Genomic DNA, 112,961 nt, shown 5'->3' with positions numbered 1-112,961 from the left:
ATTTCCTGGAGTTTGCCAAAGTAGCCGTCCAGCGCCCCCAGGTTGGAAGAAATGAAACCGATCGGGTTGTTGATTTCGTGCGCCACCCCGGCCGCCAACTGGCCCAGCGAGGCGAGTTTTTCCGATTGCACCAACTGGGTTTCCAGCATCTTGCGTTCGTCGATCTCCATTTGCAGCAGCTCGCTGGCCTGTCTGAACGCTTGGGTGCGTTGCTCCACCAGGTCTTCGAGCTTGTTCATCTTCAATTGCGCCCGAGAGGTCATTTCCCATTTGGTGGTCAGGGTGTTGGCCATCTGCTGGACTTCGATGTTGTCGAAGGGTTTTTTCAGGATCAGCAAGCGGTCGTGGCCGTTCAGGCGGTCCAGCAGTTCATCCCAGGAGTAATCCGAATAGGCGGTGCAAACCACCACTTGCAACTGCGGGTCGCGCTTCCAGAGCTCTTCGATGGTCTTGGCGCCATCCCAGCCTTCGGGCATGCGCATGTCGACAAAGGCCAGGGCATAGGGACGCTCCTTGGCCGTTGCCTCCAGCAGTTTGTTCAGGCCTTCCTGCCCGCCGTAGGCCGAGTCGAGTTCGAACACGGTGGCGGCAGGTTTCGGCGCTTCGCCGAACAGCGCGCTTTCCATGTCCTGCAAGTCGCTGTTGCTCTCATCCTCAGGGGTGAGGATCTTGCGGAAATCTTCATGAATGGCGGGTGTATCGTCGATCAACAGGATGCGGCGGTTACTCAGGCTGTTCATGGTTCACCTTCTGCAAGTTTCAGGGGCACCTGCAATTGGAATGTCGCCCCTTTACCAGGCCCCTCACTGTGGGCGGTGAGGTGGCCGTTCATTTCGATGGCCGCCAATGCGCAGCTGTGCAGGCCAAAGCCGTGGCCTTCCTTACGCGTGGTAAACCCGTGGGCGAAGATGCGCGTCATGTTTTCCTCCGGGATGCCTTCGCCTTCGTCCTTGACGCTGATTTGCAGGGTCTGGCCATCGACGACGGCAGCCTTGAGGGTCATGTTCCGCGCATGGTTGGACACCCCGGCCATGGCGTATTTGGCATTGCTGATCAGGTTGATCAGGATCAACAGCAAGCGGTGTTTGTCGCCCATGATCCGCGGCACGTCGCCGTATTCCTTGATCACCGTAACATGATGGCGGGTCAGGGCGCCGGAGTTCATGCGCAGGGCGTCTTCGAGCAGTTCGCTGACCACCAGAGGTTCCAGCAGGCTGCTGGCCCCGGCATAGGATTGCTGGGTGGAGACGATGTCCTTGATGTGGTCCACGCTTTTGCTCAACTGGGCCAGTTCATCGGTCAGGCCCTGCTGCTCCGACGCGATGGCCTCCACCAGTTGGTTGAGGTAGCCGGGCAGCAGCTTGCCTTTGGCGTCCTCGGTGAGGAAATGCCCGAGGTCATCGGCGTGTTCGTTGATCAATTGCATCGCCTTGCCCAACCCCTGGGCCTTGCTGCTGCGCAGTTTGCGGCTGACCAGGTCGGCAGAGATGTTCACGCTGTTGAGGACGTTGCCGACGTTGTGCAGCACGTTGGTGGCGATTTCCGCCATGCCGGCCTGGCGGGCGGTGTCCATCAACTCGCTCTGGGTGTCCTTGAGCTGGCGGGTACGCTCTTCGACCCGTTGTTCCAGCTCGTCGTTGGCGGTTTGCAGGGCGTTGTTGACATGCTTGATCTCGGCGAAGCTGCGTATCAGGCGGATCGCCAGCCAGATCAGGATCATTACCAGGAGCGTGGCGAACACCAGCAGGTAAATGTGGTTGCGCTCGTACTGGGCGGCGGCTTTTTCCTGGTCTTTCTCAAGCAGTTGGGTGATGGTGTCCAGGCGATCGGCCACGGGGATCGCTTCGATTCCCAGTAATAATTCATTGACCTTTGGCTGTTCGCGCAGGATCACCCCGATGTGCCTGCGCAGGATCTCGACGGAGTTGAGCAGCCCCTCAGGCAGGCGCTCCTTGTTGACCTCCAACTGGTTCAGCCCCAACAGGACCTCGGCTGCCCGCTCAGGGGAGCTGAGCTGGGCGAACTCCATGCTGCTGAGCAACAGGTCGTAGGTGTCGATGGCAACGTTTTGCAGCTCCAGCTTGTAGGTGTCGGGCAGCCGGGCGAACTGGGCCTGGATGTCGTCCTCGCCAGTCGGCAGGAAGGCCAGGGAGTTGCGCAACACCGCGTTATGGGATTTGAACTGTTCCACCAGACGGGTCTTCTCCTTGACCGCCTTGAGGTATTCGTTGCGCTGTGCCTCCCACAGTGACGGCCCATGGCGCCCCGGTTCCGACTCGATGGCATCCAGGCGCTGCCACAGGCCTGCCATCTCCTGCAATGGCGAGACCAGGGGGTCGTAATTGTTGCTCAGGGCAATCCGCGCCTTGAGCACCTCGTTGTCCCAGATGGCGTCCTGCTGCTTGAGCAGGCGGATCAGGTCGCGGGATTCGATGTACGAGGCGGCCTGCTGGGCGCCCGAATTGACGTACATGAACAACAGGATGCCAGCCAGCAAGACGCCGATCAGGGCCAGGCCGAGGCGACGGAGGACTGTCATAGGGGTTTGCCCTCCCACTCACCGGTCAGCGTCTTGAGGAATTCGACGATCAACTCGGTATCGTTCTTCAGGGGCTCGCGGCCCAACTGGTACTTGAACATCACCTCCACCGCGCGTTCCAGGGTCGGCGCCGAGCCATCATGGAAATACGGGGCGGTCACGGCCACGTTGCGCAGGCTCGGTACCTTGAAGACCTGGCGGTCTGCTTCATCGCCGGTGATGTTGAAGCGTCCTTCGTCGGCCCGGGTGGGGTTGCCTCGGTCGCCGATGTAGTCACCCATGACGCCGAATTTCTGGAACATGTTGCCGCCCATGTTCACGCCCTGATGGCAAGCGATGCAGCCGTACTCCTTGAAGCGCTGGTAACCGAACTTCTCCCGAGGCGTGAGGATGTCGGTATTGCCCAGCAGGTATTGGTCGAAACGCGAGTTGGGCGTCTGCAGAGTGCGCTCGTAGTTGGCCAGTGCGCTCTGGATAGTGGACTGGGTCACGCCATCGGGGTAGGCGTCCTTGAAGTCTTTGGCATAGCCAGGATCGTCGGCGATGCGCTTGACCACCGCCTCCCAGGTACTGCCCATTTCCGCCGGGCTGGTCACGACCGCATGCACCTGCTCTTCCAGCGTATCGACGCGTCCATCCCAGAACTGATGGAAGTTCAGGCTGGCGTTCAATACGGTGGGCGTATTGAACTCTACCGGCTTGCCATCGAAGCCCAGGGAAAACGGCTTGTCGTCGGCGCCGCCCTTGTCCAGGCGATGGCAACTGGCACAGGACAGGGTGTTGTTGACCGACAGCCGCGGGTCATTGAACAGACGCAGTCCCAACTGAACGCGCTTGGGGTCCAGGGTCGGAACCGGTGGCAGGGGCTTGAGGGGTTCGTCCAGGGGGGCGGCGTGAACGGTCACGCTCGCTCCCACGAGCAGGCCGAGAGCCAGAGTCAGTCCATGTAACGCCATGGGATGTTTTCCTTGAAACTTTGGTTGAGGACACTCAGGTGTTCACGAAAACGGGTTCTGGCGTTTTTCCCACTCGGTCATCCAATCGGCAAAGGCCTGCGGTTCGACGGCCTTGCTGAAGTAGTAACCCTGGACTTCCTCGCATTGGTGCTTCTTGAGAAACTCAAGCTGTTCAAGGGTTTCCACGCCTTCGGCAATGATGTGCAGGTTCAGGCTCTTGCCCAGGCTGATGATGGTGCTCACCAGCTTGGCGTCGTTGCTGTCGATGCTCAGGTCACCGACGAACGACTGGTCGATCTTCAGCACATCCACCGGAAATTTCTGCAAGTAGCTCAGGCTCGAATAGCCGGTGCCAAAGTCGTCGATGGCCAGGCGTATCCCCTGTTGCTTGATGGCCTTGAGGATGGCGACCGTGGTATCGATGTTCTGCATCAGTACGCTTTCGGTGATCTCCAGTTCTAACTGTGTCGGGTCCAGGCCGGTTTCCTTGAGGGTGCGGGCGATGCCTTCGACGAAGCCGCGCTGGCGAAAATCAATGGCCGAGACGTTCACCGACAGGTACAGCGGCCGCATGCCCTGGGCTTGCCAGCGGCAGGCCTGCTGGCAAGCTTCCTGGAGCACCCATTGGCTCAGCGGAACGATCAGGCCGCTGTCCTCGGCCACCGGAATGAAATCCGATGGGTAGACCAGGCCATGCCCCGGCCTGTCCCAGCGTACCAGTGCCTCGACCCCGACCACCTTGCCGCTCTTGAGGTCGAGCTTGGGTTGGTAATGCAGCACGAACTCCTTGCGCTGCAGGGCCAGGCGCAGGCCCGATTCGATGGTCTGCTGCTGCCGGGCCCGGCGGTTCATGTCTTCGGTGAAGAAACGGTAGTCGTTGGGGCCGGTCTCCTTGACGTTGCGCATCGCCGTCTCGGCTTTTTTGATCAGCGCCACGGCGTCGAAACCGTCGGTCGGGTACACGCTGATGCCCAGGCTCGCGGTCACGCTCAGGTCATGGCCGTCGATGGGGTGCGGGGAACTGATGGCCGCCAGCAGTTTGTCGGCCACGCCTTTGGTCTGCTGCGGGTCTACAACGTCCCCCAGCACCACCACGAATTCATCGGAACCGTAGCGGAACACCGAATCGGACTCACGGACCACGGTCGTCAGCGTCCGGGCCACGCGCTTGAGCATCTCGTCGCCCACCGGATGGCCCAGTGCGTTATTGATGCGCTTGAAACGGTCCAGGCCAATGAACATCACTGCCAGTTGCCGGTCGTGCCGACGGCACTGGGCCATGGCCTGGGTCAGGCGATCGCCTAGCAACATGCTGTTGGGCAGCTCCGTGAGCACGTCGTATTGCAACAGGTGGGACACCTTGAGCAATTCCTGGACGCGCTCTTCGATCGTGCGCTCCAGGCTGCGCATTTTCCTCGCCGCATCCTGGGCCAGTTGCCACTTCCAGGTCATGGCGCTGGCCATCTGGCGGATTTCCAGGGTGTCGAAGGGTTTCTTGAGGATCAGCAACTGATCGTCGAACTCGATCCGTTCGGACATGGTTTCCCAGGAGTAGTCCGAGAATGCCGTGCACAGGGCGATTTGCAACCGCGGGTCGGCCTCCCACAGCCGCTCGATGGTTTGCAGGCCATCCCAGCCCGGTGGCATGCGCATGTCGGCGAACACCAGCGCATAGGGCTGGCCTTCGGCCTGGGCGCGCTTGACCAGTTCCAGCGCCTCCTCGCCCTGGTAGGCCGAGTCGATCTGGAATTGCAGCCGGTTGACCTGCGGGGTGCCGAACAGCAGGCTTTCGGTGTCATTCAGCGAGTCATCGTTGCCGGCGCTGGGGCTGAGAATCTTGCGAAAGTCCTGGTGGATCGCCGGTGTATCGTCCACCACCAGGATTCGCCGGTTGGCAGGTACCGACATGGGGTTCATGGATTGCTCTCCGAGAGCTGGCTCGCTGGTCGGGTCCAATGGTCCGTCGCCGGAATGATAGTGCCGGCCTTGAGCAGTTCAGCGGCCTGGCCGCTGTCGACCACGGTGCTGAAGTAATGCCCCTGGGCCTGCATCGCGCCGCCGCTGGACATCAGCGTGGTGCGTTGCTCCTGGGTCTCGACGCCCTCGGCAATGATCCCGATGCCCACGTCCCGGGCAAAGTTGATGATCGCCCGCAACGTCGTAGCGTTCTCCGGGTCGGCGTTGGCGCTGTCGAGAAAGCGCTGGGCAAGCTTGAGGTGATTGACCCGGTAGGTCTTGAGGTAATCGAACGAGGAATATTCGGTGCCGAAGTCATCGATGGCGATCTGCACGCCCAATTCGCATAGGCGCGGCAGCACGTCGTTGTGGGTCCACTTGGTCTGGGCGAGGGTGGCTTCGGTGACGTCGAAACGCAGGTCCCAGGGCGCCAGTTCCCAGCGCGCGGTGGTGCGCAGCACGTCGTAGATCAGTTCCGGGCCGGTCTTGAGCTGGGTCAGGGACAGGTCGATGGCGATCACCGGCGGCGCCATGCCCTGGTCGCGCCACTGGCGCATCTGCTGGCAGGCCTGGTCCAGCACCCAATGCCCCAGGCCAATGATGATCCCGGTCTTCTCGGCAGCCGGCATGAAGGCCGACGGTTCCAGCCAGCCCCGTTGCGGGTGGTTCCAGCGCACTTGCACGCCCATGCCGAGGATCTTGCCGGTGCCGAGATCGACTTCCGGCAGGTAGTGCAGGTGCAGCTCTTGATTTTCGATGGCTTGGCGCAGGTCGTTGGCGAGGGCGACCCGGTCGGTGACTTCCTGGTTAATTTCCTCGTTGTGGAAGTGAAACTGGTTGCGACCCTTTTCCTTGGAGCGGTACAGGGCCATGTCGGATTGCGCCATCAGGCTGTCGGCACTCAGGCTCTGCGGGGTGTACAGGGCGATGCCGATGCTCACCGAGATCCGCACATCGTTGCCGTCCAGGGTATACGGCGCCACGAGGGCATCGCGGATCTTGCCCGCCAGCGCGGCGCAGTGGGTCGCTTCATGGACGTCCAGTTGCAGCAGGGCGAATTCGTCGCCGCCCAGGCGCGCCACCACGTCGTTTTCCCGGGTACAAGACTTGATGCGGGCGGCGACTTCCTGCAACAGCAGGTCGCCAATGGGGTGGCCCAAGGTGTCGTTGATGCGTTTGAAGTGGTCCAGGTCCAGGTAGAACATGGCAAACGGCGCCGCCCCCCGACGTGCGGCGGCGAAGGCCTGGTGCAGGCGCTCGATCATGGTGGCGCGGTTGGCCAGCCCGGTCAGGCCGTCGGTGCGGGCGAGCAGGGCGATCTTCTCTTCGGCCAGCTTGCGCTCGGTGATGTCGAGGATGATGCCTTCCACTTCCAGCAACAGGCCCTGGTCGTTGCGCACCGGGATGTAGCGGTTCTCTACCCAGCGGTACGTGTCGTCGCCGGTGCGCATGCGGAACTCGATGGAAGCCCCCGCGCTGTCGCGGTCCAGGACGCGGACCATGGCCTCGTGGACCTTGTCCTGGTCGTCGGGGTGGATCAGGGTTTGCGCCCAGTCCGGCGCGTCGATCAGTTGCGCCGCGACATGGCCGAACTTGGTGATGTTGTGGGAGATGTACATCAGTGGGAACGGCGGCTCGCCCCGCAGGCGGTAGAGGATGGTCGGGCTGTTCTGCACGATGATGTTGGCGTCGGCCAACTCGCGGGTGCGTTCTTCGACCGCCCGTTCGAGCATGTCCATCTTCAGCGCCGCGTCCTCGGTCATTTGCCATTTGACGGTCAGTGCACTGGCCATCTGGCGGATCTCGATGGCGTCGAAGGGCTTTTTCAGGATGAGCAGGCGGTCGCCCAGTTCGAGGCGTTCGGAAATGTCTTCCCAGGAATAATCCGAGTAAGCGGTGCACAGGGCCACTTGCAGCTTGGGGTCGGCGCGCCACAGCCGTTCGATGGTTTCCAGGCCGTCCCAGCCCGGCGGCATGCGCATGTCGATGAACGCCATGGCGAACGGCTGCCCTTGGGCCAGCGCCGTCTCGACCTTGTTCAAGGCTTCCATGCCCTGGAACGCCGAATCGAGCACGAAACTCATGCTCGACACCGCCACCGGCGCGCCGAACAGGGCCTCTTCGGCGCTGCTCAGGTTGTCTTCGGCGTTCATCTGGGGGCTGAGGATCTTGCGAAAGTCCTCATGGATGGTCGGTGTGTCGTCGACGATCAGGATCCGCCGATTGGTTTTATCCAAGGGCAGGCTCATGGCCGTGCACCGTATTGATGCTGACTATAGAACCCCGGAAACATCTGATATCCCTTTCGCTGGCATGAGTATTCGGCCTGTACATGGCCCTTCATGGGGTAGAGCATAGTCGTCTCATCGCGATGCGCTCGGCCACTGATGGCAAATGTGTCTAAATTTTCGCAATCTACTAGCCTGTGTTCAGGGGCTGAGGTAGAACGGTTGTCGTGAATCAGGAGGGGGTTTCAAATGGAAGATCAATCGCCGGATGTTCCGGTAAAGAAGCCGGCGGTGCTGCTGGTCGATGATGAAGAGTCGATTCTCAATAGCCTGCGTCGGCTGTTGCGCAGCCAGCCGTACGAGATCCTGCTGGCCGACAGTGGCGCCAAGGCCTTGGAAATCCTCAAGGAACGGCCGGTCGACCTGGTGATGACCGACGCGCGCATGCCGAACATGGATGGCGCCACGCTGTTGGCCGAGATCCGCAAGTTGTACCCGTCGACGTTGCGCATCCTGCTCACCGGGTATGCCGATGTGGACATGATGACCAAGGCCATCAACGAGGGGCAGCTCTATCGCTACCTCAGCAAGCCCTGGAACGATGAGGAACTGGTGCAGGCCTTGCGCCAGGCCCTGGCCCACCAGCATTCCGAAAGCGAGCGCCAGCGCCTCGAAGCGCTGAACCGCGAGCAGAACCAGCAACTCAAGACCCTGAACGCCACCCTGGAAAAGCGCGTGGCGTCACGCACCTCCGAGCTGCAGCAGACCGCCGACATGCTCGACCTGGCCTACGACGAGCTCAAGCGCAGTTATGTGACCAGCACCGAGGTGTTTTCGCTGATCGCCAACCTGCGCCTGCCCAAGGCCAAGCAGACCAACCGGCAGATCATCGAATTGATCAGGGTCTACAGCCGGCTGCATTTCCTCGATGAGTCCACCGATCGCGACCTGACCATGGCCGCGGCGCTGTACAACATCGGCAAGCTGAGCTGGACCGACAACATGATGGTCACGCCGGCCGACCTGCTGCACCACAACGAGCTGGATCTGTACCGTGCCTATCCGAAGCAGAGCGAATCGCTGCTGATGACCCTGGACCCGATGAAGGACGCGGCACGGATCATCCGTCATCACCAGGAGCGCTGGGACGGCAGCGGGTTCCCCGAGCACCTCAAGGGCGAGGCGATTCCGTTCGGTTCGCGGCTGTTGAAACTGGCGGTGGACTTCATCGAGCTGCAGCGTGGGTTGATCCTCGAACGGCAGATGAACAGCGACGAAGCCCTGGTCTACATCCGCAAATACGCCGGCAAGCTGTACGACCCGGACATGATCGAGGACTTCATCAAGGCCTGTAGCGAATACCTGGACGACGTGACCCTGTCTGACCCGACGGTGAAGGTCATGAGCACCCGGGAGCTGGCGGCCGGTATGGTCCTGGCGCGCAACCTCAACGCCGACAACGGCATGCTGCTGCTCAACGCCGGCAAGGTCCTGAGCGGCCCGCTGGTGGAGAAGCTCATCGCCTTCGAGGCGATGGAAGGGGCCCGGTACAGCGTGTTCGTCAAGATTCCCGAAGAGGAGGCCGACCCGTTGGCGCCGAAGCCGATTTTGGGGTGATGCGGTTCTGAAGATGCCTGTGGGAGCGAGCTTGCTCGCGATAGCGGAGTGTCAGTTACTGCAGTGTTGGCTGACCGGACGCTATCGCGAGCAAGCTCGCTCCCACAGGGGGAATATGTTGATTTCCAGTCCAGCGCCAGGCTTTGCTCCCTGCGGCTGTGGTCTGTAATCTCCCTGGCATTTTTCTGCCCAAGGCTTTGACTCATCATGACCACTTCCCTCATCCGCATCGCCGCCGCCCTGTTGCTCGGGCCCGACGGTCGAACCCTTCTGGTGCGCAAGCGTGGCACCCGGGCCTTCATGCAGCCGGGGGGCAAGATCGAGCCCCATGAACAACCGGCCCAGGCCTTGGCCCGGGAGCTGGAAGAAGAGCTTGGGTTGCGGATCGACCCGGCCCAGGCCCGTCACTTGGGTGTGTTCAGCGCGCCGGCGGCCAACGAGCCGGGGTTTACCGTGCAGGCCGAGGTGTTTTTGCTGAACATCGACGTCCCGGTTTCGCCAGCGGCCGAAATAGAAGAGGTGTGCTGGATCGACCCGGCCGGCGACAGTGGTCGGGTGCTGGCACCGTTGACAGGCGAGGTGATCCTGCCGTTTTATCGAGCGACATACCTCGCCACCTGCTGATCCACCTTCAAGGACGGATGCCCATGATTCCATTGCCGGACCTGCTGATTTTCGCCGCCGCCGCGTTGCTGATGGTGCTGACGCCCGGCCCGAACATGATCTACCTGATCTCCCGTTCGATCTGCCAGGGTCGCAAGGCCGGCGTCACGTCGCTGTTGGGGGTGGTGGCGGGGTTCTTCGTGCACATGTTCGCCGCCGCCGCGGGGTTGACGGCGGTGTTCCTGGCGGTGCCCATGGCCTATGAAATGTTGAAATGGGCCGGTGCGCTGTACCTGTTGTGGCTGGCCTGGCAGGCCGTGAAGCCGGGCGCCCGTTCGCCCTTCGAGGCCCAGCAGTTACCGGCGGATTCGACGCGCAAGCTGATCACCATGGGCTTTCTCACCAGTGCGCTGAATCCGAAGATTGCGGTGTTCTACTTGTCGGTGTTCCCACAGTTCATCAGCCCGGAACACGGTTCGCTGTTTACCCAGAGCGTCATCCTCGGACTGACCCAGATCAGCGTCAGTTTCAGCGTCAACCTGTTGATCGCGCTGTTCGCCGCCGGCATTGCCTCATGGTTCGTCCATAACCCGAGCTGGCTGGCGGTGCAGCGCTACTTCATGGGGTTTGTCCTCGGTGCCCTGGCGCTGCGCCTGATGCTTGAGCAACGGCGCGCGGCGTGAACATTCGGCGCCTGCGGGCCGGCGATGCCGAGGTCTATCGCGCGCTGATGCTCCAGGCGTATGCCTTGCACCCGCAGGCGTTCACGTCCAGTGTCAGCGAGCGGGCGAAGCTGCCCATCAATTGGTGGGCGTCGCGCCTGGTCAGCCGCCTCGATGTGTTGCTGGGGGCCTTTGTCGAACAGGAACTGGCCGGCATCGTCGGCCTGGCCCTGGAGCCCCGGGAAAAAGCCCGGCACAAGGCGCTGCTGTTCGGCATGTACGTCGCCGACGAGCATCGCCATCGCGGGCTCGGCTACCAACTGGTACAGACCGCCCTCGACGAAGCCCGGCGCCACACCTTCCTGCGCCTGGTGCAATTGTCCGTCACCGCCGGCAACGACCCGGCGGTCAAGCTCTATCAGCGTTGTGGCTTTGTCCTATATGGCCTTGAGCCGATGGCGATCCGGGTGGGCGACGAATACATCGACAAAATCCACATGTGGCTCGAGCTGTAAACCAACCCGCCATGACTGTTGAGCTTTATTTGTGGCGAGGGGATTTATCCCCGCAGGGCTGCGAAGCAGCCCCCAAACCAGGCAACGCGATGTGTCCGGAAGATGGCGTTCGCTGCTTTAGGGCCGCTTTGCGGCCCAACGGGGATAAATCCCCTCGCCACAAGGAATGTGCTTCACCGAACGGCACTGACCCCATCGAGGGTCGAAAACGACGTGTCCTTGGCCGTCAGCAGGAAGTCGCGCATGTATGGCGCGTCGAGCATGTCGGTGCGCACCGCCGCGTATAGCGTGGCAAACAAGCCTTTCTCCCCCAGGCGCTTGGCCTTCACATAGCCGCGCGAGCTGTATTCATGCAGCGCCCAGTGCGGCATGCCACAGACGCCACGGCCGCTGGCCACCAGTTGCATCATCATTACCGTCAGCTCGGACGTGCGGACCTGGGCCGGTTCGATGTCGGCCGGCTCCAGGAAACGGGTGAAGATGTCCAGCCGGTCCCGCTCCACCGGGTAGGTGATCAGGGTCTCGTTGACCAGGTCTTCCGGCACGATGAACGGCTTGCCCGCCAGTCGATGCTGGTTGGCCACGGCCAGCATCGCTTCGTAGGTGAACAACGGCACATAGGTGATGCCGGCCAGCTCCAGCGGGTCGGACGTCACCACCAGGTCGAGATCGCCCCGGGCCAGGGCCGGCAAGGGGGCGAAGGCGAAGCCCGAGGCCAGGTCCAGCTCGACTTCCGGCCAGGCGTCGCGGAATTGGTCGATGGTCGGCATCAGCCACTGGAAGCAGCTGTGGCACTCGATCGCCATGTGCAGCCGCCCAGCCGTGCCGCCCGCCAATCGGGCGATGTCCCGTTCGGCACTGCGCAGTAGCGGCAGGGTGGCATCGGCCAGTTGCAACAGGCGCAGGCCGGCGCTGGTGAAGCGAATCGGCTTGGTCTTGCGCACGAACAACTGCATGCCCAGGCGCTCTTCCAGTTCCTTGAATTGGTGGGAAAGGGCGGATTGGGTCAGGTGCAGGCGTTCGGCGGCTTCCACCAGGCTGTCGGCTTCGCGCAGGGCGTGCAGGGTCTTGAGGTGACGGAGTTCAAGCACCGGAGTTGCTCCATGAATAAAACTTGTGATCAACACGAAAAGGTTGAGTTTGTCTCATGTGGCCTCGGCTGTCGACAATGGCGCCATCTTTTACAGGAGGACGCACACCATGGCCCTGGCCCACACCCTCGGTTTTCCCCGCATCGGCGCTGATCGCGAACTGAAGAAAGCCCTCGAAGCCTACTGGAAGGGCGATCTGGCCCCGGCGGCGTTGCAGGCGGTGGGTCGCGAACTGCGGGCTCGGCACTGGCAACTGCAGAAAGACGCCGGCATCGACCTGCTGCCGGTCGGCGACTTTGCCTGGTACGACCAGGTGCTCAGCCACACTTTGACCCTGGGTGCCGTCCCGCAACGCTTCCACAGCACCTTGAATGCCCAGGGCCGGTCGACCCTCGACACCCTGTTCGCCATGGCCCGTGGCGCCACGGCCAGTTGCTGCGGTGCCGACCACGGTCAGGCGCAATATGCCCAAGAGCTGACCAAGTGGTTCGACACCAACTACCACTACCTGGTCCCGGAGTTCTCCGCCGACCAGACCTTCGCCCTGAGCTGGGAACAGTTGTTCGACGAAGTGGACGAGGCCCATGCCTTGGGCCACCCGGTCAAACCGGTGATCATCGGCCCGTTGACCTACTTGTGGCTGGGCAAGGCCAAGGGCGAGGCGTTCGACAAGCTCGACCTGCTGGAGCGCCTGCTGCCGGTCTACGGTGAAATCCTCAGTCGTCTCAAGGCCCAAGGCGTGGAGTGGGTGCAGATCGACGAACCGATCCTCACCCTCGACCTGCCCCAAGCCTGGAAAAACGCCTTCGAGCGGGCCTACCACATCCTCCAGTACTCGCCGTTGAAAAAACTCGTGGCCACTTATTTCAGTGGCCTGGAAGACAACCTCGGCCTGGCGGTAAGCCTGCCGGTGGATGGTTTGCACATTGACGCGGTACGCGACCCGGAACAACTGGGCCAGGTGCTGGACCGCCTGCCGACCTACAAGATCCTCTCGGTGGGCCTGGTCAACGGCCGCAATGTCTGGCGCTGCGAGCTGGAACAGGCGCTGGCGCACTTGCAACCGGCCCAGGAGCGCTTTGGCGACAACCTCTGGGTCAGCACCTCTTGCTCGTTGCTGCACAGCCCGGTGGACCTGGAACGTGAAGACCGGCTCGATCCCGAACTCAAGAGCTGGCTCGCCTTCGCCGTACAGAAATGCGGTGAAGTCGCGGTGTTGCGCGATGCTCTGAACGATCCACAAGCCCCCACCGTGCAACAGGCGTTGAGCGACAGCCGCGCGGTGCAGGCCCGTCGCGCCGGTTCGGCGCGCATTCACAAAACCGAGGTCCAGGCGCGCCTGGCGGCGATCGGTCCACAGGACAGCCAGCGGCGTTCTCCGTTTGCCCAGCGCATCGAACGCCAGCGTGCACGCCTGGCGTTGCCGGCCTTTCCTACCACCACCATCGGCTCCTTCCCGCAGACCCCGGCCATTCGCCTGGCACGCCAGGCCTACAAGCAAGGCAAGCTGTCGGCCAACGACTATCAGGACGCCATGCACACCGAGATCCGCCATGCCGTGCAGATCCAGGAGCGCCTGGGCCTGGACGTGTTGGTGCACGGTGAAGCCGAGCGCAACGACATGGTGGAATACTTCGCCGAACAACTGGACGGCTACGCCTTTACCCGTTTTGGCTGGGTGCAGAGCTATGGCTCGCGTTGTGTGAAGCCGGCGATCATCTACGGCGACATCAGCCGCCCGCAGGCCATGACCGTCGACTGGATTCGTTACGCGCAAAGCCTGACCGACAAAGTCATGAAAGGCATGCTCACCGGTCCCGTGACCATGCTGATGTGGTCGTTCCCCCGCGAAGACGTGTCGCGCCAAGTCCAGGCTCGACAACTGGCCCTGGCCCTGCGGGACGAGGTGCTGGACCTGGAGAAGGCCGGGATCAAAATCGTGCAGATCGACGAGGCGGCGTTCCGCGAAGGGTTGCCGTTGCGTCGCGGGCAATGGCAGGCGTACCTGGACTGGGCCGTGGACGCTTTCCGTGTGTGTGCGTCGGGTGTGGCGGATGACACCCAGATCCATACCCACATGTGCTACAGCGAGTTCAACGACGTGATCAAGGCCATCGCTGACATGGACGCCGATGTCATCACCATCGAGACCTCCCGTTCGGACATGGAATTGCTGGACGCGTTCGAGGCGTTCGACTACCCGAACGACATCGGCCCGGGTGTCTACGATATCCATTCGCCACGGGTGCCGGACACGACCGAGATGGTTGCGCTAATGAGCAAGGCGGTGAAACGGATCGCGGCCGAGCGGCTGTGGATCAACCCCGACTGCGGGCTGAAAACCCGGGCCTGGCCAGAGACGGAAGCGGCATTGGTGAACATGGTGGCGGCGGCGCGGCAGTTGCGTAGCCAGTTGGCCTGAGGCCCCACGAGGTTTGCCCCTCCCTGTGACCTTGCACCCTGTGGCGAGGGGATTTATCCCCGCTGGGTTGCGAAGCAGCCCCAGAAAAGGCTGGACGCAATCCACCTGATACAACAAGGCGCCTGGCTTTAGGGCTGCTTCGCAGCCCAACGGGGATAAATCCCCTCGCCACAGGGGATCGTATTCGGTTTTATTGCTCCACTTGACCGGGCAACCATCGCCACTCGGCAATCTTCATCAAACTGTCACGCAACTGTGGCAGCGCGCTTGAACAAACTTCATCAGACTCGCGCTCTACTGGGGTTCTGCGTTTTGGTGTTTCTTCATGCGTGTATTTATTTTCCTGGCCGCGTTGTGTTTCGGCCTGCCGTCGATGGCGGCGTCTCGTTGTGATGTCAACGTTGCGACCCAACGGGTCGATCTGGACCAGGTGAGCCTGGCGTACCAGAGCATTGGTCGTGCCTCGGATCCGGCGTTGTTGCTGGTGATGGGGTTGGGCGGGCAGTTGATCCATTGGCCGGACGAAGTGGTGGTCGCCCTGTGCGAGCAGGGTTTCCGGGTGATTCGCTACGACAACCGCGATGTGGGCCTGAGCACTTGGCGGCAGGCGCCCGGCAGCGCCAACCTGACCTTTGAAGCCCTGCGTTACAAACTCGGGTTGCCCGTGGCCGCGCCTTATACCCTGACGGACATGGCCGACGACGGGTTGGGGCTGATGGATGCCCTGCACGTGCAGCGCTTCCACGTGTTGGGCGCAAGCATGGGCGGGATGATCGCCCAGCACATGGCCGCCATGGCGCCGCAACGGGTCGAAAGCCTGACGTTGATCATGACCAGTTCCAGCGCCGCAGGCTTGCCCGCGCCCAGCGAAAGACTGGTGCAACTGTTGTCCCGGCGCGGTGCGCCGAATCGCGAAATGGCCCTGGAACAGCAGGCCGATCTGCTGGCTGCGTTGGGCAGCCCGGGGGTGGTGGACGATCGCCAGGCCTTGCTGCATCAGGCCGCCGTGGCCTATGACCGGGCCTTTAACCCCGAAGGCGTGAAGCGCCAGATCATGGCGATCATGGCCGAGCCAAGCCGGGTGGCCCTGCTCAATCAATTGCGGGTGCCGACTCTGGTCGTCCACGGCACTGCCGACCCTTTGCTGCCAGTGATGCATGGCGTGCACTTGGCGGCGCACATCCAAGGCAGCCAATTGAAACTGATCCCAGGCCTGGCCCATCGCTTCCAGGACGCGTTCAAGGCGCCGTTGCTGGGGGCGGTCTTGCCGTATCTGCAGCAGCACCGCGAAGACACGTCCCACTGGGCGCAGATCGAGCCGGTGCAGTCGTCTAATCTGCTCTAGCTGACCGCTGGCTTTTTTGTGGCGAGGGGATTTATCCCCGCTGGACTGCGCAGCGGGCCCAAGCGATCGAACATGATCAACCTGACACACCGAAGCACCAGGCTTTGGGGCGCGCTGCGCGACCCAGCGGGGATAAATCCCCTCGCCACAAGGGTTTAGCACATGGCTTCTATCGCGCCTGGGCCTGCTCCACCAACCAGCCCATCAACGCCTGCAACGGCCCCGAGGCCTGGGGCTTGCGCGGGTGCACCAGGTGATAGCCCTGCCCGGTCTTGACCTTCAGCTCGAACGGCATCACCAGCCGACCGGCGCTCAGGTCGTCGCCGATCAACGACCAGTCGCCAATCGCCACGCCGGTGCCCTGGGAGGCCATGGACATGGCCAGGTCCAGGGTTTCGAAATGCTGGCCTTTGCTGGCATGGCTTAAATGCACATCGGCAGCCGCCAACCAGGCGTTCCAGTCGCGCTGGTCAAGGGCCGGGTGCAACAGCAGGTGGTGTTGCAGGTCGGCAGGTTCATACAACGGCACCGGACCTTCCAGGACCGGGCGCGAGCAGACCGGCGTCAGTTGTTCATCGAACAGGTGCAGGCACGCCAGCGAGGCGTCCGGTGGTGGGCCATAGACCACCGCGGCGTCGAAGGCTTCGCGCTGGAAATCCACGCCGTGCCTGACCGTGGTGGTCAGTTCAACCGGCACGTCCGGCCGTTCCTTTTGCCACTGCAACAAGCGCGGCAGCAACCAGCGCATCACGCAGGTCGGGGCCTTGAGTCGCAGGGCCTGGCGCTTCTCGCCGATCTGCTCGACCGCTTCGCCGATCAGGCTGAACACCTGTTGTACCCGTGGCAGCCACGCCTGGCCCTCGGCCGTCAGGCTCAAGCCGCGTGCCTGGCGCTGGAACAGCGCATAACCCAAATGATCTTCCAGCCCGGCGATCTGCCGGCTCACCGCGCCCTGGGTAATGTGCAAGTGTTCGGCGGCCCGGGTGAAGTTGCAGCATTGGGCCGTGATCAGAAACGTGTGCAGTGCGGGCAGCGGGGGGAGTCGCTTCATTTCGATCCAGCCATGACGTGAGGACATGGCGAGTATGACTTTTTATCCATTGTTGCCGCCATGGCCTGGCCGTTCCAATAACGCCATTCCCATCGATAAAAAGGGGCCGCAGCGTATTGCACGGGCCCCATCCCAGACAAGAAAAGGGCAGTGGCAATGGCAACGTGCGGCGAAGTACTGGTCAAGTTACTCGAAGGCTATGGCGTGGAGCAGGTGTTCGGTATTCCCGGCGTGCACACCGTCGAGCTGTACCGCGGGCTGGCCCGTTCAAGCATCCGCCATGTGACGCCGCGCCATGAGCAGGGCGCAGGTTTCATGGCCGACGGTTACGCCCGCGTTAGCGGCAAGCCTGGCGTGTGCTTCATCATCACCGGGCCCGGCATGACCAACATCACCACCGCCATGGGCCAGGCCTACGCCGATTCGATCCCGATGCTGGTGATCTCCAGCGTGCAGTCGCGCAGCCAGTTGGGCGGCGGCCGCGGCAAGTTGCACGAACTGCCGGACCAGTCTGCGTTGGTAGGCGGTGTCGCGGCGTTTTCCCACACACTGATGTCCGCCGCCGAGTTGCCCGGCGTGCTGGCCCGGGCGTTTGCCCTGTTCCAGGCCGGGCGTCCACGGCCGGTTCACATTGAAATCCCGCTGGATGTGTTGGTCGAAGACGCCGACGCCTTGCTCGCCAGCGTGCCGGTGAACATTTGCCGCGCCGGTGCGGCACCGGGTGCGGTGAAACAAATGGCGGGTCTGCTGGCGACGGCGCGCCGGCCGTTGATCCTGGCCGGGGGCGGGGCCATCGACGCAGCGGCGCAATTGACTGAGCTGGCCGAACGTCTCGACGCGCCCGTGGCGTTGACCATCAATGCCAAAGGCCTGTTGCCTGCACGCCATCCGTTGCTGATCGGCTCCACCCAGAGCCTGATCGCCACCCGCGCCTTGGTGAGCGAGGCGGACGTGGTGCTGGCCATCGGCACCGAACTGGCCGAGACCGATTACGATGTGACCTTCGCTGGCGGCTTCGAGATCCCGGGGGCATTGCTGCGTATTGACATCGACCCGGACCAGACCGTGCGCAACTACCCGCCGCACCTGGCCCTGGTGGCCGACGCCGGTGTCGCCGCCCGGGCCTTGCTGGAGGAGTTGGACCAGCAACCCTTGGCAGAACGCCACGCCGATTGGGGCGCTGCGCGTGCCGCCCGATTGTGCGCGCAGCTTCAAGGCGGTTGGGACGCCGCGACCCGGGCCCAGACCGTGTTTCTCGAGACGGTCTTGCAGGCACTGCCGGAGGCGGTGTTCGTCGGTGATTCCACACAACCGGTGTACACCGGCAACCTGACGTTCAACCCGGAGCGTCCGCGCCGCTGGTTCAATTCATCCACCGGCTACGGCACCCTTGGCTACGCGTTGCCAGCGGCCATCGGCGCCTGGCTCGGCGGCAAGGACCTGGGCCACGGCCGCCCGGCGGTGGTGTGCCTGATTGGCGACGGCGGGCTGCAGTTCACCTTGCCGGAACTGGCCAGCGCCGTGGAAGCGCGTACGCCGGTGATCGTGCTGCTGTGGAATAACCAGGGCTACGAAGAGATCAAGAAATACATGCTCAACCGCGCCATCGAACCGGTGGGCGTGGACATCTACACCCCGGATTTCATCGGGGTCGCCAAGGCCTTGGGCTGCTTTGCCCAAACCATCGACGATGTGCCGTCGCTGCGTGCCGCGTTGTTGGCGGCCCGCGAGCGGCAGGGACCGACATTGATTGAGATTGACCAGGGTGTCTGGACATCGAAGTGTTGAGGTGTTTTTACTGGCCTCATCGCGAGCAAGCTCGCTCCCACAGGGATCTTCAGTGAACACAGGTTCTCTGTTCACTACAGACTCAGTGTGGGAGCGAGCTTGCTCGCGATGGGGCCCGCCCAGTCAACGCAAAACCCAGGTCAAACGGTCATCCGCAACCGCGCCAGATCCCGCAACGGCGGCGCGCCAAACAACCGGCTGTACTCGCGGCTGAACTGCGAAGGGCTTTCATACCCCACCCGATACCCCGCCGCCGAGGCTTCCAACCCTTCGGCCAGCATCAACCGGCGGGCTTCCTGCAAGCGCAGTTGCTTCTGGTATTGCAACGGGCTCATGGCGGTCATGGCTTTGAAGCGATGATGCAGGGTCGAGACGCTGAGGTTCACTTCCCGGGCCAGCTCATCGATGCGCAGCGGCTGTTCAAAATGGCCGTTGAGCCATTTGATCGCCTGGCTGATGCGATGGCTCTGACTGTTGGCGATGGCGATTTCATACAGCCGATAGCCCTGCGGACTGCGCAACAGGCGATAGAGGATTTCCCGGCGCACCAGGGGCGCGAGCATGGCGATGTCTTTCGGCGTGTTCAGCAGCCGTGCCAGGCGCAGTACGGCGTCGAGCATCGGTGTGTCCAGGCGTTCGACATACAGCCCGCGACCGGCGGGGCGGGTCGGCACGCCCAAGGGGCCGGCGTCGGCGATCAACGCGGTGATTTCCGCCGGGTCGATGTCCAGGCGCAGGGCCAGGATCGGCTGCTCGGGCGTCGCGTGGGCCATGCAGCCGCTCAACGGCATAGACACCGAGACCACGAGGTAATGCAGCGGATCGTAGTCGAACAATTCGTCGGCCAGGCGCACCTGTTTGCTGCCTTGGGCCATGATGCACAGGGCCGGTTGCGCCAACACCGGGGCGAAACTCTGCGGCTTGCTATGCCGCGACAGGTTCAGCGAGCCGATGGCGGTGGCATAGCTGCCGTCTTCGCTGGTGTTGCGGTCGATGATCGACGCCAGTTCGGCGCGCTGTTGTTCCAGATACGTGTCCAGCGGGACGTGGGCGTGGTCGAGCGGCGACATGCCGGGATCCTCAGGCAATAGGGAGCGATGAACAAAGCTTATGTTTGTGCAAGGCGCAGCGGTAGCAACATCCTGTTGAAAGCTTGCCTGATCCTGCACGGCGCACTGGGCCATGACGGTGCAACGCTACCGAAACTTGCTTGAAACCTTTTGTTTCAACTTCCTGGCTTGCAACCGGATCGTCGTCGGATTTTGGGCGGCCGATGCGCAGGATTGTGCAACGGGTCGGCAGGAATCGACTAACGAAGCTGGCGTCGTGGCGCTTAACCTTTGATCCTGTCGCAGCCTGTCCCCGGCTGCACAACGGATTACCTGGGAGGGTTGAACATGACTACACAGATCCCCGTCAGCCACATGGCTTTTGTCCGGGCCCGCGCCGGTTGCTCCAAGCAACTGGGTGCACGCCTGAGCACGCTTATCGCGCCCTCGCGCCAGGCGCCCGGTTGCCTGCACTTTGCCTTGCAGCAATCGCAATGCGACGCTGATTTGTGGCTGGTGTCCGGGCTCTGGGTCAATCAGCCATCGATGGACGCCTACTTCAATTCATCGTCCATGGCCATTTTCGCCGAGCTGGTGCAGGACCTGGTGGTGAGCAGCCTGGATTTCCATACCTTCAGGGAAGTCTCCGCCGCCCAGGCGACTGAAGGGTGCCGGGCACAGGTACACAAACTGGCCGGTTGAAGGTTTAATGAGCGTCATTTTCCATCGCCAGGATGCACAAGACATGGCACGTAAAGCCTTTGAAACCTTTGAAGCTGTTTCCGCCGTTGTTCCCAAGGAAGGCGGCGGTTACCACGCCGCCATTGCCACCAAGGCCATCGGCGGCTTGGGTGCACCGCGCTTTAATAAGGTGCTTGAAGAACAGAGCTTCAAGACTGCGACCGAAGCCGATGAAGCCGCCGCCATGCAGCTCACCCATCTCCAGGGTGTCGACGACGAGGGCGGGTTGGTCTGGTAAACCCCGCGTCACCTGTTGGGATGACCTACACCTGTGGCGAGGGGATTTATCCCCGCTGGGGCGCGAAGCGGCCCTAAAACCAGTCCAGGCAACTCAGTGTCAGGAAGGTATTGAGGGCTGCTCCGCAGCCCAGCGGGGATAAATCCCCTCGCCACAGAGTGTGCTGGTCAAGCTTCTATTTGGGGCGATGCATCTTGAACAACGCCTCAGGCCCCAGCTGGAAATAATCCGCCGGCCCGCCGCCGCGCAAGATCGGCTCGGCGGCGGCGGTGTCGTACACCCCATCCTTCAACAGCCACTGGGCGATATGCACGGCGACCACTTCGCCGAGGATCAGCCAGCTCGGCACCAGCCCCTTGTCCGCCCGCTGCAATTGAATGATCTGCGTGACCTTGCATTCGAAAGACACCGGGCTCTCGGCGACGCGTGGTACCTGGATCACCCGTGACGGGGCGGCCGTCAAGCCCGCCAGTTCGAACTCATTGACCTCTGGGGCGACCATCGCGCAGCTCTGGTTCATTTGCTCGGCCAGGGGGCGGGTGGCCAGGTTCCAGGCGAATTCGCCGGTCTGTTCGATGTTGTTCAGGCTGTCTTTGCGCCCGACGCTGGAGAACCCGATGATCGGTGGGATGTAGTTGAAGGCGTTGAAAAAACTGTAGGGCGCCAGGTTCAGGCGGCCCTCGCCATCCTGGGACGAAATCCAGCCGATGGGCCGTGGGCCGACGATGGCGTTGAACGGATCGTGGGGCAGGCCGTGGCCGTTGGCGGGTTCGTAGAAGTGGATGTCATCGGGCATCGGGTGCGGATCCTGGGTTGGATTTTAAAAATTTCGACGATAGTGCAGGGGCCCACTGTTTTTGTCAGCACCGTGGAGCCTTGTGGGCTGCTCGCGAAGGCGTCGGAACATTCAATATTGAGGCAAGCTGTGCCACCGCTTTCGCGAGCAAGCCCGCTCCCACACTGCGATAGGGAGGCGACGAAGCCTGCGTCCGCTGTTCTTTTCCGTACCCCAAAAACAACTAAGCCCGGCCGAAGCCGGGCTGTGAGGGTGTGGTCATGGGATTAGCTGATGGCAGCGGTGTTAGTGCGGTCGAAGCCATCTTCAGCGACGGTTGCGCCGTTGGTGCGGTCGAAGCCATCTTCAGCGACGGTTGCGCCGTTGGTGCGGTCGAAGCCATCTTCAGCGACGGTGGCGCCGTTGGTGCGGTCGAAGCCATCGGCAGCGAGGGTGGCGCCGTGGGTGCGGTCGAAGCCGTCGGCAGCGAGGGTGGCGCCGTGGGTGCGGTCGAAGCCGTCGGCAGCGAGGGTGGCGCCGTGGGTGCGGTCGAAGCCATCGGCAGCGAGGGTGGCGGCGCCGGTGCGGTCGTAACCATCAGCGGCGATGGACGAGCCGGTGCGGTCGAAGCCGTCGGCAGCAAAGGTGTTGGCGGCCAGTACGGACAGGGTCAGGGCGATGATCAGTTTGGTTTTCATGGTCGTGCTCCAGAATGTTTGGCGTTAGCGCCTTGGGTGTGGAGTTCATATTACGCTTGTTAATTTGATTAAAAAGCGCAAAAAAATGCTCAAACAAATCGATAAAATCGATGCGTGTGCCGTTGCAGCAGAACGGTCAATGAGGCCATTGCCGGCGTATTCGAGCGGCGTTCTGTTGAGGATGAGGATGAAGGTCAGGCATTAACCAGGGATTAATGTCAGAAAAATCTTTAACCAAGGAACGAAAAAAGGGGCGAACCCTGTCAGGTTCGCCCCTTTTTGTTTGTACGACTTGGAGGTCAGTCGGTCACGATCCGCGAATGCTTGCGGGTGTCTTTCATGGTGATGTACACCAGCAGCGATACGGCGATGCAGGCCGTCACGTACCAGTAGTAGCCGGTTTCCATGCCGATGCTCTTGAACCACAGTGCGATGTATTCAGCGGTGCCACCGAAGATCGACACGGTCAGCGCGTAGGGCAGGCCGACGCCCAGGGCGCGGATTTCGGTGGGGAACAGCTCGGCTTTCACCACCGCGTTGATCGAGGTATAGCCGCTGACGATGATCAGCGCGGCCATGATCAGGAAGAACGCGCCCCACCAGGTCTGGATGGTGTGCAGGGTGGTGAGGATCGGCACGGTGAACAGGGTGCCGAGGATGCCGAAGGCAATCAGGATCGGCCGGCGACCGATCTTGTCCGACAGCCCGCCGATCACCGGTTGCAGGCACATGAACAGGAACAGCGTGGCGGCAGAAATAGTGGTGGAATCGGAAATGCTCATGCCGACGGTGTTCACCAGGTATTTCTGCATGTAGGTGGTGTAGGTGTAGAACGCCAGGGTGCCGCCCATGGTCAAGCCGACCACGGTCAACAGTTCCTTGGGATGGCGCATCAAGGTGCGCATCGCGCTTTCCTTGGCTTTTTCCTTTTTGGTGAACGACTCGGTTTCTTCCATGCCGCGACGCAGGTACAGCGCCACCACCGCACACAGCGCGCCGATGGCGAACGGGATACGCCAGCCCCAGGCATACAGCTGTTCGGTGGTGAGGAATTGTTGCAACACGATTAGCACGCCCAAGGCGATGAGCTGGCCGGAGATCAAGGTCACATACTGGAAGCTGGAGAAGAAGCCGCGACGTTCCTTGGTCGCCATCTCGCTCAGGTAGGTCGCCGAGGTGCCGTACTCGCCACCCACCGACAGGCCTTGGAGCAGACGGGCGAACACCAGCAGGATCGGCGCGCCGACACCGATGGTTTCGTAGCTCGGGCTCAGGGCGATGATCAGCGAGCCGAAGCACATCAAGTACACCGAAGCCATCAACGCCCGTTTGCGACCGGCACGGTCGGCGTACAGGCCCATCAACCACCCGCCGATCGGGCGCATCAGGAAGCCCACGGCGAAGATCGCGGCGGTGTTGAGCAATTGGGCGGTGGTGTCGCCCTTGGGGAAGAAGACTTTGGCGAAGTACAACGAGAACGCGGCGTAGACGTACCAGTCATACCACTCGACCATGTTGCCGACCGAGCCGCTGAAGATCGATTTGATCCGGCTGGCGGTGGTTCTTTCACGGGCGGGCACGGCAGCCGACCCAAGGGGCAGGGCGTTGGAGTTATCCATTGAAGGATCCTTCGTTTAATTGTTTTTGTGGAGCGCGTTGGAACGCAGCCTGACAGGGCTATAGCAGGAGCTGTGCCAGGTCGAAGAGGCCTGTTTTAGAGGGGTTTAAGGCGTTTTGTGAGCGGAAATCCGCTTGTTTTTGTTTGCGGGTGAGCGGGAATCCGCTTATCCGTGGGGGAGATGTGCTGTCTGGGCTGGCCTCATCGCGAGCAAGCTCGCTCCCACTGGGTGATGTGTACACAGGACAAAATGTGGGAGCGAGCTTGCTCGTGATGAGGCCAGTGCAGGTGCCACAGAAACCTACAAAAACATCTCCCGACTCAACCCATGCCGCTGCATCTTTTCGTTGAAGGTACGGCGTGGCAGTTGCAGTGCCTCGAGCACGGCTTTCACATCGCCTTTGTGCCGCGTCAGGGCGGCGCGCAGGCATTGGGCTTCGAAGGCTTCCTGCTGGGCCGCGAGGGACTGGCCCGGCTCTGTCTCCAGGGCGGGCAGTTGATCCAGCCCCAACACCTGGCGTTCGGCGACGTTGGCCAGTTCACGCACGTTGCCCGGCCAATCGTGGCTGAGCAGGTGGCTCAACTGCGGGCCGCTCAGGGGCGCGGCGGGGCGGCCCAGGCGTTCGGCGGCGTTGTGGGTGAAGTGTTCAAACAGCAGGGGAATGTCCTCGCGTCGTTCTCGCAGCGGCGGCAGGCGCAGTTCAGCGATGTTCAGGCGATAGGCCAGGTCTTCGCGAAACCGCCCGGCCCGGGCTTCGTCCAGCAGGTCAGGCTTGGTGGCGGCGATGATGCGCAGGTCCACCCGGATGCTCTGGTTGGAACCCAGGCGCTCAAGCTTCTGTTCCTGCAACACCCGCAGCAATTTGACCTGCTGGGCCAGGGGCATGCTTTCGATTTCGTCGAGAAACAGCGTGCCGCCGTCGGCGTATTCGAGCTTGCCGATGCGCTTGCCCTGGGCGCCGGTGAAGGCGCCGCTTTCATGGCCGAACAGCTCGGCCTCGAACAACGGTTCGGGAATGGCCGCGCAGTTCAACGCGACAAAGGGTTTGCTCGCCCTCGGGCCGAAGTCGTGCAGGCAGCGGGCGACCAGTTCCTTGCCGCTGCCGGTTTCGCCGCGGATCAACACGTTGACCGGCAGTGCCGCCAGGTCCAGCACTTGGCGCCGCAGGTTTTGCAGCGCCCGGGAAACCCCCAGCAGCGTGCCATCAAGGCGGGCGCGGGCGTCGGCCTGTTCATGCAGGCGACGGTTTTCCAGGACCAGGGTGCGCTTGTCCAGGGCACGGTGAAGGCTGCCGAGCAGGGCTTCGGGGCTGAAGGGCTTCTCGAGGAAGTCGTAGGCACCGTCGCGCATGGCCTCCACGGCCATGGGCACGTCACCGTGGCCGGTCAGCAGAATCACCGGCAGGTCCGGGTCGCGGCGGCGTACTTCGGCCAGCAACTCCAGGCCGCTGAGGCCGGGCATGCGCACATCGCTGAGGATCACACCGGGGAAATGCTCCGGCAACCGGGCCAGGCATTCGTCGGCACGGCTGAACAGTTGCACCTGGAACCCCGACAGGGTCAACCATTGCTCGACGGCACTGCGGATGCTGCCTTCGTCATCCACGACCATGACTGAATCAAGCATGCCGTTGAGCCTCCTGATCGATGGGCAAGGTCACGCAGAATACCGCGCCATGCTCATGGTTGTCCGCCGTCAGCCGCCCACCGGATTCATGGATGATTGCGAACGAAACCGCCAACCCGAGGCCCAGGCCATCGCCCACGGCCTTGGTGGTGAAGAACGGGTCGAACACCTGGGCCAGGTGTTCTTCGGCGATCCCGTTGCCGCTGTCGCTGACAGTCAGGCGCCACAACTGGTCATCGGCCTCCAGGCGCACTTCCAGGCGCTTGAGAGGTTGGCCGGCCATGGCGTCGAGGGCGTTGCGCAGCAGGTTGATCAACACCTGTTCGAGGCGGATCGCATCGCCGCGCACCCACGCCGGGCGGGTCAGCTGCAACACGGTACTGACCTGCTCGTCCCGCAGGCGCGTCTCCAGCAGTTGCAGGGCCTGGTCCACCACCGCCGCCAGGTCCAGGCGCTCGCGCAGGCCACTGGGGCTTTTGCGGGCAAATGTCTTCAGGTGGCCGGTGAGGGCGGCCATGCGGGTCAGCATGTCATCCACCGGCTTGAGGGCCTTGTAGGCGTCATCGACCCGGCCGTGATCCAGCAGCAGGCGCAGGGTTGCCAATTGCATGCGCTGGGCGGTCAAGGGTTGGTTGATTTCATGGGCCAGGGCCGCCGACATCTGCCCCAACGCCGCCAGCTTGGCCGATTGCACCAGCCCGTCCTGGGCCGTGCGCAGATCCCGGGTACGTTCTTCGACCAACCGTTCAAGCTCTTCGCGGCTGCGCTGGCGCAGTTTTGCCAGGCGCCAGCGCTGGTTGAGAAACAGCAGCAGGAACACCAGCGCCAGCCACGACCCGGCGGCGGCGAGCCCGGCGTTGCGCAAGTCTTCGAAGGCGATCTGTGGGCGACGCAGCAAGTGCAGGGTCCAGCCCTCGGTGGTCAACGGCAAGGATTCCCACAGGTAATCCGCCGAGCCATCAGGGGCCTCGACCCGGGCCAGATAGCTGTTGTCATCGAAACGTCGCAGCGGTTCATGGTTCAGGGGTTGCAACGGTTGCTTGTCGTATTGGCGGGTGGCCTTGAGTTCGGCGCGGTCGCTGTCGGTCAGCGGCTGCAAGTGGCGATAACGCCAGCCCGGGCGATTGGCGATAAAGAGGATGCCACGGGCATCGCTGACCAGCAGGGTGTCGCTGCCCTGGCGCCATTCGCGCTCCAGTTCCGGAAACTCCAGCTTCACCACCATCGCGCCGAGGAACTCGCCGTTGTCGTCGGTCACGGCGCTGGAGAGGAAATACCCCGGGATGCCGCTGGTCACGCCCACCGCATAAAATCGCCCGGTGCCCTGGGTGCGGGTCTGGAGGAAATAGGGACGAAAACCATAGTTGTGCCCGACGTAGCTGCTGGGCAGGCGCCAGTTACTGGCCGCGACGGCCAGGCCGTTGTGGTCGAGCAGTTCCAGCGTGGAGGACTGGGCGGCGCCATTGATCTGTTCGAGCTTGCGATTCAACGCATCCTGCTGGGCCGTACTGACCGGCCCCTTGAGGGCCGAGCGCAATTCCGGGTCCAGCGCCAGCACGGCGGGCAGGGAGCGGTAGCGTTCGATCAAGGTGTGCAACGAATTGGCGTACAGGGCCAATTGCTGGCTGGCACGGCTGGCGTCTTCCTCCAAGGCCTCGCGTTCGGCGTGGCGCACGGCGAGGGTGGCGGCAACGGCTGCGCCGGCGAGGATCAGCAGGGTGTACAGCGACAGGCGCAAGGTGCGGGTGGTCGGCAGCATGCTGGCGTAAACCAGTGGAAAGTCGGGCGGGCACGATAGCATGGCGGTTGCTTCGAGCGAGCATGTACTTGAGCCGGCCCATGACCGGTGTGGGAGCGAGCTTGCTCGCGATGGCGGTGGATCATTCGGCATCGATGTTGACTGACAAGCCGCAATCGCGAGCAAGCTCGCTCCCACAGGGGATAGCGGTGAATTGAGTATTGTGGTCACTTGGCTCCCACAGGGTTCAACATAAAAAAGGCCGGTGGGGTTGTTGCCCACCGGCCTTTTCTATAACGCCACAGTGCGTGTTACTGCACTTCTACCGCCAGGCTGTCGCTGATCTTCTTCTGCCAGATGGCCGGGCCGGTGATGTGCACCGACTCGCCTTGGCTATCGACCGCAACGGTCACCGGCATGTCCTTGACCTCGAACTCGTAGATCGCTTCCATCCCCAGTTCGGCGAACGCCAGGACCTTGGATTTCTTGATCGCCTGGGCCACCAGGTAAGCGGCACCGCCGACGGCCATCAGGTAGACGGCTTTGTTGTCCTTGATCGCTTCGATAGCGGTCGGGCCGCGCTCGGATTTGCCGATCATGCCCAACAGGCCGGTCTGCTCGAGGATCTGGCGGGTGAACTTGTCCATCCGCGTGGCGGTGGTCGGGCCGGCTGGGCCCACCACTTCGTCGCCGACCGGGTCGACCGGGCCGACGTAGTAGATGAAGCGGCCCTTGAGGTCCACCGGCAAGGTTTCACCCTTGTTCAGCATCTCGACCATGCGCTTGTGCGCCGCGTCGCGACCGGTGAGCATCTTGCCGTTGAGCAGCACGGTTTCGCCCGGTTTCCAGCTCTGCACGTCTTCCGGGGTCAGGGTGTCGAGGTTGACGCGACGGGCCGACGGGCCGGCCTCCCAGACGATTTCCGGGTAGGCGTCCAACGGTGGCGCTTCCAGCGACGCCGGGCCAGTGCCGTCCAGCACGAAGTGAGCGTGGCGGGTGGCGGCGCAGTTGGGGATCATGCACACCGGCAGGGAGGCAGCGTGGGTCGGGTAGTCCATGATCTTCACGTCGAGCACGGTGGTCAGGCCACCCAGGCCCTGGGCGCCGATGCCCAGTTGGTTGACCTTCTCGAACAGCTCCAGGCGCATCTCTTCGATACGGTTCTGCGGGCCGCGGGCCTTGAGCTCGTGGATGTCGATGGATTCCATCAAGACTTCCTTGGCCATGACCGCGGCTTTCTCGGCGGTGCCGCCGATGCCGATGCCCAGCATGCCCGGTGGGCACCAGCCGGCGCCCATGGTCGGAACGGTTTTCAGCACCCAGTCGACGATGGAGTCGGACGGGTTGAGCATGGCCATCTTCGACTTGTTCTCGGAGCCGCCGCCCTTGGCCGCCACGTCCACTTCCACGGTGTTGCCCGGGACGATGGAGTAGTGGATCACCGCCGGGGTGTTGTCCTTGGTGTTTTTGCGGGCGCCTGCCGGGTCAGCGAGGATGGAGGCACGCAGGACGTTTTCCGGCAGGTTGTAGGCGCGACGCACGCCCTCGTTGATCATGTCGTCCAGGCTCATGGTCGCGCCATCCCAACGCACGTCCATGCCCACGCGCACGAACACGGTCACGATGCCGGTGTCCTGGCAGATCGGCCGATGGCCGGTGGCGCACATGCGCGAATTGATCAGGATCTGCGCCATGGAGTCACGGGCCGCCGGCGATTCTTCGCGCAGGTAGGCTTCGTGCATCGCCTGGATGAAATCCACGGGGTGGTAGTAGGAAATGAACTGCAGGGCGTCGGCAACGCTCTGTATCAGGTCATCTTGCTTGATCACGGTCATGAGTCGCGCTCCTCTCTAAAGACGGGAACATTCAATAAGGTGCCGGCCGCTTGGGTGCATCGGTCGACGGGCGGCACCTCTACAAGGCACGCCGGGCATGCTGGCGCGACGCTAAAAAGACGCGGCAGTATATCGCAGGCAGGCACCCTGTGTGTGCAAGCTCCACCTGTTATGAGGGGATTATCTGTGGCGAGGGGATTTATCCCCGCTGGGCTGCGAAGCGGCCCCAAAATGACTGAAGGCGAACAACCTGATACACCGAGGTGACTGACTTTCAGGGCTGCTTCGCAGCCCAGCGGGGATAAATCCCCTCGCCACAGGGGGTCAGCCCACCTCGAACAACTGCGTCAATCTAGGCCATTGCTTTGACGCCATTTTTCTGCTCCAGAATTGAATGGTCATTTGTCCTACACGCCACTAAAGTGGCGTCTGGCCTGTAGCGTAGGACGCCTCCTGTCAGTTTCCTTTCCCATGGTGAGTCAACGATTGACCCATAACGCCATTCAACGTCTTTTGCTGAAACGCTTCGCTTTGGCGGCCGCGACGTACGCGCTGGCACTGGTTTTGTTGTGGCTGGCATTTTTCAGTGGGCATTACCTGGACTCGTTGCGCGGTGTCATCATCGGCAGCGTGTTGGTCGTGTTGTGCCAGGCCGGGCTGTTCGCGCTGTTTATCACCGACCGCAACCTGCGCTTCGCCGACCCCAGCCTCACCGAAGTCCAGGTGTTGATCGGCCTGGGCTGGCAGACCTGGATGATGGCGCACCTGGACCAGGCCCGGGGCGTGTTCCTGGTGTTCTATGTGCTGATCCTGCTGTTCGGGCTGTTCCACCTGTCACGCCGGGCCTTTGTGCGCTGCGCGTCGCTGGTGTTCATCAGCTTCACCGCGATTACCCTCTGGGACGGTTATTTCTTCAGGCTTCCCGATCCCACGCTGGCCGGGCTACAGGTGGCGGTGCTGTTTCTGGTGCTGGTGTGGCTGGTGTTTTACGCCCGCTACGTCCAGACCTCTCGTCAGCGCATGCGCCAGCGGCGATTTGCCTTGCAGGCCCACCAGGACACCTTGCGCGGGATGATGCGTCAGCTCGAAGACCTGGTGGCCACCGATGAGCTGACCGGGCTGTTCAATCGCCGGCATTTCCTGCGCCTGGCCTCCCGCGAGCTCAACACCCTCAGGCCCGGCGTCGCCCATGGCCTGGCCCTGATCGACCTCGACCATTTCAAGCGCATCAACGACCTGCACGGCCACGCCGCCGGTGACCAGGTGCTCCAGGCATTTGCCGCGGTCGCCACCGCGTGCCTGCGCGAGGGCGATGTGCTGGCCCGTTATGGCGGCGAGGAATTCGTCATGCTGCTGCCCGCTTGCGACCCCCAGCGCCTGACGGCCTGTTGCGAGCGGCTGCGGCTGGCATTCACCGAAGTCGAGCTGATCGGCTTGCAGGTTGGCGCCCTCAGCCTGTCGGCGGGCATGACGATGCTGGACATGGGCGATGACCTGGACAACGCGTTGCAGCGGGCCGACCAGGCCCTGTACCGTGCCAAGCGAGACGGCCGCAATCGTTGCGCCGCCGCTTGGGAGAACGTCGATGCCTGAACTGACAGTCGCCGGTCGGCAATGGACGGTGGCGGCGGGCAGTAACCTGCTGGACGCCTTGAACGGCGCCGGCGTGCCGGTGCCCTACAGTTGCCGCGCCGGTAGCTGCCACGCCTGCCTGGTGCAGTGTGTGGGCGGTGATGTGCGCGACAGTCGTCCCGACGCCTTGAACCCGGTGCAACGCGACCAGGGTTGGCGGCTGGCCTGCCAATGCCAGGTGGTCGAGGATGTGCGGATCCACACCTTCGACCCGCAACGCGACGGCCAGGGCGCCCAAGTGATGGCGGTGGATTGGCTGGGCGCTGAGGTGCTGCGGTTGCGCATCACCCCCGAGCGACCGTTGCGGTATCGCGCCGGGCAGCACCTGGTGCTCTGGGCCGGTGAGGTGGCCCGGCCGTATTCCCTGGCGAGCCTGCCCGAAGAAGACCGTTTCCTGGAGTTCCACCTCGATTGCCGCGAGCCCGGCCAGTTCGTCGAGGCGGCCCGGCAGATGAAGGCCGGTGACCCGATCCGCTTGGGCGAACTGCGTGGCGGAGCCTTGCACTACGACCCCGACTGGCACGCCAGGCCGCTGTGGCTGCTCGCCGCCGGCACCGGCCTGGCGCCGTTGTTCGGCTTGCTGCGCGAAGCCTTGCGCCAGCATCACCAAGGCGCGATTCGTCTTATTCACGTGGCCCATGACGCGGCCGGGCATTACCTGGCCAAACCCTTGGCAGCGCTGGCGGCCAAGCATCAAAACCTCTCGGTGGAGCTGCTGACCGCGGCCGAGGCGCCGTCCGCCTTGGCGCAACTGCGGCTTGTTTCCCGGCAAACCCAGGCCTTACTCTGCGGCCATCCCGACCGGGTCGAGGCCTTTGCCAAACGTTTGTACCTGGCCGGCTTGCCGCGCAATCAACTGCTGGCCGACGTCTTCCTGCCCCGTGGTTGAGCGCTGAGTTCCAGACGCGAGACCGACCATGACCGAAACCTTGTTGCTCGACCGTGCACACGGCCTGCTGACCGTGCGCTTGAACCGCCCGGACAAGAAAAACGCCCTGACCCGGGCCATGTACAGTCAATTGGCCCAAGCCCTGGCGATGGCCGATACCGACCCGCAGATTCGCGCAGTGCTGCTCACCGGCTCCAGCGACTGCTTCACCGCCGGCAACGACATCATCGACTTCCTCGAACAACCACCGAACGACCTCGATAACCCGGTGTTCCAGTTCATGCTCAGCCTGCTCGATTGCCGCAAACCGGTGATTGCCGCCGTGGCCGGGTCGGCGGTGGGCATCGGCACCACGTTGCTGCTGCATTGCGACCTGGTCTACGTCAGCCGGGACGCGCGGCTGCGCATGCCGTTCGTCAACCTGGGGCTGTGCCCGGAGTTTGGCTCCAGCCTGATCCTGCCGCGACTGCTGGGCCAGGCCAGGGCCGCGCAATTGTTGCTGTTGGGCGAGGGCTTCAGCGGTGAACAAGCGGTCGCCTGGGGCATTGCCACCGAAGCGCTGGACAGTGGCGAGGCGGCATTGGCCAAGGCCCGGGAAGTGGCGTTGCGCTTCGAATCGCTGCCGCCCGACGCGGTGCACATCAGCAAGCAACTGATGAGGGCGCCGGACCGGGAACTGTTGCGCCAAGTGATTGAAGAAGAGGGCAAGTTGTTTACCCAACGCCTGCGCTCGCCCGAGGCGGTAGCGGCGTTGTCGGGGGTTATCAACAGGCATTGAATTCTGTAGCGCCTGGCCTGGCGCCATCGCGAGCAAGCTCGCTCCCACAGTAGCTCTGTGGTGTTCATGAAACCCCTGTGGGAGCGAGCTTGCTCGCGATGGCGCCAGACCAGACCGCACAGGCTTCAAGGCAAAAACCAAAAAGCCCCGCCATTCACAGGGCAGGGCTTTTGTTTTTCAGCGCTCGGTCACTCAGACCATCGGGTCGCCAACGTGCAGGATTTTCATCCCGTTGGTGCCGCCGATGGTGTGGTAGCTGTCGCCCTTGGTCAGGATGACCCAGTCACCGGTCTGCACCACGCCGCGCTTGACCAGTTCATCCACCGCCGCCTGGCTGACTTCGCCCGGTTGCAGGGCGGCCGGGTCGAACGGCACGGTGTAGACGCCACGGAACATGGACGCCCGGGCCTGGGTTTCGCGGTGCGGGGAGAACGCGTAGATCGGCACCGAGGAGCGGATGCGCGACATGATCAGCGGCGTGTAGCCACTTTCGGTCAGGGCGATGATCGCCTTCACGCCCGGGAAGTGGTTGGCGGTGTACATCGTCGCCAGGGCGATGCTCTCGTCGCAGCGCTCGAAGGTCTTGCCGATGCGGTGGCTGGAGGTTTTGCTGGTCGGGTGCTTTTCAGCGCCGATGCAAATACGCGCCATGGCTTGCACCGCTTCGAGCGGGTAGAGGCCCGCGGCGCTTTCGGCCGAGAGCATCACGGCGTCGGTGTAGTCCAGCACGGCGTTGGCTACGTCGGACACTTCGGCGCGGGTCGGCATCGGGTTCTGGATCATCGACTCCATCATCTGGGTCGCGACGATCACCGCTTTGTTGTGGCGGCGTGCGTGCAGAATGATCTTCTTCTGGATGCCCACCAGCTCGGCGTCGCCGATTTCCACGCCCAGGTCGCCGCGGGCCACCATCACGGCGTCGGACGCCTTGATCAGGCCGTCGAGGGTTTCGTCGTCGGCCACGGCTTCGGCGCGTTCGATCTTGGCCACCAGCCAGGCGGTGCCGCCGGCTTCGTCGCGCAGTTGACGGGCGTACTCCATATCAGCCGCGTCACGGGGAAAGGACACGGCCAGGTAGTCGACTTCCATTTCCGCGGCCAGCTTGATGTCGGCCTTGTCTTTCTCGGTCAGGGCCGGGGCGGTCAGGCCACCACCGCGACGGTTGATGCCTTTGTGGTCCGACAGCGGGCCGCCGATGGTCACGATGCAGTTCAGTTCGGTGGCGGTGGCGGTCTCGACGCGCATCACCACGCGACCGTCGTCGAGCAGCAGCTCGTCGCCCACGCCGCAATCCTTGACCAGGTCCGGGTAGTCGATGCCCACCACCTGCTGGTTGCCTTCGGTCAGCGGATGGCTGGTGGAGAAGGTGAAGGTGTCACCGATCTTCAGCTCGATGCGCTTGTTGGCGAATTTGGCGATGCGGATCTTCGGGCCTTGCAGGTCACCCAGCAGGGCCACGAAGCGGCCGTGCTTGGCGGCGAGGTCGCGCACCAGCTTGGCACGAGCCTTGTGCTCGTCGGGGGTGCCGTGGGAAAAGTTCAGGCGGGCGACGTCCAGGCCAGCCAGAATCAGCTGTTCGAGAACTTCCGGCGAGTTACTGGCCGGGCCAAGGGTAGCGACGATTTTGGTGCGACGGACGGACATGCAAGACTCCTCAAGTTCAAGCGCCAGCGAAGGCTACTATGCTCTTTGGGTGTAGTCATTGTTCATGTGCACTACTTTTTCGTTTGTTTTTCGAAATGAACATTCCTGAAAATATTCACGCTTCCCAGAGGTTCACAATTCCCCTGTGGCGAGGGGATTTATCCCCGCTGGGCTGCGAAGCAGCCCAAAAGCTGCCACTGCGGTGTGCCAGGTTAATGGGCTTCAGGCTTTTTGGGGGCCGCTTCGCGCCCCAACGGGGATAAATCCCCTCGCCACATAGCGCGAGCCCGGCTCCATTTTCAGGTTGAAGATTTTCCCTTCCGGGTCGATACAGAGCTCAAGACAGGAGAACCTCCCATGCGATTCGTGCTTTTTGTTGCCCTGGCCCTGAGCGTCACGGGCTGCACCCGTTGGTCGATGAACCACCACATGAACCTGGCCTACAAGGCCTATGACCGTGGCAATTGCGAGCAGGTCATGCTCGAACTGTCCAAGGTCGACCGGGCCAGTCGCGCCCGCCGCTACATGCAGCCGGAAGTCTCGATGTTGCGAGGGCAGTGCCTGGAGCGGCAAAAGCTGTTTATCGATGCAGCGCAGACCTACCAGTTCATCATCACCCAATACCCAAACAGCGAATACGCTTTCCGCGCCCGCGCCCGGCTCGAAACCCTGCAGAGCCTGGGCCATTACCCGACCCGCAGCGCCTCGGCGATCCGCCCGGCTTCTTGAGCGGCTTCCCGTGGCCAGGCGCAGTCCTGGCCACGCTCCTCTGCCCGTCGTGTTTATGAAAGTTAATACATGGGACTGGTTGTCACCCCACCTTGGGCTATATTTGTACAAGTCCGTAGTAAGCGCTAGCGTTCTACTTTATAGAAGCACCTGAGACCGGCAGAAGTAGGTATAAGGCGGTTGATAGCGTCTGGCACCGGGATTGGGGAGAGCGGGCTCGTTTGGGTTCGTTCCGAAGTGATCGGTAGGCCCGGTATGTGGCCGCTAAGAAAGCGATACAAGACATGTACAAGCAACGCCGCATCGAACGGCATCAGTTGCCGTATTTCCTCAAAGTGTTTAACGGTATCAACGACAGGCCTATCGGCTTCTTGGGCAATGTTTCCGAGAATGGCCTGATGTTGATCAGCCATCTGCCCTTGATGGTGGGTGCGGACTTTGAACTGCACCTGAAAATCCCTTCCGATGAGGGACCGCAGCAGAACATCAAGTTGAAAGCCAATTGCCTGTGGTGCCGTGAAGACGTGACGCCGATGCATTTCGACGCCGGTTTCAGCCTGAAATGGGCACCGCCCGAATACGGGCAACTGATCAGTTCGTTGCGGCAATATTTCAGTTTTTATTCGTTGCCGGAATCGGCCTGAGCCCTGGTCACTTTTGTTGGCGCAAGACTTTGTGGGAGCGAGCTTGCTCGCGAAGGCGGCAGCACATTCAGCATTGATGCAAGCTGACCCACCGCTATCGCGAGCAAGCTCGCTTCCACAGGTTTCTCATACGCCTCTTCAGCGCTGAACCTTCGCCTCGTTATCCAGCATCTTCTCCAGCAACAACACCCCCATCTCGCCCATCTGGTGAATCGCCAGGGCCAGGTTGCGCGGGGCGCCTTCCAGGTCTTCCGATAAATCCAAGATCAGTGTGCTCACCGAACAGAAGGTTTCGTAGGTGTGCGCGAGCATGCCTTCGGGGTCGGCGTCGGGGGCGACGATGAAGTAATCCGGTTGTTTGGCAGGCTTCTTGTCAGGTTGACCGTGGTTGGGCTTGAGGTAGTAGTCGAGGGCTCTTTGGGCTGCTTCGTCGAGCTTTTCGGGGTCGAGGGTTTCGTGGGGGGATAGTGGATCGGTGTGTGGGGGGGTGGGTGTAGCCTTGAACATAGTGATTTCCCTTAAGTAATGCCTTGACCGCTCCGCGACTAAACGAAGGGTGGCGGCTGTACGCAGGTTAGTCGACCGGGGAAATGCACCAAAACCGGCGCGCCGAAGCGCCCTGCGCACAGTCACCATCAAGAGCAGGGATAGGGATACCCGACTGATGGAAACGCAATGCATCTTGGTGACATACCCCGGGCGACTAAACCCGATCGCTGGATATCAGCGACGCGGATCAAGTTACGGGGCAAGGCCAAGGCGCACAAGCCGGCGGATTCTGGCGGATCTGTAGGCCGTTGCGCAAGGCGCTGTAGTCAGCCGGAGTTTTGCTGGCCCGCCGTAGGACCTATGCCGTCCCGGCCTTTTTCCAGGCCAGGTATTGGGTCACCAGGTCCGCACCCAATTCACTAGGACGCGAATCCAGGGCCGGGACGCCGTGGGCAGCCAACTGCTTGTGCAGTTCGGCCCGGGCGTTCAAATAGTCCACCGTTGCGCAGTAGGCCAAGGCCTCGGGCAAGGTTTGCACCGGTGCCTGGCGCAACCGGTCGAGGGCCTCTTCCCTCAGGCTGGCCACCAGTACCCGATGCTGCTGGCCCAACCGTTTGACGGCGGCGAGCAGATCCGCGTCGTCTTCATCCCGCAGGTTGGTCACCAGCACCACCAGGGCCCGGCGTTTTTGCCGGGCCAACAACTGGGTGACGGCTGCCTGGTAATCGGCGGGGCGTTGGCTGCTGTCCAGGTCATACACAGTGTTGAGCAGGACGTTGAGCTGGCCGGTGCCTTTGACCGGTGCCAGGTAACGGGTCTGATCACTGGCGAAGGTGTTCAGGCCCACGGCATCGCCCTGGCGCAGCGCGGTGTAGCTGAGCAGCAGGCAGGCGTTGAGGGCGTGGTCGAAGTGCGACAGCTCGCCGCCCTGGCTGCGCATGCGCCGGCCGCAGTCGAGCATGAAGATGATCTGCTGGTCGCGCTCGTCTTCATATTCCCGGGCAATCGGCGTGCGATGGCGGGCGGTGGCTTTCCAGTCGATCTGGCGCAGGCTGTCGCCTTCGCGGAATTCCCGCAGTTGGTGGAATTCCTGCCCCTGGCCGCGACGTTGACGCTGGCGGATGCCGAGTTGGCTGAGCCAGTTGTCCACCGCCAGCAGTTGACCGTCGTAGAGCCGGGCGAAGTCCGGGTAGACGCGGGTGTGGTCGACGGCGTCCAGCAGACGTTTGTCGGTCCACAGGCCCAGCGGGCTCGGCAGGTTGGTTTCACATTGCATGAAGGCGAAGTGACCGCGCTTGAGCGGGCGCACGCGATAGCCAATCTGGCTGTGCTGGCCGGGTTGAAGCGCGACGGACAGGGGCAGGTTTTCGAAGTCCAGGCCCTGGGGGATATGGTCGAACATCTCGATGCCCAAGGGTTGGGCGAAATCATGCTCGATGGTCAGGCGTACTTCGCTCCAGCGCCCGAGCGCCAGGCTTCCCGGCATCTGCCGTTGCACCCGCGGCGAGGGCAGGCGCCGGACGCGCACCGCGTCGAGCAGCGCCAGGGCCAGCAGGGCCAGCAGCAGGCCCCAGTTGATCGACAGCAACGTCGCAGGCACCGCTACGCCGAGTGCCCGCAGTGCACCCAGCACAATGCCAAGGGCCAACAGCGCCGCGAGCCAGATCAAGAGCAGGCGCGAGGGTTTCATGGGTGCATTCCCCTTGAGGACATGCCGAGCGCACTTTTGTGGCGAGGGGATTTATCCCCGCTGGGGCGCGCAGCGGCCCCTTGCAGTGTGTCAGACAAAACCAGGGGGCCGCTGCGCAGCCCAACTGGGATAAATCCCCTCGCCACAATGAGTCTCTTCATCACGAAGTGCGTATTCACAACCGTGGCGCCGGCACTTGATCGAGCAGTTGTCCCAGCACCTGGTCCACCGAGAGCCCTTCGATGTCCAGCTCCGGTGCCAGGCGCACGCGATGGCGCAGCACCGCCAGGGCACAGCCCTTGATGTCGTCCGGCACCACGAACTCGCCGCCGCGTAACAACGCTCGGGCCCGGGCGCACCGCACCAGGGCGATCGAGGCACGCGGCCCGGCGCCGAGGGTCAAGCCCGGCCAACTGCGGGTGGTGCGGGCCAGGCGCACGGCGTAGTCGAGCACCTGGTCGTCCATCGGCAGGTCGCTGGCGATGCGTTGCAACGCTTGCACGTCCTTGGCCTGCAAAACCATGCGCAGTGGCTGCACGTCGAGCATGTCGGCGCGGGTCGAGCGGCTGACCTGGCGCACCATGTCCAGCTCCTGGTCGGCGTCGGGGTAGTCCATGCGTACCTTGAGCATGAACCGGTCGAGCTCGGCTTCCGGCAGCGGGTAGGTGCCTTCCTGTTCGATGGGGTTCTGGGTGGCGAGCACCATGAACGGCTGGCTGATGGGCAGGGCGCGGCCTTCGAGGGTGACCTGGCGTTCCTGCATGGCTTCGAGCAGCGCGGCCTGGGTCTTGGCCGGTGCGCGGTTGATCTCGTCGGCCAGCAACAGGTTGGTGAACACCGGGCCCTTGCGCAGCTTGAACTGCTCGGTCTGCAAGTCATACACCGCGTGCCCGGTGACGTCGCTGGGCATCAGGTCGGGGGTGAACTGGATGCGCGCGAACTCACCGTTGAAGCAGCGGGCCAGGGCTCGCACCAGCAGGGTCTTGCCCAGCCCTGGAACGCCCTCGAGCAGGACGTGGCCGCCGGCGATCAGTGCCGTGAGCACATCGTCGATCACCGCGCCCTGGCCGACCACCGCCTTGTGCAGCTCGGTGCGGATGGCCTGGGCCAACTGACTGGCACGCTGGCGCTGTTGGGTGGCGTGGGCCTGGCCGTCGGTAGGTTCGTTCTGTTCAGTCGTCAATTCTTACGTTCTCCTAACGGTTAAATCCTGTTTCTCGTGATCTAACTCTTCCATCCTTCAGTGCTCGGGTGGTGACAACTGAGTCGCCGGCACACCTTAGCCCATTTGGAAATGCAGGTTTGGAAAGATCAACCCGGCGAAGCGTGCGGGCAAACCCGCTCCCACCGTTCGGGATCTGGGGGTACTGCTGATCACGATCCCCGCTTCGATCAAGCGGCCCAGTTCTTCTGTTGCAAGCCGATCCTTCAAGCCTGTGAACACCTTGAACTCCGCCCGCGGCATCGCCCCTTGGGTGAGAAGCGCCAGCACGGCAGCAGCGCTGGTGGGCCGGATGCCGGCACGGCGAAGGTCAGGATCCGTCGAGAACACATGTACGACCTGCTCGCGCAGCTTGGCCGGGTTCAGCGAGTTCGTCATGTACTCGATCTGGTCGTGGCAAACATCGAGCATGAACTCGATGAAGTTGAAGTAGTGACGCTGTGAAAGTTGGCCGCGCCCGTCATGGTCACCTTCACGAGGACGATCAGCCGAGGCCAGAAAGCGATAGTACTCATCTTGCCTGCGAGCCAGGCCTCGAGACAGTGACCAAAGGAAAGGTCTTAGCCCCAGGTGAACCAGTTGCAGGTGGGTGAGCATCCGAATCACTCGGCCATTGCCGTCAAGGAAGGGGTGAACAAGCGCCACTCGGTGATGGCCTGCCAGGGCCGCGATCAATTGGCGTCGCGGATCCCTGATTCGTCCGTAGTGCAACTGCAGATGCTCAAGCATGGGCAATACAACAGCCGCGGCTGGAGCGACATGCGCGCCAACCTGGACCTGTTCGTTCTCTTCGGCCCGCAGCCTGCCGGGCTCCATCATGCGACCATCACCCAGGGTCAATTCCTGCTTGGAGGCGTCCTTGAACAGTCGACGATGGATGGCCGCGATCAACTTGGGATCGAACACGGCAGAGAAACTGTCCGTTGGCCGCATGCGAAGCAGTCGTTCCATCACCTCCTGCTGCGTCATGTGTTGCACGGCAAGCTCTTTGAGCTCTTTTCTTTCCCGTTTCGGTGTCGTGAGAGCAACCTGGAGGTCGGCGATCTCGGTTCGATGCCCTTCGATCAGGTTCGAGTAATAGGTATTGGTGATACGCAACAGGCCCGCCAGTTGCTTGGATGTCTCATCGGCCAGCCGTCCGGCAAGAAATTCGGCCTTGCGTGGCAATTGATCCGCAGCCTGAATGATCGAGTCGGGCAGACTTTCTGGCAGTACGGGATCAAGGTACGTTTTCGAGGTGATCATCGTTTTGCTTCCAGCGACCATGAACGGTTATTTTTTGGGTAGTTCCTGCGGAAATTTATGCGGAAAATAAAACGACCTATAAAGCCTGTAATTACTGGGTTTGGCGATACTGTAAGGTAGATGATTTTTGTTGTTTTTGCGGATTTTTCTGCGGAAAAATCTATAAGGCATTCCTAAGGGTTTGCAAATGGGCGACCTGGCGGCAGAACTCGGCGCGGGACAGGCGTTGTGTCGGCCGTGGGCTCAAGGCCTGGCTGATGGCGCGTGTGGGTTGCCGGGTCAGGCGGGCGAGGACCTGCCATTGTTCGGCGACGGCCAGTTGTTCGAAGCCAGGGTGAAGATGGCGTGCCCGGCGCAGCACGTCGTGTTGCAAGGCGTGCAACAGGTGTTGCTGGCCATTGTGGCGCAGATGGAAACCGGCGCTGGCCTGCACATGCTCTTCCAACTGACGCCGCGCCTTGGAGGCCGGTTGTTGCAGTGGGCCATGGCGCACCGCGGAACGCCAGAACCACAGGGCAATCAAGGCCAGCAGCGCCACCAGTGCCTGAGGGAAATACCGCAGCAGCAGGGTCAGCAGGTTGTCGTGGTCGCTGTTGAACAGCAGCGTGACGTCCGTGTCGACGCTCAAATACCAGAGCAGCCAGGCGTTGTCGTACTGGGCGATGGCGTCGTTCTTCCACAGCTCTGCGTCGGTGAGCACGGTGATCGAGCCCAGGCCGAGGTTCAACTGCATCATGTGGGTCGACAACGCGCTGTTGGCCCAGGCCTGGGCCAGGTTATGCGGGTCTTCGAGGTGGAAGTCGGTGTCGAAGCCGATATACGCCGGCGCCTCTTCGTCTTCCAGGTAGAGCTTGGTCAGTTCCGGGTAATGGTCCTTGATCAATTCAGGGGCCGGTTCCTTGAGGTCCTTGCTCAAGAGTTGCCGCAGGCGTACGCGGTCGAGCAGCAGGTCGCCGCTGCTGCCGGTGCTGTCGTCCCACAAGGCTTCGGCCACAAAGAGCAGGCGCCCGCCGGCCCGGGTCCAGTTCATCAACTGTTCGACTTCCCTTGGCGTCATGTGGGTTCGCTCGCCCAGCAACAGCAGGCTGTGCTGGCGAGGCTCCAGGGTGGGCAGCACATCCAGGCTGTTGGCGTGCTCGACGTTGATTCCCTGCTGGCGCAGGAACTGTTCGGCGGCCAGGTACGGGTTGGCCTGGGCTTGCGGGGAAGGGCCATGCTCGACAACCTCTTCGTAGGGCACGGCCTTGGTGTAGAGATAGAAACCAAATGCGCACACCACGGCGGCGAGAACGGCGCCGATCAGCCACCCCGCGTGCCGGCTCATCGAGACGTTCCCGGGCCGAACAACCCGCGCCAGCCATCACACAGTTCCTGTTGCAGGTGAGACGGCGGTGGGCGATGGCCATAGGCAATGTTCTGCCAATGCAAGGTCAGGGCTTTGCTGAAACCCAGCAGGTTGTCCTGTTCGAGCTGTTCGACGCGTTGCAGCACCTGGCCCTCGGTGTCGGACGGTTTCAGGGGGATCTTGAAGTCATGATGCAACCGGCTGAGCAGCGCCCGGTACAGCAGGCCCAGGGCTTCGCGGGGGTGTGTGGCCCACAGTTGTTCGACGCTGGCGGCGACGTCGGCCGGCAGGCTTTCTTCACGAATATCCAGGCCGAACATGAGTGTCGGCGCTGCTCGTTCCACGGTCGGGCGTTGTGTCGGTCGGCGATTGACCAGGGCCTTGAGTCGTTCCCGGTAGTGCCAGGCCAGCCAGACGATCGCCCCCACCAGACAGGCCCACAGCGCCACCTGGATCAGCGCGGCGGCGATGTCGAAGCGTTGGCCGGCGAGCCATTTGAACAGGGCCTTGAGCCAGCCCGGTTTTGCCTCGGTCTCCTCGGCGGATTCGGCGGTTTCTTCGCCGAAACGGTAACGGGTGACGGTCTCGGGGTTCTTGAACGGCGGGGCGTCGAGGATCGCCTTGATGCCGTCCCGGGAGGCTTCGCTGGTGAGGGGCTGGTTGAGCAGCCGCGGGCTGTCGGGGCCGCTGTTGTCCTCGGCGGCAAACGCCGGGGGCGCCATTGGCAGCGCTGCCAGGGCCAGCAGCAACAATGCCGGGGCCACGCCGCTCAGGCGCTGGCGCAGGCGCCGGAACACCAGTTCGATGTCCCACGCTTCGAGGATCGTGCGCCGGTTCAGGTAGAGGCTGAAGCCGCAGGCGACATACACCGGCTCCCACAAGATCAGCAGCAGCGGGTAGAGGAAGTTGACCAGGTGTTCGAACCACAACCAGTCGTGCTCGGCCGCTGACACCAGCGTTTCCCAATCCCATTGCAGTTCGACTTGTTGCGGCACGAACAGGTAGAACAGGGCCATCAGGCCGAACCACAAGGCGGTTTCCAGGTGCACGCCGATGATGGTCAACCCTTGCGCCGCGCCGCGGTTGCGTTGCATCAATACCCGCAAGCGCTGCGTCCGCGCTTCACCGCTAAGCCCCTCGAGTTGCACCACCGGCATCAGGAAGCTGCGGCTCAGGCTCAGCCGGCGCCAGGTCAGGCTGGCCAGCAACTGGGGCTTGAGCAGCGCCGGCCATTGGCGCAGGGCCTGCTTCAAGGTGGGGGTTTGGCCAAACAGCGCCTTGGACAAGATGTACAGCGGCAGACGGTCAAAGGCCGGTTTCAACCACCAGAACAGCATCACCACCAGGGATGGTGAGTCCCATAGCAGCAGGGTCAGCAACAGGTACACCGGCAAGGTGATGATCGCCCAACTGGTCATCAGCAGGCGTCGATGCTGCTGGCTCATCAATATGCCAAGGTCCATGGCTTCCCAGGTGGTGCGTGGGCGGATGACGACGGTGACATCACTCAGGCGCATGGCGGGCCCGTCCGGCAAGCGACAGATAGCTGATCACCAACAGCCACAACAGGGCGCCCACGGTGTACTTGGTGGCGGGCGTCACCGCGCTGGAAGACCAGTAGGCCTCGATGAACGCGGCAATGAGCAGGAACAGCATCACGCCGCCGATCATCAGCACGCTTTTGCCCGCGGCAAGTCGCAAGGCCTCGCCCCGGGTCAGGCGTCCCGGGGCGATCAACGCCCAGCCCAGTTGCAGGCCCGCGGCGCCGGCCAGGGCAATGGCGGTGAGTTCGAAGGCACCGTGGCCAATCACGAACGACCAGAAGGTTGCGCCGGAACCGATCTGGGTCAGGTGCCCGGCCACCGCGCCAATGGTCAGGCCATTGAACAGCAGGAAGAACACGCTTCCCAGCCCAAACATCAAGCCACTGGCGAAGGTCTGAAAGGCAATGCCGATGTTGTGCATGATGTAGTAGCCGAACATGACCCAGTCTTCGCTGGCGGCCCGTTCGACCGAGCGCCCCAGATGCCCGGAGGCCGGGTCATACATGCTGCGGATCTGGCTGATTTCGTCGGCGCCCAGCACGCTGTAGACCAGTTCCGGAAACAGGTAGACCAGCAGCCCGATGCCGACCAGGCTGCCCAGGAACATCAGGCTGGCGGCCAGCACGAAACGCCATTGTTCGCGCACCAGACGAGGGAAACCGACCAGGACAAAGGCCGAGAGGCCGGCCGATGGTCGGCTGCGATCCCGGTAGAGTTGCTGGTGACCGCGCAGCGCCAATTGTTGCAGGGTGTCGACCAGCAAGCTGCTGTAGCCCCGGGCCTGGGCCAGTGCCAGGTGATGGCAAAGCCGTCGGTAGGCGGCGGGGAAGTCACCACTCTGGGGCACGACGCGGTTGCGCTCCAATTGATCGAGTTGCCGGGACAGCTGCTCCCATTCTTCTTGGTGGCGACTTTCGAACAGGCTTTGCTTCATGTCGCCCCCAACAGGCCGCGGGCGATGCCATTGAGTTCGGCGGTGGCGTTCGGCACCTGGACGTTCAGCGGCGCGGCCAGGATGGCGGCCAGTTCGTTGACCCGCGCCTGGGACAGTTCTGCCTGGCGTTCGGCGAAGCCCAGCACGGCGCGTTGCTCCTGCAGGCTCAGGGGGAAAGGCGGGCGTATAGGCGGGGCGATTGGCAATGCGGGGCGTTTGACCGGTTGTTCGCGATACACCACCAGCGTGCCGGCCGCGAGGTCGCCCAGGCGCTTGAACGCCGGATGCTGCAGGCAACAGATAGCCCCGAAGGTGTAGCCGAAGGGCAGCATGTCGACGAAGCGCAGGAGGTTGCGGATCAACGACGCCGACCAGCCGATGGGCCGCCCATCGTCCTGCACCACGCGCAGTCCCATGATCTGCTTGCCGGGAGAGCGCCCCTGGTTGAGTACCTCGAACAGCACCATGTACCACCAACTGACGACAAACAGCAGGATGGAGCCCAGACCGAGGCCCAGCTCGCCGAAAAACGCCAGGACCAGGAAAAAAACACCCAGGACCAGCCCGCGTATGCCCAGGTCGATGGCGAAGGCGATTGCACGAGGCATCAGCCCCGCCGGGCGCAGCGGCAGGTCGATGCCTTCCGGCGTTTCAACCTGGTAACGCGTGTCCAGGGGCGCGGGCAGCGACGCGTTCCTTTGCAGTGCTGGTGTCTCGAGCATGGGCAACCTGTGATGGGCCGATCCGAACATTCGATCTCGGCCCCGATGCTAGCAGTCTTCGTGCGGGCAAACGATAGAACTGTGCAGGTCATTTCATGGTTTGCAACAGGATTCGTGGGCCCCGCAGATCAACTGTGGGAGCGAGCTTGCTCGCGATGAGGCAGCCCATTCAACATGGATGCAAGCTGAACCACCGCTATCGCGAGCAAGCTCGCTCCCACATGGGGTGGGGGAACCCCGTGTTGGAATTCAAAAGTTACAGGACTGCTGGTCTCGGGCGGGTTCGAGCGCCTAGACTTCGCCAGTCTTCAGTTCAGGAACAGCCCGTGACTTCCATCTTCTGGTACGACTACGAAACCACCGGCATCAACCCGCGTTGCGACCGGCCCTTGCAGGTGGCGGGTATCCGTACCGATTTCGAACTCAATGAAATCGACGAGCCGGTGAACCTGTATTGCCGCCCCAGCGATGACATCCTGCCGCATCCGGCGGCCTGTGCGATTACCGGCATCACCCCGACATGCCTGGCCGAAAAAGGCTTGAGCGAAGCCGATTTCATGACCCGTGTCCACGGCCAACTGGCCGCGCCCGGTACCTGTGGCGCCGGCTACAACACCCTGCGCTTCGACGATGAAATGACTCGCTACAGCCTTTATCGAAATTTCTTCGACCCGTACGCGCGGGAATGGCAGGGTGGCAACAGTCGCTGGGATTTGATCGACCTGGTACGTGCGGCCTATGCGCTGCGCCCGCAAGGCATTGTCTGGCCGCAGGAGGACGGACGGGTCACGCTCAAGCTCGAACGGCTGACCGCCGCCAATGGCATCGATCATGGCCAGGCCCACGATGCGTTGTCGGACGTGCGCGCAACCATCGCCCTGGCCCGCCTGATCCGTCAGCAGCAGCCCCGGCTCTACGACTGGTTGTTCCAGTTGCGCAGCAAACAGAAGGTGATGGACCAGATTCGCCTGTTGCAGCCGATGGTGCATATTTCCGGTCGCTTCTCGGCGGCGCGCCACTACCTCGGCGTGGTCCTGCCGTTGGCCTGGCACCCGAAAAACCGCAATGCCCTGATTGTCTGCGACCTGCACCTGGACCCCCAGGGCTTGTTGGACCACGACGCCGAAAGCCTGCGCCAGCGGCTGTATACCCGCCGTGAAGCATTGCTCGAAGGTGAGTTGCCGGTGCCGCTCAAGCTCATCCATATCAACAAATGCCCCGTGGTCGCACCGTTGTCGGTGCTACGCGTCGAAGACCAGCAGCGGCTGGAACTGGACATGGAAGGCTACCAACAGCGGGCATTGCGGCTAACTGACGCACAGAAAGTTTGGCAGGATAAACTTCAGGCTATTTATAGCCGCGAAGATTTCACCGCCAGCGAGGATCCCGAGCAACAGTTATACGCGGGCTTTTTGGGTGATCGCGATCGGCGTTTATGTGAACAAGTGCGCATGGCGGACCCGGCGCAACTGGCTCAAGAGCACTGGCCTTTCGATGATGAGCGTCTGCCGGAACTATTGTTCCGATATCGTGCGCGCAACTTCCCAGACACCTTGAATCCCGAAGAGCAGGGGCGTTGGAGACTTTTCTGTCAACAACGTCTGTGCGCCCCGGAATGGGGAGCGCCTAATACCTTGGAAAGTTTTGACGAGGCAATGGGAGAGTGGCTGGCCCTGTCTACGCCAATGCAGCGAGAAGTACTCGTGGAGTGGCAGGGCTATAGCCAGCAATTGCGCAAACGTCTAAGCCTTGAGCCGCAATGAATTGAAAAGATGACCGGCATAAAAAAACGCCAGCAATCACTGGCGTTTTTTGGTTCGCAAAGAAGCTTGCGTCGCGGTGAGGCTTAGTCCAGCAGGGTTGCCCAGCCTTCTACCACGTCACCGCCCCACTTGGCTTTCCACTCTTTCAGGGTCTTGTGGTTGCCACCTTTGGTTTCGATGACTTCGCCGTTGTGCGGGTTCTTGTATTGCTTAACTTTACGAGCGCGCTTGGTACCGGTAGTTTTGACGGCGCCACGGGGTGCTTTGCTCGACTTGGCTTCTGGATCCAGCAGGGCAATGATGTCGCGCAGCGACTTGGAGTATTCGCCCATCAGCGTGCGCAGTTTGCCTTCGAATTCAAGCTCGGTTTGCAGTTTGTCGTCTTGCGACAGGTTTTTCAGGCGAGCTTGCAGTTCTTTGATGGCTTCTTCTGTGGCGCGGTATTCATTGATCAAGGACATGTGGACTACCTTATGTAGGACGCGGGTGACAAGGAGACAGTGCGGCAATAGTAATCAGACAGTTTCATCAAGTAAACATTTAACCGGTGTTTTATTTAATTAATTAGTGCTTCGCCACAAAAACGCCTGTTGCAGTTAAATACCCCGACAGTGTCTTCACATCTGTTCACACATATAACCCGCCTCGGCGGGCCTCCCAGGCCATGGCTGGGTGGCGCCCGTGATTTGGCGTGTCATCGATACTGCAGTTTTGCCGCGCAATGGCTAGAATGGCCGCCTTTGCGAAGTTCTGGAGTTTCCCTAATGCGCACTTTTCGTCTGGTGATTGCTTGCCCGGACCGCGTCGGCATCGTTGCTAAAGTCAGTAACTTTCTGGCGTCCCATAACGGCTGGATCACCGAAGCGAGCCATCACTCGGACAATCAAAGCGGTTGGTTTTTCATGCGCCACGAAATTCGTGCCGACTCGTTGCCCTTCGGTATCGAAGCCTTTCGTGAAGCGTTCGCACCCATCGCCGAAGAGTTCTCGATGGATTGGCGTATCACCGACACCGAGCAGAAAAAACGCGTGGTGCTGATGGCCAGCCGCGAGTCTCATTGCCTGGCTGACCTGTTGCACCGCTGGCACAGCGATGAACTCGATTGCGACATCGCCTGTGTGATTTCCAACCATGACGACTTGCGCAGCATGGTGGAGTGGCACGGCATCCCCTACTACCACGTACCGGTCGACCCGCAGGACAAGCACCCGGCGTTCGCCGAAGTCTCGCGGCTGGTCAAGCAGCACGACGCCGAGGTGGTGGTGCTGGCCCGCTACATGCAGATCCTGCCGCCGGCCCTGTGCAGCGAATACGCCCATAAGGTCATCAACATCCACCACAGTTTCCTGCCGTCGTTCGTCGGCGCCAAGCCATACCACCAGGCCTCGATGCGCGGCGTGAAGCTGATTGGCGCCACCTGTCACTACGTGACCGAAGAGCTGGATGCCGGTCCGATCATCGAACAGGACGTGGTGCGCGTCAGCCACAGCGACAGCATCGAAGACATGGTGCGTTTCGGCCGTGACGTAGAGAAGATGGTATTGGCCCGGGGCCTGCGTTATCACCTGGAAGACCGGGTGCTGGTGCACGGCAACAAGACTGTGGTCTTCTGACGACACTGCCAAGGGCCTGGACGAGCGATCGCCAGGCCTTTTTTCATGAGGTTCGCCATGACCGATCCATTGGACAAAGCCACCTCCAAGGCACCGCCCACCCTGGGCGAGGGCTGCCTTAGCCGCTATGACCCCGACGCGTTGAGCCCCGACGACGGCACTGAGTTTCCCGATGCCGCGCAATTGTGGGAGCAACTGCATCCCCAGGACGAGCCCGAACAAAAGCCGTGACCGTTCAGGCTTGCCTGAGCCTGATCAGCTTCTTGATCAACGGCCGCCCGACCATCAGGAAGAACACCGGCCCGCCGGCCACCAGGTAAAAGTAGTAGGTCACCGCCCGCCAGATCAGGATCGCCGCCGCTGCGGTGGACTTGCCCACCATGGGGGCCAGCAGCGCCGCCGAGGTCAACTCGGCCGCCCCGGCGCCGCCCGGCAGCAGGCTGAACTGTCCTGCGCTCAAGGACAACATCTGGATCAGGAAACTCCAGGCCCACTGCAAATCCGCGCCCAGCCCCTTCAATGCCAGGTACAGCACGCTGTAGCGCAGTGCCCAATGCAGGCAGGTCAGGCCGAAGACCTGGAACAGGGTCTGTCGCGGCAATTTCAAGGTGTCGGTGAAGGCCGCGAGGAAGTTCAGGATCTTGCGGCCCCAGCGTTGGCGGGTGGCGGTTTTCACGTGCAAGTGCCGCAGCACGCGGGCCCCCAGCAGGATCAACCGGCGGTGATAGCGGGCCACCAGCACGCAGCCGAACAGCCCGCCGGACAATGAAATTGCGCTCAACGCCAGCATCCACTCCAGGCGCTGGCTGAGGTTCTGGAACAGCGCGTAGAACAGAATGCCCACCAAGGCGCAGAGGAAGAACAGCAAGTCGCTCAGTTGATCCATGGCAAACACCGCGCTGCCGTGGGCCGGGCGCACGCCGTTGCGCGCCAGCAGGGCCATCAGTGTCAGCGGGCCGCCACTGCCGCCGGGCGTCGCACACATGGCGAACTCGGTGGACATCACCACGCCCATGCTTTTCCATCCGCCGATGCGCCCACGGTATTCACCCAGCAGCAGACGCAAGCGCACGGAGTTCAAACCCCAGCACAGCACGATCATGCCGAGCATGGCCAGCAGCAACGACAGAGGAAAGCGCTGCACCCGCGACCACATTTCCCCACCCCCGACCAGCAGCGGCACCAACAGCGCCGTAAGCAGGGCGACGGCCAGCCAGATCAGCCGTTTCATGCGGCGCTGCGGGCCCGCAGCCCCTGGGTCGCCAGCCAACCGACCTTGGTCATCGGCGTGCGACCGTCGGCGAGCAAGCGTTCGAGGGTGCGCAGCCAGTAGTTGCGGGAAAACCCGTGGCGCATGTCCACCGGGTGCAGGCCCAGGCGAATCACCGGGGCCTGGCGCCAGCGCTGTTCACGCTGGTCGCTGATGACTTTCGACAGGCCACGGCGCCAGGCACTGCGGGCACTCCAGACCAGGCCCGGTGCGTCGATCGCGGTGAAGTCCGGCAGGCGATAGAGGTGTTGGGTATCGCTGGTGTAGCTCAGTGGCAATTGGCGCAAGGCCTGGCGCGTGCCTTCGCTCATCAGCCAGGCCGGGGCGACGAAACCTTCCAGCGGCCAGTGGTAACGCTCGAAGGTGGCGATGCCGGCGCGCAGGCGGGCGAGGGCGGCGGCCTCGGACAGGTTGTAGAACTCGCCCTCATGGGTATAGACCCGGCGCATGAACCAATCCTTGGGGTGGCGGGCGGCGGGGCCGTCGTCGCAATGGTAGTAGCCATGCAACACCAGCTCGTCGCCGCGCTCGACCCGGCTGTCGAGCAGGCGTCGAAAGCCGGGGTGAGCCTCCAGGGCGTTGTTGCGGTGAAAGTCAGGCACCACCAACCAGGTCATCGGCACGTGGCCGAGGGCATCAACGGCTTCGACGAAGGGCTGGTAGTCGGGCCAGGTTTGCGGTGCTACGTCGTGCAGCACCAGGAGCACGCTGGGCGAGTGATTCATCGACACGGACCTCGTCTCAACCATTGGCCAGCAACGGCATCTGCTCGCCGAGCACGGCGTAGTAATGCCCCAGCAAGCTGTCGACCACGGTGTCCCAGGCGTATTGACGCTCCACATGCCGACGCGCCAGCAGGCCACGGCGCTGGCAACCTTCGGCAAACAGTTGCCGCACGGCGTTGGCCATGGCCTGTGGATTGTTAGGCGTGCACAGCAGGCCACAGTCCTCGTTGACGATTTCGGTGAAGGCCCCGGCCGCCACGGCCACTACGGGAATACCACTGGCCATGGCTTCGAGGATCACCAGGCCGAAGGTCTCCTGGTCGCCGGCGTGCAGCAGGGCATCGGCGCTGGCCATGAGCCGGGCGACTTGTGGCGCCGGGCAGAATTCATCGACCACCGTGACGTTGTCCGGTACCAAGGCGGGCATCGACGAGCCCACCAGCAGCAGGTGGTAGCGCTCGCCCAGGCGTTTCATGCACTTGAGCAGCACCGGCAGGTTTTTCTCCTTGGAGCCGCGACCGGCGAAAATCAGCAGGCGCGTGTCTTCGGCAATGCCCAACTCGGCCCGCAGTTCCGGGTCGCGGGCGGCCGGGTTGAAGGTGTGCAGGTCGACGCCCAACGGTTGCACGTAGACGTTCTTGACCCCCAACCCGGTCAGTTTGTCGGCCATGACCTGGCTCGGCGCCAGGACTCGGTCGAAATTGCCGTACAACTTGCTGACATAAGCTTCGATGTTGGGGGTGAACCAGTTGCCCATGCGGTTGCTGACCAGCAGTGGCAGGTCGGAGTGATAGAAACCGATGACGGGCACGTCGAGCTGGCGACGGGCATCCAATGCGGCCCAGGCGGTGAGATAGGGATCGCCGACCTCGATCAGGTCCGGCTGCAGATCGCGCAGGGCATTGCGCCAGGGCGCCAGGCGAAGGGGGAAGCGATAGCCCTTGCCAAACGGTAACGCAGGGGCCGGAACCTTGTAGATCCCGTCGTGCTCGCTCAAATGCGCACCGGGAATCAACAGGCTGTGACGAATACCGGGCCGATCGCCCAGGCGCCGGTGCTTGGCATCCAGGTAAGTGCGCACGCCCCCGCTGGCAGGGGCGTAGAACATGGTTATGTCCGCGATATGCACGATGAACATCCCTCCGGTCTGTGCTCTCCTGTGTTGACCTTTATGAAGAATAGATGTTCGGTTGGGGTTGTGGGGCGGCTGCGCTGCCAGTGGAGTATGGCTGGGTTTGACAGCGCCTCATCGCGAGCCCGGGTTCGCCGCTATTATTCCTGCTGCCAGGGCCTCGATGCCCCAGGCATGCTTTTATATAAGCGTGCAAAATGGCGTCATATCGCAAACACCACGGGTGACCATATGCCTGACTCATCGCAACTCGTTATCGGCGCCGACCTGAGCGGCCAGCCCATCGCCCAGGCCATGCGCCTGGCGAACCGTCATGGCCTGGTGGCGGGCGCCACCGGGACCGGCAAGACCGTCACCTTGCAGCGCCTGGCGGAAATGTTCAGCGATGCCGGCGTGGCGGTGTTCGCGGCGGACATCAAGGGCGACCTGTGCGGCCTGGGCGCGGCCGGCAACCCCCAGGGCAAGATCGCCGAGCGCATCGCCGGCATGCCTTGGCTCAACCATAAGCCCCAGTCTTATCCGGTGACCTTGTGGGATATCCACGGCCAGTCCGGTCATCCATTGCGCACCACCCTGAGTGAAATGGGCCCGTTGTTGATCGGCAGCCTGCTGGAATTGACGGACAGCCAACAATCGGCGCTCTACGCCGCGTTCAAGGTGGCTGATCGTGAGGGCCTGTTGCTGCTGGACCTCAAGGACCTGAAGGCGCTGCTCAATCACCTCAAGGACAATCCCGAACTGCTGGGTGACGACGCGGCCCTGATGACCACCGGCTCCAGCCAGGCGCTACTGCGGCGCTTGTCCACCTTGGAGCAGCAGGGCGCGGACGCGTTGTTCGGCGAGCCGGCCTTGCAGCTCGAAGACCTCTTGCAACCGGCCAGCGATGGCCGTGGTCGCATCCACTTGCTCGACGCCAGCCGCCTGGTCCACGAAGCGCCGAAGGTCTATGCGACGTTCCTGCTGTGGTTGCTGGCCGAGCTGTTTGAGCAGTTGCCCGAGCGCGGCGATGCGGACAAACCGCTGCTGGCGTTGTTCTTCGACGAGGCGCACTTGCTTTTTGCCGGTACGCCCAAGGCGTTGCAGGAGCGCTTGGAGCAAGTGGTGCGGCTGATCCGCTCCAAGGGGGTCGGTGTGTATTTCGTGACCCAGTCGCCCGGCGACTTGCCGGACGACGTGCTGGCGCAACTGGGGTTGCGCATCCAGCACGGGTTGCGGGCCTTCACGGCCAAGGAGCAGAAATCCCTGCGGGCAGTGGCCGACGGTTTCCGGCCCAACCCGCAGTTCGATGCCCTGGCGGTGCTGACCGAATTGGGGATCGGTGAAGCCCTGGTGGGCACCTTGCAGGAAAAAGGCACGCCGGAAATGGTCCAGCGCGTGCTGGTGGCGCCGCCGCAATCGCGTATCGGGCCGCTGAGCGAAGCCGAGCGCGCCGGGTTGATCGCCAGTTCGTCGTTGCAAGGGCGCTACGACAAGCCGATTGATCGTGAGTCGGCCTATGAGGTGCTGATGGGGCGCAAGGGGCTCGAACCCCAGGCCGAAGCGGCGCCGGGCAAGCCTGCGGCGGAAGAACCGAGCTTCACCGAAAAGGCCGGGGAATTCCTCGGCTCCGCGGCCGGCCAGGCGCTTAAATCGGCGATGCGCCAGGCGGCCAATCAGTTGGGCCGGCAATTGGTGCGTGGGTTGATGGGCTCATTGCTGGGAGGCAGCAAGCGCCGCCGGTAGTCGGGATCGAGTCGCCCCTTTCGCGAGCAAGCCCGCTCCCACAGGGGATCTGCGGCGGGCACACATTCTGTGTCTGGCAAAAATCTACTGTGGGAGCGGGCTTGCTCGCGAAAGCGGTCTAGCAGGCGAAGCATAGGCTGCTGACCCGCCGCCATCGCGAGCAGGATCGCTCCCACATGGGGTTGGCGTCATACACGAAACAGGTGCCCACCGCAGACACCCTGTGGGAGCGAGCTTGCTCGCGATAGCGGTTCAACTGGCGCCGAAAATCTCAGCCCTTGGGCCGTGCATGCGCCGCCAACCGCTCCAGCGCTGCCCGCAGGTTAGGGTCGGTGATGCCGTCGGCAGTGGCCTGGATGGTCGCCGCGGCGTCGGTGGACAGGTCCAGCGTATGCCCCTTGGCGCCGACCTGGACGGTGGGCGGTTGGACCTTGAACAGGATCCGTGTCAGGTGGGCGAATTCTTCGAACGCCTGGAGTTGGCGCAGCAGGCGTTTCTGCTGGTAGCGCAGGCGCGTGGCCCAGTGGCCGTCGGTGACGATCAGCAGCAGGCTGCCTTCGCGCCAGGACGCTACGTGGCAATGTTCGCGCGCGGCCGGCTGCAACTGGCTGTCCAGCAGGCGTTGCAGGTGGCCCAGACGTCTGGCGTGGCCGAAGATGGCTTTCAGCGGCTTGGCTTCGCGCAGCAGAACGGCGGGTGCCTTGGCTGGAAGAGGGCGAAAGGCCATGAAAGAATACCGCAAGTGACAGAGGCGCCATGGTAGCAGAAAGCGCCCGATACGCCTCGAACCTCTCGGCCAGCGGTTTTTGGTTGCACAATCAATGGGTAACTTCTGCGCTGTATGGGTTGAAGTTCGCGCAAAAGCCCTTATTTTAAGCAAGCCCCGTCACAGCGCTGTGCCAGCATCGTGGAATAACGCCACTTTCCTCTCCATCGTTTCCGGGTAGAATGCTCGTTCGCATGCGGCCATGAGGGCTGCACGGGCGACTCATGGGGCCGCCCTCCATCCCTTTAGTGTGGAAGATCCTGCCGATATGTTTGCGCCTTTGTTAAAGAAACTTTTTGGAAGCAAGAACGAGCGTGAAGTCAAGCGCATGCTCAAGACGGTACAGACTGTCAATGCCTTCGAAGAGCAAATGGTGGCCCTTTCGGACGATCAGTTACGCGCCAAGACTGCCGAGTTCAAGGACCGCATCGCCAAGGGGGAGACCCTTGACCAGCTCCTGCCCGAAGCCTTTGCGGTCGCCCGTGAAGCCGGCAAGCGGATCATGGGCATGCGCCACTTCGACGTTCAGTTGATCGGCGGCATGACCTTGCACGAAGGCAAGATCGCCGAAATGCGCACCGGTGAGGGCAAGACCCTCGTGGCAACCTTGGGCGTGTACCTCAACGCACTGTCCGGCAAGGGCGTGCACGTCGTGACGGTCAACGACTACCTGGCCCGCCGCGACGCCAACTGGATGCGCCCGCTCTACGAATTCCTCGGCCTGAGCGTCGGCGTCGTCACGCCGTTCCAGCCGCCGGAAGAGAAGCGCGCCGCCTACGCCGCCGACATCACCTACGGCACCAACAACGAATTCGGGTTCGACTACCTGCGCGACAACATGGCGTTCAGCATGGAAGAAAAATTCCAGCGTGAACTCAACTTTGCCGTGATCGACGAAGTCGACTCCATCCTCATCGACGAAGCCCGTACCCCGCTGATCATTTCCGGTCAGGCCGAGGACAGCTCCAAGCTGTACATCGAGATCAACAAACTGATCCCGCAGCTCAAGTTGCACGTCGAGGAAGTCGAAGGCGAAGTGACCCAGGCCGGGCACTACACCGTGGACGAGAAGACCCGTCAGGTCGAGCTCAACGAAGCGGGTCACCAGTTCGTCGAGGAAATGCTCACCCGTATCGGTTTGCTGGCTGAAGGCGAGAGCCTCTACTCGGCCCACAACCTGGGCCTGCTGACCCACGTTTATGCTGGCCTGCGTGCGCACAAGCTGTTCCATCGCAACGTCGAATACATCGTGCAGGACGGCCAGGTCGTACTGGTGGACGAACACACCGGCCGTACCATGCCGGGTCGTCGCCTGTCCGAAGGCCTGCACCAGGCCATCGAAGCGAAGGAAGGCCTGAACATCCAGGCCGAGAGCCAGACCCTGGCCTCCACCACCTTCCAGAACTACTTCCGCCTGTACAACAAGCTGTCCGGCATGACCGGTACCGCTGACACCGAAGCGTTCGAGTTCCACCAGATCTACGGCCTGCAAGTGGTGGTGATCCCGCCGAACAAGCCACTGGCCCGTAAAGACTACAACGACCTGGTGTTCCTGACCGCCGAAGAGAAGTACGCGGCGATCATCAACGACATCAAGGAAGGCATGGCCCAGGGCCGTCCGATCCTGGTGGGTACCGCCACCATCGAGACTTCCGAGCACATGTCCAACCTGCTCAACAAGGAAGGCATCGAGCACAAGGTCCTCAACGCCAAGTTCCACGAGAAGGAAGCCGAGATCATCGCCCAGGCCGGTCGCCCGGGTGCGCTGACCATCGCCACCAACATGGCCGGCCGTGGTACCGACATTCTCTTGGGCGGCAACTGGGAAGTGGAAGTCGCCAGCCTGGAAAACCCGACCCCAGAGCAGATCGCGCAGATCAAGGCCGACTGGCAGAAACGTCACCAACAGGTGCTCGAATCCGGCGGTTTGCAGGTGATCGCTTCCGAGCGTCACGAGTCGCGTCGTATCGACAACCAGCTGCGTGGCCGTGCCGGTCGCCAGGGCGACGCCGGTTCCAGCCGTTTCTACCTGTCCCTGGAAGACAGCCTGATGCGCATCTTCGCCTCTGACCGGGTGAAGAACTTCATGAAGGCCCTGGGCATGCAGCCAGGCGAGGCGATCGAGCACCGCATGGTGACCAACGCCATCGAGAAAGCCCAGCGCAAGGTCGAAGGCCGCAACTTCGATATCCGCAAGCAATTGCTCGAGTTCGACGACGTCAACAACGAACAGCGTAAAGTGATCTATCACATGCGTAACAGTTTGTTGGCCGCCGACAACATTGGCGAAACCATCGCCGATTTCCGCCAGGACGTGCTCAACGCCACCGTCAGCGCCCACATCCCGCCGCAATCGCTGCCGGAGCAGTGGGACGTCGCCGGCCTGGAAGCCGCCCTGCAGAGCGATTTCGGCGTGGCATTGCCGATCCAGCAATGGCTCGACGAAGACGATCACTTGTATGAAGAAACCCTGCGCGAGAAGCTGCTCGCCGAACTGATCGCGGCCTACAACGAGAAGGAAGACCAGGCGGGCGCCGAGGCGCTGCGTTCCTTCGAGAAGCAGATTGTGCTGCGGGTACTGGACGATTTGTGGAAAGACCACCTGTCGACCATGGACCACCTGCGTCACGGTATCCATTTGCGTGGTTACGCCCAGAAGAACCCGAAGCAGGAGTACAAGCGCGAGTCCTACACGCTGTTCTCCGAGTTGCTCGACTCGATCAAGCGCGACTCGATCCGTGTGCTGTCCCACGTTCAGGTTCGCCGCGAAGACCCGGCCGAAGAAGAAGCCCGCCTGCGCCAGGAAGCCGAAGCCCTGGCTGCGCGCATGCAGTTCGAACACGCTGAAGCCCCGGGCCTGGAAGTGACCTCCGAAGAAGGCGTCGATGTGGATGTCGCCCTGGCGACCGCACCGGTGCGCAACGAGCAGAAACTGGGCCGTAACGAACTGTGCTATTGCGGTTCGGGCAAGAAATACAAGCATTGCCACGGGCAGATCCAATAAACCCGTTTCAACGCTGAACGACCCGCGCCGCGACAGGCCATCCCCTGTCGCGGCGTTTTGCCATTTGATTCGCCGTCTCGGTGAGGACGGCGTCGATATACATCTCATTTAGGAGCGCATTCATGGCTGTTGGTCTTGGTCCGTTGCCAACGTTGCACCCGGTTGCCGGTTTTGAACTTGGTATTGCTTCGGCGGGCATCAAGCGCCCCGGGCGCAAGGACGTCGTGGTCATGCGTTGCGCCGAGGGCTCGACGGTGGCTGGCGTGTTTACCCTCAACGCCTTTTGCGCCGCGCCGGTCATCCTGGCCAAGCAGCGCGTGCAAGGGCCGGTGCGTTACCTGCTGACCAACACCGGTAACGCCAACGCCGGCACTGGCGCGCCAGGCCTGGCCGCCGCTGAGCGCACCTGCGCCAAGCTCGCGGAATTGACCGGCGTCGACGCCAGCCAGGTGCTGCCCTATTCCACCGGCGTGATCGGCGAACCGCTGCCGGTCGAGAAGATCGAAGGCGCGCTGCAAGCTGCCCTCGATGACCTGTCGGAAAACAACTGGGCCGCGGCCGCCACCGGCATCATGACCACTGACACGCTGCCCAAGGGCGCGAGCCGCCAGTTCGAGCATGACGGCGTGACCATCACCGTCACCGGCATCAGCAAAGGTGCCGGCATGATCCGCCCGAACATGGCGACCATGCTCGGTTACATCGCCACCGACGCCAAGGTTTCGCGCCAGGTGCTGCAAGACCTGATGCTCGACGGCGCCAACAAGTCGTTCAACCGCATCACCATCGACGGCGACACCTCCACCAATGACTGCTGCATGCTGATCGCCACCGGCAAGGCCAGCCTGCCTGAAATCACCGAAGCCAGCGGCCCGCTGTTCGCGGCTCTGAAGCAGGCGGTGTTTGAAGTGTGCATGGAAGTGGCCCAGGCCATCGTGCGTGACGGCGAAGGCGCGACCAAGTTCGTGACCGTGCAGGTCAACGGCGGTGGCAATCACCAGGAATGCCTGGATGTCGGCTATACCGTGGCCCACTCTCCGTTGATCAAGACCGCGCTGTTCGCCTCCGACCCGAACTGGGGCCGCATTCTCGCCGCTGTTGGCCGTGCCGGCGTGCCTGAACTGGATGTGAGCAAGATCGACGTGTTCCTCGGTGACGTCTGCATCGCCAGCCAAGGGGCTCGTGCGGCGACCTACACCGAAGCCCAGGGCGCGGCGGTGATGCAGCAGGAAGAAATCACCATCCGCATCGAGCTGGGACGTGGGGATTGCAGCGAAACCATCTGGACCACCGACCTGTCCCACGAGTATGTGAAGATCAACGCCGAGTACCGGACGTAAGGCGTCGGGAGCGAGTCGCGCTTTCGCGAGCGGGCTCGCTCCCACAGTGGATTTGTGCTGGAACAGGCTTCGGGCCACCCGGCAAATCCTCCTGTGGGAGAGAGCTTGCTCGCGAAGGCGCCACGACAGATCTGCAATATTTCCAGATAGCCACAAGGAAGGATTCCAGACATGAGCCTGCACCTGATCATCGGCGACAAGGATCTGTCTTCCTGGTCCCTGCGCGGCGCACTGGCCCTGGCATTGACCGGTGAGACATACACCGAAGAGCTGGTCAGGCTCGACCAGCCTGATACCCGCGTGAAACTGCTCAAGTATTCGGCCACGGCCACGGTCCCGTTGCTCAAGACCGAGTTCGGCGTGATTGCCGATTCCCTGGCGATTGCCGAATACCTGGCCGAACGGTTTCCCCAGGCCTGTCTCTGGCCCAAGGATGTGGCCGCCCGGGCCCAGGCTCGCTCGGCCTGTGCGCAAATGCACAGCGGCTTTTTTGCCATCCGCAGCCACATGCCCTTTGACCTGCTGCGCGATGCACCGCTGTCGCCCATGCCGGCTGACGTCCAGGCGGACATCGAGCGGATGCTGGGGTTGTGGGCTGAATGCCGTGCCGCGACGACCGAAACCGGTCCCTACCTGTTTGGCCGCGTGAGCCTGGCCGATGCTTTTTTTGCCCCTGTGGCTGTACGCTTGCGCACTTATCAGGTGGCACTTTCCGAGGTCGATGCGGCCTACGTCGAAACCCTTTATCAATGGCCAGCATTCAAGGCGTGGCAACAAGCTGGCCTGGAGGACACTGCGCGGTGAAACGAATCCATGTGGTGGCAGCGGTCATCCGCGATGCCGCCGGTAAAATCCTGATCGCCCGACGGGCCGACACCCAGCACCAGGGTGGCCTGTGGGAATTTCCTGGCGGCAAGGTCGAGGCCGATGAGTCCGTCGAAACCGCCCTGGCCCGTGAGCTACACGAAGAGCTGGGCATTGTCGTCGACGCCGCCCGGCCGTTGATCAAGGTGCGTCACGATTACCCGGACAAACAAGTGTTGCTGGATGTCTGGGAAGTTTCGGCCTTCACCGGCGAGCCTCACGGCGCCGAAGGGCAGCCGTTGGCCTGGGTGACGGCCCGCGACCTGACGAACCATGAGTTCCCGGCGGCCAATCAGCCAATCGTTGCGGCGGCCCGTTTGCCGGGTGAATACCTGATCACCCCTGAAGGGCTTGAGACGCCGGCGCTGCTGCGCGGCATGCAGAAGGCGATTGCCGGCGGGATCAAGTTGCTCCAGCTACGTGCCCCCAACGGCTACGACCCGCAATACCGCGACCTGGCGGTGGATGCGGTGGGGTTGTGTGCCGGCAAGGCCCAATTGATGCTCAAGGGACCGTTCGAATGGCTGGGCGATTTCCCTTCTGCTGGCTGGCACATTACCGCCGCGCAACTGCGCAAGCATGCGGCGGCCGGTCGACCGTTCGGCAAGGACCGTTGGCTGGCGGCTTCCTGCCATAACGCCGAGGAGCTGTCCCTGGCGCAGCAGATGGACGTGGACTTCGTGACGCTCTCGCCGGTGCAACCGACCCAGACCCATCCCGATGCACAGCCGTTGGGGTGGGCAGAGGCGGCGCGGTTGATCGAGGGCTTCAACCGGCCGGTCTATCTGTTGGGTGGGGTAGGGCCTGGCGAGCGGCAACAGGCCTGGGAAGCCGGCGCCCAGGGTGTGGCGGGGATTCGGGCGTTCTGGCCTGGGGCTTGATTTTGTGGTGTAACCACTGACGCCATCGCGAGCAAGCTCGCTCCCACAGGGTTCTGTGAGCGCCAAAGCTCCAGTGTGGGAGCGAGCTTGCTCGCGATGGCGGCCTCAAGAACGATTCAGCCCTCAGGCTTGGCCGCCGCCTCCCATAGAACTTCCGCCACCCCTTGCCGTCGGGCAATGACCCGCGCGGCCACGAACAGTAGATCCGACAACCGATTGATATAGGCCAGCCCTGGCCCGGCCAGTGGCTCCACTGCGTTCAGTTGCTGGCAACGACGCTCGGCGCTGCGGGCCAGGCTGCGGCAGACGTGAGCCTGGGCGATCAGCGTAGAGCCACCGGGCAGGATAAAGTTTTCCAGTGGCCCCAGTTCCTCGTTCCACACATCGATCGCCGCTTCCAGTCGCTCGATTTCCGTCACGTTCAGGGCCTGATAGGCCGGCATCGCCAGTTCACCGCCCAGGTCGAACAGGCGATGCTGACAAGGCCCCAGGACTTCGCTGACTTCCTCCAGTGCCGGGTATCGAGGCGTTTCGGCGGCGAGCCCGGCCAGCAACAAACCCAGTTGGCTGTTCAGCGTGTCCACTTCGCCGATGGCCTCCACCCGTGGGTGGTCCTTTGCCACGCGGCGACCATCGCCCAACCCGGTTTCACCTGTGTCGCCGGTGCGGGTGTATATCTTCGACAGGCGAAAACCCATGTTCAGCGCTCCAGTTGTTTGTTTTCCTGCGGCACCATCGAGGCGACCGCCAGGGGCAGGCGCAGCGTGAAGCAGGTGCCTTGGCCCGGCGCCGAGTGCACTTCCATCTGCCCCTTATGGTTGTTGGTGATGATGAAATACGAGACCGACAGCCCAAGGCCGGTGCCCTGGCCGATTTCCTTGGTGGTGAAGAAGGGTTCGAACGTGCGCTTGCGCACGTTCTCGCTCATGCCGATGCCGTTGTCCTCGACCTGGATTTCCGCCCACGGCGGATTCAATCGCGTGCGCAGGATAATGCGCCCGGGCTCACTGTCGTCCTGGCGTTGGTGAATCGCCTGGGCGGCGTTTTTCAACAGGTTGAGCAGCACCTGTTCCAGTTCGTTGGCCGTGCCGGGCACCGGCCCCAGGTTCGGGTCGAACTGACGGATGATCGCTTGGCCCTTGAAGTCGAAGCCGATCGCCAGGTCGAAGTCGTTACCGGCAATTTCCACCGCCTGGTCGATCAGTGCCGGCAGGTCGCAAGGCGCCATCTGCCGGGTGCTGCGCCGGCTGAAGCTGAGCATGTGGGTGACGATTTTCGCTGCCCGGGCGCCGGCCTGCTGGATACCGTCGAGCAACTGCGGGATTTCCCGGCTGTCCAGGTAGCGGTTGACCACCGGTAATTCGATGCCCAATTGCTCGGCCTGTTCGAGGTTCTTGGGCAATTCCGGCGACAGGCGCCGGCGGATGTTCTGCACGTTGTGCAGGATCGCCCCAAGCGGGTTGTTGATCTCGTGGGCCATGCCCGCCGCCAAGCCGCCGACCGAGAGCATTTTTTCCGATTGCACCATCATTTCCTCCAGCGACAGGCGCTGGGTGATGTCATCGATGCGGATGACCACGCCCCGTCCGGCCCCGCCCATCAGCGGATAGAACGTCAGGGCGTAGTGCCGGGCTTCGTCGTCCTTGGTCCAGGTGACGCGTTCGATCTTGGCTACCGTATGCTGCTCGACGGTCTGCTTGAGCTGGGGCAGGTACGGCTTGAGCGGTTCGAAGGCGAGGAAGATCGGCTGGTTCAGGGCCTCGTCCAGTCGTGTGCCCGAGAGGGCGCTGGCTTCCTGGTTCCATTGGGTGACGTAGAGTTGTTCGTCGAGGGCGATCAGGGCCGACGGCATGGAATCGATGATGCTGTTGAGGTAGTTCTGGAAACCGGTGAGTTTTTTCTCGATCTTGCTGCGCACCTGGACTTCCAGCTCCAGCTTGCGATTGGTATGGCGGGTTTCCTCTGCCAGGCCCTGGGCCTGGTCGTAGGCGGCCTGGGAGTCGTCCCGCGCGCGCTTGAGTTGCTGTTCCCGGGCTTCGATTCGCGACAGCATGGTATTGAACGCCTCGGCCAGGCTGCCGATCTCGTCGTGGTTGCCCCGCGCGGCGCGCAGGGCGTAGTTCTCCTCGCGGGTGACCTGGCGTGACAGTTCTTCGAGCTGATGAATCGGCTGGGTGATCAGGCGTTTGATCTGCTGGGCAATGATCAGCCACAGCAACACGCTGAAAATCAGGATGCCGAGGCTGGCGGTCAAGGTGCCGGTGTAGAACGCGGTCGGCAATTCGCTGCTGGCCACCAGCAACAGATGGCCAGGCACAGTGCCGGGACGGGGCAGGGTAATGACCTGGTTGCTGCGAAATTCACCGGCCTGCCAGGCTTGTATGTTGCGGTAGTGGTCCGGCAGCTTGAGCTTTTCGCCCTGTTGCAACTGTGCCAGGCGTTCGCCTTGACCGTCGTACAACGCCGCGGCCCGTAGCGGTGCGTAGCTGTTGAGTTCGTCGAGCAGGCGCTGGGCATTTTGTGGCGATTGCAACGCGTCGGAGATCAGGCTCGGGTTGGCGACCAGCCGGCCAATGGTCTGCAGGGCCTGGGGCGCCATGCTTTCCTGGGAAATGTAGTAGGCGGCGCTGATAAAGGTCAGGTTGGCCACCAGCAGGACAGTGGTCAACAACACCAACAGGGCGGCCAGCAGTTTCTGGCCGACCGGGAGGTTTTCAAGGCGCTGGCGCAATGGCATCAGACTCGTCGCTAAGAAGGAACACGAGGGCCAGCGTAGCCGCTGCTCAGTCGCTGGGCAATCCGAGGTTGTCCAAGTGGGCAATCAGTCGCTGGCGCAGTTGCTCCAGGTGCGGCACGGTCAGCTCGTGGCGTCGGGCGGCCTTGCAGGCATAACCGAGCAAGTAGCTGATTTCGGTGCGACGCCGATTGGCCACATCCTGGTACATCGAGGAGTAATTGGCGGCCGTGGCCTGGATCACCCGTTCCACTTCCGGCTGCAGATCCTCGGCGGCTGCGGGCTGGCCGCAGCGTTCGAGTACATCCGTAAGCTCCGCACACAGGGTCGCCACTTCACAGCTGTGCGCCTGCAGGCCGCCGTTCTTGCAGTGATGCAGCACGGTCAGCGGGTTGATTGCGCAATTGAGCGCCAGTTTGCGCCAGAGGCGGGTGAGGATGTCCGCGTTCCATTCGTGAGGAATACCGGCGGCGGCCAGGTCATCCAGCCAGAACGGCGCGACCGGGTGAGCCGGGTCGCCCAACCAGGTGTAGCCGTGGCCGGCAAACACCACGCGCCAGTCGCCGTCGCGGAATGCGCCTTCGGTGCTGGACGCGCTGATACAGCGGGCCTGTGGCACGCAATTGGCCACGGCGTCCTGGCTGCCGAGGCCGTTCTGCAACAGGATCAGTTCCGATTCGGCGTCCAGGCGATGGGCCACCGAGGCGACGGCCGCTTCCGCGTCGTAGGCTTTGCAGGCCAACAGCAGGCGCCTGATGGGCTCCGGGCTGTCCGCCGTTTCGCCAGGTATCGGGTAGCTCTGCGCCTGGCCCTGTTCCACCAGGGTCAGCCCACCGGCGCGGCGGTAGGCCTGCAAGCGCGCGTCGTTGCGCAACACCAGCCGCACCGGTAACCCGGCCCGGGCCAGGCGCGTGGCCCACAACGTGCCGAGACTGCCGGCCCCCAGGACATGCCAGGTGGTCGACATCAGTTTTTTGCTCGGATTGGCGCAGGCATCGGAGGGCTCGCAGTGTCGGCGGGAAAAGAGCCGTTATAATGACCCCGATTTTAACCACAAGCCAAGCGCGCGCCGTTGATACTGGCGCGCCTTTTTATTTGGAGAACACTACATGCCGTCATTCGACGTGGTATCCGAACTGGACAAGCACGAAGTCACCAACGCGGTTGAAAACGCCGTCAAGGAACTCGACCGTCGTTATGACCTCAAGGGCAAGGGCAGTTTCGAGTTCAAGGAAAAAGACCTGACCGTGAACCTGACCGCCGAGGCCGACTTCCAGCTCGAGGCGATGATCGAGATCCTCAAGCTGGCGCTGGTCAAGCGCAAGATCGACGTGCAGTGCCTTGAGGTCAAGGACGCTTACGCCTCGGGCAAGCTGATGAAGCAGGAAGCCGTGCTCAAGGAAGGCATCGACAAGGAACTGGCGAAGAAGATCGTCGCGCATATCAAGGACGCCAAGCTCAAGGTACAAGCCGCCATCCAGGGCGAGCAGGTGCGGGTCACCGGCAAGAAGCGTGACGACTTGCAGGAAGCCATTGCGGCATTGCGCGGCAAGGAATTCGGCATGCCTCTGCAATTCAATAATTTCCGCGACTGATCCTTTCGTTGTATGGAGACCCTGTGGCAAGGAGGCTTGCTCCCGCTTGGGTGCGAAGCGCCCACCTAAAAAGGGGCTGCTTCGCAGCCCAGCGGGGATAAATCCCCTCGCCACAATGTGTTTCGATTGGTCGTTCGTGGTAACAGGAACAAAGGAGAATTAGATGGACTTGAACACTGAAGTGGACAACCTGGTCAAGGCTTCCCAGACCTGGATCCCCATGATCATGGAATACGGCAGCCGCGTGCTGCTGGCCGTCATCACCCTGGCCATCGGCTGGTGGTTGATCAACAAAGTGACGCAGAAACTGGGCGCGCTGCTGGCCTTGCGTAACGCCGATCTGGCCCTGCAAGGGTTTATCAGCACCCTGGCCAACATCATCCTGAAGATATTGCTGATCGTCAGCGTTGCTTCGATGATCGGTGTGGAAACCACGTCGTTCGTCGCCGCCATCGGTGCGGCCGGCCTGGCGATTGGCCTCGCCTTGCAGGGCAGCCTGGCGAACTTCGCCGGGGGCGTGCTGATCCTGCTGTTCCGCCCGTTCCGCATCGGTGACTGGATCGAAGCCCAGGGCGTGGCCGGTACGGTCGACAGCATCCAGATCTTCCACACCGTGATTCGCACCGGTGACAACAAGACCGTCATCGTGCCTAACGGCAATCTCTCCAACGGCATCATCACCAACACCAATCGTCAGCCGACCCGCAAGGTGGTGTTCGATGTGGGCGTGGATTACCAGGCTGACCTGCAAAAGGCCCGGGAAGTGTTGCTGGAGCTGGCCAAGGATGAGCGTGTGCTGGCTGATCCGGCCCCGCAAGCGGTGATTTCTACCTTGGGTGACAGCTCTATCACTGTGTCACTGCGGATATGGGTCAAGACGGCCGATTATTGGGATGTCATGTTTATGCTCAATGAACAGGCGCGGGATCGTTTGAAAGAGGTCGGTATTGATATTCCATTTCCACAGCGCGTGATTCGGGTCGTTCAGGAAGGGGCAGTGCAATAGCGATTCGACGATAACTTGGCGTTAGGGTCAGGTTATGTTTAGTTAGCTTGCTATTTAACAAGTTGTTTTAAAGCTGACTGTGCAATGGACATAAAAAAACCGCTCACCTGATTGGGGTGAGCGGTTTTTGTTTGTTGCGGGTGACGCTATCGAACTAGCACTGAATTACAAGATGCTCAGTGGGTATTCGACGATGAAGCGGAAGTCGTTGTTATCGCTGCCAACACCGGTGCTGCCACGATAGAACGCGCTACGAACGCGGAAAGACAGGTCTTTTGCTGGACCGCTCTGCATTACGTACTTGGTCTCGATGTCAAGTTCGTGCTCTTTGTTGTCGCTATCGTCGCCAACGGTAACGTTGTCACCTGTGATGTAGCGAGTCATGAAGCTCAGACCAGGAACGCCGTAGGTCTTCATGTTCAGGTCGTAGCGAGCCTGCCAGGAGCGCTCGTCTTGACCGTTGAAGTCGGAGTATTGGACGGAGTTGGCGAGGAAGATAGTGCCGTTGCCGTCAGCACCATACACATAACCGCTATCGCCGGTGGAGCGCTGGTGAGCCACGGTGAACTTGTGGGCACCGATGGCGTAGGCAGCTGCGAGGGACCAAATGCGGTTGTCAACTTCGCCGCTGAGTTTCTGACCCTGATCCTGGCTGTCATAACCGTTGAAGTCGAAGTTCAGGGACTGATCTTCGTTGATCGGCAGGGTGTAGTTCAGGTTGATGTATTTCTTTTTATAGTGGTCTTCCACGTCGGAAGCCGCTACGCCGGCAACGAAATTGTCGGTGAACTGGTAGGTTGCACCGGCAATGTCAGCCGATGTCAGGCCGAGGCTGTCACGACCCATGCCAGTCTGCGAACTCAGGGAGGTGAAGCGACCTGCGCTCAGCTCCAGGCCCTTGATTTCCTTGCTGGTGATCAAGGTACCGGTGGCAACTTCCGGCAGCAGACGGCTGTCGTCTGTAGAGAAAACCGGGCTGGCAACGAGCTGATTACCGTACTTCAGGACGGTGTCGGACAGACGGAATTTAACCGCGCCGCCAGCTCTCGATTGGGTGTCTTCCAGATTGTCGTCGCTGTCTTGGGCGAACAAACCGTTCCCTGCACGACCGGTGCCGCCGTCAAAGCGAGCGGAGCCGAATGCGAAGGCGTCAACGCCCACGCCGACGGTGCCTTGGGTGAAGCCCGACTCGTACATGGCACGGACGCCAAGACCAGCCTCTTCACGATAACTTTGTGAAGTGCTTGGGTTGTTCTTGAAATCACGGTTCATGTACAGCATACGGCTCAGTACATTCAGGCTCTGATCTTCAAAAAAGCCCTTGGATTCCTCTTGGGAGGACGCCACTGCGAACTGCGAAACGCTGGCCGATACAGCCAGTGCGATCATGCTCCACTTCATCACGCGCATCGTGATTTGCTCCTTTGGTTTTTAGAAGAGTACTGCCGTCCCACCTGTTTTTTTATCTGGGCGGCTCTTTCTTTTTGTGTCGGCGCAAACTTATATCACGTCGACATTCTTTGGCGATACTTGCCCATTCAACCTTTCAGCTTCTTTACGACCATGTCGCCAATGGCTCGATCCATGTCGCATTTCAGCTGTTCCGACGCAACCGTATTCACAACTTCACGTTGTTTTTTCTTTTCCGGCATCGGTGTAAAGAGTCCGTCATTACCGCGCTTGAAGCTCCTGTGGGCAGCCTTGCCACTTTAATTTGTATGTCGGCAGGTGCTCGCTTCCGGCGAGGCCCTTTGGACAGTGCGGGTATGAATGCAACAAGCATGCTCAAACCCGAATTTCGTTTACATTTTTTTCACATTTCAGCGATTGACGCGGTGAAACCTCATGAAACCGGGCTCCAAAGGCCTTGTTTTAAATAGGGTTGACGCGTGTGTGGCTCTCGTGTTTGACAGTGAAAAATGTGGCAAGACAACCAAAAACGTTACCGGTTCACCCTCCCAGTGAGTAAATCGCGGATGCTTTGTGCACTGAGCGTAGACCTAATGTGCCGTTTTGGTGCAAAAAATTTTCAAGCTGTACGAAAATCTTACAGCCTCGATGCCTTGCCCGAGCCCTGGCACGGTCCTGTCAGGACCCTGTCGTGCCGCTTGCGCTGTGTTGGTGCGTCAGCTTGCACAGGTTGATGCGGTGTGTTGAAAAAAACCTTCGAAGACCGGGCATCAGGACGGTACACAGTGATCGATCCAGCGTTCGCGGGTATGCTGCGCATATGAGTCCGATGCAGGCCTGCGGGCCGCCAAACCGGGCAGAACCGATAACGAGCGAGGAGTACACGCGGTGTTCGCTTTAGATCCACGACTGCAACAAGACACATTGCCGATCGGTGATTTCCCGTTGTGCCGATTGCTCTTGTCCAACGATTCGAACTACCCATGGTTCATCCTCGTACCGCGGCGGGAAGATATCAGCGAATTGTTTCAATTGGATGACGCTGATCGGCAACAGCTGTGGAAAGAAACCACGGCGCTGGCCGAAACCCTCAAGGATTCGTTCGATGCCGACAAGATGAACATTGCAACCTTGGGTAACGTCGTCAGTCAATTGCACATGCATGTCATTGTGCGTAAGCGTGATGATGCGGCCTGGCCTGCGCCGGTCTGGGGCAAGCACCCGGCCCAGCCTTATAATGAAGGGCAGGTCGCGGCCATTCGTGAACGGTTGCGAGTGGCCTTGACCGATGATTTCAAGTTTCTGGAGGGCTGAACCATGAATCTTGAAGACCGCGTAACCGATCTGGAAAGCCGCCTGGCGTTTCAGGATGACACCATCCAGGCATTGAACGATGTGCTTGTGGAGCAGCAGCGGATCGTCGAGCGTCTGCAGTTGCAGATGGCGGCGCTGCTCAAGCGCCAGGAAGAAATGGCCGGGCAGTTCGAGTCGTTCGATGAAGAGGTGCCGCCTCCTCACTACTGACTGGGTCCGACTCTCGTTTGACGGACAATAAAAAACCGCGAGCAGCCAGGCTGCATCGCGGTTTTTTTACGCGAGGATCAGCGGCGCGGCAGCGCGGCGATCACATCTTCGGCCTGCAGGCCCTTGTCGCGGTTCATCACGGAGAACTCCACGCGCTGGCCTTCCACCAGGACGCGATGGCCTTCGCCACGAATGGCCCGGAAATGCACGAAAATGTCATCGCCGGAGTCGCGGGAGATGAAGCCGAACCCTTTGGACGTGTTGAACCACTTCACCGTGCCGGTATCGCGGTTGGACATGTCGTAGTTCTGTGCAGCGGCGGCCGGCGACGACTTCTTGTAGAAGCTGACGGCCAGGTGCAGTGCCACGGCGAGCAGTGCCGCGCCCAGGCTGAACACAATGGCCGGTTGACCGCCGATTTCCGGCATGGGCGCCAACAGGGCCAGGGTTTGCAAGGCAACGGCCAGCACCAGCAGGGCGCTGACAAGGTTTTGCAGTTGGTGACGTGGACCTTTGTTCCAGTAAGGGATGACAGGTGCAAGGGTCAGGTTGAGCAGGCCGAAAAAGGCCAGGTACAGTGCATCGGGGTGTTGCAGGTAAGGTGTGGCTTCGGAACCCAGGCTAGGGATGAAGGACAGCAGCAGGGCAGCTGCGCCCATTAGCAAGTGGACGATTTTCAACATTTTGATTGGCTCACGGTTAAGACAGATCACAAGGAAGAGCGGGTCGGGGACGGTTCGCTTCGAAACAATGAGAGGCGTTGGACACGTACCCGAATCAGCCTATGCGTTACGCCCGGGAAAATAAGCGTAGCGACACACTGCCTATTTAACAGCAAAGCTCGGGCCTTCTCAAACCCGTTACGGGCGCGCACCGCGCTGTTCGTCGGCCAGAAAAGATCCGCGGATGCTTGAACGAAGGGAGGCAGGCATGCGGCGTTGAATTTCCCTGGGTGCAGGAACCGTCGACTGTCCTGGCTTGTCGGTTCTGGAGGGCTGTCGATCTGTCGCAGGCCATAGGCTGCCAAAACCACTAGAGTTTAGGGCGTCGTTGAATTCATCACCCGCAGGAGATCAACCAGATGGCAATTGATATCGGTATCAGTGAAGAAGACCGCAAGTCCATCGTCGACGGGCTTTCGCGCCTGCTGTCGGATACCTATGTGCTGTATCTCAAGACCCACAACTTCCACTGGAACGTCACAGGGCCGATGTTTCGGACCCTGCACCTGATGTTCGAGGAGCAATACAACGAGCTGGCCCTGGCGGTGGATCTGATCGCCGAGCGAATCCGCGCCCTTGGCTTCCCGGCTCCGGGCGCCTACTCGGTGTACGCGCGCCTGTCTTCTATCAAGGAAGAAGAAGGCGTGCCGGCGGCCGAAGACATGATCCGGCAACTGGTCGAGGGCCAGGAAGCGGTGACGCGTACGGCCCGTGGCATCTTTCCTTTATTGGACAAGGTCAGCGACGAGCCCACCGCCGATCTGCTGACCCAGCGCATGCAGGTTCACGAAAAGACTGCGTGGATGCTGCGCGCGTTGCTCGAAGGTCAATAATCAGCGGGTGATGACCGGGCGTGGGGCGTATTGCCTTCACATGTCGTGTAGGACGGCGTAATTCGTCGTCGTCCTGCTGTTGGCTTGTCCTACGTCCATGGTCATAAAGTCGTCTGGAACTGGCGCGGCCGTTGCGCTTCCATAGAACCCCATGGGTTGTTCCAACCCAGAGGCTCGTATGGCAAAGGAGTGTCGACGGTATGATTCAAGGAAAAGAACCCGGGGAGGGTGCACGCGGGCGTTTTCAGCCCATCCGTGTCGACCCGTTCGTCCGGGGATTCGATATGCAACTGGCGCGGCCCCTGGCCCGATCCATTCGTTTGAACGGGTTCGCCACCTGTCTGCGACTGGAACAGGTCTATTGGGACATCCTCGGTCACATGGCCGAGCTCAACCGCTGTTCCATCAGCACATTGCTGTCCCATGTGGACAGGGAAGTGCACCTTCGCCATGGCGGGGTGCGCAATTTCAGCGGGTTGGTGCGCGTGGTCTGCGTGGTGCACAGTTTGAAGGACGCAGCGTCGGAGATCGCGGACCGTCGTTGGCGGGGTGCCTGTCCTGGCGATGACTGAGCAGGCGCGCAAGCGGCCTGTGCGCTTACGGCTGCACAGGCCGCATTTAATGGATATAATCCCGCTCTTTGCCGCAAAGCCCCGCCTTTGCGCGAGTAACCTGATCGCCGAGACAACCCCATGCCGATGTACGACTATCAATGTGCTTCCTGTGGTCATCAGATGGAAGCCATTCAAAAGATCAGCGCGGCACCGCTGGTCGACTGCCCTGCCTGCCAGGCGCCGGAACTGAAAAAGATGCTCTCCATGCCTGGTTTCCGCCTCGGTGGCACCGGCTGGTATGAAACCGACTTCAAGACCGGCGCCAAGAAGAACCTGGCCGGTGGCGACAAAGCAGACTGAGTTGAACACGCGCGAGTTCTTGCACGGGCAGGGCCTCCAACCGAATGTCGAATTACGAGAAGTGAAACCACTACCATGATGCGCAGCCATTATTGCGGCCAACTGAACGAAAGCCTGGAAGGTCAGGAAGTTACTCTTTGCGGATGGGTCCATCGTCGCCGTGACCATGGCGGGGTGATTTTCCTCGATATCCGTGATCGTGAAGGCCTGGCCCAGGTGGTGTTCGATCCGGACCGCGCCGAAACCTTCGCCACCGCTGACCGCGTGCGCAGCGAATACGTCGTCAAGATCACCGGCAAGGTGCGCTTGCGCCCGGCCGGCGCCGGCAACGCCAACATGGCGTCGGGCATGATCGAAGTCCTGGGCTACGAGCTGGAAGTGCTCAACGAAGCGGAAACCCCGCCGTTCCCACTCAACGAATATTCCGACGTGGGCGAGGAAACCCGCCTGCGCTACCGTTTCATCGACCTGCGTCGCCCGGAGATGGCCGAGAAGCTGCGCCTGCGTTCGCGCATGACCACCAGCATTCGTCGTTACCTGGACGAAAACGGCTTCCTCGATGTCGAGACGCCGATCCTGACCCGCGCCACGCCGGAAGGCGCCCGCGACTACCTGGTGCCGAGCCGCACCCACCCCGGCAGCTTCTTCGCCCTGCCGCAGTCGCCACAGCTGTTCAAGCAACTGCTGATGGTGGCCGGGTTCGATCGCTACTACCAGATCGCCAAGTGCTTCCGCGACGAAGACCTGCGTGCCGACCGTCAGCCTGAGTTCACTCAGATCGACATCGAGACCAGCTTCCTCGACGAAAAAGACATCATGGGCCTGACCGAAGGCATGATCCGCAACCTGTTCAAGGAAGTGCTGGGCCTGGAATTCGGCGAGTTCCCCCACATGACCTTCGAAGAAGCCATGCGCCGCTACGGTTCCGACAAGCCAGACCTGCGTAACCCGCTGGAACTGGTGGACGTGGCCGATCAGCTCAAGGACGTCGAGTTCAAGGTGTTCAGCGGCCCGGCCAACGACCCGAAATGCCGTATCGCGGCGCTGCGGGTTCCAGGCGGGGCGAGCATGCCGCGCAAGCAGATCGACGACTACACCAAGTTCGTCGGCATCTACGGTGCCAAGGGCCTGGCGTACATCAAGGTCAACGAGCGCGCCGCCGGCGTGGACGGCCTGCAGTCGCCAATCGTGAAGAACATCCCGGAGGCCAACCTCAACGTGATCCTCGATCGCGTGGGTGCGGTTGACGGCGACATCGTGTTCTTCGGCGCCGACAAGGCCAAGATCGTCAGCGAAGCCCTGGGCGCGCTGCGCATCAAGCTGGGGCACGACCTGAATCTGCTGACGTGCGAGTGGGCACCGATGTGGGTCGTTGACTTCCCGATGTTCGAAGAAAACGACGACGGCAGCTTCTCCGCGCTGCACCACCCGTTCACCGCGCCGAAGTGCTCGCCGCAAGAGTTGGAGGCCAACCCGGCCACCGCTCTGTCGCGCGCCTACGACATGGTCCTGAACGGCACCGAGCTGGGTGGCGGTTCGATCCGTATCCATCGCAAGGAAATGCAACAGGCGGTGTTCCGCCTGCTGGGCATCAGCGAGGCCGAGCAGGAAGAGAAGTTCGGCTTCCTGCTTGATGCGTTGAAGTACGGTGCACCGCCCCACGGTGGCCTGGCCTTCGGCCTGGACCGCCTGGTGATGCTGATGACCGGCGCCCAGTCGATTCGCGAAGTCATCGCGTTCCCGAAAACCCAGAGCGCGGCCGATGTCATGACCCAGGCGCCGGGCGTGGTGGACGCCAAGGCGCTGCGCGAGTTGCACATCCGTCTGCGTGAACAGCCAAAGGCTGAGTAAGGCTGGCACCTGAGAGGGCGCATCTTCGGATGCGCCTTTTCATTGGGGTCGATATTTCTGATTGCCGGCCACTGCGTACGCGCAGGGCGGGCAATGTTCCAAAGAGAAACGGAGCGAGTTATGGCAGGTCATTCCAAGTGGGCGAACATCAAGCACCGCAAAGAACGTCAGGATGCCAAGAGAGGCAAGATCTTCACCAAGTGGATCCGTGAACTGACGGTCGCGGCCCGCCAGGGTGGCGGCGATCCGGGTTCCAACCCGCGCCTGCGCCTGGCCCTGGACAAGGCCTTGGGTGCCAACATGAGCCGCGACATCATCGACCGGGCCATCGCCCGTGGCGCGGGTGCGACCGAGGCCGACAATGTTGAAGAACTGACCTACGAAGGTTATGGCCCGGGCGGCGTGGCGGTGATGGTCGAATGCATGACCGACAACCGCAACCGTACCGCTGCCGCCGTGCGTCACGCGTTCAGCAAATGCGGCGGCAACCTCGGCACCGATGGCTCGGTGGCCTATCTGTTCGAACGCAAGGGGCAAATCAGCTTCGCTCCGGGCCTCGATGAAGATGCCCTGACAGAGGCGGCCCTGGAGGCCGACGCCGATGATGTGGTCAGCCATGAAGACGGCTCGTTCGACGTGTTCACTTCGTTCGCCAGCTTCTATGCCGTGCGCAACGCCCTGGAGGCGGCCGGTTTCAAGCCCGCCGATGCGGAAATCGTCATGCAGCCGACCACCAGTGCCGAACTGGACCTGGAAGGGGCCGAGAAGGTGCTCAAGCTGATCGACATGCTGGAAGACCTGGATGACGTGCAGAACGTTTATTCCAACGCCGATATTCCGGAATCGGTGGCTGAGCAGCTGGGCTGATCCACAAGTGTGATCCGTCAAGCGGAACCCTGTGGCGAGGGGATTTATCCCCGTTGGGCTGCGTAGCAGCCCCCCATAGTCAACTCAATCTGTCTGGTACACCGAACTGCCGGATTTGGGGTCGCTGCGCGACCAGCGGGGGTAAATCCCCTCGCCACAGGCATATTGCTCGACCTTGCCTATTGTGCGACCGGCATTGGGTTAAGCCCTTACTGTATCCTCACTTGCAACCGTATTACTCTTCGCAGGCGCTATGACTTTAATCCTTGGTATCGACCCTGGTTCGCGCATCACCGGCTACGGTGTGGTTCGCGATACAGGGCGCGGCTGCGTGTACGTCGCCTCTGGTTGCATCCGCACCGGTGCGGGTGAACTGCATGAGCGCTTGCAGATCGTTTATCGTGGCGTGCGCGAAGTCATTCAGACCTACGGTCCGGTGACCATGGGCATCGAACGGGTCTTCATGGCCCGTAACGCCGACTCGGCCCTGAAGCTGGGGCAGGCACGGGGCGCGGCCATTGTGGCCGGCGCCGAGGAAAACCTGGAGATCGCCGAATACACCGCGACCCAGGTCAAGCAGGCGGTGGTCGGCACAGGTGCGGCGAACAAGGAGCAGGTGCAAATGATGGTGATGCACCTGTTGAAACTGGTCAGCAAGCCGCAGATCGATGCTTCCGACGCCCTGGCCATCGCCATTTGCCATGCCCATACCCGTTCCAGCCTGGTACCTCATGGCCTGGGGACCGCACGCAGTCGTGGCGGGCGCCTGCGTCTCTGATAGCATCAGCGCTTCATTCATGAGCCCGAGTAAGTTGCGCCTGTGTCGTCGGCCTTTATGCTCGTGTTGATATTTGCCAGCCTGCGGGCTGGCCAACACCCAAGGATCTGAAACGTGATTGGACGCTTGCGCGGCACCCTGGCGGAAAAACAGCCGCCGCACCTGATTCTGGATGTAAACGGCCTGGGCTATGAGTTGGAAGTGCCCATGACCACGCTGTATCGCTTGCCGTCGGTCGGCGAGCCGCTGACCCTGCACACCCATTTGGTCGTGCGCGAAGATGCGCAGTTACTCTACGGTTTCGTCGGCAAGCGCGAGCGGGATTTCTTTCGCGAGCTGATCCGTCTCAATGGTGTTGGCCCGAAACTGGCCCTGGCCTTGATGTCGAGCCTGGAAGTCGACGAACTGGTGCGCTGCGTACAATCCCAGGACACTTCGGCCCTGACCAAGGTGCCGGGCGTAGGCAAGAAAACCGCCGAGCGCCTGCTGGTTGAACTCAAGGACCGTTTCAAGGCCTGGGAGGCGGTCCCGGCGATGTTCGCGCTGGTGCCGAACCAGCCGGATGCGCCGGTGCCAGCGGTCAGCGCCGAAAACGATGCGGTCACCGCGCTGATCTCCCTGGGCTACAAGCCGCAGGAAGCCAGCAAGGCCATTTCCGCCATCAAGGAAAAAGGCCTGAGCACTGAAGATATGATTCGCCGTGCCCTGAAGGGAATGATTTAAGTGATTGAAGCTGACCGTCTGATTGCCGCCACGGGCGCGCCCCGTGACCGCGAGGAAATCCAGGACCGTGCGATTCGTCCTGTCAGCCTGGCCGACTACATTGGCCAGCCGACCGTGCGCGAGCAGATGGAGCTGTTCATCCAGGCGGCCCGTGGGCGCAGCGAATCGCTGGACCACACCTTGATCTTCGGCCCGCCGGGCCTGGGCAAGACCACCCTGGCCAATATCATTGCCCAGGAAATGGGCGTCTCGATCAAGAGCACGTCGGGGCCGGTGCTCGAGCGACCGGGCGACCTGGCCGCGCTGCTCACCAACCTTGAGCCCCATGACGTATTGTTCATCGACGAAATCCATCGGTTGTCGCCGATCGTCGAAGAAGTGTTGTACCCGGCCATGGAAGATTTCCAGCTCGACATCATGATCGGCGAAGGGCCGGCGGCGCGCTCCATCAAGTTGGACCTGCCGCCCTTCACCCTGGTGGGCGCCACTACCCGCGCCGGCATGCTGACCAACCCGTTGCGGGACCGCTTCGGTATCGTCCAGCGCCTGGAGTTCTACAACAACGCCGACCTGGCGACGATTGTCAGTCGCTCGGCGGGCATCCTCGGGTTGCCGCTGGACCCGGACGGTGCGTATGAGATCGCCCGCCGTGCCCGGGGTACGCCGCGGATCGCCAACCGCCTGCTGCGCCGGGTCCGGGATTTCGCCGAAGTCCGGGCCAAGGGTCACATCACCAAGCCGATTGCCGACCTGGCGTTGAACCTGCTGGACATCGACGAGCGGGGGTTCGACCACCAGGACCGGCGCCTGCTGCTGACCATGATCGAGAAGTTCGACGGCGGCCCGGTGGGCGTAGACAGCCTGGCGGCGGCCATCAGCGAAGAGCGCCACACCATTGAAGATGTGCTGGAACCGTACCTGATCCAGCAGGGCTACATCATGCGCACCCCACGCGGGCGCGTGGTGACCCGCCATGCTTATCTGCACTTTGGCTTAAACATCCCGACACGAATGGGCGAGATGCCGGTGGTAGACGAATTCCTCGATGCCGTGGACGATTGAACGAGCTCTGTACGCCGACTTTTTTCCGGTTCGTGCTGTCCCAGACGACGCCTGGAGCGTCAATGCGTTCGAGAATTAAAAAACAGTTGCCTGGCCGATTGGCAACCTGAGGAGTAAGCACTAGAGTATGCGCGCGCAAAACGGGCTGGAGTCGTTCGCACATCGCTGTCGCGTTTATTACGAGGACACCGATGCTGGCGGCATCGTCTACTACGTCAATTACCTCAAGTTTATGGAACGGGCTCGAACCGAACGGCTGCGGGAACTGGGTTTCGCCCAATCCGCGCTGGCAGGGGAGGACCTGTTATTCGTCGTGCATTCCAGCGAAGCGCGCTATCACGCGCCGGCGCGACTGGACGACGAACTGGTGGTGAGTGCCGATGTCATCGAATTGAACCGTGTCAGCCTGCGCTTCAAGCAGCAGGTCAGGCGGGCTACGGATAACGTGCTGCTCTGCGAAGGGCAGTTTTTGGTGGCCTGTGTGCGCACCCATAGTTTGAAACCCCGGGCCATTCCCGAAGCTCTACGCACGGCCTTTGCCGGCGTGAGCGGCGCGGGTACACACTCAGAGCAGGAGATAAAGCGTGGAAGCTAACGTCGTCGACCATTCCTCCATGTGGAGCCTGGTCAGCAATGCCAGCGTCGTGGTGCAACTGGTAATGCTGACCCTGGTAGCCGCATCGGTGACCTCATGGATCATGATCTTTCAGCGCAGCAACATGCTGCGTGCCGGTCGCCGTGCCCTGGAGAGCTTCGAAGAGCGCTTCTGGTCCGGCATCGACCTGTCCAAGCTCTACCGCCAGGCCGGCAGCAACCCGGACCCGGATTCGGGCGTCGAGCAGATCTTTCGTGCCGGTTTCAAGGAGTTCTCCCGCCTGCGCCAGCAGCCGGGCGTCGACCCTGAAGCGGTGATGGAAGGCGTGGCCCGTGCCATGCGCGTCGCCATTTCCCGCGAGGAAGAGAAGCTCGAGCAGGGCCTGTCGTTCCTGGCCACCGTCGGTTCGGTCAGCCCGTACATCGGTCTGTTCGGCACCGTGTGGGGGATCATGAACTCCTTCCGTGGCCTGGCTTCCGCCCAGCAAGCGACCCTGGCCACCGTAGCCCCGGGCATCGCCGAGGCACTGATCGCCACGGCCATCGGTCTGTTCGCGGCCATCCCGGCCGTTATCGCCTACAACCGCTTCGCTGCCCGCAGCGAAATGCTGACCGGCCGTTACTACACCTTCGCCGATGAATTCCAGGCGATCCTGCACCGTAAAGTGCACACCAGCGAAGAATAAGCAGGTATTTCCCAATGGCTTTAATCGCTCGAGCCCGAAAAAAGCGCAAGCCGGTTGCCGAGATGAACGTGGTGCCCTACATCGACGTGATGTTGGTGCTGCTGGTCATCTTCATGGTGACCGCGCCCATGCTCAATCAGGGCGTGAAGGTTGATCTGCCCAAGGTTTCCAGCGAAGCCTTGCCGCAGGACAACAACACCCAGGTCCTGACTATTTCGATCAAGGCTGACAAGACCTACTACTGGAACCTTGGCAGTGAAGTGGACACCGAGAAGCAGCAGGACCGGGCCATGACCTTGCCGCAGATGACCGATGCGGTGACCAAGATCATTCGTGTCGGCAACGATGCCGGCAAGCGCACGCAAGTCTTCATTCGTGGCGACAAGACCGTCGATTACGGTGCCGTGATGGGGGCCATGGGCGGCCTGCAGAAAGCCGGGGTCGGTAATGTTGGCTTGATCACCGAGGCACCCTGATGCAGCAACAGCGAGAGCCGTCCGCCTCGGAAAGCTACTTCTGGCCCAGTGTCCTGGCCATCGGCCTGCATGTGCTGGTGTTCGGCATGCTGTTCGTCAGTTTTGCCATGACGCCAGAGCTGCCGCCGGCCAAGCCGATCGTGCAGGCGACGTTGTACCAGCTCAAGTCGAAAAGCCAGGCCACCACGCAGACCAACCAGAAGCTTGCCGGTGAGGCGAAGAAATCTGCCGCGCGCCAGACTGAAGTCGAGCAGATGGAGCAAAAGAAGGTCGAGCAGGAAGCGATAAAGGCTGCGGAACAAAAGAAAGAGGAAGCGGCTCAAAAGGCCGAAGAAGCCAAGAAGGCCGATGAGGCGAAAAAAGCGGACGAGGCGAAAAAGGTTGATGAAGCCAGGAAAGCCGACGAAGCGAAGAAAGCCGCCGAGGCCAAAAAGGCAGAAGAGAAACAATTGGCTGATATAGCCAAGAAGAAAGCCGAAGAAGACGCCAAGAAAGCCGCTGAAGAAGAGGCCAAGAAAGCGGCCGCTGAAGAAGCGAAGAAAAAGATCGTCGAGGACGCGAAGAAAAAAGCGGCCGAGGACGCCAAGAAGAAAGCTGAAGCTGAAGCGGCGAAAAAGAAAGTCGCCGAAGACGCGAAGAAGAAAGCCGCCGCCGATGCCGCCAAGAAAAAGGCCCAGGACGCAGCGCGTAAATCCGCCGAAGACAAGAAGGCCCAGGCCTTGGCAGATTTGCTTTCCGACACGCCGGAGCGTCAGCAGGCCTTGGCCGATGAGCAGGGCGATGAAGTCGCCGGCAGCTACGATGATCTGATTCGCGCCCGAGCGGCAGAAGGCTGGGCTCGTCCACCTTCGGCGCGCAAAGGCATGACGGTCGTATTGCAAATCGGCATGTTGCCCGACGGTACGGTTACCTCGGTCAGCGTTGCCAAGTCCAGTGGTGACGGCCCGTTCGACGCATCGGCGGTCGCAGCGGTCAAGAACATTGGGCGTTTGACGGAAATGCAAGGAATGAAACCGAGCGACTTTGCTCCCTATCGTTCATTCAAGATGACATTCACACCTGAGGATCTAGCCTTGTGAGAAACCTTCTTCGATCAATGCTGGTCGTTATCTGCTGCCTGGCAGGGATAGCGGTAGCAGAGGAAAAGAACATCCTGGTCACCAGCGGCAGCGACCGGGCGACCCCGATCGCCGTCGTACCGTTCGGCTGGCAGGGCGGTAACGTCCTGCCGGACGACATGGCGGAAATCATCGGCAACGACCTGCGCAACTCGGGTTACTACGCGCCGATTCCGAAGCAGAACATGATCAGCCTGCCAACCCAGGCCAGCGAAGTCATCTACCGTGACTGGAAGGCCCTGGGCGCCCAGTACATCATGGTCGGCAGCATCGTTCCGGCCGGCGGTCGCCTGCAGGTGCAGTACGCCCTGTTCAACGTCGCCACCGAGCAGCAAGTGCTGACCGGCAGCGTGTCGGGCAGCGTCGATCAACTGCGCGACATGGCGCACTACATCGCCGACCAGTCCTTCGAGAAACTCACCGGCATCAAGGGCGCGTTCTCCACGCGCATGCTCTACGTGACCGCCGAGCGCTTCTCCGAAAACAATACCCGCTACACCCTGCAACGTTCCGACTATGACGGCGCGCGTGCGGTGACCTTGTTGCAATCACGCGAGCCGATCCTGTCGCCGCGCTTTGCCCCCGATGGCAAGCGCATCGCCTATGTCTCTTTCGAGCAGAAGCGTCCGCGCATTTTCGTGCAGCACATCGACACCGGTCGCCGTGAGCAGATCACCAACTTCGAAGGCCTGAACGGTGCGCCAGCCTGGTCGCCGGACGGTTCGCGCCTGGCGTTCGTGCTGTCCAAGGACGGTAACCCGGACATCTACGTGATGAACCTGGCCTCGCGCGCCATCTCCCGCGTCACCAACGGTCCAGGCATCAACACCGAACCGTTCTGGGGCAAGGATGGCTCGACCATCTACTTCACCTCCGACCGCGGCGGCAAGCCACAGATCTACAAGACCAGTGCCGGTGGCGGCGGTGCCGAACGCGTGACATTCGTGGGTAACTACAACGCCAACCCTAAATTGTCGGCAGACGAAAAGACCCTGGTGATGATCCATCGCCAGGACGGTTTCACCAATTTCAAGGTGGCGGCCCAGGATTTGCAGCGAGGCAGCGTAAAAATCCTCACTGATAGCACTCTGGACGAGTCACCCACTGTTGCGCCCAACGGCACCATGGTAATCTACGCCACCCGCCAGCAGGGCCGGGGAGTCTTGATGCTCGTGTCCATTAATGGACGCGTGAGGCTCCCGCTTCCTACCGCTCAAGGCGAAGTCAGAGAACCGTCCTGGTCCCCTTACCTGAACTGACGCGGCGCAATACGTTTTACTTAACACACTGGGGTTCATTAGGAGTTTCACGATGGAAATGCTGAAGTTTGGTAAATTTGCTGCGCTGGCTCTGGCCATGGCTGTAGCTGTAGGTTGCTCGTCCAAAGGCGGCGACAATGCCGGTGAAGGCGCTGTTGATCCAAACGCTGGTTACGGCGCTAACACTGGTGCTGTTGACGGCTCCCTGAGCGAAGAAGCTGCTCTGCGCGCAATCACCACCTTCTACTTCGAATACGACAGCTCGGACCTGAAGCCAGAAGCCATGCGCGCTCTGGACGTTCACGCCAAGGACCTGAAAGCAAACGGCGCTCGCGTTGTTCTGGAAGGCAACACCGACGAACGTGGTACTCGTGAGTACAACATGGCACTGGGCGAGCGTCGTGCGAAAGCCGTTCAGCGCTACCTGGTACTGCAAGGTGTTTCCCCAGCTCAGCTGGAACTGGTTTCCTACGGCGAAGAGCGTCCAGTTGCTACCGGCAACGACGAGCAGTCCTGGGCTCAAAACCGTCGCGTCGAACTGCGTAAGTAATTCGTCATGCGAACGTGCCGTCGTGCTGTAACTGTTCTGGCTCTCAGCCTCGCGCCGCTTGCGGCGTGGGCTGCGGTTCCTGTGGTCGATAACGATGCCGGCTATAACAATAGCGGGAGCAGTTATCCGCCTGCAGGTTACGGTACGAACGGCGCCTATGCCGGGGGAGGGGTTTCGACCCCTGTCTCGGCACAGGGCCAGCTGTTCAACCAACTGCAGCAAATGCAGGATCAGATCTCGCGCCAACAGGGTGTGATCGAAGAACTGCAAAATGATATTTCGCGCATGAAACAGGAAAGCCTGGAGCGATACCAGGATCTTGATCGGCGCATAGGATCCGGCGTTGCACCTGCCGCGACTCCTGAGAATTCTCCAGCCGGTGGCGACTTGAATGCCCCCGGTGCAGCCGCAGGCGCGGGGGCAACTGCTCCAGCAGCACCTGCCGCCGGTGGCGAGCCGGCTGATCCAGCGAAGGAAAAGCTCTATTACGATGCTGCCTTCGACTTGATCAAGGCCAAGGACTTCGACAAGGCCAGCCAAGCCTTTGCCGCTTTCCTACGCAAATACCCAAACAGCCAGTATGCGGGCAATGCCCAATACTGGCTGGGCGAAGTGAACCTGGCCAAGGGCGACCTGCAAGGGGCCGGCCAGGCGTTCGCCAAGGTTTCGCAACTGTATCCCAAGCACGCCAAGGTGCCGGATTCGCTGTACAAGCTGGCTGACGTAGAGCGCCGCCTCGGTCACACCGACAAGGTCAAGGGCATTCTGCAACAGGTGGTGGCCCAGTACCCGGGCACATCCGCCGCCCAGTTGGCCCAGCGTGATCTGCAACGCATGTAAGCCGCCTTGATCTGTTTTGAAGAAACCCGCGCCTGTCGCGGGTTTTTTCGTTAGAATTCACGCCCTTTTTATGAAACACGCTTTTTGGGATCTGCGCGTTGGCGGGGTTCCTTGAAGTGCCTGACGGAGGCGGACAGCCTGTTTAGCTGTTACGCCCGTGGCGACTATGCAAGACACATTGAGAATCACCGAAGTTTTTTACTCGTTGCAGGGTGAAACGCGAACGGCTGGGCTGCCCACAGTATTTGTGCGCCTCACCGGTTGCCCGTTGCGTTGCCAATACTGCGACAGTGCCTACGCGTTCAGCGGCGGCACCTTGCGAACCCTCGACGATATCCTTGAGCAAGTGGCCAGTTATCGTCCGCGTTATGTCTGCGTCACGGGCGGTGAGCCACTGGCGCAACCCAACGCCATCCCCTTGCTCACGCAGTTGTGTGATGCCGGTTACGAGGTTTCCCTGGAAACCAGCGGCGCCTTGGATATCTCGGCCGTCGACCCGCGCGTCAGCCGCGTCGTGGACCTGAAGACGCCAGGCTCCAAGGAAGCGCACCGCAACCGTTATGAGAATATCGAGCTGTTGACGCCCAACGATCAGGTCAAGTTCGTGATCTGTTCGCGGGAGGATTACGACTGGGCCGTGTCCAAGTTGATCCAGTACGGGCTCGATCAGCGGGCCGGCGAAGTATTGCTGTCGCCGAGTCATCATGACTTGAGCGCCCGGGACCTGGCGGACTGGGTGGTGGCGGATAACTTGCCGGTGCGCCTGCAATTGCAGTTGCATAAATATCTTTGGAACGACGAGCCGGGGCGCTGAGATGACTGAACATTCGAACATTGCTGAAAAACGTGCGGTCATCCTGTTGTCCGGTGGCCTGGATTCGGCCACGGTCGTGGCCATGGCCCGCGCCGAGGGCTACCGCTGCTATACCATGAGTTTCGACTATGGACAGCGTCATCGCGCCGAGTTGCACGCCGCCGAGCGGGTTGCACGGGACCTGGGCGTGGTGGAGCACAAAGTGATCGGCCTGAACCTCAACGGCATCGGCGGCTCGGCCCTGACCGACACGTCCATCGACGTGCCCGAGACACCTGGCGAGGGCATTCCGGTGACGTATGTGCCGGCGCGCAATACGGTGTTCCTGTCCTTGGCGCTGGGGTGGGCCGAAGTGCTGGGCGCCCGTGACATTTTCATTGGCGTCAACGCCGTGGATTATTCCGGCTACCCGGATTGCCGCCCGGAGTTCGTCGAAGCGTTCGAGCGCATGGCCAACCTGGCGACCAAAGCCGGCGTGGAAGGGCAGGGTTTCCGCATCCAGGCGCCGTTGCAGAACCTCAGCAAGGCCGACATCGTCACGGCGGGCGTGAAGCTTGGCGTGGACTACGGACTCACCGTTTCCTGCTATCAGGCCGACGATCAGGGCCGCGCTTGCGGCAAATGCGACAGCTGCCGCCTGCGTGCACAAGGCTTCGCTGCGGCGGGTGTGAACGATCCAACCCGTTATTTTTGATTTATTTCAAATTAGGTGTTGAATAGTCCTTAGAAATCAGTATTATACGCGCCACCACACAGCGGGTCGTTAGCTCAGTTGGTAGAGCAGTTGGCTTTTAACCAATTGGTCGTAGGTTCGAATCCCACACGACCCACCATTTTTTGCTGTTTTAAAAGTCTGGAAGGCCCACGAAAGTGAGGATTTCCGGATTTTTTTTTGCCTGATGAAAAGTCAAGACCTGAACCGCTCGACGACTCGAGCGGTTCTCGGCTGATTAAAGCAGGCCGTCCTCAGCACATACCTTGATGATCTGTTCGCGAAACCAGCTGTTGGCGCTATCCTGGCTCGGTTTTTCGCTCCACATCATGTCCAGCGTGAAGTTCGGTAGGCCTGTCGGTGGCCGACGGTGGCTGAATGTGTCGTCGTCGCAGGTCAGCGCCTGAATGCGTCGAGGCAAGGTCAGGATGAAGTCGGTGCCAGTGATCATGTTCAACGCCGCTACGTAGCTGTTGGCCCGGGCGACAATCTGTCGGTTATAGCCTTGCCGGGCGAGCCACCCATCGATCATGTTGGTGTCGGATGTCCAAGGTGTCGGAAACACATGCTGGCGTGCGACAAAGGTTTCCAGGCTGAACGCCTCTTCCGGCAGTGTGAAGCTCTTATCCACCACACAAACCAGTTCATCTTCCAGTAGTACTTGCGAGCGCAATCCCTTGACGCCGCGATGGAAGTTCGGCCCGAAACAAATAACCAGATCGAAACGACCCTCCATCAACTCGTCAGCCGGAATATCCCTGTGAAATTTAGTGATATTGATGATGACTGGGAAGCGACTACCAATAAAGCGCTTGACCAGTTTAGGCAGGATAAGAAGTTCAAAGTATTCGGGGGCGCAGACATTGAAGGTTATCTCTTTCTGGGTCGGATCGAACGCCGGTATGCCAGAATGACATGTGTTTATTGTTTTGAGGATGTCAAGTATATGAGGGTACATGGCAGTGGCTTTGCTCGTCGGCAACATGCCACTACGGGTATTCACAAAAAGTTCATCTTCGAAGCTCGTGCGCAACGTCTTCAGGCAATAGCTTACAGTTGATTGGCTGACACAAAGGGCTTCGGACACGTCGGTGACGCTGTTCTGTTCGTACACCGCGACAAACACCATCAAGTCCTGCATATCCAGCTTTCTAAGCATATTACTATTGAGCATAAGATCCTTCTTGGCGCATTCCATTGGCTAGCGTCCCCGCTTTTTATGACAGGAACATTTATTTATATATTAGCGGAAGCAATTTATTTTTTAAATGGCCTGTAGGAAATTTCCCCAATATGCTCGCCTCGCTTTTATGGACATCCTGTACATGGACGAAGGAGGACGATATGCAAATACGTGTTGCAGAAACTAAAACACCGTTGTGGGTGCAAGCCACAGAAGTTGTAAGGGAGAAATTTCGCAGTTCTTATTCGGCCTCGGTCGAACCGAATCCGCAGTACTTTGCGGTTACTCAGGATCCGGAAGATCGTATTCTTGCTTGCGCCGGTATTACTTTTGCTGATCACCGTATACTGTTTTCCGAGCAATACCTGACGCAACCCGTCGAGGAGATATTGTCCCAGCGTTTCGAGAAAACGATCGATCGCTCGAATATTGTCGAAATCGGCAACTTGGTCTCCCATCACCTGACGGCGGGAATGATCTTGGTCAATATGATTCCATTATTGGCCTGGTGCATGGGCGGGCATTACCTGTTGTGCACCGTAACACCTCGTGTACGGCAAATGATGGAGAGTTGCCAGATCGATTTCGAGCCTCTGCTGACCGCGGATCCAGCGCGCCTGGCCGACGATGGCGGCAAGAGCTGGGGAAGCTATTACGCCAAGTTGCCCGTGACGGGGTTCATCCGGGTCGACCCGCAACGTTCACGTTTCGCCGCCATGACGCTCAATACCTCATTCACTCAACTGCCCGGTGACATGCTGGCGAGGGCGCAGCCATGAGCGGCGGGTTTATCACTCAGCTACAACGGGCGTTGAAAGACAATCGCCAGGCCGTCTGTGCGGTTGACTGGTTGGAATCCGGCAAGGAGTCGGTGGCGCTGACTTATGGCGAGCTGGAGCACCGGGCCCTTAACCTGGCAGCCGAACTGCAGCGACGTTTCCCTGAGCCGGCCTACGGCGACCATGTGGTGCTGGGGATCGCAACGCGCAACAGCAGCGACTGGCTGGTCGCAGACCTGGCCTGCCTGTTCGCTGGAATTACCGCGCTGCCGCTGCCGCTGGCGTTCAGCCAATCCCAGGCTGAACACCTGGCGTCGCGTTGCGATGGATTTCTGGTGGATGCGGCAGGGCAGCGGACCTTGGTGCAGCGCTGGAAACTGAACTTTGCTGACAGCCGCCTGCGCCGCCTCAACGAGCCGGTGGTCGAGCAACCCTTGCTGCGGATGCCGGACGGCGAGGGTGACTGGATCTGCAAGATCATTCATACCTCGGGCACCACCAGCCGGCCAAAGGGCGTGCGCCTGAGCAACCAGGCGGTCGGCACGGTGCTGGCCTCGCTGCGCCAGAGCATGCCCGCCCATGCTCATCGGCGTTACCTGTCGCTGGTGCCTTTGAGTCTGCTGCTTGAGCAAGTCACCGCTGCTTACCTGCCACTGCTGGCGGGTGGGACCGTGCATTTCCTGCCGCCGGACGAAGCGTTGCTCGGCGAGCCAGGAGCGTCGGCACAGCGGCTGGTCGACTGGATCCTGCGCGTCCAGCCAACGGCCCTGACGGTGCCGCCGGTCATGGTCAATCGTTTCCTGGAGCAGGTGAACGAAGGCGGCGAGCAGGGCGAGCGACTGGCGCGTTACCTGCAATCGGGTGCGCATATCACCTGCGGCGGCGCGGCGGTGAGTATCGATGCCCTGCGCGGCTTGGCCGAGCAAGGCATCGAGGTGTACCAGGGCTACGGGCTTTCGGAGAACGCGTCGGTGGTCAGCGTGAACACCTTCGAACAGCAACGTCTGGGCAGTGTCGGCAGGCCGTTGCCCCATGTCCAGGTGCGGATCGGTGCCGACCAGACCATCGAGGTCAAGAGCAGCTCGCTGTTCAGCGGTTACTCGGGCACGGACCCCAGTGCTTGTTCCATGTCGGACGACGGCTGGATGGATACCGGTGACCTGGGCGCGCTGGATGCCGATGGCTACCTCTACGTGCACGGGCGCAAGAAGAACGTGATCTGCCTGCCCAATGGCCGCAACGTCAGCCCCGAGCAGGTTGAGCTGGAGTATCGCAAATACCCTGGCGTGAGCGACGCAGCGGTGTTTTTCGATGAGCAGCAAGGTCTGGTGGCGTTGCTGTGCGTCGAGTCGACGCCGGTGCGCGATGAATTGCTCGCCTGGTCGGCAGGACGCTTCTCCGACATCGAGCGACCGAACCGGCTTTGGTTGTTGACCCAGGATGATCCGCTGATCGAGCAACTCTACACCGTCACAGGGCGGCCCAAACGTGCCGATATCGCCACTGTTTTTTCCACGCTGCAAAGGAATGCATTCAATGAGTACACCTGCCTTTCACTTTGAAAACCCGGACGTCTCCATCGTTGAGTCGCGCCACTTCGCCAGTCTGGGCAAGGCTGAGTTGTATGAGCTGTTGGGACATTACGGTGTCGTGCTCTTTCGCAACTGTATTCACAGCGCCGAGGATTTCAGTGCGTACGTGAAGCAAAACAGTTCACGGTTGAGCCTGGATCCGGCCCGGGTCATGGTGGGTGGCGCGGCGCAGTTGGTGGATGCCGGGCACCAGGCGGTCGGGCTGCATTGCGAAAATGGTAACTCACCGTTCTGGCCGGACATGACGTGGTTCTATTGCCAGGAAGCACCGCGCAAGGGCTCGCAAACAACCTTGTGTGACGGCGAAAGGGTGCTGGAGAAGCTGTCCCCGGGCTGCCGCACGTTCTTTGAAGAGAACCCGATTCGCTACAGCCGCACCGTGGCGGGGGAGAAATGGCGCCGGCTGGTCTGTCATTACTCGCCAACGTTGTCGGACCCGGCGGCCGTCGTGATCGAGGATCTGTTGCAAATCATCGGTGACGACCCGCACACCCTGATTTCCTTCAACCCGGCCGATGACTCGATTCATTACGCCTTTAGCACGTCGGCGATCCTGACGTCCCCCTTCAGTCGGCGTCCGGCCTTTGCCAACAGCATTCTGGGGCCCTCCTTCAACTACGAGGCACCGGTCATCGATACGGTGGCCGGGCAGTCGATCCCTTCCGAATTCCTGGCTGAAATCACCGAGGTTTCCGCTCATTACACCTACGCGGTTGGCTGGCGTGACCACGACATGGTGATGATCGATAACCGGCGGGTCATGCACGGTCGGGAAACCATCGTCGACGAGCGTCGACGCATTTTCAACGCCTTGAGCTATCGCTGAGAGATGCCATGAAAAATAACAAACAGATTATCGGCGGGCAGTACGAGACCTACCTCGACGGTGAGGGCCGGCAGATCATTGACCTGACCGGCGGGTTTGGCTTCCAGGTGCCGCCCGTGATCGAGGCGGTCAACAGCCAGGCAGAGATCATGGGCCTGTCCAATCGGGTGCTGATGTCCGAACCGCTGATTGCCTTGTGCCGACGCCTGGCTGAGCTGTTGCCCGCACCGCTGGTCAGCTCTTACGTGTGCAGCTCCGGCGACGAAGCTTTCGAGGGGGCCTTGAAGTTGTGCAAAGGGCTCAAACCCAAGGGCAACACCATTGTGTTTATCCAGGGCGGCGATTATGGCTCGCTGACGTACGGGCGCTGCCTCAATGCCGCCCAAGGCGACCTGGGTGTCCAGGCCTTCCTGGGGTTCAAGCGGGTGGCTATCCGTCACCTGGCTGACCTGGATACGGTGGATTGGAGCGATTGTTTTGCGGTGTGCCACAGCAACACCCGTACGGACGCCAACGGTCGTCTGCAGTTGCTCGACGCGGATTTGATCGAGCACTTGCATGCCCGCGCGGCAAAAGCGTCGGCGCCGGTCATCGCGGTCGATACCCACAGTTGCCTCGGCAGCCTGGGTTCGCTGTTCGGTTTCCAACGCTATCGTCCGATTCCGGACATTGTTGTACTCGGCGGGCCCCTGGGCGGCAGTGCCATTCCCATCGGCACTTATACCTGCAGCGAGCGCATGGCCTGGCAGGTCTACGGGCGCAGCAGCCCGGCCAAACACGGCAGCACCACCGCCGGTAATCCAATGGCCTGCGTGGCGGCCCTGGCCGCACTGGATTACGTGCAGGCCCACGACTCGCCCCGGCACTGTCAGGAAAACGGCCAGTACCTGGCGCAAGCCCTTGCGCCATGGGGGGCCGTGGCCGTGGGCGCCTGGGTCAGCGTGCCCCTGGCCGACGACCTGCAACCGGCGGTGCTGTGCGAGGCGCTTTACCAGCGGGGTGTCTATGTCAGTACGCCCCGTGGCCGCGAAGTGATCTTGCGCTGCCCGATCACTGCACGCCCCGAGCAGATCCAACGTGCCGCACTCATCATCAAGGAGACGTTAAGCCATGTCCTTACTCAGGCCGCATGAACAACTGCTGGATGACTGCCAGCGCCACTGGAGCGCCTCGGCGGCCAAGCTGTATCGCCTTGGCAAGACCACTGTCGAGCAGCAGGCCGATGGCATCCACGTCACCGACCACACCGGCAAGCGCTTCATCGATTGCGCGTGCAGCTATGGGGTGTTTATCGTCGGGCATCGCAACCCGATGGTGCGTGATCGGGTGCAGGCGCAATTGAATCAGTTGGCCTGGGTGCCGGAAGGCCGGCGCCATCCGCTGCAGGATACCTTGTCCGAGCGGCTGTGCCAGTTGGTGCCGGGGGAGTGGGGCGACGTGCAGTTCATGGTCTCGGGGGCCGAAGCCGTCGAGCAGAGCCTGCGCTATGTGCTACGGATCCAGCCCCAACGGCGTGGCATTGTGGTGATGAGCGGTTCCTACCACGGCAAGACCCTGGCGGCGATGAGCATCCTGGGCCAGCAGCAGAACCATGGCAGTTATGGCATTGATCCTCCCGAAGTGACCTGCGTGCCCTACGGTGACTTCGCTGCGTTGCAAAAGGCCGTGGGCGAGGGCGTGTGTGCGGTGTACGTCGAGCCGATTCTGGGCGGGGCTCATTTGCAGGTGCCGCCGGTGGGGTATATGGCCAACATCCGGGCCCTGTGCGACGCCACCGGCACCCTGTTGGTGGCCGATGAAATCCAGACCGGGTTCGGTCGCTGCGGCAAGTGGTTCGCCGTGCAATACGATGATGTCGTGCCCGACATCATGATTCTTTCCAAGGGTTTGACTGGCGGCTACACCTCGTTTGCCTGCGCCATGTACAGCCAGCGTCTGGCCACCCAGTACCCCCTCGGCGATATCGAGCCGGATACGCGAACCAACGGCGGGCATCCGGTCGCGTGCGCGTCGGCACTTGCGGCCATCGATTACATCGAGCAAAACAATCTGGTGGCGTTATCCCGGATCAACGGCGGCATGTTGCGCCACGGCCTGCAACGATTGGCCTTGCGCTACCCGCACATTGTCGAGGACGTGCCGGGCGTCGGCTTGATGACGGGGCTGCGCCTGCGTGGCTCGGTCTATGAAGCCTTGATGAGCATGGAGCTGGGCAAGCGTGGCGTGCATGCCGGGCATTCGATGAATGAGAAGGCCGAACGCCCGGTGCTGCGCTTCTATCCGCCGTTGAATATCGAACCCGAAGCGTTGCGGCATGTCCTGGTGATGATCGAAGAGGCTCTGGAAGCCATCGACCAGCGTCCGGCACTGGCGGTGAAGGCGTTTTCCCTGGTGGTGCGCAATATGTATCAGTTGCCCAATAAGTGGCTGCGCAACAAGGAGGCGTCGTGAGTATGTTCAACCCCGACACGCTGACTTTGCGGGAAATGGCCAGTCTGCTGCGCCGTGGCGTGCTGACCAGCGTGACATTGCTGGAGTTTTACCTGCAACGCATTGCCGAGCGTAACCGGCAGATCAATGCCTTGATCCAACTGGCGCCGGTGGAGGAACTGCGGCGCCAGGCTCGTGAGGCGGATGAGATGGCGCGCATCGGTCAGATCAGCGGTCCGCTGCATGGCATTCCCATCACCGTCAAGGATGTCCTTCATGTTCGCGGATTCAAGATGTCCCGCGGCGTGGGAGAACTGATGGGGGATGTCAGCCATGAAGATGCGACGGCTGTCGCCCGACTCCGGCAGGCCGGCGCGCTCATCCTCGGCATCAGCAATGTGCCCGAACTGTGCATGGCCTTCGAAACCGAGAACCTGATCTACGGACGCACCCTCAACCCCCACGATCTGCTCCGCTCGGCGGGAGGCAGCAGTGGCGGTGAAGCGGCCGCCATCGCCGCTGGGTGCTCGCCAGCGGGACTGGCGTCCGATGCGTGCGGCAGTGTGCGGATTCCGGCGCACTTCAATGGTGTCTGCGGCCTGAAACTGACCCAGGGACGGGTGCCGTTGACCGGCCAGTTTCCCAACGACCGTTCCGGGCTATTTCACCTGACCTCGGCCTTTGGCGTGATGGGGCGCTATGTCGATGACCTGGCGCTGCTCGGTCCACTGATCAGCGGTGCCGACGGCCATGACCCGGACACCGTCGATGTGCCGTTCGCTGCCAGTGAGCCCCTGGCCGACCTGCGTGTCGCGCTGTTCTCGGCATCGAGCCGAGCCCCCGTCAGTGCGGCGGTGAGCCAGGTGTTGCAGCAGGTCGAACGGTGCTTGAGCCCCGTGGTGTCGCAGGTGAGCGCGGTCGCGCCGCCGATGCTCGATGAAGCCTGCGATGTCCTGTGGCGGGTGTTCATCACGGGCGCCGACGCCGGACGCAGCTGGCGGCGTTTGTTCGAGTCCATGAACAAGCGCAGCTTTACTCCGGCGATCGCTCAGTTGCTGGACATGAGCGAGGCCGTGGAGTTGAGCGTGGATGAAGTCAAGCGCGACTGGATCATGATCGATACCTTCCGCTATCAATTGGCGAAGTTCTTCAAGCAGCACGATCTGTTCATCTGCCCGGTCTTTCCGGATGTCGCGTTCCGCCATGGGGAGTCCCTGGAGGACCGCGATCGGTATGCCTTCGTATTCCCGTTCAGTCTCAGCGGCTCCCCCGCCGTGGTGATCCGCGCCGGCGTTGACCCGTCCACCGGGATGCCCATCGGCATTCAGATTGTCGGGCCTCACTGGCAGGAAGAACGGTTGTTGGCGGTGGCGGCTTTCCTTGAGCGGGAGCTGGAGCGTTGGAGCCCGGTCTCGCCTCGCCCGGTATCGACGTACTGAGGGGGCTCAAGCCGTAACGGTTCTGGCATTACGGCTGCTGACCACCAGTGCCAGCATGCCGCCGCCCACCAGCGCAGCACCGATGATCTCGATCATCATCGGTTGCTGCCTGAGCCAGAACCAATTCAGCAGGGTGACGAACAGGGTGTTGAGGTAAACGTAGGAAATCACCGTGGAGGGGGAGATCACCCCGATTGCCCGATGCAGCAGCCAGAACGTGGCGAGGGTGCCGAACAAGGCCAGGTACACCAGCCAGCCGATGTCCAGCGTCGACAACTGCAGGCCGCTGCGCCACCCGCCGCTGGCCAGGCAGAACACCAGCAGGAACAGCGAACCGAACAGCATGTTCCAGAACGTCATCGCCACCGGATCACGGCCCTGCAACGCTGTTGCCTTGAAGCGTTGGCTCAGCGGCGAATACAACGCCATCGCCAGGCAACCGGCACCGAACACCAGCACCGGATAAAGCGCCGGCATTTGCCCCGGGGCCGAGCCCTTGAGCGTCAGCAACACTGCGCCGACTGCCGCCACCAACATGGGCAGCAAGCGGGTCTTGAGGCTGGGACTGGGCAGCAGGAATACCTCGAAAAACAAGGTCATCAAAGGCACTAGCGTGTACAGCGTCGCGGTGTTGACCGCAGAGGTGTAGCGCAGCGCTTCGAACAACGAACCAAAGTAAGTCGCCAACAGCAGGCCGAGCACGGCGTGGGCCAGCAGGCCCCGAATGGAAATGGGCGAGGTGTTTTTCAGGAGCAGCAGCGGCAGGAACATCAGCGCCGAAAACAGCAGCCGCAGGCCTGTGAGCAGGATCGGGTCGATCGTCTGGCTGACCTGGGCCGCGGCAAAGAACGACGAGGCGATCAGCATCGCCCAAATGAGCATGCCCCAGTGAGCGGCGGCAAAACCGACGTTTTTCATCAAGGTCTTATTCCTGTGGTGTGGGTCGGAACGTCATGATGGACAAAACGGTCTGCCGTCACGGATGAACTGTCAAAACCGGGGCTGCATCCGCTGCGGCCCCCGGTATTTGTGTAGGCGGCTGTCTCGCCGTCTAGCTGATGTGTCGCGCGTATTGCTTGGGATTGAAGCGCAGCACCATCAGGAGCATCACCGCCATGACGGCGGTGAGTGACCACCAGGCCCATTCGAAGCTGCCCAACTGATCGCGGATCATCCCGGCAATCAATGGCGAAAGCCCGGCGATCAGGTAGCCGATGCCTTGCACGAACGCCGTCAGGCCACCGGCACGTCGCGGGTTGTCCAAGTGGTCGAGGGACACGATCAAACTCATCGGGAACAGGCCGCCGATGCCCAGGCCCAACAAGCAAGGCCACAACAGGCTGAAGCGTTCCGGGCTGAGGATCAGGCCGCTGAAGCCGCCGATGATCAGCGCCAGTAACACGGCCAGGACCAGGCGTTTATCCCGGCTACGGTTGGCAATCGCAGGGGTGACGAGGCCGGACAGCACTTCCATCGCCGTGAGGAACCCCAACAGCAGGCCCGCGTGTTGCTCACTCCAACCCTTCTCCACGTAGTACGGGGCCAGCCAGGCCAGTACGCAGGTGTAGGAGGCGGTGCCCAGGCCGAAGAAAATCGCCAGCAACCAAGCCCGGGAGTTGCTGAAGAATGACTCGTGCTGCCGGACAGGGGCTTCGGGTAACGGTGTCACGGCTGAGCGCTGGGCATACCAGCAACCCAGGGCAACCAACGCCAACAACGCCCAGATCGCCAGACCGATGCGCCAACTGCCGGTCTGCGACAGGACAAATGGCGAAAACGATGCTGCAAGCGCGGCCCCGCCCATGATCGACGTGACGTACAGGCCCATGAACAGCGAGACGTTGTCGGCGTAGCGCGACTTGATCAGCGCCGGCATCACCGCCTGGATCAGCGCGATGCCGAGCCCCGCCAAAACGGCACTGACGATCAGCTCGACGGCGCTGTCCAGGTACAAGCGCGAGGCGGTGGCGATGCCAATGATCAACAGCGACAGCACGATGGTGCGGTGTTCACCGATGCGCAGGGCGATGCGCATGCCCAGGAACATCGCCAGGCCCATGGCCATGACCGGCAACATGGTCAGCAGCGAGGCGGTGCTGAAGCTCAGGGGGACGTCGCCGCGAATGGCTGACAGCAACGGCCCGACGGCGGCCATCGAGGGCCGCAGGTTCAGCGCCACCAACACGATGCTGACCATCAGCCAGACGGCATGGGTGCTTGAGGTTCGAACGTTTTCCATAACAGAGCCTTGGTTAACAAAGGGTCATTTAGGCTGGGGCGGCCTGTTATGGGCAAACTGAAAACTGGCGGGGAGTATTGAAAAATTAAATGCTGTAGGTAATGGTCATCAGCGAAGGGGTCAGAGTTTTTGTGGCGAGGGGATTTATCCCCGCTGGACTGCGAAGCAGACCTGAAAAGTATGGACGCAACTTGCCTGACACACCGAGCGCTCAGGCTTGGGGGGCGCTTCGCAACCCAGCGGGGATAAATCCCCTCGCCACACTGTAGCTCACAGCCTCTTATTCCATCCCCGGGCTCAACGTCCCCAGCCAAGCCACCAACCCCAGGATGACCACCGCCACGGCGAACTCCAGGACCATGCTGCGTCGCAGGGCATTCACTGCCACGCCGTGCCCGCCGGTCTGTCGGGCCTGTTCCAGCAGCGGGCTCAGGTGAAAACGGTTCAACGCGGCGAACACCAGCATGGCTGCGAACAAAAGGAGCTTGAGCGCCAGCAACTGACCATAGGTGCTGTCGAGCAGCCCTGTGACGCTGGCGCCGACGATGAACAGGTAATTGACCACTCCCGTCACGCTGATGATCGCCACGATCACCGCCCCGGCGATTTCAAACCCGGTCAATGTCCGGGCCAGCACCGCCAGCCGAGGTTCAGCCTGGCGAAGCAACAGGACAAACGCGGCCAAGGCACCGACCCAACCACCTGCCGCCCACAGGTGCAGGAAATCGGTGATGAAGTGCCAGTGACGGCGTGCGCCTTCGTCCATGGCGCCGTGGCCTGTCCAGGCCAATGTCGCCAGCGCCACGGCCCCGCACAGCGCGACCAGGCCTAGGCTGGCAGTCGGCCATCGGTGATTGAGCGTCACGGCGATACCGGCCAGCAGCAGCGCCGCCATGCGCAGGGTCCACGTAAGGCCGACCTCGGTCTCCACCACCATCATTTCAATGTGTGGCCACAGTTCGGCCCACGCCGACACACCGCTCATGGCCCAGGCCATGCACGCCATGGCCGCCAGGGAGAGCAACCCGCCCAGCGCCGCCGTGGTCAGCAGCAGCGGCGTGAAAGACAAGTGCGCACCCGAGACCCGCTCCTGGCCTCGCAGGCTATAGAGCCCGAACGCGGCCAGGCCGAACAGCAACATCAGATCCAAATACAGGGCAAAACGCAGGGCGATGTTGATCGAGTCGCTCATCAACTCACTTCACCTTGAACGTGACGTTACCGGTGATCGGGTGCGTGTCGGACGACACCGCGCGCCACTGGACCTGATAGGTGCCGGCGGTGAGGGGGCCGTTCGGGACAATGACCATGGTTTTCGGGTCATCGCTGCCGGAGACCTTGGCTGGCATGGGCATGGGCGAATGCGCCGCCATGCCGGGCATCTCGGTCATCATCAGCTTGGCACCGGAAAACTTGGTCATCAGGTTTTCGGAAAAGTGCAGTTCGATCTTTGCCGGTGCCGCACCTTCGGCGCCCTCGGCGGGGGTAGAGGACAGCAGTTTCGGGTGGGCCTGGGCCAGGCCACTGACCAGCAGGCCGGTGGACAAGGCGACAGCAACAACAGCGGTTTTGATGAGTGACATGCAAGGACTCCTACAGCTCGGTTTTTAGTTTTGAGTGAAACAGGTCAGTGGCTCAGAACCACATGCGCACGCCCAACACCAGGCGGGCTTCGCTGCGGTCTTCGCCTTCTTCCCGGGCGTAGTCGGCGGTGTTGCCGTAGACCCGATTCCAGGTGACGCCAATGTAGGGGGCGAATTCGCGGCGTATTTCATAACGCAGCCGTACGCCGAGTTCGGTGTCCGACAGCCCTGAGCCGACACCGCGGGCGGGGTCGTTCTTGCCATAGAAGTTGACCTCGGCGGTGGGCTGCAGGATCAACCGATTGGTGAGCAAGATGTCGTAGTCACCTTCCAGCCGCGCCGCGCTCTGGCCACCTTCGCCGATGAACGCGGTGGCCTCGGCTTCGAAGTTGTACAGCGCCATGCCTTGCACGCCGAAGGCGGCCCAGGTTTGCGCATCGCCCGGCTTGAAGTCCTGGCGTACGCCGGCCACCACGTCCCACCAAGGACTGATGGCGTGGCCCCACAGGGCCTGAAGTTCCGCCTCTTCGGTCCTGCCGTTGAGGCGTTCACCTTCGGAGCGCAGCCACAAACGGTCGATGTCGCCGCCGATCCAGCCCGAGGCATCCCAGCTCAGGGCGCTGCCGTCATCGGCGTCTTGCCACTCCAGCTGGTCGATGAGGAAAAACGAATGGATGGCGCTGTCATGCACCGCGTGTCCGCCATGATCCTCGTAGACGGCGGCGCGGTCGGCGGCAGTCAGTTCCGGGATCGGCGTGCGGCTGGTGGTCGGCGCTGATTGCATGGGTTCCATGCCTTGCATCGAATCCATACCTTGCATCTGGCTATGGTCCATCCCGGGCATCTGGCTGTGATCCATGCCTTGCATGTCGTTGCCCGCCGCCCAGGCCGAGGTGGTGGCGCCGAGGGTCAGGCTGGCAATGAGTGCCATGGGGTATTGAAAAACAGTGGTCATGGTCGGCTCCTCATTCCTGCACCCGAACTTCACGGAACATCCCCATCTCCATGTGAAACAGCAGATGACAGTGGTACGCCCAGCGCCCGAGGGCATCGGCGGTGACGCGATAGCTGCGCTTGGCGCCCGGTGGCACGTCGATGGTGTGCTTGCGCACCATGAACTGGCCGTTCTCGTCCTCCAGATCGCTCCACATGCCGTGCAGGTGGATGGGGTGGGTCATCATGGTGTCGTTGATCAGCACGATGCGCAGTCGCTCGCCGTACTTGAGCAGCAGCGGCGCGGCGTCGGAAAATTTCACGCCGTTGAACGACCAGACGAATTTCTCCATGTGCCCGGTCAGGTGCAGCTCGATCGTACGGCCCGGCTCGCGGCCGTCGGGGTCGGGGAAGGTGCTGCGCAGGTCTGAGTAGGTCAGCACTTTGCGGCCGTTGTCGCGCAGCCCCATGCCCGGGTCGTCGAGCTTGGGCTTGACGCTCATGGCCTGCATATCTACCAGGGGGTTGCCTTTCTCGGTGTCGGGGTGCGACAGCATGCCGTCCATGCCTTGCATGGCACCGTGATCCATCCGGGCCATGTCGCCCATGCCCTGCATCTGGCTATGATCCATACCTTGCATCTGGCTGTCGTCCATCCCGGCCATGCCCTGCATCGAGCCGTGGTCCATGCCGCTCATTTGCCCCATGTCGCCCATGCTGCCGTGGTCCATGCCACCCATGCCCATGTCGTCCATGGTCACCAATGGCCGCGGGTCCAGGGACGGCACCGGTGCCGACAACCCGGCCCTGGCCGCGAGGGTGCCGCGGGCATAGCCGGTGCGGTCCATGGATTGGGCGAACAGGGTGTAGGCCTCCTGGGTCGGTTCGACGATGACGTCATAGGTTTCGGCCACGGCGATCCGGAACTCATCGACACTCACCGGTTTGACGTATTGTCCGTCGGACGCCACCACCGTCATCTTCAGGCCGGGAATGCGCACGTCGAAATAGCTCATGGCCGAGCCGTTGATAAAGCGCAGGCGAAGACGCTCGCCAGGCTTGAACAGGCCAGTCCAGTTCATGTCCGGCGCCTGGCCGTTCATGAGGTAGGTGTAGGTGGCGCCACTGACATCGGCCAGGTCGGTGGGATTCATCTTCATCTCGGCCCACATCTTGCGGTCGGCCACCGTGCTGGCCCAGCCGTTCTTGCCCACATCGTCAATGAAGTCGCCGACGGTGCGTTTGTTGTAGTTGTAGTAGTCCGACTGTTTCTTGAGCTTGCGAAGGATGTTGCCGGGGTCTTCATCGGTCCAGTCGGTGAGCATCACCACATAGTCCCGTTCGTACTGGAAGGGATCCGGTTCCCTGGCGTCGATCACCAGCGGGCCGTAGACCCCGGACTGCTCCTGGAAACCGGAATGGCTGTGGTACCAGTAGGTGCCGTTCTGCCGGACCTTGAACTGATACACGTACATGCCGTCCGGTTCGATGCCCTTGAAGCTCAGCCCCGGAACGCCGTCCATGTTGGCCGGCAGCACGATGCCGTGCCAGTGGATGGAGGTGGTGTCCTTCAAGCGATTGCGCACCCGCAGGGTCACCGTGTCGCCTTCACGCCAGCGCAGCAGTGGGCCGGGGATGCCGCCATTGATGGTCTGGGCGGTGCGGGGGCTGCCGGTGAAATTGACCGGGCTTTCGCCGATGAACAAGTCGAACTCGGTGCCGCTCAGTACGTTGGGTTGGCCCGGGCCGGTGACGGCCCAGACGGGCGCGCGCCACAAGCCCAGGCCGCCGAGGATGCCACCGGCAGCCAGGCCCTTTACGAAGGTTCGCCGGGAAGTGTTTGTTTGCATGGGTTGAAAGTCCGTCCGTCGATTCGCAGCGAACACCGGTTCCCCGGTGTCGCGTTGAAAAGAAGATGACATAAGCCGGCGGAGCGGGTGATTACATTTCAGTCAGCTTGCCGGGGGCGAGCACCAGGTGACGCTTTTGTGGCGAGGGCCTCCGGTCTTGGGATTGGACGCAGGTCAGAATGATCTTTTGCATCGACGGGATATTCTGTAGCCTTGCCGGCTTCACGCTGTCCCGTGCCTGATTGATACCCACTTTCCCGGCGGTACCCGAGTGGTCCGGAGCCGGGTGTATACTCGACTTTCGCGCTAAACGCGCTTGCAGGTCTTGCGAACATGACGCAAATTTCCGAACGCCTTCTGGTCCAGGCTCACCTCGACGCCAAGCAGCCCAAGCCGCTGACGGCCGAGCAAGAGGCCTGGTACCGCGCCGCCATCGCCGCCGAGCTCAAGGCTCAGGACGCGGTGCTGGTGGCCCACTTCTACTGCGACCCGATCATCCAGGCCCTGGCCGAGGAGACCGGTGGCTGCGTGTCCGACTCCCTGGAAATGGCCCGTTTCGGCAATGCCCACCCGGCCAAGACCGTGGTCGTGGCCGGGGTCAAGTTCATGGGGGAAACCGCCAAGATCCTCAACCCCGAAAAACGCGTGTTGATGCCGACCCTGGAAGCCACTTGCTCCCTGGACCTGGGCTGTCCGGTGGATGAGTTCTCGGCGTTCTGCGACCAGCATCCGGAGCGCACCGTGGTGGTCTATGCCAACACTTCGGCGGCGGTCAAGGCCCGGGCCGACTGGGTGGTGACATCCAGTTGCGCGTTGGAAATCGTCGAGAGCCTGATGGACAACGGCGAGACGATCATCTGGGGGCCGGACAAGCACCTTGGCACCTACATCCAGCGCAAGACCGGCGCCGACATGCTGCTCTGGGACGGTGCCTGCATCGTCCACGAAGAGTTCAAGTCCAAGCAGTTGGAAGACATGAAGGCGCTGTATCCGGACGCCGCGATCCTGGTGCACCCGGAGTCGCCGACGTCGGTGATCGAACTGGCGGATGCCGTGGGCTCCACCAGCCAGCTGATCGCCGCGGCCCAGACCCTGCCGAACAAGACGCTGATCGTCGCCACTGACCGGGGCATTTTCTACAAGATGCAGCAGCTGTGCCCGGACAAGGTCTTCATCGAAGCCCCTACCGCCGGCAACGGCGCGGCGTGCCGCAGTTGCGCGCACTGCCCATGGATGGCCATGAATACCCTGGAGCGCACGCTCAAGAGCTTGCAGGAAGGCGCCAACGAGATCTTCGTCGACCCGGCGCTGATCCCCCAGGCGATTCGTCCGCTCAAGCGCATGCTGGACTTCACCCAGGCGGCGCGGATGAAGCTGGCGGGCAATGCCTGAAGCTGACGAAGATATTGAGACTTGCGGAGCTTTTTGTGGCGAGGGGATTTATCCCCGCTGGGGCGCGAAGCGGCCCTCTCTATTCCCTCTGACACTACGCGGTGTCAAGTTTGGGGGCTGCTTCGCAGCCCAGCGGGGATAAATCCCCTCGCCACAAATGTATTTCAACTTTTCTGATTAGGTGGCTTCAGTTGGTCTTCTTGGGAATTCGCACCAGTTGCGTATCCGAGTAGATGTCATGCCAACTGCGCTGGCGCTTGTCGAACAGCGCCCAGATGAAGCCCAGCCCCACCAGCAGCAGTGACGCGATCGACACCACGAACCGCAACAGCGCCTGCCACAGGCTGATGGCGGTGCCATCGGCGTTCTGTACGCGGATGCACCACACCTGCATGCCCAGGGTCTGGCCGTTGTGGGTCCAGAACTTGGCGAAGAAGCCGAACAGCACGAACAGCAGCACGGTGGACAGCAGCGGGTCGCCGTCCAGTGCGCCGGCTTCGGTCAGGACGCGCATTTTTTCTTCGCCGATGATCGCCATCTGGATCATCTTGTAGGCGCCACTGGTGACGATCAGCAGCGCCGTGCACAGCAAGAAGTCATAGAACATCGCGGCCAGGCGACGACCCAGGCCGGCGGGAGGAAAGTCGCCCTGGGGGGTGAGCAGGTGTTTCGGCATGACGGCCTCGGATGAAAAAAGAAGCCATTTTACGGATTTACGCCCATAAAAAAGCCCCTGATATCAATCAGGGGCTTTTTAGTGTGCGAAAGCCTTAGGCTTCTGCTTGAACCTCGTCAGCCTGCATGCCTTTCTGGCCCTGCACGGCAACGAAAGTGACTTTCTGGCCTTCTTTCAGGCTCTTGAAGCCGTTGCCCTGAATGGCGCGGAAATGCACGAACAGATCCGGACCGCTTTCAGGCGTGATAAAACCAAAACCCTTCTCGTCGTTGAACCACTTGACGGTACCGCTCTGACGTTGAGACATTTTCTTATTTCCTTTGACGCTAAAATTGATGACAGCCTCTTTCACACGAAAGAGTACTGGGGCTGGGTTGCAGGAAAGTAAGAGACGTCGAACGGGATGTAGCGAACTTCATAAGCTACTGCCCAGGTCACGATTCCAAGCGACCCATGCAAACACAGTGACCAAACTCTACGCCAACTTCGAATGAAAAAACAACCCCCCGGAAGGCCCCGTATTTGCTCAGCTTGCCAGCATTTACGCCGCTTGCGGAGCAGGGCTTGTCGATAGGCTAGTTCAATTGTTTGCGCTCGTTATAAGGTTGGTTGATGTTCTAAAGATATGCACCTTTTTATGGCGGTTGCGTGACACATTAGTGCACGTATAACGCAACCGCGTTACTTATAGAAACAACCAATCAACCACGGTAGTAGCGCTGTGGAACGAATGGCATTTTGCTTACAAGCAAAGGCACCTTTTTCCCACGCACGATGGCCCAGACCGGCGTATCCAGTGTCACATAAGCACTGTCCAGGTAACCCATCGCCAACGGAGCGCCCAAGGTCGGGCCGAAACCGCCGCTGCACACCGCGCCAATGATCTCGCCCGCTTCGTTGACGATCTCCGCGCCTTCACGCACCGGTGTGCGTTCCTGGGGCAGCAGGCCGACACGTTTGCGGTTCACGCCGCCCTGTTGTTGGGCGAACACAGCCTCAGCCCCGGGGAAACCACCGGCGCGGGCGCCGTCGGCGCGGCGCACTTTGGAGATGGCCCACAGCAGGCTGGCTTCGATCGGCGTCGTCTCGGTGTTCATGTCGTGGCCGTAGAGGCACAGGCCGGCTTCCAGGCGCAGGGAGTCACGGGCGCCGAGGCCGATGGCCGCGACTTCCGGTTCGGCCAGCAGGGCGCGGGCCAGTTTTTCCGCATCGGCGGCGGGGACGGAGATTTCGAAACCGTCTTCACCGGTGTAGCCCGAACGGCTGACAAGACAGTCCACGCCCAGCAGCGTGACACGCTGGAACTGCATGAAGGTCATCTTCGCCACGTCCGGCGCCAGGCGGGCAAGCACAGTGACGGCGGCCGGGCCTTGCAGAGCGAGCAGGGCACGGGCTTCGAACAGCGGCTCGATCTTGCACTGCGCGCCAATGTGGGCTTGCAGGTGAGCCAGGTCCTGATCCTTGCAGGCGGCGTTGACCACCAGGAACAGTTCGTCATTGCCCAGGTTGGCGACCATCAGGTCGTCGAGGATGCCGCCGTTCTCGTTGGTGAACATGGCGTAGCGCTGCATGCCCACCGGCAGGTCGATGATGTCCACCGGCACCAGGCTTTCCAAGGCCTTGGCAGCGCCTGCGCCGGTCAGGCGGATCTGGCCCATGTGGGACACGTCGAACATCCCGGCCTGGCCGCGGGTGTGCTGGTGTTCCTTCATCACGCCCAACGGGTATTGCACCGGCATGTCGTAGCCGGCGAACGGCACCATGCGGGCGCCGAGTTCGAGGTGCAGGGCGTGCAGCGGGGTTTTCAACAGTTGTTCGGTGGACATAGCAACTCCTGGAAAATGAAAATGGCGCGCGTCAGCATTCGATGATGTTGACCGCCAGACCGCCGCGGGCGGTCTCCTTGTATTTGCTTTTCATGTCGGCGCCGGTCTGGCGCATGGTGCGGATGACTTTGTCGAGGGAGACGAAGTGATGCCCGTCGCCGCGCATGGCCATGCGGACCGCGTTGATGGCTTTCACCGAACCCATGGCGTTGCGTTCGATGCAGGGCACCTGCACCAGGCCGCCGATCGGGTCGCAGGTCAGGCCGAGGTTGTGTTCCATGCCGATTTCGGCGGCGTTTTCCACTTGCTGCACGGTGCCGCCGAGCACTTCGCACAGGGCCCCGGCGGCCATGGAACAGGCCACGCCCACTTCACCCTGGCAACCGACCTCGGCGCCGGAGATGGAGGCGTTTTCCTTGTACAGGATGCCGATGGCAGCGGCGGTCAGCAGGAAGCGCACTACGCCATCCTCGTTGGCACCGGGGATAAAGCGCATGTAGTAATGCAGCACGGCCGGGATGATCCCCGCCGCCCCATTGGTCGGGGCGGTGACGACGCGCCCGCCATAGGCGTTTTCTTCGTTGACGGCCAAGGCATACAGGTTGACCCAGTCCAGCACCGACAGCGGGTCGCGCAGGGCGGCTTCGGGGTTCTTGCACAATTGGCGGTGCAACGCCGCGGCCCGGCGCTTGACCTTCAGCCCGCCCGGCAGAATCCCTTCGTTGCGACAGCCCGCCGCCACGCAATCCTGCATCACCTGCCAGATCTTCAACAGGCCGGCGCGGGTCTCGGCCTCGGGGCGCCAGGCGCTTTCGTTGGTCAGCATCACCTGGCTGATAGACAGGCCATAGGTGGTGCAATGGCCCAGCAGATCCTTGGCACTCTTGAACGGGAAGGTCAGGGGTGTGACGTCTTCGACGATGCGGTCGGCACCGGCGGCGTCTTCATCCACGACAAAGCCGCCGCCGACCGAATAGTACTCGCGGCTGCGCACTTGCAGGCCGGCGGCATCGAAGGCGCGGAAGATCATGCCGTTGGGGTGGAAGGGCAGCGGCTTGCGGATCATCGCCAAGTGCAGCTTTTCGTTGAATTCAATGACGTGTTCGCCGAGCAGGTTCAGGCGACCGCTGCTGCGGATCTCCTGGAGCCGGGCGTTCACCGTTTCGGTGTCCACGGTGTCGGGGTGCTCGCCCTCCAGGCCCAGTAGCACGGCCTTGTCACTGCCGTGGCCCTTGCCGGTGGCGCCGAGCGAGCCGTAGAGCTCGACCTTGACGCTGGTAATGCTTTCAAGCAAATCGTCACGGCGCAGCCCCTCGGCGAAACGGGCAGCGGCACGCATCGGGCCGACGGTATGGGAGCTGGAAGGGCCGATACCGATCTTGAACAGGTCGAACACGCTTAACGACATGGTGTTTCTCCGGTTTCTTTTTATGAAGATCGACGGTTATGAAATGGGGCACAGGCTCCTTTGTGGGAGCGAGCTTGCTCGCGATAGCGGAGTGTCAGTCAACATTTCTGTCAGCTGTCACACCGCTATCGCGAGCAAGCTCGCTCCCACAGGGAGATGTGGTTTCCTTGAGAAAGTGACCTTGCACAAGGTTCGCGGTGTTGTTGAGAGGAGCGAGCAAGCCCGCCCCTCCACAGGTCAAGCGTAGCTTTCGATCGACGGGCAGGCGCAGACCAGGTTGCGGTCGCCGAACACGTTGTCGACCCGGCCCACGGGCGGCCAGTACTTGCCTTCGATCAACGACGCCACCGGGTACACCGCCTGTTCGCGGCTGTAAGGGTGGGTCCACTCACCGACGAGTTCCGCCGCGGTATGCGGGGCGTTCTTCAGTGGGTTGTCGTCTTTGTCCAGGCTGCCGTTTTCCACTGCGCGGATTTCTTCGCGGATGCAGATCATGGCGTCGCAGAAGCGGTCCAGTTCTTCCTTGGATTCGCTTTCGGTCGGTTCGATCATCAGCGTGCCCGCCACCGGGAACGACATGGTCGGGGCGTGGAAACCGAAGTCGATCAGGCGCTTGGCCACGTCATCGACACTGATGCCGCTGCTGTCCTTGAGCGGGCGCAAATCGAGGATGCACTCGTGGGCCACCAGGCCGTTGCTGCCGGAGTAGAGCACCGGGTAGTGCTCTTCCAGGCGACGGGCGATGTAGTTGGCGTTGAGGATCGCCAGTTGCGAAGCGCGCTTGAGGCCCGCGCCGCCCATCATGCGAATGTACATCCAGGTGATCGGCAGGATGCTCGCGCTGCCGAATGGCGCCGCGCACACCGCGCCTTCCTTGCGTTCCATGTTCGCGTGGCCTGGCAGGAAAGGCGCCAGGTGCGACTTGACGCCAATCGGGCCGACGCCCGGGCCGCCACCACCGTGAGGGATGCAGAAGGTCTTGTGCAGGTTCAGGTGCGACACGTCGCCGCCGAACTTGCCCGGCGCGCAGAGGCCGACCATGGCGTTCATGTTGGCGCCGTCGATGTACACCTGGCCGCCGTTGTCATGAATGATGCCGCAGATTTCACGGATGCCTTCTTCGAACACACCGTGGGTGGACGGGTAGGTGATCATCAGCGCCGCGAGGTGTTCGCGGTGCTCGATGGCCTTGGCCCGCAGGTCTTCGATGTCGACGTTGCCACGGGCATCGCAGGCGGTCACGACCACGCGCATGCCGGCCATGTTGGCGGTGGCCGGGTTGGTGCCATGGGCCGAAGACGGGATCAGGCAGATGTCGCGACGGTCTTCGCCACGGCTCTGGTGGTAAGCGCGGATTGCCAGCAGGCCGGCGTATTCACCTTGGGAGCCGGCGTTGGGTTGCAGCGAAACGGCGTCGTAGCCGGTGGCTGCGCAGAGCATGGCCTCCAGCTCGTCGGTCAGTTGCTGGTAGCCAGCGCTCTGCTCGGCCGGTGCGAACGGGTGCAGGGCGCCGAACTCGGCCCAGGTCACCGGGATCATTTCGCTGGCGGCGTTGAGTTTCATGGTGCAGGAACCCAGCGGGATCATGGTGCGATCCAGGGCCAGGTCCTTGTCGGCGAGTTTGCGCAGGTAACGCATCAGCTCGGTTTCGGAGTGGTAGCGGTTGAACACCGGGTGGCTGAGGATCGCCGATTGGCGCACCAGTTCGGCCGGGATACGGCTTTGCACGCTGGCGGCCAGGGCCGCGAAGTCCGGCAGGGCCTTGCCGTCGGCCAACAGGTTCCACAGTGCTTCGACGTCAGCCTGGCTGGTGGTCTCGTCCAGGGACAGGCCCAGGCGTTCAGCGTCCACCACACGCAGGTTGATGCGCTGTGCGCGGGCCTTGTCGTGCAGGGCTGCGGTTTGCGCGCCGGTGCGCAAGGTCAGGGTGTCGAAGAAGCTCTCTTGCTCGACGCTCAGCCCTAGCGCGCCCAGGCCTTTGGCGAGGATTGCGGTCAGGTGGTGGATGCGATTGGCAATTTGCACCAGGCCCTTGGGACCGTGGTACACGGCGTACATACTGGCGATGTTGGCCAGCAGCACCTGGGCGGTGCAGATGTTGCTCGTGGCTTTCTCGCGGCGGATGTGTTGCTCGCGGGTCTGCATCGCCAGGCGCAGGGCCGGCTTGCCGAAACGGTCCACGGAAACGCCGACCAGACGGCCCGGCATGTCGCGCTTGAAGGCGTCCTTGGTGGAGAAATAGGCCGCGTGCGGGCCACCGAAACCCAGGGGCACGCCAAAGCGCTGGGCACTGCCGATGGCGACGTCGGCGCCGAATTCACCCGGCGGGGTCAGCAGCGTCAGGGCCAGCAGGTCGGCGGCAACGGCCACCAAGGCGTTGGCGGTGTGGAAGCGTTCGGTCAGTTCGCGGTAGTCGAACAGGTCGCCGTTGCTGGCCGGGTATTGCAGCAGCGCGCCAAAGAAGCCGCTGACGTCGCTCAGTTCGCGCTCATCGCCCACCACCACGTCGATGCCCAGGGGCTCGGCACGGGTGCGCAGCACGTCGAGGGTTTGCGGGTGGCTGTGCACGGAGGCGAAGAACGCGTTGCTGCCCTTGTTCTTGCTCAGGCGCTTGCAGAAGGTCATGGCTTCGGCGGCGGCGGTGGCTTCGTCGAGCAAGGACGCGTTGGCGATCGGCAGACCGGTGAGGTCGCTGATCAGGGTCTGGAAGTTCAGCAATGCTTCGAGACGGCCCTGGGAAATTTCTGGCTGATACGGGGTGTAGGCGGTGTACCAGGCTGGGTTTTCCAGCAGGTTGCGCAGGATCGGTGTCGGCGTGTGGCAGTTGTAGTAGCCCTGGCCGATGTAGGTCTTGAACAGCTGGTTCTTGGCGGCAATGGCTTTGATCGAGGCCAGTGCGTCGGCTTCGCTCTGGCCGTCGCCCATGTCCAGCACGCTGGTGCCCTTGATGCTTTCCGGGATGACGCTGGCGCTCAGGCCTTCCAGGGAGTCGTAGCCCAGGCGCTCGAGCATGGCCTGCTCGTCGCTGGAACGCGGGCCGATATGGCGGGCGATGAATTCGTTGGCGGTGCCGAGATTAACGGTCATGGTGCGCTCCTCAGGCTTCGGCGTTGGCTTTGATCAGGCGATCGTAGGCGTCTTGATCCAACAGCTTAGCCACTGCGCCGGCGTCGGTCGGTTTAAAGCGGAAGAACCAGCCTTCGCCCAACGGATCTTCGTTGACCAGTTCCGGGCTGGCGTCGAGTTTGTCGTTCACTTCGAGCACTTCACCGTCCAGGGGCATGTACACGCCGCTGGCGGCCTTGACCGACTCCACGGTGGAGGCTTCGGCGCCCTTGGCGTAGGACTGCAATTCGGGCAGTTGCACGAAAACCACGTCGCCCAATGCGTTCTGCGCGAAAGCGGTAATGCCTACGGTGACGCTGCCGTCGGCTTCGGCGCGCAGCCATTCGTGATCTTCAGTGAAACGCAACTCGCTCATGGAAACTCCTGGGGCCAGATTCGTCTGGTGGACGCGAAGGAAAGGCGCGGGGCTTGGCCCGGCCCGATGCCAATACCCATAGCAAGAATGCGGCCAATCTCGATAAGTGCTTATGGATCAATGATTTGAAGGGGTTCGGTGTGATGTGGGCTACCTGTGCTGTAGCGAAATCGCTACAGCGATGCGCCTGGAAAAAAATATTGTGGGATCAAAGCCTTATATGACGCAGTTTACCGCTCGCTGTATCGATATCGTTCCGCTGTAGCGCTTTCAGTACAGATGGAGGTCGTTTTTGGCGCGATTTCGACCACAACTCAGAATCCTGTGGGAGCGGGCTTGCTCGCGATAGCAGTGTGTCAGTCAACCTATGGCTGACTGGGCTACCGTCATCGCGAGCAAGCTCGCTCCCACAAGGGGATTGCGGTGGGCTTATGGCTTGTTGGAAATCCCGTACTTGCGCAACCGATGGGCGATCGCGGTGTGGGAGGTCTGCAGGCGGCTGGCCAACTGGCGGGTGGAGGGGTAGTTGGCATAGAGGCTTTCGAGCAGGTGCTTCTCGAAGGTTTCCACGGCCTGTTCCAGGCTTTCGACTTCCACATCGCCCTGGCGCGCCACGGAGGTGCCGGCGATGTCCAGGTCGCCGATGTCCACCAGGCTGCTTTCGCAGATGGCGGCGGCGCGGAAGATCACGTTCTGCAATTGCCGCACGTTGCCCGGCCAGCGGTTGCCCAGCAGTGCCGGGTACGTGCCGGGGGCCAGGCGGCAGACCGGGCGCTGGATCTGCGCGCAGGCCTGCTGCATGAAATAACGCGCCAGCAGCAGGATGTCCTGGCCGCGCTCCCGCAGCGGCGGGACTTCGACATTGAGCACGTTCAGGCGATAGAACAGGTCTTCACGGAACGAGCCCTCGCTGACCATTTTCTCCAGGTTGCGGTGGGTGGCGCTGAGGATCCGCACGTTGACCTTGATTTCCCGATCGCCGCCTACGCGGCGGAAGCTGCCATCGTTCAAGAAACGCAGCAGCTTGGCCTGCAGGTACGGCGACATCTCACCGATTTCATCGAGGAATACCGTGCCCTGGTTCGCCAGCTCCATCAGCCCTGGCTTGCCGCCCCGTTGCGCTCCGGTGAAGGCGCCGGGGGCGTAGCCGAACAGTTCGCTTTCCGCCAGGTTCTCCGGCAGCGCGGCGCAGTTCAGGGCCAGGAAGGGGGCGCTGTGACGGGCGCTGATGGCGTGGCAAGCCCGGGCCACCAGTTCCTTGCCGGTGCCGGTTTCACCCTGGATCAGCAGTGGAGCATCCAGGGCCGCGACCCGCTGGGCCCGAGCCTTGAGGGTGCGGATCGCCGGGGACTCGCCCAGCAGCGCGTCGAAACCTTCGGCGTGGTCGTGATGCAGGGCCGACAGGCGTTCACCGATGCGATTGGGCTGATACAGCGTCAGCAACGCGCCGGCATCGGTGATGGGGGTGGCGTCCAGCAGCAAGGTCTGGCCGTTGAGGGTGACCTCCCGCAACGGCAGGCGGAAACCGTTTTCCAGCAAAGCACCGAGCAATGCCTCGTCACTGAACACCTCTCCCACGCTTTCCCCGGCCGGTTCACGACCGTACAGGGCGATCAGCGCCGGGTTGGCCAGCAATACCTTGCCGACGCTGTCCAGGGCCAGCACCGGGTCGGTCATGGCGGCGAGCAAGGCATCGAGCTGCAAGTGCCGACGCTGGCCCGGCAGGATGTCCACCACGGTGACCGCCTGCACGCCGTGCACGCTGAACAGCGCCTCGCGCAACTCGTCGAGCACTTGCGGGCTGAGGGTCGGGGCGTCGATGTAGACGTTGGGCGGCACCATTTCCACCGCATCCAGATTGAGATTGCGCCCACCGAGCAAGGCCAGGACTTCCTGGGTGATGCCGACGCGGTCGATGAAACTGACGTGGATACGCATGGGGCGATGGGTTCTGGAACTCGGAGGGCCGCAAGTATGCCTTGGGGCGGGCTAATGGTGAAATCCTGGTCATACACCGATCTCCATTGTGGGAGCGAGCTTGCTCGCGATAGCGGTGTATCAGTCAATAAAAGGGTGGCTGACACCCCGCTATCGCGAGCAAGCTCGCTCCCACACAGGCGTTCACAAGTGGCAGCTACAACCCCACATCCCACTCCGGCGTCTCGGGAAACTTCAGCACCAGGAAATCCAGCAGGCTGCGCAGCGCCGACGGCATGTGCTTGCGTGAGGCATACACCGCGTACATGTTCATCCGGCGTGGTTCGGCGTGGGGCAGCAGGCGGATCAGTTCGCCGTTCTTGATGTGGGCGCCGGCCTGGTAGCTGGGCAGCATCGCCACGCCCGCGCCGGCTATCGTGGATTGAAGCAAGGTGCTGGCTTCGTTGGCGCTGATATTGCCTTGCACCGGCACCGAGACCTGTTCGCCGTCCTGCTCGAAATGCCACAGGCTCTTGCCGACGTAGGAGTGGGTCAGGCAGTTGTGCCGGCTCAAGTCTTCCACGCGCAGCGGTGTCGGGTGCTCGCGCAGATACCGCGGCGAGGCGCAGATCACCGAGCGGCAGACGGTAAGGCGGCGGGCGATCAGGTTCGGGTCCAGGTCGTTGCTCATGCGGATCGCCAGGTCGATGCGTTCGTCCACCAGGTTCACGGTACGGTCGAGCATCTGAAGGTCGACGCTCACCCCAGGGTAGCGCTTGACGTATTCGACCATGGCGCTCGCCAGTTGGGCCTGGCCGAACGAGGTGCTGGCACTGATGCGCAACATGCCCCGTGGTGCGTCGTCCGGGGCGCTGACGGCGGCTTGCATGTCGCCGGACAGCTCCAGCATCTGTCGGCAGCGCGGCAGGATCTCGGAGCCTGCGGCCGTCAGGCTCAGCTTGCGGGTGGTGCGGTGCATCAGCCGGGCGCCGACCCAGTCTTCCAGCTCCGCCAGATACCGCGACACCACCGGCCGCGACAGGTCCAGATGCTCGGCCGCCGCCGACTGGCTGCCCAGGTCGACCACTGTGACGAAAACGCGCATTGCTTGTAGACGATCCATGATTTGCCCGATTTCAGAAACAAACTATGTCCCAGCATCGCATTTTTTGTAATGAGTGAGGCAACTAAGCTCCGTTTCATTCCCTTGCGGGCCTTTGAACGACGGAGCACTTCGTGAAAACTTTTTCCCCCATCAAGCGCCTGCTGCTGACCACTGCGGCCCTGGCCTTCACCGCCCAGGGCTGGGCCGCCGACTTGACGCTTGACGTCTATAACCCTGGCGCGGCGGCCATTTTTCCGGTGACTTCGGTATTGGTCAGTGGTGAAAAGGAAGCCATTCTCGTCGACGCTCAGTTCGGCAAATCTCAGGCCGAGCAGGTCGTCGAGAAGATTCGCGCCAGTGGCAAGCAGCTGACCACCATTTACATCAGCCACGGCGATCCAGACTACTATTTCGGTCTGGAAACACTGATTGCCGCATTTCCCGAGGCCAAGGTCCTGGCGTCCGCGCCGACCGTCGAGCACATCAAGCACACCATGGAGGGCAAGCTGAACTATTGGGGGCCGATCCTGAAAACCGATGCACCGGCCAAGGCCATCGTGCCCCAGGTACTCAAGGGCGACAGCCTGACCCTGGAAGGCCAGCGCTTGCAGGTCGTCGGCCTCGATGGTCCGCAGCCGGACCGCAGTTTCGTGTGGATTCCATCGATCAAGGCAGTGGTCGGCGGGGTCGTGGTGGCCGAGAACATCCATGTGTGGATGGCCGATACCCAGACGCCGCAGTCTCACAAGGATTGGCTGGCGACGCTGGATAACATCGAAAAGCTGCAACCGGCCACTGTGATCCCTGGCCATTACTTGGGTGAAAGCGCCCGCTCCCTGGCTCCGGTGCGCTTCACCGCCGGTTACATCAAGGCCTTCGATGAAGAAACCGCCAAGGCCAAGGATTCCGCTGCACTGATCGCCGCCATGAAACAACGCTACCCGAACCTGGGCGAAGACAGTTCCCTGGAGCTCAGTGCCAAGGTGGCAAAGGGCGAGATGAAGTGGTGAATACCGATCTGTGATCGGAGCACCGTTGTGGCGAGGGGATTTATCCCCGCTGGGCCGCGAAGCGATCCTAAGAAGGCTGACCCAGTTACATCAGACCTGTGGCATGTGATGCATTAGGGGACTGCTTCGCAGTCCAGCGGGGATAAATCCCCTCGCCACAAGAGCGTGTATTTCAACATCGCTAATCACTGGAGAACACCATGAGCAAAATCGCAATCATCGGCGCCACCGGGCGTGCAGGCAGCCAATTGTTGGAAGAAGCCGTGCGCCGGGGTCATAGCGTGACGGCCATTGCCCGCAACACCGCGAAAATCGGCAAAAGGGCGGGGGTGGTCAGCAAGCAGTTGGACGTCTTGGACAGCGAGGCGCTGATCGCCGCCATCGACGGGCATGAAGTGGTGATCAGTGCCGCGCACTTTGCCAGCGTGCCGGCCGACAAGGTCATCGCACCGCTGAAAGCCGCTGGGGTCAAGCGCCTGCTGGTGGTTGGCGGGGCCGGGTCGTTGCTGTTGCCGGATAACAGCCGTGTGATCGACAGCGAGGGCTTCCCGGAGGAATACCTGGCCGAAGCCAGCGCCGGTGCATTGTTCCTGGATGTGCTGCGCAAGGAGCAGGATCTGGACTGGACCTTCCTCTCGCCTTCTGCGGAATTCGTCGAAACCGAGCGCACCGGTCAGTTCCGTGTCGGCAAGGATCACCTGCTGTTCGACGCTGACGGACGTAGCTGGATCAGCTTTGCCGACTACGCCATCGCGATGATCGATGAAGTGGAAACGCCGCAGTTTTCGCGGACGCGGTTCACCGTCGGGTATTGATCGGGCGCTGTCCGCTGCCTCGGTTTGATCGCCGCAGGCATCTGTGGGGTAATCGTAGTATCTGTAGTCACCGATGAAATTGTGGGAGCGGGCTTGCTCGCGAATGCGCTGTGTCAGCCAAGTAAATGTCGACTGACACGCCGCCTTCGCGAGCAAGCCCGCTCCCACATGGGTCTCACAGTTTAACCGTGAACCCTCACCCAGACGCTGACCAGCACCGTCGCCGCCATCAGCCAGGCGACGGTTGCCACGGCCAATGAAGCTTCGAGGCGCAGGCGGTCGAGCATCACGTACAGCGTTGCGAGATACACGAAGTACGGAATGATCGACCACATGCCAAACACGATGGTGGTCTTCAGGTCGTCCACCGAGCGGCCCTTGCCGACGATGTAATGGGCGATCAGGGCGAAGGTGGGGAACAGCGGCACCAGCCCGGCGATGTAGTAATTCCGGGTCTTGGCCAGCATGGCCAGGATGACCACCACGGCTGCACCCAGCGCCGCCTTGAATATCAGGTCCACAGGTTCACGTCCCCGGTCAGTGGCTCAAGCCATATTTTTTGACTTTGTCGAACAGCGTGGTCTTGGCCATGCCCAGTTCCTGGCTGGCCTGGGTCAGGTTGCCGCCGCTGCGTTGCAGGGCGTCCGCCAACAGGTTGCGCTCGAAGGCTTCCACCGCTTCGGCGAACGCCAGGCCCTGGCTGCCGCCGCTGGCGCCGGAACGCTTGAACGCCGGCAGGCCCAGGGCGTAGCGCTCGGCGACATTGCGCAGCTCGCGCACGTTGCCCGGCCAGTCGTGGCTCATCAGGTTCGACAGGGTCTGGTTGTCCAGTTCCGGCACCGTGCGGTCGAAGCGCAGGGACGACTGCTGGAGGAAATGCTCGAACAGTTGCAGGATGTCTTCGCGCCGCTCACGCAGGGGCGGCAGCTCCAGGGTCACCACGTTGAGGCGGTAATACAAGTCGCTGCGGAACTGGCCGGACCGGCCCATTTCGTCCAGGTCGGACTTGGTGGCAGCGATCACCCGGCAATCCACGGCCACGCTCTGGTTCGACCCCAGGCGCTCCAGGGTGCGCTCCTGCAACACGCGCAGCAGCTTGATCTGCAGGGGCAGGGGCATGCTCTCCACTTCATCGAGAAACAGCGTGCCGCCATCGGCGTGCTCGATCTTGCCGATCCGGCGTTTGCCGGCACCGGTGAAGGCATTGGCCTCGTGGCCGAAAATCTCGCTTTCGAACAGGTTCTCCGGCAGGCCGCCGCAGTTCAGCGCGACGAACGGCTTGTCGTGGCGCCGACTGAAATCATGCAGGCAGCGGGCGACGAGCTCCTTGCCGGTGCCGGTTTCACCTTCGATCAAGACGTTGGCCGACGTGTCGGCGACGTTGGCGATCAGCGCGCGCAGATGTTGCATGGCCGGCGAGCGACCAATGATCCGGCCCTCCAGGGAATCGCGTTCGGCCAATTGCCGACGCAGCGAAGACACCTCACGGGCCAGGCTGCGCTGCTCCAGTGCGCGGCGGGCGACGTCCACCAGGCGCTCAGGGGAGAAGGGTTTTTCCATGAAGTCATAGGCGCCTTTTTGCATGGCGCCCACTGCCATGGAAATGTCGCCGTGGCCGGTGATCAGCACCACCGGCAGGCTTCGGTCTCGCGCCTTGAGGCGGGTCAGCAGTTCCAGGCCGTCGATGCCCGGCAGGCGAATGTCGCTGATGACGATACCGGCAAAGTTAT

102 protein-coding genes, 1 tRNA gene and 1 pseudogene (1 of these 104 cut by a window edge) are annotated in these 112,961 nt (G+C 61.8%); 54 read left to right on the top strand and 50 right to left on the bottom strand.

The features are described from left to right. Window positions 1–59 precede the first annotated feature (59 nt). The 5 genes and pseudogenes from ACMTA2_RS26375 to ACMTA2_RS26355 form a co-directional block, all read right to left on the bottom strand. Window positions 60–146 (bottom strand): annotated as a pseudogene (locus ACMTA2_RS26375) (hypothetical protein); the annotation flags it as partial. Window positions 147–736: 590 nt separating this feature from the next. Next, window positions 737–2,539, bottom strand: coding sequence for a DAHL domain-containing protein (locus ACMTA2_RS26370; RefSeq protein ID WP_413792430.1), 1,803 nt, complete (start codon window positions 2,537–2,539; stop codon window positions 737–739). Further along, entirely contained in the window at window positions 2,536–3,495 is a 960-nt protein-coding gene (locus tag ACMTA2_RS26365; protein WP_413792429.1) for a cytochrome-c peroxidase, read from the bottom strand. The genes ACMTA2_RS26370 and ACMTA2_RS26365 overlap by 4 nt, the downstream gene beginning before the upstream one ends. 42 nt (window positions 3,496–3,537) lie before the next feature. Next, window positions 3,538–5,412, bottom strand: a complete 1,875-nt coding sequence (locus ACMTA2_RS26360; protein ID WP_413792428.1) for an EAL domain-containing response regulator — start codon at window positions 5,410–5,412, stop codon at window positions 3,538–3,540. Next, window positions 5,409–7,700 (bottom strand): GGDEF/EAL domain-containing response regulator, encoded by a 2,292-nt coding sequence (locus tag ACMTA2_RS26355; RefSeq protein WP_413792427.1) that lies wholly within the window; start codon window positions 7,698–7,700, stop codon window positions 5,409–5,411. Before ACMTA2_RS26355 ends, ACMTA2_RS26360 begins: the two co-directional genes overlap by 4 nt. A 228-nt stretch (window positions 7,701–7,928) precedes the next feature. On the opposite strand from ACMTA2_RS26355, the gene nosR reads away from it, so the two are divergent. The 4 genes from nosR (at window position 7,929) to ACMTA2_RS26335 (ending at window position 11,076) form a co-directional block, all read left to right on the top strand. Then, window positions 7,929–9,296, top strand: coding sequence for a response regulator c-di-GMP phosphodiesterase, NosR family (gene nosR, locus ACMTA2_RS26350; protein ID WP_413792426.1), 1,368 nt, complete (start codon window positions 7,929–7,931; stop codon window positions 9,294–9,296). A gap of 207 nt (window positions 9,297–9,503) precedes the next feature. Further along, the gene (locus tag ACMTA2_RS26345; RefSeq protein WP_413792425.1) at window positions 9,504–9,920 is read left to right on the top strand and encodes an NUDIX hydrolase; all 417 of its coding nucleotides are present in this window, start codon (window positions 9,504–9,506) and stop codon (window positions 9,918–9,920) included. A gap of 23 nt (window positions 9,921–9,943) precedes the next feature. Beyond that, window positions 9,944–10,582: a LysE family translocator gene (locus ACMTA2_RS26340; RefSeq protein WP_413792424.1), complete on the top strand. Its 639-nt coding sequence runs from the start codon at window positions 9,944–9,946 to the stop codon at window positions 10,580–10,582. Further along, window positions 10,579–11,076, top strand: a complete 498-nt coding sequence (locus ACMTA2_RS26335; protein WP_413792423.1) for a GNAT family N-acetyltransferase — start codon at window positions 10,579–10,581, stop codon at window positions 11,074–11,076. The genes ACMTA2_RS26340 and ACMTA2_RS26335 overlap by 4 nt, the downstream gene beginning before the upstream one ends. A 173-nt stretch (window positions 11,077–11,249) precedes the next feature. Here ACMTA2_RS26335 and metR read toward each other — a convergent pair whose 3' ends face one another. Beyond that, window positions 11,250–12,167, bottom strand: a complete 918-nt coding sequence (metR, locus tag ACMTA2_RS26330) for a transcriptional regulator MetR (RefSeq protein WP_413792422.1) — start codon at window positions 12,165–12,167, stop codon at window positions 11,250–11,252. Window positions 12,168–12,276: 109 nt separating this feature from the next. Between metR and metE the strand changes: the two genes are divergently transcribed. Both metE and ACMTA2_RS26320 read left to right on the top strand, forming a co-directional pair. Further along, window positions 12,277–14,589, top strand: coding sequence for a 5-methyltetrahydropteroyltriglutamate--homocysteine S-methyltransferase (metE, locus tag ACMTA2_RS26325; protein ID WP_413792421.1), 2,313 nt, complete (start codon window positions 12,277–12,279; stop codon window positions 14,587–14,589). A 325-nt stretch (window positions 14,590–14,914) separates the two neighbouring features. Continuing rightward, window positions 14,915–15,934, top strand: coding sequence for an alpha/beta fold hydrolase (locus ACMTA2_RS26320; RefSeq protein ID WP_413792420.1), 1,020 nt, complete (start codon window positions 14,915–14,917; stop codon window positions 15,932–15,934). Window positions 15,935–16,103: 169 nt separating this feature from the next. Here the strand turns inward: ACMTA2_RS26320 and ACMTA2_RS26315 are convergent, their stop codons facing one another. Further along, entirely contained in the window at window positions 16,104–16,985 is an 882-nt protein-coding gene (locus tag ACMTA2_RS26315) for a LysR substrate-binding domain-containing protein (RefSeq protein ID WP_413792419.1), read from the bottom strand. A gap of 156 nt (window positions 16,986–17,141) precedes the next feature. Here ACMTA2_RS26315 and ACMTA2_RS26310 point away from each other — a divergent pair, with 156 nt between their 5' ends. Then, window positions 17,142–18,773, top strand: a complete 1,632-nt coding sequence (locus ACMTA2_RS26310) for a 5-guanidino-2-oxopentanoate decarboxylase (RefSeq protein WP_413792418.1) — start codon at window positions 17,142–17,144, stop codon at window positions 18,771–18,773. A 140-nt stretch (window positions 18,774–18,913) separates the two neighbouring features. Here ACMTA2_RS26310 and ACMTA2_RS26305 read toward each other — a convergent pair whose 3' ends face one another. Further along, entirely contained in the window at window positions 18,914–19,843 is a 930-nt protein-coding gene (locus tag ACMTA2_RS26305) for an AraC family transcriptional regulator (RefSeq protein ID WP_413792417.1), read from the bottom strand. A gap of 112 nt (window positions 19,844–19,955) precedes the next feature. Between ACMTA2_RS26305 and ACMTA2_RS26300 the strand changes: the two genes are divergently transcribed. From ACMTA2_RS26300 to ACMTA2_RS26290, 3 genes are read left to right on the top strand one after another with little or no spacing between them, the layout of a single operon-like run. Then, a complete protein-coding gene (locus tag ACMTA2_RS26300) occupies window positions 19,956–20,117 on the top strand; it encodes a hypothetical protein (RefSeq protein ID WP_413792416.1) in 162 nt (53 codons plus the stop codon). Window positions 20,118–20,170: 53 nt separating this feature from the next. After that, a complete protein-coding gene (locus ACMTA2_RS26295; protein WP_413792415.1) occupies window positions 20,171–20,524 on the top strand; it encodes a putative quinol monooxygenase in 354 nt (117 codons plus the stop codon). A 43-nt stretch (window positions 20,525–20,567) separates the two neighbouring features. Then, window positions 20,568–20,801, top strand: a complete 234-nt coding sequence (locus ACMTA2_RS26290; RefSeq protein WP_413795724.1) for a hypothetical protein — start codon at window positions 20,568–20,570, stop codon at window positions 20,799–20,801. A gap of 175 nt (window positions 20,802–20,976) precedes the next feature. Here ACMTA2_RS26290 and ACMTA2_RS26285 read toward each other — a convergent pair whose 3' ends face one another. The 6 genes from ACMTA2_RS26285 to ACMTA2_RS26260 all read right to left on the bottom strand — a co-directional run bounded on the left by ACMTA2_RS26285 (window position 20,977) and on the right by ACMTA2_RS26260 (window position 29,092). Further along, window positions 20,977–21,597: a flavin reductase family protein gene (locus ACMTA2_RS26285; RefSeq protein ID WP_413792414.1), complete on the bottom strand. Its 621-nt coding sequence runs from the start codon at window positions 21,595–21,597 to the stop codon at window positions 20,977–20,979. A 266-nt stretch (window positions 21,598–21,863) separates the two neighbouring features. After that, complete coding sequence (locus ACMTA2_RS26280; protein ID WP_413792413.1) at window positions 21,864–22,274, bottom strand: heme utilization protein; 411 nt, start codon at window positions 22,272–22,274, stop codon at window positions 21,864–21,866. 299 nt (window positions 22,275–22,573) lie between these two features. Next, entirely contained in the window at window positions 22,574–23,893 is a 1,320-nt protein-coding gene (locus tag ACMTA2_RS26275; protein ID WP_413792412.1) for an MFS transporter, read from the bottom strand. A 300-nt stretch (window positions 23,894–24,193) separates the two neighbouring features. After that, window positions 24,194–25,519 (bottom strand): sigma-54-dependent transcriptional regulator, encoded by a 1,326-nt coding sequence (locus ACMTA2_RS26270; protein WP_413792411.1) that lies wholly within the window; start codon window positions 25,517–25,519, stop codon window positions 24,194–24,196. Further along, complete coding sequence (locus ACMTA2_RS26265; protein WP_413792410.1) at window positions 25,512–27,278, bottom strand: sensor histidine kinase; 1,767 nt, start codon at window positions 27,276–27,278, stop codon at window positions 25,512–25,514. The genes ACMTA2_RS26270 and ACMTA2_RS26265 overlap by 8 nt, the downstream gene beginning before the upstream one ends. A gap of 290 nt (window positions 27,279–27,568) precedes the next feature. Next, window positions 27,569–29,092, bottom strand: coding sequence for a fumarate hydratase (locus ACMTA2_RS26260; protein ID WP_413792409.1), 1,524 nt, complete (start codon window positions 29,090–29,092; stop codon window positions 27,569–27,571). A gap of 486 nt (window positions 29,093–29,578) precedes the next feature. Between ACMTA2_RS26260 and ACMTA2_RS26255 the strand changes: the two genes are divergently transcribed. From ACMTA2_RS26255 to ACMTA2_RS26245, 3 genes are read left to right on the top strand one after another with little or no spacing between them, the layout of a single operon-like run. After that, window positions 29,579–30,685: a GGDEF domain-containing protein gene (locus ACMTA2_RS26255; protein WP_413792408.1), complete on the top strand. Its 1,107-nt coding sequence runs from the start codon at window positions 29,579–29,581 to the stop codon at window positions 30,683–30,685. Beyond that, window positions 30,678–31,613 (top strand): iron-sulfur-binding ferredoxin reductase, encoded by a 936-nt coding sequence (locus ACMTA2_RS26250; protein WP_413792407.1) that lies wholly within the window; start codon window positions 30,678–30,680, stop codon window positions 31,611–31,613. The genes ACMTA2_RS26255 and ACMTA2_RS26250 overlap by 8 nt, the downstream gene beginning before the upstream one ends. A 28-nt stretch (window positions 31,614–31,641) precedes the next feature. Next, a complete protein-coding gene (locus ACMTA2_RS26245) occupies window positions 31,642–32,391 on the top strand; it encodes an enoyl-CoA hydratase-related protein (RefSeq protein WP_413792406.1) in 750 nt (249 codons plus the stop codon). Between the two features lie 192 nt (window positions 32,392–32,583). Here ACMTA2_RS26245 and pyk read toward each other — a convergent pair whose 3' ends face one another. Continuing rightward, window positions 32,584–34,035 (bottom strand): pyruvate kinase, encoded by a 1,452-nt coding sequence (gene pyk, locus ACMTA2_RS26240; protein WP_413792405.1) that lies wholly within the window; start codon window positions 34,033–34,035, stop codon window positions 32,584–32,586. Between the two features lie 357 nt (window positions 34,036–34,392). On the opposite strand from pyk, the gene ACMTA2_RS26235 reads away from it, so the two are divergent. Both ACMTA2_RS26235 and ACMTA2_RS26230 read left to right on the top strand, forming a co-directional pair. Then, window positions 34,393–34,764 carry a tetratricopeptide repeat protein gene (locus ACMTA2_RS26235; protein ID WP_207964963.1) on the top strand — a complete coding sequence of 124 codons (372 nt, stop codon included), beginning with the start codon at window positions 34,393–34,395 and terminating at the stop codon, window positions 34,762–34,764. 284 nt (window positions 34,765–35,048) lie between these two features. After that, window positions 35,049–35,408, top strand: a complete 360-nt coding sequence (locus tag ACMTA2_RS26230) for a PilZ domain-containing protein (protein ID WP_413792404.1) — start codon at window positions 35,049–35,051, stop codon at window positions 35,406–35,408. 138 nt (window positions 35,409–35,546) lie between these two features. On the opposite strand, the gene ACMTA2_RS26225 is transcribed toward ACMTA2_RS26230, so the two are convergent. The 8 genes from ACMTA2_RS26225 to ACMTA2_RS26190 form a co-directional block, all read right to left on the bottom strand. Then, on the bottom strand, window positions 35,547–35,915 hold the full coding sequence (locus tag ACMTA2_RS26225) for a DUF6124 family protein (protein ID WP_413792403.1): 369 nt from the start codon (window positions 35,913–35,915) through the stop codon (window positions 35,547–35,549). A gap of 340 nt (window positions 35,916–36,255) precedes the next feature. Next, the gene (locus ACMTA2_RS26220; protein ID WP_413792402.1) at window positions 36,256–37,587 is read right to left on the bottom strand and encodes a DUF58 domain-containing protein; all 1,332 of its coding nucleotides are present in this window, start codon (window positions 37,585–37,587) and stop codon (window positions 36,256–36,258) included. Window positions 37,588–37,762: 175 nt separating this feature from the next. Continuing rightward, the gene (locus ACMTA2_RS26215) at window positions 37,763–38,770 is read right to left on the bottom strand and encodes an AAA family ATPase (protein WP_413792401.1); all 1,008 of its coding nucleotides are present in this window, start codon (window positions 38,768–38,770) and stop codon (window positions 37,763–37,765) included. Window positions 38,771–38,866: 96 nt separating this feature from the next. Further along, window positions 38,867–40,054: a Fic family protein gene (locus ACMTA2_RS26210; protein ID WP_413792400.1), complete on the bottom strand. Its 1,188-nt coding sequence runs from the start codon at window positions 40,052–40,054 to the stop codon at window positions 38,867–38,869. Window positions 40,055–40,214: 160 nt separating this feature from the next. After that, window positions 40,215–41,378, bottom strand: coding sequence for a DUF4350 domain-containing protein (locus tag ACMTA2_RS26205; RefSeq protein ID WP_413792399.1), 1,164 nt, complete (start codon window positions 41,376–41,378; stop codon window positions 40,215–40,217). Then, on the bottom strand, window positions 41,375–42,916 hold the full coding sequence (locus ACMTA2_RS26200) for a DUF4129 domain-containing protein (protein ID WP_413792398.1): 1,542 nt from the start codon (window positions 42,914–42,916) through the stop codon (window positions 41,375–41,377). Before ACMTA2_RS26200 ends, ACMTA2_RS26205 begins: the two co-directional genes overlap by 4 nt. Further along, window positions 42,903–43,877: a stage II sporulation protein M gene (locus tag ACMTA2_RS26195; protein ID WP_413792397.1), complete on the bottom strand. Its 975-nt coding sequence runs from the start codon at window positions 43,875–43,877 to the stop codon at window positions 42,903–42,905. Before ACMTA2_RS26195 ends, ACMTA2_RS26200 begins: the two co-directional genes overlap by 14 nt. Continuing rightward, a complete protein-coding gene (locus tag ACMTA2_RS26190; RefSeq protein ID WP_413792396.1) occupies window positions 43,874–44,599 on the bottom strand; it encodes an RDD family protein in 726 nt (241 codons plus the stop codon). The genes ACMTA2_RS26195 and ACMTA2_RS26190 overlap by 4 nt, the downstream gene beginning before the upstream one ends. Before the next feature lie 326 nt (window positions 44,600–44,925). Here ACMTA2_RS26190 and sbcB point away from each other — a divergent pair, with 326 nt between their 5' ends. Beyond that, on the top strand, window positions 44,926–46,362 hold the full coding sequence (gene sbcB, locus ACMTA2_RS26185) for an exodeoxyribonuclease I (protein WP_413792395.1): 1,437 nt from the start codon (window positions 44,926–44,928) through the stop codon (window positions 46,360–46,362). Between the two features lie 83 nt (window positions 46,363–46,445). On the opposite strand, the gene mvaT is transcribed toward sbcB, so the two are convergent. After that, window positions 46,446–46,823 carry a histone-like nucleoid-structuring protein MvaT gene (gene mvaT, locus ACMTA2_RS26180; RefSeq protein WP_413792394.1) on the bottom strand — a complete coding sequence of 126 codons (378 nt, stop codon included), beginning with the start codon at window positions 46,821–46,823 and terminating at the stop codon, window positions 46,446–46,448. Window positions 46,824–47,126: 303 nt separating this feature from the next. Between mvaT and purU the strand changes: the two genes are divergently transcribed. Together purU and ACMTA2_RS26170 are read left to right on the top strand one after the other, a co-directional pair. Then, window positions 47,127–47,975, top strand: coding sequence for a formyltetrahydrofolate deformylase (gene purU / locus ACMTA2_RS26175; RefSeq protein WP_413792393.1), 849 nt, complete (start codon window positions 47,127–47,129; stop codon window positions 47,973–47,975). Window positions 47,976–48,032: 57 nt separating this feature from the next. Continuing rightward, window positions 48,033–48,206: a hypothetical protein gene (locus ACMTA2_RS26170; RefSeq protein ID WP_413792392.1), complete on the top strand. Its 174-nt coding sequence runs from the start codon at window positions 48,033–48,035 to the stop codon at window positions 48,204–48,206. A 4-nt stretch (window positions 48,207–48,210) separates the two neighbouring features. On the opposite strand, the gene gpgF is transcribed toward ACMTA2_RS26170, so the two are convergent. Genes gpgF through gpgS form a run of 3 tightly spaced genes read right to left on the bottom strand, consistent with a single transcriptional unit; the run spans window position 48,211 to window position 51,108 of the window. Further along, window positions 48,211–49,206, bottom strand: a complete 996-nt coding sequence (gpgF, locus tag ACMTA2_RS26165) for a glucosaminyl phosphatidylglycerol flippase (RefSeq protein ID WP_413792391.1) — start codon at window positions 49,204–49,206, stop codon at window positions 48,211–48,213. Further along, complete coding sequence (gene gpgD, locus ACMTA2_RS26160; protein WP_413792390.1) at window positions 49,203–49,970, bottom strand: N-acetylglucosaminyl phosphatidylglycerol deacetylase; 768 nt, start codon at window positions 49,968–49,970, stop codon at window positions 49,203–49,205. Before gpgD ends, gpgF begins: the two co-directional genes overlap by 4 nt. A 16-nt stretch (window positions 49,971–49,986) precedes the next feature. Continuing rightward, window positions 49,987–51,108: an N-acetylglucosaminyl phosphatidylglycerol synthase gene (gene gpgS / locus ACMTA2_RS26155; RefSeq protein ID WP_413792389.1), complete on the bottom strand. Its 1,122-nt coding sequence runs from the start codon at window positions 51,106–51,108 to the stop codon at window positions 49,987–49,989. 225 nt (window positions 51,109–51,333) lie between these two features. On the opposite strand from gpgS, the gene ACMTA2_RS26150 reads away from it, so the two are divergent. Continuing rightward, on the top strand, window positions 51,334–52,824 hold the full coding sequence (locus ACMTA2_RS26150; protein ID WP_413792388.1) for a helicase HerA-like domain-containing protein: 1,491 nt from the start codon (window positions 51,334–51,336) through the stop codon (window positions 52,822–52,824). Between the two features lie 271 nt (window positions 52,825–53,095). Here the strand turns inward: ACMTA2_RS26150 and ACMTA2_RS26145 are convergent, their stop codons facing one another. Then, window positions 53,096–53,551, bottom strand: a complete 456-nt coding sequence (locus tag ACMTA2_RS26145; RefSeq protein ID WP_413792387.1) for a DUF721 domain-containing protein — start codon at window positions 53,549–53,551, stop codon at window positions 53,096–53,098. A gap of 307 nt (window positions 53,552–53,858) precedes the next feature. Between ACMTA2_RS26145 and secA the strand changes: the two genes are divergently transcribed. The 4 genes from secA (at window position 53,859) to ACMTA2_RS26125 (ending at window position 59,679) form a co-directional block, all read left to right on the top strand. After that, window positions 53,859–56,594, top strand: a complete 2,736-nt coding sequence (gene secA / locus ACMTA2_RS26140) for a preprotein translocase subunit SecA (protein ID WP_413792386.1) — start codon at window positions 53,859–53,861, stop codon at window positions 56,592–56,594. 122 nt (window positions 56,595–56,716) lie between these two features. Then, window positions 56,717–57,934 carry a bifunctional glutamate N-acetyltransferase/amino-acid acetyltransferase ArgJ gene (gene argJ / locus ACMTA2_RS26135; RefSeq protein ID WP_413792385.1) on the top strand — a complete coding sequence of 406 codons (1,218 nt, stop codon included), beginning with the start codon at window positions 56,717–56,719 and terminating at the stop codon, window positions 57,932–57,934. Between the two features lie 171 nt (window positions 57,935–58,105). Next, a complete protein-coding gene (locus tag ACMTA2_RS26130) occupies window positions 58,106–58,738 on the top strand; it encodes a glutathione S-transferase (RefSeq protein WP_413792384.1) in 633 nt (210 codons plus the stop codon). Beyond that, window positions 58,735–59,679, top strand: a complete 945-nt coding sequence (locus tag ACMTA2_RS26125; protein WP_413792383.1) for a Nudix family hydrolase — start codon at window positions 58,735–58,737, stop codon at window positions 59,677–59,679. The genes ACMTA2_RS26130 and ACMTA2_RS26125 overlap by 4 nt, the downstream gene beginning before the upstream one ends. Window positions 59,680–59,795: 116 nt before the next feature. On the opposite strand, the gene ACMTA2_RS26120 is transcribed toward ACMTA2_RS26125, so the two are convergent. From ACMTA2_RS26120 to ACMTA2_RS26110, 3 genes are read right to left on the bottom strand one after another with little or no spacing between them, the layout of a single operon-like run. Beyond that, complete coding sequence (locus ACMTA2_RS26120) at window positions 59,796–60,377, bottom strand: cob(I)yrinic acid a,c-diamide adenosyltransferase (protein ID WP_413792382.1); 582 nt, start codon at window positions 60,375–60,377, stop codon at window positions 59,796–59,798. A 2-nt stretch (window positions 60,378–60,379) separates the two neighbouring features. Beyond that, window positions 60,380–62,416, bottom strand: a complete 2,037-nt coding sequence (locus ACMTA2_RS26115; RefSeq protein ID WP_413792381.1) for a sensor histidine kinase — start codon at window positions 62,414–62,416, stop codon at window positions 60,380–60,382. Window positions 62,417–62,462: 46 nt separating this feature from the next. Next, the gene (locus tag ACMTA2_RS26110; RefSeq protein WP_413792380.1) at window positions 62,463–63,380 is read right to left on the bottom strand and encodes a putative 2-dehydropantoate 2-reductase; all 918 of its coding nucleotides are present in this window, start codon (window positions 63,378–63,380) and stop codon (window positions 62,463–62,465) included. Window positions 63,381–63,522: 142 nt separating this feature from the next. On the opposite strand from ACMTA2_RS26110, the gene ACMTA2_RS26105 reads away from it, so the two are divergent. Together ACMTA2_RS26105 and ACMTA2_RS26100 are read left to right on the top strand one after the other, a co-directional pair. Continuing rightward, entirely contained in the window at window positions 63,523–64,008 is a 486-nt protein-coding gene (locus ACMTA2_RS26105; protein ID WP_003205057.1) for a YajQ family cyclic di-GMP-binding protein, read from the top strand. 163 nt (window positions 64,009–64,171) lie between these two features. Continuing rightward, window positions 64,172–65,014, top strand: coding sequence for a mechanosensitive ion channel family protein (locus tag ACMTA2_RS26100; RefSeq protein WP_413792379.1), 843 nt, complete (start codon window positions 64,172–64,174; stop codon window positions 65,012–65,014). A gap of 165 nt (window positions 65,015–65,179) precedes the next feature. On the opposite strand, the gene ACMTA2_RS26095 is transcribed toward ACMTA2_RS26100, so the two are convergent. Beyond that, complete coding sequence (locus ACMTA2_RS26095) at window positions 65,180–66,424, bottom strand: OprD family porin (protein WP_413792378.1); 1,245 nt, start codon at window positions 66,422–66,424, stop codon at window positions 65,180–65,182. A gap of 888 nt (window positions 66,425–67,312) precedes the next feature. Here ACMTA2_RS26095 and ACMTA2_RS26090 point away from each other — a divergent pair. Continuing rightward, a complete protein-coding gene (locus ACMTA2_RS26090) occupies window positions 67,313–67,738 on the top strand; it encodes an HIT family protein (protein ID WP_413792377.1) in 426 nt (141 codons plus the stop codon). 3 nt (window positions 67,739–67,741) lie between these two features. Continuing rightward, window positions 67,742–67,948, top strand: coding sequence for a SlyX family protein (locus tag ACMTA2_RS26085; RefSeq protein WP_413792376.1), 207 nt, complete (start codon window positions 67,742–67,744; stop codon window positions 67,946–67,948). Between the two features lie 77 nt (window positions 67,949–68,025). Here the strand turns inward: ACMTA2_RS26085 and ACMTA2_RS26080 are convergent, their stop codons facing one another. Next, the gene (locus tag ACMTA2_RS26080) at window positions 68,026–68,631 is read right to left on the bottom strand and encodes a cold shock domain-containing protein membrane protein (protein WP_413792375.1); all 606 of its coding nucleotides are present in this window, start codon (window positions 68,629–68,631) and stop codon (window positions 68,026–68,028) included. A gap of 398 nt (window positions 68,632–69,029) precedes the next feature. Here ACMTA2_RS26080 and ACMTA2_RS26075 point away from each other — a divergent pair, with 398 nt between their 5' ends. The 18 genes from ACMTA2_RS26075 to ACMTA2_RS25990 all read left to right on the top strand — a co-directional run bounded on the left by ACMTA2_RS26075 (window position 69,030) and on the right by ACMTA2_RS25990 (window position 82,868). Continuing rightward, window positions 69,030–69,503 carry a Dps family protein gene (locus tag ACMTA2_RS26075; RefSeq protein WP_053124624.1) on the top strand — a complete coding sequence of 158 codons (474 nt, stop codon included), beginning with the start codon at window positions 69,030–69,032 and terminating at the stop codon, window positions 69,501–69,503. A 200-nt stretch (window positions 69,504–69,703) separates the two neighbouring features. Next, complete coding sequence (locus tag ACMTA2_RS26070) at window positions 69,704–70,075, top strand: ribbon-helix-helix domain-containing protein (protein ID WP_413792374.1); 372 nt, start codon at window positions 69,704–69,706, stop codon at window positions 70,073–70,075. Window positions 70,076–70,195: 120 nt separating this feature from the next. Further along, window positions 70,196–70,417, top strand: coding sequence for an FmdB family zinc ribbon protein (locus ACMTA2_RS26065; protein WP_003178589.1), 222 nt, complete (start codon window positions 70,196–70,198; stop codon window positions 70,415–70,417). A gap of 75 nt (window positions 70,418–70,492) precedes the next feature. Further along, window positions 70,493–72,268: an aspartate--tRNA ligase gene (aspS, locus tag ACMTA2_RS26060; RefSeq protein WP_413792373.1), complete on the top strand. Its 1,776-nt coding sequence runs from the start codon at window positions 70,493–70,495 to the stop codon at window positions 72,266–72,268. Between the two features lie 120 nt (window positions 72,269–72,388). Then, window positions 72,389–73,135 (top strand): YebC/PmpR family DNA-binding transcriptional regulator, encoded by a 747-nt coding sequence (locus tag ACMTA2_RS26055; RefSeq protein ID WP_018614256.1) that lies wholly within the window; start codon window positions 72,389–72,391, stop codon window positions 73,133–73,135. A gap of 253 nt (window positions 73,136–73,388) precedes the next feature. Continuing rightward, on the top strand, window positions 73,389–73,913 hold the full coding sequence (ruvC, locus tag ACMTA2_RS26050; protein ID WP_413792372.1) for a crossover junction endodeoxyribonuclease RuvC: 525 nt from the start codon (window positions 73,389–73,391) through the stop codon (window positions 73,911–73,913). A 114-nt stretch (window positions 73,914–74,027) separates the two neighbouring features. After that, window positions 74,028–74,636, top strand: coding sequence for a Holliday junction branch migration protein RuvA (ruvA, locus tag ACMTA2_RS26045; protein ID WP_053124616.1), 609 nt, complete (start codon window positions 74,028–74,030; stop codon window positions 74,634–74,636). Next, on the top strand, window positions 74,637–75,698 hold the full coding sequence (gene ruvB / locus ACMTA2_RS26040) for a Holliday junction branch migration DNA helicase RuvB (RefSeq protein ID WP_003178599.1): 1,062 nt from the start codon (window positions 74,637–74,639) through the stop codon (window positions 75,696–75,698). Between the two features lie 127 nt (window positions 75,699–75,825). Next, entirely contained in the window at window positions 75,826–76,293 is a 468-nt protein-coding gene (ybgC, locus tag ACMTA2_RS26035; RefSeq protein ID WP_413792371.1) for a tol-pal system-associated acyl-CoA thioesterase, read from the top strand. Continuing rightward, window positions 76,283–76,978 carry a protein TolQ gene (tolQ, locus tag ACMTA2_RS26030; protein ID WP_014339916.1) on the top strand — a complete coding sequence of 232 codons (696 nt, stop codon included), beginning with the start codon at window positions 76,283–76,285 and terminating at the stop codon, window positions 76,976–76,978. The genes ybgC and tolQ overlap by 11 nt, the downstream gene beginning before the upstream one ends. A 23-nt stretch (window positions 76,979–77,001) precedes the next feature. Continuing rightward, window positions 77,002–77,454 carry a protein TolR gene (tolR, locus tag ACMTA2_RS26025; RefSeq protein WP_161798348.1) on the top strand — a complete coding sequence of 151 codons (453 nt, stop codon included), beginning with the start codon at window positions 77,002–77,004 and terminating at the stop codon, window positions 77,452–77,454. Then, window positions 77,454–78,533, top strand: a complete 1,080-nt coding sequence (gene tolA, locus ACMTA2_RS26020; protein ID WP_413792370.1) for a cell envelope integrity protein TolA — start codon at window positions 77,454–77,456, stop codon at window positions 78,531–78,533. Before tolR ends, tolA begins: the two co-directional genes overlap by 1 nt. Then, entirely contained in the window at window positions 78,530–79,831 is a 1,302-nt protein-coding gene (gene tolB / locus ACMTA2_RS26015; protein WP_413792369.1) for a Tol-Pal system beta propeller repeat protein TolB, read from the top strand. The genes tolA and tolB overlap by 4 nt, the downstream gene beginning before the upstream one ends. 52 nt (window positions 79,832–79,883) lie before the next feature. Continuing rightward, window positions 79,884–80,381 carry a peptidoglycan-associated lipoprotein Pal gene (gene pal, locus ACMTA2_RS26010; protein ID WP_003178634.1) on the top strand — a complete coding sequence of 166 codons (498 nt, stop codon included), beginning with the start codon at window positions 79,884–79,886 and terminating at the stop codon, window positions 80,379–80,381. A 6-nt stretch (window positions 80,382–80,387) separates the two neighbouring features. Next, window positions 80,388–81,221: a tol-pal system protein YbgF gene (gene ybgF / locus ACMTA2_RS26005; protein ID WP_413792368.1), complete on the top strand. Its 834-nt coding sequence runs from the start codon at window positions 80,388–80,390 to the stop codon at window positions 81,219–81,221. A gap of 166 nt (window positions 81,222–81,387) precedes the next feature. Next, window positions 81,388–82,035: a 7-carboxy-7-deazaguanine synthase QueE gene (gene queE, locus ACMTA2_RS26000; protein WP_413792367.1), complete on the top strand. Its 648-nt coding sequence runs from the start codon at window positions 81,388–81,390 to the stop codon at window positions 82,033–82,035. A 19-nt stretch (window positions 82,036–82,054) separates the two neighbouring features. Beyond that, complete coding sequence (queC, locus tag ACMTA2_RS25995; RefSeq protein WP_413795723.1) at window positions 82,055–82,729, top strand: 7-cyano-7-deazaguanine synthase QueC; 675 nt, start codon at window positions 82,055–82,057, stop codon at window positions 82,727–82,729. A 63-nt stretch (window positions 82,730–82,792) separates the two neighbouring features. Continuing rightward, window positions 82,793–82,868 (top strand) — tRNA-Lys (locus tag ACMTA2_RS25990). Window positions 82,869–82,985: 117 nt separating this feature from the next. Here the strand turns inward: ACMTA2_RS25990 and ACMTA2_RS25985 are convergent. Then, entirely contained in the window at window positions 82,986–83,921 is a 936-nt protein-coding gene (locus ACMTA2_RS25985; RefSeq protein ID WP_413792366.1) for a LysR family transcriptional regulator, read from the bottom strand. A 170-nt stretch (window positions 83,922–84,091) separates the two neighbouring features. Here ACMTA2_RS25985 and ACMTA2_RS25980 point away from each other — a divergent pair, with 170 nt between their 5' ends. Genes ACMTA2_RS25980 through ACMTA2_RS25955 form a run of 6 tightly spaced genes read left to right on the top strand, consistent with a single transcriptional unit; the run spans window position 84,092 to window position 90,996 of the window. Further along, a complete protein-coding gene (locus tag ACMTA2_RS25980; protein WP_413792365.1) occupies window positions 84,092–84,709 on the top strand; it encodes a thermostable hemolysin in 618 nt (205 codons plus the stop codon). Continuing rightward, window positions 84,706–86,271 (top strand): AMP-binding protein, encoded by a 1,566-nt coding sequence (locus tag ACMTA2_RS25975; protein WP_413792364.1) that lies wholly within the window; start codon window positions 84,706–84,708, stop codon window positions 86,269–86,271. The genes ACMTA2_RS25980 and ACMTA2_RS25975 overlap by 4 nt, the downstream gene beginning before the upstream one ends. Then, entirely contained in the window at window positions 86,246–87,127 is an 882-nt protein-coding gene (locus ACMTA2_RS25970) for a TauD/TfdA family dioxygenase (RefSeq protein WP_413792363.1), read from the top strand. The genes ACMTA2_RS25975 and ACMTA2_RS25970 overlap by 26 nt, the downstream gene beginning before the upstream one ends. A gap of 8 nt (window positions 87,128–87,135) precedes the next feature. After that, a complete protein-coding gene (locus ACMTA2_RS25965; RefSeq protein ID WP_413792362.1) occupies window positions 87,136–88,260 on the top strand; it encodes an aminotransferase class III-fold pyridoxal phosphate-dependent enzyme in 1,125 nt (374 codons plus the stop codon). Beyond that, a complete protein-coding gene (locus tag ACMTA2_RS25960; protein ID WP_413792361.1) occupies window positions 88,238–89,578 on the top strand; it encodes an aspartate aminotransferase family protein in 1,341 nt (446 codons plus the stop codon). Before ACMTA2_RS25965 ends, ACMTA2_RS25960 begins: the two co-directional genes overlap by 23 nt. A gap of 2 nt (window positions 89,579–89,580) precedes the next feature. Further along, window positions 89,581–90,996 carry an amidase gene (locus ACMTA2_RS25955; RefSeq protein WP_413795722.1) on the top strand — a complete coding sequence of 472 codons (1,416 nt, stop codon included), beginning with the start codon at window positions 89,581–89,583 and terminating at the stop codon, window positions 90,994–90,996. A gap of 6 nt (window positions 90,997–91,002) precedes the next feature. Here the strand turns inward: ACMTA2_RS25955 and ACMTA2_RS25950 are convergent, their stop codons facing one another. From ACMTA2_RS25950 to ACMTA2_RS25925, 6 genes are all read right to left on the bottom strand, one after another. Beyond that, complete coding sequence (locus ACMTA2_RS25950) at window positions 91,003–91,914, bottom strand: DMT family transporter (protein ID WP_413792360.1); 912 nt, start codon at window positions 91,912–91,914, stop codon at window positions 91,003–91,005. Between the two features lie 133 nt (window positions 91,915–92,047). Continuing rightward, window positions 92,048–93,235, bottom strand: coding sequence for a cyanate transporter (locus ACMTA2_RS25945; protein ID WP_413792359.1), 1,188 nt, complete (start codon window positions 93,233–93,235; stop codon window positions 92,048–92,050). Window positions 93,236–93,515: 280 nt separating this feature from the next. Continuing rightward, window positions 93,516–94,427 (bottom strand): copper homeostasis membrane protein CopD, encoded by a 912-nt coding sequence (gene copD, locus ACMTA2_RS25940; protein WP_413792358.1) that lies wholly within the window; start codon window positions 94,425–94,427, stop codon window positions 93,516–93,518. Between the two features lie 4 nt (window positions 94,428–94,431). Then, window positions 94,432–94,818, bottom strand: coding sequence for a copper homeostasis periplasmic binding protein CopC (copC, locus tag ACMTA2_RS25935; RefSeq protein ID WP_413792357.1), 387 nt, complete (start codon window positions 94,816–94,818; stop codon window positions 94,432–94,434). A gap of 52 nt (window positions 94,819–94,870) precedes the next feature. Next, a complete protein-coding gene (locus tag ACMTA2_RS25930) occupies window positions 94,871–95,773 on the bottom strand; it encodes a copper resistance protein B (RefSeq protein ID WP_413792356.1) in 903 nt (300 codons plus the stop codon). A 10-nt stretch (window positions 95,774–95,783) separates the two neighbouring features. Further along, window positions 95,784–97,601, bottom strand: coding sequence for a copper resistance system multicopper oxidase (locus tag ACMTA2_RS25925; protein ID WP_413792355.1), 1,818 nt, complete (start codon window positions 97,599–97,601; stop codon window positions 95,784–95,786). A 333-nt stretch (window positions 97,602–97,934) separates the two neighbouring features. Here ACMTA2_RS25925 and nadA point away from each other — a divergent pair, with 333 nt between their 5' ends. After that, on the top strand, window positions 97,935–98,993 hold the full coding sequence (gene nadA / locus ACMTA2_RS25920; protein ID WP_003205010.1) for a quinolinate synthase NadA: 1,059 nt from the start codon (window positions 97,935–97,937) through the stop codon (window positions 98,991–98,993). A 187-nt stretch (window positions 98,994–99,180) separates the two neighbouring features. Here the strand turns inward: nadA and ACMTA2_RS25915 are convergent, their stop codons facing one another. The 8 genes from ACMTA2_RS25915 to ACMTA2_RS25880 form a co-directional block, all read right to left on the bottom strand. Then, window positions 99,181–99,669 carry an RDD family protein gene (locus tag ACMTA2_RS25915; protein WP_413792354.1) on the bottom strand — a complete coding sequence of 163 codons (489 nt, stop codon included), beginning with the start codon at window positions 99,667–99,669 and terminating at the stop codon, window positions 99,181–99,183. Between the two features lie 94 nt (window positions 99,670–99,763). After that, complete coding sequence (locus ACMTA2_RS25910) at window positions 99,764–99,976, bottom strand: cold-shock protein (protein ID WP_003175786.1); 213 nt, start codon at window positions 99,974–99,976, stop codon at window positions 99,764–99,766. Between the two features lie 394 nt (window positions 99,977–100,370). Beyond that, entirely contained in the window at window positions 100,371–101,495 is a 1,125-nt protein-coding gene (gene gcvT, locus ACMTA2_RS25905) for a glycine cleavage system aminomethyltransferase GcvT (protein ID WP_413792353.1), read from the bottom strand. Window positions 101,496–101,526: 31 nt separating this feature from the next. Next, window positions 101,527–102,903 (bottom strand): L-serine ammonia-lyase, encoded by a 1,377-nt coding sequence (locus tag ACMTA2_RS25900; RefSeq protein WP_413792352.1) that lies wholly within the window; start codon window positions 102,901–102,903, stop codon window positions 101,527–101,529. A 237-nt stretch (window positions 102,904–103,140) separates the two neighbouring features. Next, a complete protein-coding gene (gene gcvP, locus ACMTA2_RS25895) occupies window positions 103,141–105,990 on the bottom strand; it encodes an aminomethyl-transferring glycine dehydrogenase (protein WP_413792351.1) in 2,850 nt (949 codons plus the stop codon). 10 nt (window positions 105,991–106,000) lie between these two features. Beyond that, entirely contained in the window at window positions 106,001–106,384 is a 384-nt protein-coding gene (gcvH, locus tag ACMTA2_RS25890; protein WP_413792350.1) for a glycine cleavage system protein GcvH, read from the bottom strand. Between the two features lie 429 nt (window positions 106,385–106,813). Beyond that, window positions 106,814–108,322, bottom strand: coding sequence for a sigma-54-dependent transcriptional regulator (locus tag ACMTA2_RS25885; protein WP_413792349.1), 1,509 nt, complete (start codon window positions 108,320–108,322; stop codon window positions 106,814–106,816). A gap of 196 nt (window positions 108,323–108,518) precedes the next feature. Beyond that, a complete protein-coding gene (locus ACMTA2_RS25880) occupies window positions 108,519–109,424 on the bottom strand; it encodes a LysR family transcriptional regulator (RefSeq protein ID WP_413792348.1) in 906 nt (301 codons plus the stop codon). Window positions 109,425–109,537: 113 nt separating this feature from the next. On the opposite strand from ACMTA2_RS25880, the gene ACMTA2_RS25875 reads away from it, so the two are divergent. Together ACMTA2_RS25875 and ACMTA2_RS25870 are read left to right on the top strand one after the other, a co-directional pair. Beyond that, complete coding sequence (locus tag ACMTA2_RS25875) at window positions 109,538–110,416, top strand: MBL fold metallo-hydrolase (protein ID WP_413792347.1); 879 nt, start codon at window positions 109,538–109,540, stop codon at window positions 110,414–110,416. A 200-nt stretch (window positions 110,417–110,616) separates the two neighbouring features. Further along, on the top strand, window positions 110,617–111,231 hold the full coding sequence (locus ACMTA2_RS25870; protein WP_413792346.1) for an NAD(P)-dependent oxidoreductase: 615 nt from the start codon (window positions 110,617–110,619) through the stop codon (window positions 111,229–111,231). Window positions 111,232–111,413: 182 nt separating this feature from the next. On the opposite strand, the gene ACMTA2_RS25865 is transcribed toward ACMTA2_RS25870, so the two are convergent. Both ACMTA2_RS25865 and aauR read right to left on the bottom strand, forming a co-directional pair. Next, window positions 111,414–111,743, bottom strand: a complete 330-nt coding sequence (locus ACMTA2_RS25865; RefSeq protein ID WP_413795721.1) for a GlpM family protein — start codon at window positions 111,741–111,743, stop codon at window positions 111,414–111,416. A gap of 25 nt (window positions 111,744–111,768) precedes the next feature. Continuing rightward, window positions 111,769–112,961: the 3' portion of a two-component response regulator AauR gene (gene aauR / locus ACMTA2_RS25860; RefSeq protein WP_413792345.1), read on the bottom strand. It continues 136 nt past the right edge of the window; 1,193 of the gene's 1,329 nt are visible here — the last part of the coding sequence; the start codon falls outside the window, past its right edge; it ends in the stop codon at window positions 111,769–111,771.

This window comes from Pseudomonas medicaginis (assembly GCF_965119365.1).
Taxonomy (GTDB): domain Bacteria; phylum Pseudomonadota; class Gammaproteobacteria; order Pseudomonadales; family Pseudomonadaceae; genus Aquipseudomonas.
Note: the sequence above shows the minus strand (reverse complement) of the source record. Positions and strands in the feature narration are given on the sequence as shown.

Excerpts from the sequence above, each read along its gene's own strand:
- ACMTA2_RS26320 (WP_413792420.1), top strand. The coding sequence starts at position 14,915 with ATGCGTGTATTTATTTTCCTGGCCGCGTTGTGTTTCGGCCTGCCGTCG.
- ACMTA2_RS25975 (WP_413792364.1), top strand. The coding sequence starts at position 84,706 with ATGAGCGGCGGGTTTATCACTCAGCTACAACGGGCGTTGAAAGACAAT.
- ACMTA2_RS26365 (WP_413792429.1), bottom strand. The coding sequence starts at position 3,495 with ATGGCGTTACATGGACTGACTCTGGCTCTCGGCCTGCTCGTGGGAGCG.
- ACMTA2_RS25970 (WP_413792363.1), top strand. The coding sequence starts at position 86,246 with ATGAGTACACCTGCCTTTCACTTTGAAAACCCGGACGTCTCCATCGTT.
- ACMTA2_RS26085 (WP_413792376.1), top strand. The coding sequence starts at position 67,742 with ATGAATCTTGAAGACCGCGTAACCGATCTGGAAAGCCGCCTGGCGTTT.
- tolA (WP_413792370.1), top strand. The coding sequence starts at position 77,454 with ATGCAGCAACAGCGAGAGCCGTCCGCCTCGGAAAGCTACTTCTGGCCC.
- metE (WP_413792421.1), top strand. The coding sequence starts at position 12,277 with ATGGCCCTGGCCCACACCCTCGGTTTTCCCCGCATCGGCGCTGATCGC.
- ACMTA2_RS26275 (WP_413792412.1), bottom strand. The coding sequence starts at position 23,893 with ATGGATAACTCCAACGCCCTGCCCCTTGGGTCGGCTGCCGTGCCCGCC.
- ACMTA2_RS25870 (WP_413792346.1), top strand. The coding sequence starts at position 110,617 with ATGAGCAAAATCGCAATCATCGGCGCCACCGGGCGTGCAGGCAGCCAA.
- ACMTA2_RS26150 (WP_413792388.1), top strand. The coding sequence starts at position 51,334 with ATGCCTGACTCATCGCAACTCGTTATCGGCGCCGACCTGAGCGGCCAG.
- ACMTA2_RS26245 (WP_413792406.1), top strand. The coding sequence starts at position 31,642 with ATGACCGAAACCTTGTTGCTCGACCGTGCACACGGCCTGCTGACCGTG.
- ACMTA2_RS25950 (WP_413792360.1), bottom strand. The coding sequence starts at position 91,914 with ATGAAAAACGTCGGTTTTGCCGCCGCTCACTGGGGCATGCTCATTTGG.
- secA (WP_413792386.1), top strand. The coding sequence starts at position 53,859 with ATGTTTGCGCCTTTGTTAAAGAAACTTTTTGGAAGCAAGAACGAGCGT.
- ACMTA2_RS26305 (WP_413792417.1), bottom strand. The coding sequence starts at position 19,843 with ATGTCGCCGCTCGACCACGCCCACGTCCCGCTGGACACGTATCTGGAA.
- mvaT (WP_413792394.1), bottom strand. The coding sequence starts at position 46,823 with ATGTCCTTGATCAATGAATACCGCGCCACAGAAGAAGCCATCAAAGAA.
- ACMTA2_RS26360 (WP_413792428.1), bottom strand. The coding sequence starts at position 5,412 with ATGAACCCCATGTCGGTACCTGCCAACCGGCGAATCCTGGTGGTGGAC.
- ACMTA2_RS25955 (WP_413795722.1), top strand. The coding sequence starts at position 89,581 with ATGTTCAACCCCGACACGCTGACTTTGCGGGAAATGGCCAGTCTGCTG.
- ACMTA2_RS26295 (WP_413792415.1), top strand. The coding sequence starts at position 20,171 with ATGACTACACAGATCCCCGTCAGCCACATGGCTTTTGTCCGGGCCCGC.
- ACMTA2_RS25880 (WP_413792348.1), bottom strand. The coding sequence starts at position 109,424 with ATGGATCGTCTACAAGCAATGCGCGTTTTCGTCACAGTGGTCGACCTG.
- gcvH (WP_413792350.1), bottom strand. The coding sequence starts at position 106,384 with ATGAGCGAGTTGCGTTTCACTGAAGATCACGAATGGCTGCGCGCCGAA.
- purU (WP_413792393.1), top strand. The coding sequence starts at position 47,127 with ATGCGCACTTTTCGTCTGGTGATTGCTTGCCCGGACCGCGTCGGCATC.
- ACMTA2_RS26280 (WP_413792413.1), bottom strand. The coding sequence starts at position 22,274 with ATGAAAACCAAACTGATCATCGCCCTGACCCTGTCCGTACTGGCCGCC.
- ACMTA2_RS26210 (WP_413792400.1), bottom strand. The coding sequence starts at position 40,054 with ATGATCACCTCGAAAACGTACCTTGATCCCGTACTGCCAGAAAGTCTG.
- ACMTA2_RS25965 (WP_413792362.1), top strand. The coding sequence starts at position 87,136 with ATGAAAAATAACAAACAGATTATCGGCGGGCAGTACGAGACCTACCTC.
- ACMTA2_RS26220 (WP_413792402.1), bottom strand. The coding sequence starts at position 37,587 with ATGAAACCCTCGCGCCTGCTCTTGATCTGGCTCGCGGCGCTGTTGGCC.
- ACMTA2_RS26260 (WP_413792409.1), bottom strand. The coding sequence starts at position 29,092 with ATGACCGTGATCAAGCAAGATGACCTGATACAGAGCGTTGCCGACGCC.
- ACMTA2_RS25915 (WP_413792354.1), bottom strand. The coding sequence starts at position 99,669 with ATGCCGAAACACCTGCTCACCCCCCAGGGCGACTTTCCTCCCGCCGGC.
- pal (WP_003178634.1), top strand. The coding sequence starts at position 79,884 with ATGGAAATGCTGAAGTTTGGTAAATTTGCTGCGCTGGCTCTGGCCATG.
- ACMTA2_RS26200 (WP_413792398.1), bottom strand. The coding sequence starts at position 42,916 with ATGCGCCTGAGTGATGTCACCGTCGTCATCCGCCCACGCACCACCTGG.
- ACMTA2_RS26230 (WP_413792404.1), top strand. The coding sequence starts at position 35,049 with ATGTACAAGCAACGCCGCATCGAACGGCATCAGTTGCCGTATTTCCTC.
- ACMTA2_RS25985 (WP_413792366.1), bottom strand. The coding sequence starts at position 83,921 with ATGCTCAATAGTAATATGCTTAGAAAGCTGGATATGCAGGACTTGATG.
- ACMTA2_RS26130 (WP_413792384.1), top strand. The coding sequence starts at position 58,106 with ATGAGCCTGCACCTGATCATCGGCGACAAGGATCTGTCTTCCTGGTCC.
- ACMTA2_RS26190 (WP_413792396.1), bottom strand. The coding sequence starts at position 44,599 with ATGCTCGAGACACCAGCACTGCAAAGGAACGCGTCGCTGCCCGCGCCC.
- ACMTA2_RS26370 (WP_413792430.1), bottom strand. The coding sequence starts at position 2,539 with ATGACAGTCCTCCGTCGCCTCGGCCTGGCCCTGATCGGCGTCTTGCTG.
- ACMTA2_RS26225 (WP_413792403.1), bottom strand. The coding sequence starts at position 35,915 with ATGTTCAAGGCTACACCCACCCCCCCACACACCGATCCACTATCCCCC.
- ACMTA2_RS25945 (WP_413792359.1), bottom strand. The coding sequence starts at position 93,235 with ATGGAAAACGTTCGAACCTCAAGCACCCATGCCGTCTGGCTGATGGTC.
- ACMTA2_RS26070 (WP_413792374.1), top strand. The coding sequence starts at position 69,704 with ATGATTCAAGGAAAAGAACCCGGGGAGGGTGCACGCGGGCGTTTTCAG.
- ACMTA2_RS26250 (WP_413792407.1), top strand. The coding sequence starts at position 30,678 with ATGCCTGAACTGACAGTCGCCGGTCGGCAATGGACGGTGGCGGCGGGC.
- queE (WP_413792367.1), top strand. The coding sequence starts at position 81,388 with ATGCAAGACACATTGAGAATCACCGAAGTTTTTTACTCGTTGCAGGGT.
- ACMTA2_RS26080 (WP_413792375.1), bottom strand. The coding sequence starts at position 68,631 with ATGTTGAAAATCGTCCACTTGCTAATGGGCGCAGCTGCCCTGCTGCTG.
- aspS (WP_413792373.1), top strand. The coding sequence starts at position 70,493 with ATGATGCGCAGCCATTATTGCGGCCAACTGAACGAAAGCCTGGAAGGT.
- ybgF (WP_413792368.1), top strand. The coding sequence starts at position 80,388 with ATGCGAACGTGCCGTCGTGCTGTAACTGTTCTGGCTCTCAGCCTCGCG.
- ACMTA2_RS26195 (WP_413792397.1), bottom strand. The coding sequence starts at position 43,877 with ATGAAGCAAAGCCTGTTCGAAAGTCGCCACCAAGAAGAATGGGAGCAG.
- ACMTA2_RS25910 (WP_003175786.1), bottom strand. The coding sequence starts at position 99,976 with ATGTCTCAACGTCAGAGCGGTACCGTCAAGTGGTTCAACGACGAGAAG.
- ACMTA2_RS26290 (WP_413795724.1), top strand. The coding sequence starts at position 20,568 with ATGGCACGTAAAGCCTTTGAAACCTTTGAAGCTGTTTCCGCCGTTGTT.
- ACMTA2_RS25980 (WP_413792365.1), top strand. The coding sequence starts at position 84,092 with ATGCAAATACGTGTTGCAGAAACTAAAACACCGTTGTGGGTGCAAGCC.
- ybgC (WP_413792371.1), top strand. The coding sequence starts at position 75,826 with ATGCGCGCGCAAAACGGGCTGGAGTCGTTCGCACATCGCTGTCGCGTT.
- ACMTA2_RS26095 (WP_413792378.1), bottom strand. The coding sequence starts at position 66,424 with ATGCGCGTGATGAAGTGGAGCATGATCGCACTGGCTGTATCGGCCAGC.
- gpgF (WP_413792391.1), bottom strand. The coding sequence starts at position 49,206 with ATGAAACGGCTGATCTGGCTGGCCGTCGCCCTGCTTACGGCGCTGTTG.
- ACMTA2_RS26340 (WP_413792424.1), top strand. The coding sequence starts at position 9,944 with ATGATTCCATTGCCGGACCTGCTGATTTTCGCCGCCGCCGCGTTGCTG.
- ruvC (WP_413792372.1), top strand. The coding sequence starts at position 73,389 with ATGACTTTAATCCTTGGTATCGACCCTGGTTCGCGCATCACCGGCTAC.
- ACMTA2_RS26170 (WP_413792392.1), top strand. The coding sequence starts at position 48,033 with ATGACCGATCCATTGGACAAAGCCACCTCCAAGGCACCGCCCACCCTG.
- ACMTA2_RS26120 (WP_413792382.1), bottom strand. The coding sequence starts at position 60,377 with ATGGGTTTTCGCCTGTCGAAGATATACACCCGCACCGGCGACACAGGT.
- ACMTA2_RS26055 (WP_018614256.1), top strand. The coding sequence starts at position 72,389 with ATGGCAGGTCATTCCAAGTGGGCGAACATCAAGCACCGCAAAGAACGT.
- gpgS (WP_413792389.1), bottom strand. The coding sequence starts at position 51,108 with ATGTTCATCGTGCATATCGCGGACATAACCATGTTCTACGCCCCTGCC.
- argJ (WP_413792385.1), top strand. The coding sequence starts at position 56,717 with ATGGCTGTTGGTCTTGGTCCGTTGCCAACGTTGCACCCGGTTGCCGGT.
- ACMTA2_RS26285 (WP_413792414.1), bottom strand. The coding sequence starts at position 21,597 with ATGCCCGATGACATCCACTTCTACGAACCCGCCAACGGCCACGGCCTG.
- ACMTA2_RS26105 (WP_003205057.1), top strand. The coding sequence starts at position 63,523 with ATGCCGTCATTCGACGTGGTATCCGAACTGGACAAGCACGAAGTCACC.
- ACMTA2_RS25925 (WP_413792355.1), bottom strand. The coding sequence starts at position 97,601 with ATGCAAACAAACACTTCCCGGCGAACCTTCGTAAAGGGCCTGGCTGCC.
- ACMTA2_RS26265 (WP_413792410.1), bottom strand. The coding sequence starts at position 27,278 with ATGCTGCCGACCACCCGCACCTTGCGCCTGTCGCTGTACACCCTGCTG.
- ACMTA2_RS26270 (WP_413792411.1), bottom strand. The coding sequence starts at position 25,519 with ATGCTTGATTCAGTCATGGTCGTGGATGACGAAGGCAGCATCCGCAGT.
- ACMTA2_RS26075 (WP_053124624.1), top strand. The coding sequence starts at position 69,030 with ATGGCAATTGATATCGGTATCAGTGAAGAAGACCGCAAGTCCATCGTC.
- gcvP (WP_413792351.1), bottom strand. The coding sequence starts at position 105,990 with ATGACCGTTAATCTCGGCACCGCCAACGAATTCATCGCCCGCCATATC.
- ACMTA2_RS26315 (WP_413792419.1), bottom strand. The coding sequence starts at position 16,985 with ATGAAGCGACTCCCCCCGCTGCCCGCACTGCACACGTTTCTGATCACG.
- ACMTA2_RS26300 (WP_413792416.1), top strand. The coding sequence starts at position 19,956 with ATGACGGTGCAACGCTACCGAAACTTGCTTGAAACCTTTTGTTTCAAC.
- nosR (WP_413792426.1), top strand. The coding sequence starts at position 7,929 with ATGGAAGATCAATCGCCGGATGTTCCGGTAAAGAAGCCGGCGGTGCTG.
- ACMTA2_RS25900 (WP_413792352.1), bottom strand. The coding sequence starts at position 102,903 with ATGTCGTTAAGCGTGTTCGACCTGTTCAAGATCGGTATCGGCCCTTCC.
- ACMTA2_RS26100 (WP_413792379.1), top strand. The coding sequence starts at position 64,172 with ATGGACTTGAACACTGAAGTGGACAACCTGGTCAAGGCTTCCCAGACC.
- ACMTA2_RS26235 (WP_207964963.1), top strand. The coding sequence starts at position 34,393 with ATGCGATTCGTGCTTTTTGTTGCCCTGGCCCTGAGCGTCACGGGCTGC.
- pyk (WP_413792405.1), bottom strand. The coding sequence starts at position 34,035 with ATGTCCGTCCGTCGCACCAAAATCGTCGCTACCCTTGGCCCGGCCAGT.
- ACMTA2_RS26110 (WP_413792380.1), bottom strand. The coding sequence starts at position 63,380 with ATGTCGACCACCTGGCATGTCCTGGGGGCCGGCAGTCTCGGCACGTTG.
- ACMTA2_RS25960 (WP_413792361.1), top strand. The coding sequence starts at position 88,238 with ATGTCCTTACTCAGGCCGCATGAACAACTGCTGGATGACTGCCAGCGC.
- ACMTA2_RS26065 (WP_003178589.1), top strand. The coding sequence starts at position 70,196 with ATGCCGATGTACGACTATCAATGTGCTTCCTGTGGTCATCAGATGGAA.
- gcvT (WP_413792353.1), bottom strand. The coding sequence starts at position 101,495 with ATGTCCACCGAACAACTGTTGAAAACCCCGCTGCACGCCCTGCACCTC.
- ACMTA2_RS25885 (WP_413792349.1), bottom strand. The coding sequence starts at position 108,322 with ATGCGTATCCACGTCAGTTTCATCGACCGCGTCGGCATCACCCAGGAA.
- ACMTA2_RS26345 (WP_413792425.1), top strand. The coding sequence starts at position 9,504 with ATGACCACTTCCCTCATCCGCATCGCCGCCGCCCTGTTGCTCGGGCCC.
- ACMTA2_RS26145 (WP_413792387.1), bottom strand. The coding sequence starts at position 53,551 with ATGGCCTTTCGCCCTCTTCCAGCCAAGGCACCCGCCGTTCTGCTGCGC.
- copC (WP_413792357.1), bottom strand. The coding sequence starts at position 94,818 with ATGTCACTCATCAAAACCGCTGTTGTTGCTGTCGCCTTGTCCACCGGC.
- copD (WP_413792358.1), bottom strand. The coding sequence starts at position 94,427 with ATGAGCGACTCGATCAACATCGCCCTGCGTTTTGCCCTGTATTTGGAT.
- ACMTA2_RS25930 (WP_413792356.1), bottom strand. The coding sequence starts at position 95,773 with ATGACCACTGTTTTTCAATACCCCATGGCACTCATTGCCAGCCTGACC.
- ACMTA2_RS26355 (WP_413792427.1), bottom strand. The coding sequence starts at position 7,700 with ATGAGCCTGCCCTTGGATAAAACCAATCGGCGGATCCTGATCGTCGAC.
- nadA (WP_003205010.1), top strand. The coding sequence starts at position 97,935 with ATGACGCAAATTTCCGAACGCCTTCTGGTCCAGGCTCACCTCGACGCC.
- ACMTA2_RS26205 (WP_413792399.1), bottom strand. The coding sequence starts at position 41,378 with ATGAGCCGGCACGCGGGGTGGCTGATCGGCGCCGTTCTCGCCGCCGTG.
- ACMTA2_RS26115 (WP_413792381.1), bottom strand. The coding sequence starts at position 62,416 with ATGCCATTGCGCCAGCGCCTTGAAAACCTCCCGGTCGGCCAGAAACTG.
- gpgD (WP_413792390.1), bottom strand. The coding sequence starts at position 49,970 with ATGAATCACTCGCCCAGCGTGCTCCTGGTGCTGCACGACGTAGCACCG.
- ACMTA2_RS26310 (WP_413792418.1), top strand. The coding sequence starts at position 17,142 with ATGGCAACGTGCGGCGAAGTACTGGTCAAGTTACTCGAAGGCTATGGC.